Origin of the sequence: Gemmata algarum (assembly GCF_034097035.1) — a bacterium.
GTDB lineage: Bacteria > Planctomycetota > Planctomycetia > Gemmatales > Gemmataceae > Gemmata > Gemmata algarum.
In genome coordinates, this window is sequence record NZ_JAXBLV010000200.1 from 1 (window position 1) to 115,343 (window position 115,343).

79 protein-coding genes, 1 tRNA gene and 1 pseudogene (1 of these 81 running past the window's edge) are annotated in these 115,343 nt (G+C 68.1%); 38 read left to right on the forward strand and 43 right to left on the reverse strand.

Translation table 11 applies throughout. From position 1 onward, the window contains the following. Positions 1–368 precede the first annotated feature (368 nt). Complete coding sequence (locus R5W23_RS21580; protein ID WP_320688071.1) at positions 369–1,553, forward strand: M24 family metallopeptidase; 1,185 nt, start codon at positions 369–371, stop codon at positions 1,551–1,553. On the opposite strand, the gene rarD is transcribed toward R5W23_RS21580, so the two are convergent. From rarD to R5W23_RS21605, 5 genes are all read right to left on the reverse strand, one after another. Then, entirely contained in the window at positions 1,507–2,490 is a 984-nt protein-coding gene (rarD, locus tag R5W23_RS21585; protein WP_261184954.1) for an EamA family transporter RarD, read from the reverse strand. The two genes, R5W23_RS21580 and rarD, sit on opposite strands and share 47 nt — an antisense overlap. A 22-nt stretch (positions 2,491–2,512) precedes the next feature. Beyond that, complete coding sequence (locus tag R5W23_RS21590; protein ID WP_261184952.1) at positions 2,513–3,034, reverse strand: hypothetical protein; 522 nt, start codon at positions 3,032–3,034, stop codon at positions 2,513–2,515. Beyond that, complete coding sequence (locus tag R5W23_RS21595) at positions 3,031–4,128, reverse strand: aromatic ring-hydroxylating oxygenase subunit alpha (RefSeq protein WP_261184950.1); 1,098 nt, start codon at positions 4,126–4,128, stop codon at positions 3,031–3,033. Before R5W23_RS21595 ends, R5W23_RS21590 begins: the two co-directional genes overlap by 4 nt. A 247-nt stretch (positions 4,129–4,375) precedes the next feature. Continuing rightward, positions 4,376–5,512, reverse strand: coding sequence for a C45 family autoproteolytic acyltransferase/hydolase (locus R5W23_RS21600; protein WP_261184948.1), 1,137 nt, complete (start codon positions 5,510–5,512; stop codon positions 4,376–4,378). 162 nt (positions 5,513–5,674) lie between these two features. Further along, positions 5,675–7,516 (reverse strand): ABC transporter permease, encoded by a 1,842-nt coding sequence (locus R5W23_RS21605; RefSeq protein ID WP_261184946.1) that lies wholly within the window; start codon positions 7,514–7,516, stop codon positions 5,675–5,677. Between the two features lie 173 nt (positions 7,517–7,689). Between R5W23_RS21605 and R5W23_RS21610 the strand changes: the two genes are divergently transcribed. After that, positions 7,690–9,105 carry a sulfatase-like hydrolase/transferase gene (locus tag R5W23_RS21610; RefSeq protein ID WP_261184944.1) on the forward strand — a complete coding sequence of 472 codons (1,416 nt, stop codon included), beginning with the start codon at positions 7,690–7,692 and terminating at the stop codon, positions 9,103–9,105. A gap of 51 nt (positions 9,106–9,156) precedes the next feature. Here R5W23_RS21610 and R5W23_RS21615 read toward each other — a convergent pair whose 3' ends face one another. After that, the gene (locus R5W23_RS21615; RefSeq protein WP_320688072.1) at positions 9,157–11,025 is read right to left on the reverse strand and encodes a DUF4129 domain-containing protein; all 1,869 of its coding nucleotides are present in this window, start codon (positions 11,023–11,025) and stop codon (positions 9,157–9,159) included. Positions 11,026–11,168: 143 nt separating this feature from the next. On the opposite strand from R5W23_RS21615, the gene R5W23_RS21620 reads away from it, so the two are divergent. Further along, positions 11,169–13,964 (forward strand): PSD1 and planctomycete cytochrome C domain-containing protein, encoded by a 2,796-nt coding sequence (locus R5W23_RS21620; RefSeq protein WP_320688073.1) that lies wholly within the window; start codon positions 11,169–11,171, stop codon positions 13,962–13,964. 328 nt (positions 13,965–14,292) lie between these two features. Here the strand turns inward: R5W23_RS21620 and R5W23_RS21625 are convergent, their stop codons facing one another. The 3 genes from R5W23_RS21625 to R5W23_RS21635 all read right to left on the reverse strand — a co-directional run bounded on the left by R5W23_RS21625 (position 14,293) and on the right by R5W23_RS21635 (position 19,947). Next, positions 14,293–17,142 (reverse strand): ABC transporter permease, encoded by a 2,850-nt coding sequence (locus tag R5W23_RS21625; protein ID WP_320688074.1) that lies wholly within the window; start codon positions 17,140–17,142, stop codon positions 14,293–14,295. A gap of 792 nt (positions 17,143–17,934) precedes the next feature. Then, on the reverse strand, positions 17,935–18,861 hold the full coding sequence (locus tag R5W23_RS21630; protein ID WP_320688075.1) for an ABC transporter ATP-binding protein: 927 nt from the start codon (positions 18,859–18,861) through the stop codon (positions 17,935–17,937). Between the two features lie 75 nt (positions 18,862–18,936). Then, entirely contained in the window at positions 18,937–19,947 is a 1,011-nt protein-coding gene (locus R5W23_RS21635; protein ID WP_320688076.1) for a phosphoglycerate dehydrogenase, read from the reverse strand. Positions 19,948–20,381: 434 nt separating this feature from the next. Between R5W23_RS21635 and rsfS the strand changes: the two genes are divergently transcribed. The 5 genes from rsfS (at position 20,382) to R5W23_RS21660 (ending at position 26,178) form a co-directional block, all read left to right on the forward strand. Continuing rightward, a complete protein-coding gene (gene rsfS, locus R5W23_RS21640) occupies positions 20,382–20,801 on the forward strand; it encodes a ribosome silencing factor (RefSeq protein ID WP_261184935.1) in 420 nt (139 codons plus the stop codon). 179 nt (positions 20,802–20,980) lie between these two features. Then, complete coding sequence (argS, locus tag R5W23_RS21645; RefSeq protein ID WP_320688077.1) at positions 20,981–22,801, forward strand: arginine--tRNA ligase; 1,821 nt, start codon at positions 20,981–20,983, stop codon at positions 22,799–22,801. Between the two features lie 118 nt (positions 22,802–22,919). Next, complete coding sequence (gene obgE, locus R5W23_RS21650) at positions 22,920–24,041, forward strand: GTPase ObgE (protein ID WP_261184933.1); 1,122 nt, start codon at positions 22,920–22,922, stop codon at positions 24,039–24,041. Next, entirely contained in the window at positions 24,038–24,799 is a 762-nt protein-coding gene (locus R5W23_RS21655) for a type III pantothenate kinase (protein WP_320688078.1), read from the forward strand. The genes obgE and R5W23_RS21655 overlap by 4 nt, the downstream gene beginning before the upstream one ends. Further along, entirely contained in the window at positions 24,796–26,178 is a 1,383-nt protein-coding gene (locus tag R5W23_RS21660) for a GTPase (RefSeq protein ID WP_320688079.1), read from the forward strand. The genes R5W23_RS21655 and R5W23_RS21660 overlap by 4 nt, the downstream gene beginning before the upstream one ends. Here R5W23_RS21660 and R5W23_RS21665 read toward each other — a convergent pair. The 9 genes from R5W23_RS21665 to R5W23_RS21705 form a co-directional block, all read right to left on the reverse strand. Further along, on the reverse strand, positions 26,139–27,476 hold the full coding sequence (locus R5W23_RS21665) for a reverse transcriptase family protein (protein WP_320688080.1): 1,338 nt from the start codon (positions 27,474–27,476) through the stop codon (positions 26,139–26,141). The genes R5W23_RS21660 and R5W23_RS21665 overlap by 40 nt on opposite strands. A gap of 195 nt (positions 27,477–27,671) precedes the next feature. Then, positions 27,672–29,537 carry an SWIM zinc finger family protein gene (locus R5W23_RS21670; protein WP_320688081.1) on the reverse strand — a complete coding sequence of 622 codons (1,866 nt, stop codon included), beginning with the start codon at positions 29,535–29,537 and terminating at the stop codon, positions 27,672–27,674. Between the two features lie 4 nt (positions 29,538–29,541). After that, the gene (locus R5W23_RS21675; RefSeq protein WP_320688082.1) at positions 29,542–29,910 is read right to left on the reverse strand and encodes an endonuclease domain-containing protein; all 369 of its coding nucleotides are present in this window, start codon (positions 29,908–29,910) and stop codon (positions 29,542–29,544) included. Positions 29,911–30,202: 292 nt separating this feature from the next. Further along, positions 30,203–37,126 carry a HEAT repeat domain-containing protein gene (locus R5W23_RS21680; RefSeq protein WP_320688083.1) on the reverse strand — a complete coding sequence of 2,308 codons (6,924 nt, stop codon included), beginning with the start codon at positions 37,124–37,126 and terminating at the stop codon, positions 30,203–30,205. A gap of 15 nt (positions 37,127–37,141) precedes the next feature. Continuing rightward, positions 37,142–38,359: a leucine-rich repeat domain-containing protein gene (locus tag R5W23_RS21685; protein ID WP_320688084.1), complete on the reverse strand. Its 1,218-nt coding sequence runs from the start codon at positions 38,357–38,359 to the stop codon at positions 37,142–37,144. 141 nt (positions 38,360–38,500) lie between these two features. After that, positions 38,501–41,794, reverse strand: a complete 3,294-nt coding sequence (locus tag R5W23_RS21690) for a BRCT domain-containing protein (protein WP_320688085.1) — start codon at positions 41,792–41,794, stop codon at positions 38,501–38,503. A gap of 485 nt (positions 41,795–42,279) precedes the next feature. Then, positions 42,280–43,236, reverse strand: coding sequence for a 3-methyladenine DNA glycosylase (locus tag R5W23_RS21695; RefSeq protein WP_320688086.1), 957 nt, complete (start codon positions 43,234–43,236; stop codon positions 42,280–42,282). 199 nt (positions 43,237–43,435) lie between these two features. After that, on the reverse strand, positions 43,436–43,876 hold the full coding sequence (locus R5W23_RS21700) for a hypothetical protein (protein WP_320688087.1): 441 nt from the start codon (positions 43,874–43,876) through the stop codon (positions 43,436–43,438). Positions 43,877–44,029: 153 nt separating this feature from the next. After that, complete coding sequence (locus tag R5W23_RS21705) at positions 44,030–46,354, reverse strand: methyl-accepting chemotaxis protein (RefSeq protein WP_320688088.1); 2,325 nt, start codon at positions 46,352–46,354, stop codon at positions 44,030–44,032. Between the two features lie 749 nt (positions 46,355–47,103). On the opposite strand from R5W23_RS21705, the gene R5W23_RS21710 reads away from it, so the two are divergent. The 7 genes from R5W23_RS21710 to cheB all read left to right on the forward strand — a co-directional run bounded on the left by R5W23_RS21710 (position 47,104) and on the right by cheB (position 56,605). Next, a complete protein-coding gene (locus R5W23_RS21710) occupies positions 47,104–48,264 on the forward strand; it encodes a SpoIIE family protein phosphatase (protein WP_320688089.1) in 1,161 nt (386 codons plus the stop codon). 130 nt (positions 48,265–48,394) lie between these two features. Continuing rightward, positions 48,395–50,053, forward strand: coding sequence for a methyl-accepting chemotaxis protein (locus tag R5W23_RS21715; protein WP_320688090.1), 1,659 nt, complete (start codon positions 48,395–48,397; stop codon positions 50,051–50,053). A gap of 76 nt (positions 50,054–50,129) precedes the next feature. Beyond that, complete coding sequence (locus tag R5W23_RS21720; RefSeq protein ID WP_261184915.1) at positions 50,130–50,591, forward strand: chemotaxis protein CheW; 462 nt, start codon at positions 50,130–50,132, stop codon at positions 50,589–50,591. Further along, positions 50,588–51,781, forward strand: coding sequence for a CheR family methyltransferase (locus R5W23_RS21725; protein ID WP_320688091.1), 1,194 nt, complete (start codon positions 50,588–50,590; stop codon positions 51,779–51,781). Before R5W23_RS21720 ends, R5W23_RS21725 begins: the two co-directional genes overlap by 4 nt. Then, positions 51,778–52,440: a chemotaxis protein CheW gene (locus R5W23_RS21730; RefSeq protein ID WP_320688092.1), complete on the forward strand. Its 663-nt coding sequence runs from the start codon at positions 51,778–51,780 to the stop codon at positions 52,438–52,440. The genes R5W23_RS21725 and R5W23_RS21730 overlap by 4 nt, the downstream gene beginning before the upstream one ends. After that, positions 52,437–55,382, forward strand: a complete 2,946-nt coding sequence (locus R5W23_RS21735) for a hybrid sensor histidine kinase/response regulator (protein ID WP_320688093.1) — start codon at positions 52,437–52,439, stop codon at positions 55,380–55,382. The genes R5W23_RS21730 and R5W23_RS21735 overlap by 4 nt, the downstream gene beginning before the upstream one ends. Before the next feature lie 161 nt (positions 55,383–55,543). Then, on the forward strand, positions 55,544–56,605 hold the full coding sequence (gene cheB, locus R5W23_RS21740; protein WP_261184909.1) for a chemotaxis-specific protein-glutamate methyltransferase CheB: 1,062 nt from the start codon (positions 55,544–55,546) through the stop codon (positions 56,603–56,605). Between the two features lie 617 nt (positions 56,606–57,222). Here cheB and R5W23_RS21745 read toward each other — a convergent pair. The 11 genes and pseudogenes from R5W23_RS21745 to R5W23_RS21790 form a co-directional block, all read right to left on the reverse strand. Next, positions 57,223–59,187, reverse strand: coding sequence for a hypothetical protein (locus R5W23_RS21745; protein WP_320688094.1), 1,965 nt, complete (start codon positions 59,185–59,187; stop codon positions 57,223–57,225). A 216-nt stretch (positions 59,188–59,403) separates the two neighbouring features. After that, positions 59,404–60,477: a selenide, water dikinase SelD gene (selD, locus tag R5W23_RS21750; protein ID WP_320688095.1), complete on the reverse strand. Its 1,074-nt coding sequence runs from the start codon at positions 60,475–60,477 to the stop codon at positions 59,404–59,406. A 14-nt stretch (positions 60,478–60,491) separates the two neighbouring features. Beyond that, entirely contained in the window at positions 60,492–61,070 is a 579-nt protein-coding gene (locus R5W23_RS21755) for an SMI1/KNR4 family protein (protein WP_320688096.1), read from the reverse strand. Between the two features lie 73 nt (positions 61,071–61,143). Next, positions 61,144–63,747, reverse strand: a complete 2,604-nt coding sequence (locus R5W23_RS21760; protein ID WP_407936157.1) for an Rne/Rng family ribonuclease — start codon at positions 63,745–63,747, stop codon at positions 61,144–61,146. A gap of 15 nt (positions 63,748–63,762) precedes the next feature. After that, positions 63,763–64,125, reverse strand: a pseudogene (locus tag R5W23_RS32775) (S1 RNA-binding domain-containing protein); the annotation flags it as partial. A 29-nt stretch (positions 64,126–64,154) separates the two neighbouring features. Beyond that, positions 64,155–65,045 carry a TIGR03936 family radical SAM-associated protein gene (locus R5W23_RS21765; protein WP_320688098.1) on the reverse strand — a complete coding sequence of 297 codons (891 nt, stop codon included), beginning with the start codon at positions 65,043–65,045 and terminating at the stop codon, positions 64,155–64,157. 334 nt (positions 65,046–65,379) lie between these two features. Continuing rightward, positions 65,380–67,176, reverse strand: coding sequence for a phosphoenolpyruvate--protein phosphotransferase (ptsP, locus tag R5W23_RS21770; protein WP_320688099.1), 1,797 nt, complete (start codon positions 67,174–67,176; stop codon positions 65,380–65,382). Positions 67,177–67,252: 76 nt separating this feature from the next. Beyond that, positions 67,253–67,657, reverse strand: coding sequence for an HPr family phosphocarrier protein (locus R5W23_RS21775; RefSeq protein ID WP_261184898.1), 405 nt, complete (start codon positions 67,655–67,657; stop codon positions 67,253–67,255). Positions 67,658–67,708: 51 nt separating this feature from the next. Next, positions 67,709–68,227: a PTS sugar transporter subunit IIA gene (locus R5W23_RS21780; RefSeq protein ID WP_261184897.1), complete on the reverse strand. Its 519-nt coding sequence runs from the start codon at positions 68,225–68,227 to the stop codon at positions 67,709–67,711. 112 nt (positions 68,228–68,339) lie between these two features. Continuing rightward, the gene (gene hpf, locus R5W23_RS21785) at positions 68,340–68,678 is read right to left on the reverse strand and encodes a ribosome hibernation-promoting factor, HPF/YfiA family (protein WP_261184895.1); all 339 of its coding nucleotides are present in this window, start codon (positions 68,676–68,678) and stop codon (positions 68,340–68,342) included. Between the two features lie 210 nt (positions 68,679–68,888). Next, positions 68,889–69,941: an HlyD family secretion protein gene (locus R5W23_RS21790; protein WP_261184893.1), complete on the reverse strand. Its 1,053-nt coding sequence runs from the start codon at positions 69,939–69,941 to the stop codon at positions 68,889–68,891. 165 nt (positions 69,942–70,106) lie between these two features. On the opposite strand from R5W23_RS21790, the gene trmB reads away from it, so the two are divergent. The 4 genes from trmB to R5W23_RS21810 all read left to right on the forward strand — a co-directional run bounded on the left by trmB (position 70,107) and on the right by R5W23_RS21810 (position 77,525). Then, positions 70,107–70,862 (forward strand): tRNA (guanine(46)-N(7))-methyltransferase TrmB, encoded by a 756-nt coding sequence (gene trmB / locus R5W23_RS21795; RefSeq protein WP_320688100.1) that lies wholly within the window; start codon positions 70,107–70,109, stop codon positions 70,860–70,862. A gap of 33 nt (positions 70,863–70,895) precedes the next feature. Next, positions 70,896–72,587, forward strand: a complete 1,692-nt coding sequence (locus R5W23_RS21800) for an ABC1 kinase family protein (protein WP_320688101.1) — start codon at positions 70,896–70,898, stop codon at positions 72,585–72,587. A gap of 177 nt (positions 72,588–72,764) precedes the next feature. Next, positions 72,765–75,839 (forward strand): c-type cytochrome, encoded by a 3,075-nt coding sequence (locus tag R5W23_RS21805; RefSeq protein ID WP_320688102.1) that lies wholly within the window; start codon positions 72,765–72,767, stop codon positions 75,837–75,839. A gap of 189 nt (positions 75,840–76,028) precedes the next feature. Next, positions 76,029–77,525 carry a NupC/NupG family nucleoside CNT transporter gene (locus R5W23_RS21810; RefSeq protein WP_261184889.1) on the forward strand — a complete coding sequence of 499 codons (1,497 nt, stop codon included), beginning with the start codon at positions 76,029–76,031 and terminating at the stop codon, positions 77,523–77,525. A gap of 22 nt (positions 77,526–77,547) precedes the next feature. Here R5W23_RS21810 and R5W23_RS21815 read toward each other — a convergent pair whose 3' ends face one another. The 3 genes from R5W23_RS21815 to R5W23_RS21825 all read right to left on the reverse strand — a co-directional run bounded on the left by R5W23_RS21815 (position 77,548) and on the right by R5W23_RS21825 (position 81,569). Then, positions 77,548–78,633, reverse strand: a complete 1,086-nt coding sequence (locus tag R5W23_RS21815) for a dipeptidase (RefSeq protein ID WP_320688103.1) — start codon at positions 78,631–78,633, stop codon at positions 77,548–77,550. Between the two features lie 150 nt (positions 78,634–78,783). Then, on the reverse strand, positions 78,784–80,073 hold the full coding sequence (locus tag R5W23_RS21820; RefSeq protein WP_320688104.1) for a hypothetical protein: 1,290 nt from the start codon (positions 80,071–80,073) through the stop codon (positions 78,784–78,786). A 104-nt stretch (positions 80,074–80,177) separates the two neighbouring features. Further along, the gene (locus R5W23_RS21825; protein WP_320688105.1) at positions 80,178–81,569 is read right to left on the reverse strand and encodes a serine/threonine-protein kinase; all 1,392 of its coding nucleotides are present in this window, start codon (positions 81,567–81,569) and stop codon (positions 80,178–80,180) included. A gap of 857 nt (positions 81,570–82,426) precedes the next feature. Here R5W23_RS21825 and R5W23_RS21830 point away from each other — a divergent pair. Next, positions 82,427–84,997, forward strand: coding sequence for a hybrid sensor histidine kinase/response regulator (locus R5W23_RS21830; protein ID WP_320688106.1), 2,571 nt, complete (start codon positions 82,427–82,429; stop codon positions 84,995–84,997). 238 nt (positions 84,998–85,235) lie between these two features. Beyond that, on the forward strand, positions 85,236–87,134 hold the full coding sequence (locus R5W23_RS21835; protein WP_320688107.1) for a PAS domain-containing sensor histidine kinase: 1,899 nt from the start codon (positions 85,236–85,238) through the stop codon (positions 87,132–87,134). Between the two features lie 169 nt (positions 87,135–87,303). On the opposite strand, the gene R5W23_RS21840 is transcribed toward R5W23_RS21835, so the two are convergent. From R5W23_RS21840 to R5W23_RS21850, 3 genes are all read right to left on the reverse strand, one after another. Beyond that, entirely contained in the window at positions 87,304–88,161 is an 858-nt protein-coding gene (locus R5W23_RS21840; protein WP_320688108.1) for a ThuA domain-containing protein, read from the reverse strand. A gap of 367 nt (positions 88,162–88,528) precedes the next feature. Then, on the reverse strand, positions 88,529–89,407 hold the full coding sequence (truB, locus tag R5W23_RS21845) for a tRNA pseudouridine(55) synthase TruB (protein ID WP_320688109.1): 879 nt from the start codon (positions 89,405–89,407) through the stop codon (positions 88,529–88,531). Positions 89,408–89,417: 10 nt separating this feature from the next. Then, entirely contained in the window at positions 89,418–89,855 is a 438-nt protein-coding gene (locus tag R5W23_RS21850) for a GNAT family N-acetyltransferase (RefSeq protein WP_261184130.1), read from the reverse strand. A 21-nt stretch (positions 89,856–89,876) separates the two neighbouring features. Between R5W23_RS21850 and R5W23_RS21855 the strand changes: the two genes are divergently transcribed. Then, positions 89,877–90,803: a diacylglycerol/lipid kinase family protein gene (locus R5W23_RS21855; protein ID WP_320688110.1), complete on the forward strand. Its 927-nt coding sequence runs from the start codon at positions 89,877–89,879 to the stop codon at positions 90,801–90,803. Positions 90,804–90,925: 122 nt separating this feature from the next. Here R5W23_RS21855 and R5W23_RS21860 read toward each other — a convergent pair whose 3' ends face one another. From R5W23_RS21860 to R5W23_RS21865, 3 genes are all read right to left on the reverse strand, one after another. Then, complete coding sequence (locus R5W23_RS21860) at positions 90,926–91,237, reverse strand: ArsR/SmtB family transcription factor (RefSeq protein WP_010050297.1); 312 nt, start codon at positions 91,235–91,237, stop codon at positions 90,926–90,928. A 179-nt stretch (positions 91,238–91,416) separates the two neighbouring features. Then, positions 91,417–91,644 carry an FmdB family zinc ribbon protein gene (locus R5W23_RS32780; RefSeq protein WP_407936155.1) on the reverse strand — a complete coding sequence of 76 codons (228 nt, stop codon included), beginning with the start codon at positions 91,642–91,644 and terminating at the stop codon, positions 91,417–91,419. Positions 91,645–91,660: 16 nt separating this feature from the next. Then, positions 91,661–92,578 (reverse strand): rhomboid family intramembrane serine protease, encoded by a 918-nt coding sequence (locus R5W23_RS21865; RefSeq protein WP_261184132.1) that lies wholly within the window; start codon positions 92,576–92,578, stop codon positions 91,661–91,663. Positions 92,579–92,727: 149 nt separating this feature from the next. Here R5W23_RS21865 and R5W23_RS21870 point away from each other — a divergent pair. The 3 genes from R5W23_RS21870 (at position 92,728) to R5W23_RS21880 (ending at position 95,231) form a co-directional block, all read left to right on the forward strand. Beyond that, positions 92,728–92,800 (forward strand) — tRNA-Glu (locus R5W23_RS21870). 128 nt (positions 92,801–92,928) lie between these two features. Continuing rightward, positions 92,929–94,347 carry an alpha/beta hydrolase gene (locus R5W23_RS21875; RefSeq protein WP_320688111.1) on the forward strand — a complete coding sequence of 473 codons (1,419 nt, stop codon included), beginning with the start codon at positions 92,929–92,931 and terminating at the stop codon, positions 94,345–94,347. Between the two features lie 23 nt (positions 94,348–94,370). Further along, positions 94,371–95,231 (forward strand): hypothetical protein, encoded by an 861-nt coding sequence (locus R5W23_RS21880; RefSeq protein ID WP_320688112.1) that lies wholly within the window; start codon positions 94,371–94,373, stop codon positions 95,229–95,231. A 67-nt stretch (positions 95,232–95,298) separates the two neighbouring features. Here the strand turns inward: R5W23_RS21880 and R5W23_RS21885 are convergent, their stop codons facing one another. Together R5W23_RS21885 and R5W23_RS21890 are read right to left on the reverse strand one after the other, a co-directional pair. After that, complete coding sequence (locus R5W23_RS21885) at positions 95,299–96,225, reverse strand: hypothetical protein (RefSeq protein ID WP_320688113.1); 927 nt, start codon at positions 96,223–96,225, stop codon at positions 95,299–95,301. Positions 96,226–96,317: 92 nt separating this feature from the next. Continuing rightward, entirely contained in the window at positions 96,318–97,496 is a 1,179-nt protein-coding gene (locus R5W23_RS21890; protein WP_320688114.1) for a hypothetical protein, read from the reverse strand. Between the two features lie 332 nt (positions 97,497–97,828). Here R5W23_RS21890 and R5W23_RS21895 point away from each other — a divergent pair, with 332 nt between their 5' ends. The 7 genes from R5W23_RS21895 to R5W23_RS21925 all read left to right on the forward strand — a co-directional run bounded on the left by R5W23_RS21895 (position 97,829) and on the right by R5W23_RS21925 (position 106,136). Continuing rightward, positions 97,829–99,895: a YgiQ family radical SAM protein gene (locus tag R5W23_RS21895; protein ID WP_320688115.1), complete on the forward strand. Its 2,067-nt coding sequence runs from the start codon at positions 97,829–97,831 to the stop codon at positions 99,893–99,895. A gap of 41 nt (positions 99,896–99,936) precedes the next feature. Continuing rightward, on the forward strand, positions 99,937–101,001 hold the full coding sequence (locus tag R5W23_RS21900) for a hypothetical protein (RefSeq protein ID WP_320688116.1): 1,065 nt from the start codon (positions 99,937–99,939) through the stop codon (positions 100,999–101,001). Further along, positions 100,998–102,308 (forward strand): hypothetical protein, encoded by a 1,311-nt coding sequence (locus R5W23_RS21905; protein WP_320688118.1) that lies wholly within the window; start codon positions 100,998–101,000, stop codon positions 102,306–102,308. The genes R5W23_RS21900 and R5W23_RS21905 overlap by 4 nt, the downstream gene beginning before the upstream one ends. 124 nt (positions 102,309–102,432) lie before the next feature. After that, positions 102,433–102,690 (forward strand): DUF3362 domain-containing protein, encoded by a 258-nt coding sequence (locus R5W23_RS21910; protein WP_320688119.1) that lies wholly within the window; start codon positions 102,433–102,435, stop codon positions 102,688–102,690. A 68-nt stretch (positions 102,691–102,758) separates the two neighbouring features. Further along, positions 102,759–103,478 carry a YebC/PmpR family DNA-binding transcriptional regulator gene (locus tag R5W23_RS21915; RefSeq protein ID WP_320688120.1) on the forward strand — a complete coding sequence of 240 codons (720 nt, stop codon included), beginning with the start codon at positions 102,759–102,761 and terminating at the stop codon, positions 103,476–103,478. Positions 103,479–103,935: 457 nt separating this feature from the next. Continuing rightward, positions 103,936–105,381, forward strand: a complete 1,446-nt coding sequence (locus R5W23_RS21920; RefSeq protein WP_320688121.1) for an APC family permease — start codon at positions 103,936–103,938, stop codon at positions 105,379–105,381. Beyond that, on the forward strand, positions 105,378–106,136 hold the full coding sequence (locus R5W23_RS21925; protein WP_320688122.1) for a CDP-alcohol phosphatidyltransferase family protein: 759 nt from the start codon (positions 105,378–105,380) through the stop codon (positions 106,134–106,136). The genes R5W23_RS21920 and R5W23_RS21925 overlap by 4 nt, the downstream gene beginning before the upstream one ends. A 76-nt stretch (positions 106,137–106,212) precedes the next feature. On the opposite strand, the gene R5W23_RS21930 is transcribed toward R5W23_RS21925, so the two are convergent. The 3 genes from R5W23_RS21930 to R5W23_RS21940 form a co-directional block, all read right to left on the reverse strand. Continuing rightward, the gene (locus R5W23_RS21930) at positions 106,213–106,683 is read right to left on the reverse strand and encodes a TIGR03067 domain-containing protein (RefSeq protein WP_320688123.1); all 471 of its coding nucleotides are present in this window, start codon (positions 106,681–106,683) and stop codon (positions 106,213–106,215) included. A gap of 24 nt (positions 106,684–106,707) precedes the next feature. Beyond that, the gene (locus R5W23_RS21935; RefSeq protein WP_320688124.1) at positions 106,708–107,463 is read right to left on the reverse strand and encodes an SDR family NAD(P)-dependent oxidoreductase; all 756 of its coding nucleotides are present in this window, start codon (positions 107,461–107,463) and stop codon (positions 106,708–106,710) included. Positions 107,464–107,528: 65 nt separating this feature from the next. Continuing rightward, positions 107,529–108,413: an RNA polymerase sigma factor gene (locus R5W23_RS21940; protein ID WP_320688125.1), complete on the reverse strand. Its 885-nt coding sequence runs from the start codon at positions 108,411–108,413 to the stop codon at positions 107,529–107,531. Between the two features lie 338 nt (positions 108,414–108,751). Here R5W23_RS21940 and R5W23_RS21945 point away from each other — a divergent pair, with 338 nt between their 5' ends. The 6 genes from R5W23_RS21945 to R5W23_RS21970 form a co-directional block, all read left to right on the forward strand. After that, on the forward strand, positions 108,752–110,947 hold the full coding sequence (locus R5W23_RS21945) for a PSD1 and planctomycete cytochrome C domain-containing protein (RefSeq protein ID WP_320688126.1): 2,196 nt from the start codon (positions 108,752–108,754) through the stop codon (positions 110,945–110,947). Between the two features lie 5 nt (positions 110,948–110,952). Next, positions 110,953–111,609 (forward strand): hypothetical protein, encoded by a 657-nt coding sequence (locus tag R5W23_RS21950; RefSeq protein ID WP_320688127.1) that lies wholly within the window; start codon positions 110,953–110,955, stop codon positions 111,607–111,609. Then, positions 111,587–111,979, forward strand: coding sequence for a hypothetical protein (locus tag R5W23_RS21955; protein ID WP_320688128.1), 393 nt, complete (start codon positions 111,587–111,589; stop codon positions 111,977–111,979). The genes R5W23_RS21950 and R5W23_RS21955 overlap by 23 nt, the downstream gene beginning before the upstream one ends. A 15-nt stretch (positions 111,980–111,994) precedes the next feature. Next, positions 111,995–113,419: a DUF1501 domain-containing protein gene (locus tag R5W23_RS21960; RefSeq protein WP_320688129.1), complete on the forward strand. Its 1,425-nt coding sequence runs from the start codon at positions 111,995–111,997 to the stop codon at positions 113,417–113,419. Positions 113,420–113,474: 55 nt separating this feature from the next. Next, positions 113,475–114,731, forward strand: a complete 1,257-nt coding sequence (locus tag R5W23_RS21965; RefSeq protein ID WP_320688130.1) for a rhomboid family intramembrane serine protease — start codon at positions 113,475–113,477, stop codon at positions 114,729–114,731. A gap of 195 nt (positions 114,732–114,926) precedes the next feature. Continuing rightward, positions 114,927–115,343 carry the 5' portion of a DUF1501 domain-containing protein gene (locus tag R5W23_RS21970; RefSeq protein WP_320688131.1) on the forward strand. 1,002 nt of this gene lie beyond the right edge of the window, so the window shows 417 of its 1,419 coding nt (coding positions 1–417); the start codon lies at positions 114,927–114,929; its stop codon lies beyond the right edge, outside the window.

Here is a 115,343-nt window from a genome sequence, read left to right on the forward strand (position 1 = left end):
CGGGCCGGTTCGGAGTGTCCGACTCCATCGCCAGTCGTGACCGGTGTGTGCCGGTGCTGGCCGCGGCTGGACAAGACATGATGTGGATGTCGAACCCGGGGACCCTGCGCCTCACGCCATTTCCGGTGGAAAGAGTTACGGCGGACGTTCCTGAACGCTGAGACGGTGGCGCAGGGCACCGTCGCGACTGCCACATTCTCGCGGTCAAATGGTGTCTGCGAGTTTGGCCGGAGCACCGCTCGGTTCCTGACGAGAAGACAGCGGCCCCGTTCGAGGCTAAGACAACCCCCCACTCTCTCAGTCCGGAAGGTGCCACCCCGTCGCCGGGAGCGCGAGCCCTCGGCCGTTGTTGCGTGAGGACGTTAATCATGTTCGATTTGTCTGCGGTCCAGGCCGCGATCCGCGAAGCCGGGTTCGATGGCTGGCTGCTGTACGACTTCCGCGGGCTCAACGTGCTCGCCCAGCGAGTCGCCGGTGTCGCGGAGAAGAAGCTGTCGCGGCGGTGGTTCTACTTCGTTCCCGCCACCGGCGAAGCGAAGAAGCTGGTTCACGCGATCGAGCCCGCGGCACTCGATCACCTGCCCGGCGCCGACAAAACGATTTACCGCCGGTGGCAGGAACTTGAAGCCGGCGTCGGCGTGCTCGTGGGCGGGGCGAAGAAGGTGGCGATGGAGTACAGCCCGCGGAACGCGAACCCGTACATCGGCCGTGTCGACGCCGGCACCGTCGAACTCGTGCGCTCGTTCGGCGCGGACGTGCTCGCGTCCGGCGACCTGATCCAGCAGTTCGAGGCGGTGTGGGACGCGGACCAGGAGAAATCGCACTTCGAGGCGGCGAAGCTGTGCCGCGCGGCCTACGACGTTGCGTTCGCGTTCATCGCCGACGAGATCCGCGCGCACGGTAAGGTAATGGAAACGGCCGTTCAGGCACGGATCATGAAGCACTTCGCCGACAACGGGATGACGACCTACAGCCCGCCGATCGTGGGCGTGGGGCCGCACAGCGGCGACCCGCACTTCGACACCGCGGCGGCCACCGACGCGCTCATCCAGAAGGGTTCGTTCGTGCTGATCGACCTGTGGGCGAAGATGAACCGCCCGCGGGCGGTGTACGCGGACTACACCCGTGTTGTGTACGTGGGGGACACCGTACCCGAGCAGTACGCGAAGGTGTTCGCGGTGGTCGCGGCGGCGCGGGATGCGGGCATTCAAAAGGCGAAGGACGCGTTTGCCGCCGGGACGCCGTTACTGGGCTGGGAGATCGACAACGCGACCCGCGACGTGATCGAGAAGGCCGGGTACGGCGCGAACTACACGCACCGCACCGGCCACAACATCGGGCAGGAGGTCCACGGGAACGGCGCCCACATCGACGGGCTCGAAACCCGCGAGGACCGGCGCATCATACCCCGCACGTGCTTCAGCATCGAGCCGGGCATTTATTTGCCCGACTTCGGCGTCCGGAGCGAGGTGGACGTGTACATCGACGCCCAGGGGCAGGTCCACGTCACCGGTGGGGAACCGCAGACGGAAGTCCACCGAATCGTGGTGTGAGCGGCCCGACGAGGTCGGAGGCGCCGCGCCGGGCGCGGCGCTTCTGACGCGCCTGCCAGAGCGCGTCGCCGATGAAGATCAGCACCGCCGACCACACACACACGAACGCCGCGACGCGCTCCGGCCCGAGCGTTTCGCCCAGCCAGATCACCGCGATCACCATCTGCACGGTGGGCGACAGGAACTGAATGAAGCTCACCGCCAGCAGCGGCAGCCGGCGCAGCGACAGCGTGTAGGTGAGGAGCGGGACAACGGTGACGATCCCGCTGAAGGCGATCAGCGCGTTGAGCCGCCAGTCGGCCGGGGTCATGTGGTTCTGCCCCGTGGCCGACAGGTACAGGAGGAACCCGAGCGACGGCGGGAGCATGAGAATCGTTTCCACCGTCAGCCCGGTCATGCTCTCGACCGCCACCTTTTTGCGCACGAGACCATACGCCCCAAAGGTGATCGGCAGGGCCACGGCGATCCAGGTGAAATTGCCGTTCCAGGCGAACGGAATGGCGACGCCGAGCGCCACCAGCACCAGCGCCGGGAACTGCGCCGGCCGCAGCTTTTCTTTCAGGAAGATGGGCGCGAGGGCCGCGTTCACCAGCGGCATCATGTAGTAACCGAGGCTCGCCTCGACGACGCGGTTGGTCACGGTGGCGTAGATGTAAATGAGCCAGTTGAGCGCGAGCAGGCACGCCGAGAGCAGGAGCGTTGAAACGAGCGCCGGGGACCGCAGGACGCGGACCACGTCTTTCCAGCCCGCCAGGGCGAGCGTGAGCAGGGCCATAATGGGCAGCGACCACGCAATGCGGTGAGCCAGAATCTCCCACGCGGGCACGCCGAAGGCGGCCAGCGCGGCGAAGTACAACGGCACCAGCCCCCACCACAGGTACGCCACCAGCCCGAACATCAGCCCGGACCTAAATTGCGCCCCCGACTCGTCGTTCACGTAAGCACCTTTCCAGATTAAACTACGTTAACTTAATGGCCCCACGTTCGATCTCAGCTCTCGTCAACCCGTAGTGCGAATTGGTGGTTTCTTGTTGCTGCCACCAGCGCGCAATTATCGGATTTTGGAGATAGATGAGCATTCCGCGGCACCAAGCTGACCAGGCTTTGGTGAGTATCCGCCCTTCCGAATAGAACAGAAACTCCTCGGCACATAGGTTGAAATACTTGTCGAGTGTTTCGGCCTGCTGGGCGCTCAGGAGTATTTCTTCCCCGTCTTGGCGGCAAATCTGCTGAAGCTGCTCGTGCAGTCTGGAATACTGCTCGTTAAACCGGACGAAGAGCCTCTCAAATAGCTGCGTCTCTTCGAGCTTTTGTTTTTGAACGAAGTAGATGACGCTGGCGATGACACCGATGATCGCAGCCGTCATTTCCCATCGCTTTTCAACGTTTGCCCCGTGGACTCCGCAGATCACCAACCCCGCACAGCCGAAGGCAAGCCACCAATAGTGCCGAAAGAAAAACTGACGAGTGCGATGGTTCACTGCGCTGCTCCCCTGAGCACGCGCCCCAGCTTTGCGTGGAAGTGGTGCCCGCCGTTCTCGCGCTTCACGCTGAACCGGCCGGTCGAGAAGCTGCGGCTGTATAGGTTCCGCTGCACCTCTTCGCACACGCCGATGTCTTCTTGCTGCACCTGCTCGGCGACCTCGACACTTTTGCGCCTGAAGTCATGATCGAGCGAATCGGCGAAATAAAAATCGAAAACCACCCGGCACCGGTCCGGTCCCAGCGGCAACACCAGGTTCGTATCCATCACGCCGGCGTAGGCGTTGAGCATGAAGTTTGGGTACAGCCACCAGTACGCCGCGTCGCCGGTGCGGGTCTGCCCCGCGTCGCCTTCCGCCGGCTTGGTCGGGCTGCTTTGTAGTACCGCGTTCCCGTCGCAGGTGGTGCGGTACTTCGTGTAATCGAGCGTCCCCGCGAGGGCCGGGTGGACGGTGTTCACGTGGTACCCGCCGTCCAGGTAGTTATCGACGTACACCTTCCAGTTGCACCGAAGGTCGTAACTCTTTCGGGCGTGCCACTTGAGTTCCCCGAGAGCCGCTCCCGCCCCCCACGAGACCAACGGACCCAGGTAAGCGTCGACGGGTTCGCGCGGCGGGGTGAGGTGTACCCACACGAACGGCCCCCACACCGCCACCGCGACCGGCGGCAGGCCGTTGTCCTCGCGGCGGAAGTCCTGAACGCCGTCGAACTCGGGCACCCCCCGAAGCGCCCCGCTGAGGTCGTAGGTCCACCCGTGGTAGCGGCACCGGAACTTCGTGACGGTGCCGCATTCGTCGGTACACAAACGTGCGGCCCGGTGCCGGCAGACGTTGAAGAACGCCTTCAGTTCGCCGCTCTCGTTGCGCACCACGAGAACGGGTTCACCGGCGATATCAGCCGTCAGATACTGGCCCGGGTTCGCGACTTGATCGGCCCGCCCGACCATCTGCCAGGTGCGGGCGAACACCGCGTCACGCTCCAGCGCGTAAATCTCGGGCGCCGTGTACCACGTGTTCGGAATGGTGCCGGCCCGCTCCAGCGGCCGTTCCGGGTCGAACGCCGCGAGCAGGTCCTGAAGTGTACCGTTCGGCATGGCCCACCTTACGCTCGGAAGTGACCGACCCTCCAACTTCTGTCCGAAGAGACCGAAGCGGATCGAGGGCGCGTGCGGGGCAACCTAACCCCCCGCCCCCTTCCCTGAAGGGAAGGGGGTGAACGTGTGAAAAGCCTCCTGCGCAACCGCCTGGCGTAAAGGCACCCGGCGCAAACCCCACGAACCTTGAGGTGGGCCGGGGATTGGTTGCCCCGCATGCGCTCTCAGGCTCCGGTGGGGCTTACCGTTACTTTTCGTCGAACAGCTTGCCCAGATCCAGCTTGACCGGCGGAAGCTTACTCGCCGACCCGGGGCCGTAGGCCAGGTGTATCACTCGCTCCGACGGCTCGAACACCATGCTCTGGAGCGTGCCCTTGCCCTGGTCCACCTTTTGAAGCTGCTCGAATGCGTCCTTCACGCCGAGTTTTGGCGCGTCCTTTTGTTGGAGTAGAGAGAGCTTGTCGTAACGGTCGCATTTGGTCGTCACGCTGAGCTTGTCGGTACGGAAGTGGTTCGTGCAGCAGCACACCCCGTTCTCGTTCTTGCGCACTTCGAGGTTGTCCGGAGTCAACTCGAACACCGCGCCGCCGTTCTTGTCGCAAATCGTCAGGCAGCAGGAGCTGGTTCGCTTCGAGCCGCGGAGCAGCTTTTCGGCTTCCGCGACGGTCGAGCACTCTTCCAGCACGCGGCGGAAGTTGAGCAGCAGCGGGGTTCCGCTCCAGTTGAACTTCGCGTTGTCCTTGCTGCGGCGCAGGTGGATCTCGTTGATGGTGACGCACAGCCCGGCGTCGTTCATCCCGCTGATGACGCCCGCGATCGGCGTCACCGTGATCGCCGCGAACGCCCGCTTGCCCTCGCCCTTGTAGACCGCCACCAGCGTGTGCTCGGTGATGCCCTTCGTGGGAATCCAGTCGAAGTTCCGGGCGAACAGCGGCGCGCCTGTGGTGCTCCGCTCTTTTTCCACAATGATCGTCGAGCACCCGAGGCCGCTGGTGAGGTCTGCGATCGTGTTGGCGAACAGGAGCAACCCTTCCGGGCGCCCGGAGGCTTTCGCCGCGGCCTCAAGCTCCGTCGCAACGTGCGGAGGGAAGTTCGGCTTGAGCCGCCGCGACATGGCCTCAATGAGCCGGTAGGTGGCCGTCTGGCCGGAGTCGGCGAGGAACTGCTCGTGGAGCTTGGTGAGGTCCGGTGCATTGGCGATCGCGAGCTTGCCGAACTGCTCGCCGATCTCGGCGGGTTTGCCCTTCAGGATCAGTACCGGCACCTTGTCAACGTACCGGAGTTCGCCCCCCTTGTGCGTTGCGGTCGGGAACGTCTTGGGTTCGTCGGCCCGGCCCGACGAGCACAGTGCGAGCACCACCAATACCGGTGCGAACAGCTTCATGGCGCTTCGACCTCGAAGGGCAAAGACAGAATGGCCGCAAAGAAGCACAAAAAGCTCAAAAGAAGAAACTGCACAGACCAAACAGGTTGCCAGGGTTTGATCGCCTCTCGGTTCTTTTTTGTGCTTTTTGTGCTTCTTTGCGGCCATTCTCTTTCTGTTGGATCAGCTCTCGTTGGGCTGGGCGGTGCGGCCCAGCGCCACGTCGAACTCGGTGACCAGGGGGAACAGCATCGCGTACACGGCGAACCCGAACGCGGCCCCCAGCGCCAGGAACGGCACCAGCGGGTCCGCCGATTCTTCCGCACCGGGGCGGCCGCCGATGAGCACGTTGACCACGCAGTAGAACATCGCCAGCGGGCACACGACGCTCGCGAGCGTCAGGGCCGGGGACGGGCGGTCGGCGCTGAGCACGTACAGCAGGCCCCCGATGCCCAAGACCAGGAAGGCCAGGAAGCTGAACCACTGGTTCCCGAAGCTGCCGCCGTTGATAACGATCAGGTAAATGCTGATCAGCGTCCCGGTGGACAGGAAGAACACCGTCCCGAGCGTGTGCCCGATCGCGAGCCGACTTTGTGTGATGCGGAGCGAAACGTGCAACCCGAGTGCGGTCGCGAACCCGAACAGCACGATCAGCGCGCCGACCACCGCGACCATCGGGCCGAAATTAGCCGCCAGCACGTCGCCGGGTGGGGTGCCCGCCGGTGTCCGCGCCAGCGCGCCGCGGATCGCGTAGAACCCCGCGAGCAGCAGCGGCGGAATGATGTACTCTTTTGTGTTGTACAGCACCCCCAGCAATTTCCCGAACACGAACTCCTTGGGGGAAACGTCGGTCACGAGGAGCACGTCGAGTGCGGCACCGTCGCGCTCGGAGGTGATGGAGGTCACCGCTTGGGCCGCGACGAGGAGCAAGCTCAGCACGGCCACCGGCACCAACCCGTAGGCGGCGGCGAACGCGGGCCGCCCGCCGGGCCGGTTCAGCTCGTTCACCGCGAAGTACAGGATTAGCGCTAGCACGATCCCGAAGGCGAACTTCACCAGCAGCGGCCGGCGTCCGTAAGCCAGGGTGCGGATCTCGCGCCACAGGACCGGGTTGGCCCACACTTGGCGCGCGTCGCCGGGCGCGGCGTGCGCCCGGGCGCGCTTCTCGGCCTCAACGGCCTCGTTCGACTCCGGGTCTTCCGCGGCGCTCGAACTTTCGCGCTGCATGATCGGCTCGCCGCTCGGGTTCCACTTCCGCAGCCCCCAAATGCCGATGCCGTTGAGGGCGGCACAGAACGCGAGCGTCACCAGCACGAACCCGTAGGCGGGCGCGAGCCCCGCGCCGGTCGTCGGCGGTTCGAGGACACTGAGCATCGCAACGAAGGGGTCGACCCACGCCTGCACCGTCGGCCAGTCCCAGTCCGCAACGAGCATCGGGCCGACCGTGCCGACGCCCTGCGAAACGCACACGTATAGAACCAGGAAGAGGACCGACAGCGCGAGCGCCTGGTAGGTTTTGTCGCGCCACAGCGCCACCAGCCCGCCGAGCGACCCGGCCGCGATCGCCGACGCGAACAGCACCAGCACGGCCTGGAACACCTGCTCGGGATCGATCCCGCCGAGCAGCAGCAAGAGCGCGAGGACCGGCACGCTCACAAAGAGCAGGATCAGAATGGGCAGCAGCGCGCCGAGCAACTTCCCGAGCACGATTTCGTAGTCCCGCAGGTCCGTGAGGAGCAGGAGCACGAACGTCCGGCGGTCCTTCTCCTGCGAGACCGCTCCGGCGGCCGACAGGGTGGCGAAGAACAGCGTGAGGAACAGTTGAACGAACGCAACGATCTGGAACAGGAGCAGCCCGAAGTTCGCCGTCTCGCCGAGCGTGGCGTCGCGGGCGAACCCGATGGTGGCCTGCCAGGTGGTGACCCCCAGGATGCACAGCAGCCCGACCAGGGCCGCCCGCTGGGGGTAGTGCCCGGACCGCCGCGGCACCGTGACCACTTCGCGCGAAAAGATCGGACCCAGCACGCGGAAACCTCCCACCCCGGTGACACCCTGCTAGCTTATCCTGGCGGGCCGGAGCGAATAGTCCGGTGAACCTTTCCGCCCCTGCTCGGCCTCAAGTCGGAAGTGGAAACGCCCGGCGCCGCCGGCCGGGCGGCCACCGTTCTGTTCCGACCTGCGTACCTGGGAATCTTCGAATGCGAGTGATCGTTTTCGCGCTCAACGGGCTCCCGGCCGGGTGGCTGGGGGCCTACGGCAACGACTGGGTCGGCACCCCGCACCTGGACCGGTTCGCCGCGGAGGGCGTCACGTTCGATCGGCACATCAGCGATCGCCCCGGCCCGGACGCCGCACGCCGGGCGTGGCTGGGAAAGCACGTTTCCCCTACCGAAAGCGAGCAAACACGCGGACCGGTGACCGAAACCCCTCTTCTCTTTATCGGTGAAGGGGCAGGGGTGCGCGGTTCTTCCCCGCGAACCGTTCTCGTGCGCGCGAACCACCCCGACACCGATGCCCCCGACTGGTTCTACGCCGGCTGGCAGGAAGTGTTCGACGCCCGCCCCAAGCCGGACGACGATTCCCCGCTCGAAGAACTGATCCGCTCACTGCCCGCCCTCCTGGAACGCCTGCGCGACGTTCCCGAGTTCTTGCTCTGGATCGAAACGGACCGCCTGCTCCCCCCGTGGGACGTCCAACAGGACGTGTTTGAGGCGTACCTGGAGGATACCGAAGAGGAACCCGGGCCGTGGCCTCAAACGGCTGATGGCGACGAGCCCGAATCGGACTCGGACGAGGCGGAAGAGACGGACGAAGTCGAGGAACTCGAATCCGACGAGGCGGACAAGTCTGAAGGGGCTGAAGAGGCCCACGAACCCGAGGAGCCAACCCCGGCGATTTCGGAGACGGAGGAACCCGAAGAGCCCGTCGAGCCGTTCGCCGACCCGCCCACCGGGCCGTTCGATCGCGCCGACCTCGACCTCTGGGACTGGCTGCACAAGACGTTCGCCGCGGTGGTCACGAAACTCGACGCGGAACTCGGGGCCGTGTTCGAGATCCTGCGTGAGGAGGGGCTGGATCGGTCCGCGGCGTGGCTGATCACGTCCGATTTCGGGCACCCGCTCGGCGAACACGGCCAGGTCGGGTTGTACCGCCCCTGGCTGCACGAGGAACTGGTTCACCTGCCGCTGTTGCTCCGCCTGCCGAACGCCGAACAGGCCGGACGGCGCGTGAGCGGGTTCACGCAGCCGCCGGACCTGTTCCCGACGCTGCTCGAACTTTTCGGTCTCGCACCTCCGGCTGGTACACCCGGTCACAGCCTGCTACCGGCGGCGCGAGGGCTGTCGGAGTCGCCGCGTGCGTCCGCAATCACGCAGCTTGAACTGGGAGGCGCGGCCGAAATCGCTCTTCGCACGGGTGAATGGTCGTTGATCGTGCCGACCCTCGTGCCGGAGGGCGACCCGCCGCGCGAGCCGCAACTATACGAAAAGCCCGACGACCGCTGGGAGGTGAACGACCTCCGGGGGCGCAACGTCGAACGCGCCGACGAACTCGAAGCGCTGCTGCGGGAGGAAATACAAAAGGCGAAGCAACAAACCGCCGGTGACGCGAACTGAAATCCGCCAGCCGCTGCAAAGACGAGCCGCGACCGCCCCGCGGTTCTCGATTCAAACTTCCACTCCGGCCCCGTGTACCAGACGTTCCCACACGTCCTCCAGCACCGCGAGCGCGTTCTCGGGAATGGGAAGCTCCGAGTAGGCCGTGCGTGTGTACACGTTCGACAGCTTGGCAAACGCCTCCGCGTGATCGGGAAAGGCTTCTCCGACACGCCGGGCGAACTCCAGCGGCGTTTCCGCCGGGTCGCGCCCGGAGCCGTGATCCCAGACCCAGGCGTCGAACGCTTCGAACGTGTACGCGATCAGTTCGGCGGGGTCGCGTTCCTCGGACGTGCCGTCGGCGAACGGGTTCGAGTACGCACTGAACGGCGGCGGGCGCTGCGGTCCGGGCGGTTTCGTTTCGCCGACCGCGGCCCCGCCCTCGCGGCGGGTGCGTGCCCCGAACAAACTTTGCCACCACGAGCGGATTCCTTCTAGCCAGCGCCGAGCCCATTCCGTGAACGGAGCAAGATACTTCAGCACCCCGAAAAACAGCCCGAACACGATCAGGATGGCGATGATCGCGAACACGATCCACTTCACCACGCCCGCAATCTTCGCCAACGTTTCGCTCATCTGCGAATCGGACGGCGAGCCGCTCTTTCGCCCGCCGTCGCTTTTCGCGTCCTCGCCTTCGCGGTCGGGGTCACCGCCCGGCTGGTCGTTCTCGTTGTCCTTACGGCCCTCGTTCTCGCCCCCCTGTCCTTTACCGTTGCCCTTCTGCTCCCCGCCGGACTGATCACCTTTCTTCCCGCTCCCGCCTTTGCCCTCCGAGCCCTTTCCGCCGCTCCCCTTCTCACCTTTTGTTCCGCCCCCGGGCTGACCGCCCTTTCCGCTCGCGGAGCCGTTTCCGGCTTTCGCCTTGTTGCCGCCGCGTCCGTCGCCTTGGCCGGACGCATCGCCAAGTTGCGCGTTCCGGGACGCGTTCCTCTGCGCCTTGCCGGCACGCTCGATCCCGAACCACGGCACCTCCGAGTGCGGTCGCGGAAGGAACGCGCCGAGCACGAGGAACGCCGCAATCAGGACGCCGCCGAACACGAGCCAGCTCACGGTCATTGGAACCGGCACCTTCGCCTTGCGCTGCCGCAGGTAGCGCCGCACCCCGAGCAGGCTGGTCGTCACGAGCAACCCGAGCGCGCTCCCGATGTAGACCGCCATCTGAAGGAACGTGGCCCGGCGCCGGGCCGCGTCGTCGGGGCCGACGAGCGACTGCCCCAGGGCGAACAGCGGCAGCGCGGCCAGGGCGAAGTACAGCACCCACACGCCCGGCGTGTGCCCCTTCTTGCGCTCGGCTTCGCGGTGCGCCTTGTACCGCTCGATCCAGTCCCACAGCTTCGAGTCGTGTGCCGTTTTCTTTTTGCCCTTCTTTTTCCGGGCGCGAACGGGCTTGGCCGGTTCGGGAGGCGCGTGCGCCCCGTCCGCCCCCGGCGCGGGCTCGTCGGCGTCCAGCCCGGCGGCGGAAAGCAGCCCGCGCCCGCTCGAATTGTCCTTCTCGTCCAGGTGGGTGCAGTCCCGGGTGAGCTTGTGCGCGCTCCACCAGATCAGCACGAGCAGCCCGAGGTTCACGAGCCAGCCCCACGCCCGCAGCCACCCCGCGGGGTACTCGACGTAGGCCAGGAGCGCCAGATACGTCGCGATCGCGAGCCCGGCACCGTACAGCGACGCGCGGGCGGCGTCGTACTGGATGGAGATGCGAGCGACGAGAACCGCCCCGAACACGAAGAAGAACATCGTGTACAGCAGCCGGCCCGAGTACTGCCCGGCGTACAGCACTTCCACGAGGAAGAACACCAGGCTGCCGACCATGAGCATGACCAGCGCCGGGCTCAGCGCGATCACCACGTAATCGACCGCCGACGGTGCCTCGCGTTCGGACGCCATGCGATTCCACCCGCCGTTGAGCCCCGATCCGGAACCGTGTACCGCCCTGAAGACGCCCCTCGCCGGGGGCGGTTTCGCTTGAACCCGTGCGCTGCTTGGCGGACAATGAGGCTCCCGCCTCACTCGCCGTCGGATCTTAACTTATGCGAACCGCCGCGCTCGTCGCAGTCGCACTTCTGGCCCCGGTCGCTCGCGCCGCCGAACCGGTCGATAACGAGTTCTTCGAGAAGAAGGTGCGGCCGATCCTGGTCGCGCACTGCACCAGTTGCCACGACGCCAAGAAGCAGAAAGGTGGGTTGCGACTCGACACCAAGGGCGAGTTCGCCAAAGGCGGCGACAACGGCCCCGCGGTGAAACCCGGTGACCCCGCGAAAAGCTTGCTCATTGAGGCGGTCGCTTACGGCGGCGACATCAAAATGCCGCCGAAGGGGAAGCTCTCCGACGCCGACATCGCGACTCTCACGGCGTGGGTGAAGGGCGGCGCGCCCTGGCCCGCCGACGGCGGGAACGTACAGGGGCCGACCGAAAAGTTCGACCCGCACGCCCGCGCGAAAGCTCAGTGGTCGTTCCGCCCGATCCAGCGGCCCCCGGTGCCGGACATCCAGGGCTCGAAAGCCGAGGTCCGCAACGACATCGACCGGTTCCTGCTCGCGCGGCTCCAAAAAGAAGGCCTCTCGTTCGCCCCGCCCGCCAAAAAACGCGCGCTGCTGCGGCGCGTCACCTTCGACCTGACCGGCCTTCCCCCCACCCCCGAAGAAGTTGACGCGTTCCTGAAGGACGACGGACCCGGCGCGTTCGAGAAGGTGGTGGACCGGTTGCTCGCGTCGCCGCAATACGGGGTGCGGTGGGCGCGCCACTGGCTGGACCTCGTGCGGTACGCCGAGACCCAGGGCCACGAGTTCGACTTCGACATCCCGGACGCGTGGCGGTACCGCGACTACGTGGTCCGGGCGCTCAACGCCGACGTGCCTTACGACACCTTTCTGACGGAACACGTTGCCGGGGATTTGCTCCCGCCGCGGTTCTCGAAGGACGGGCTGAACGACGCGCTCATCGCGACCGGGTTCTGGTGGCTCGGGGAGGCTAAGCACTCGCCGGTCGATTCGCGGGCCGAGTACGCCGACCGCGTCGATAACCAGATCGACGTGTTCGGCAAAACGGTGCTGGGGCTGACCATCGGGTGCGCCCGGTGTCACGATCATAAGTTCGACCCGGTCAGCACGAAAGACTACTACGCGCTCTTCGGGGTGCTCAGCAGCTCGCGGTACAACCGGGCCGATGTGAGCGACCCGGCCTCCACGGTAAAGCTGCTCGACGAGCTGAAAGCGGTCCGCGCGAAACTCGCCTGCGACAACACGCCTCCTGGCGCCCCGAACCCGCAGCCGGCGGCCGGCTGGCGTGAGAAGAGCCCCGCTTTCGAAGAGTTCGGGGCCGGGTGGCGGGACCGGTGGTTCGCGGACGGGCTCGCGTTCCGCCCGGAGGGCGGCGACGGGTTCCCCCACAGCGGTCGTGAGACGCAAAAGCTGATGGGGGCGCTGCGGTCGCCCACGTTCACCATCGACAAGCCGTTCCTCGCGATCCGGGTCGCGGGGCGGAACGCGCGGGCGCGGGTCATCCTGAACGGCTTGCAGCTCATTCAGAACCCGATCTACGGCGGGCTGGCGCACGGCATCGGTCACGGCGAAGAGCTTCACTGGATGACGTTCGACCTCGGCATGTGGAAGGGGCAACCGGCGTACCTGGAACTGCTCGACGACGGCCCCGGCTTCGTTGCCATTTCGGAAGCCCGCTTCGCTGACACCCCGCCGCCCGCGGAGGGGGGCACAAAAGTGTATTTGCCCGCCGCGCCCGCCGACGGCGGTGACGAAGCGAAGAGGCTCGCGGCCCGGGCGAACGAGATCGAGGCACAACTGCCTGCCCCCAGACGCGCCCCAACGATGCGCGACGGGAACGGCATTAACGAGCGGGTGTTCATCCGCGGGAGCCACAAAAGTCCCGGAGCCGAGGCGCCCCGCGGCCCGCTCGAAGCGTTCGCCCTGCCGGCCTTCAAAAGCGCCGGCAGCGGGCGGCTCGAACTGGCCCGCACTCTTACGGACCCGTCGAACCCCCTGGTCACGCGGGTGCTCGTGAACCGGCTGTGGAAGCACCACTTCGGCGAGGGGCTCGTGCGCAGCCCCGACGACTTCGGCGCGCAGGGGCAGCCGCCGACGCATCCCGAACTGCTCGACTGGCTCGCGGCCGAACTGGTCGTGAAAAAGTGGAGCCTGAAGGCCGTGCACAAGCTCATGCTGCTCTCCGCGGCGTACCAGCAGTCGAGCCGGGCCGTTCCCGAACAGACCGCGAAGGCCCTCACCGCGGACCCGCAAAACAAGCTGCTGCACCGGCAGAACGTGAAGCGCCTGGAGGCCGAAGCGATCCGCGACGGCATCCTCGCGGTGAGCGGGCGACTGGACCTCCGCACGGACGGCCCGGGCGTGCTGCCGCACCTCACAGAGCACCAAGTGGGGCGCGGGCGCCCGGCATCCGGTCCGCTCGACGGCGACGGCCGCCGCAGCCTCTACCTCCAGGTGCGCCGGAACTTCCTCAACCCCATGTTCACCGCGTTCGACTACCCCACGCCGTTCACCGCGATCGGCCGGCGCACGGTGTCCAACGTCCCGGCGCAGGCGCTCGTGATGCTGAACAACCCGTTCGTGCTCCAGCAAACGGAGCTGTGGGCCAAACGGGTGCTCGCGCAGCCGGGCGCAAAACCCGAGGACCGGGTGCGGGCCATGTACGCCGCCGCGTTCAGCCGCGAGCCGTCGAACGACGAACTCGGCGCCGCGACCGCGTTCGTGGCGGAGCAGTCCAACGAGTACGGGAAGCCGAACCACCCGAAGGCGTGGGCGGACCTGGCGCACGTGCTGGTCAACGCGAAGGAGTTCGTCTTCGTGGAGTGACGCCGGCCGCAAACGGGCTTGCACTCCGCACCCGGGTTGGTGCGGTCGGCTGCCAAGTACCCCGACGACCGATGCTGCTCGCGGCGAATTCATTTTGCTGCCCCTCAACCGGCCGATGGCAGCGGGTATAAAACAGAGTTGCTGACGGCTGCTCGGTCACGCACCGCCGTTCCGGTTCCTCCTCACGGCCGCGCCGGACGCCCTTCGGACCGGCGCTGAAAAGGCGAGCGAGCTCACGCGGCGTCGAACCGCCGTCGACCCGCTCGCGCTCCCGGAGGTGCTTCCCAGGTTCGTCGGTCCGATCCGCCCGTTCTTCGAGTGATGCGCCTCACCGTGGATCGAGAGTGAACATCGGCACCAGGAAGACCATATCTTCGGACCGCGGTCCCCCGGGGATCACGGTCCCGCCCTGATCGGTGCCGTCGGCGCCGACGCTCCACAACAAAACCTGCCCGGATCGGATCTCGAGCGGCGGGTCGCCCGAGCCGCGGCCCGGCCCGGGACCGGAACCCGGTCCCGGGCTGCGCGGCGGGCCGCGCAAGGTTTCGCCCGCCGATATCCGGTACCCGAACGGTCGCCCGTCCGCATACGGGTCCTCGGGCAAGCTTGGCAGGAACGGGGTCGGCCCGGTCGTCAGGTCCGCCAGCGTCGCGGGGGCGCCTCCCTTCTCGTCCATGTGCGCGCGAATCGCCAGCTTCAGGATCATCGCGCGGCGCGTCGTTCGCAGGACCTGATCCGTTTCGGTCTGGTCCCCGCCCGACCGGTTCCGCACCAACAGCAGTTGCGCCCCGGGGCGGCCGATCAGCAGCGCCGGGCTCGCGCCGAACAGGCCGTTCGGCTGGGGCTCGAACCCGAGGCTGAGCAGCCGCCGGGTGCGCTCGCGCTCCCACGGGACGGCCCACGCGAACCCCACCAAGTCGGCTTCCGCCGATACCAGATCCGGGTTGCCGCCGGGCGGGGTGAGCCCGGGTATCAGCCACTGCCCGGGCGCCCGCATCTGCTCGCGCAGCACGAACCGGTCGGCAAGCAGGTGCGGGCGCATGTCCAGCGGTGGCGACGTGTCACCGGACGCTACGGTCTGGATCGCGGACCGCAGCGCCGGGGCCGGTCCCCGGGCGCCGTTCGCCGCTCCCGGTCGGGCGGACCGGCCGGGGTGACGTTCCAGCCACCGCTCGGCCGCCGTAAGGGCGATGCGCTCGATGTCTTGGCCGGCGGCCAGCGGCAGTACGCCGCCCCCGTTTTGCATGTTCCGGGCCAGTGCGACCACCGTGGCGAACCGCTTCCAGAACGCCTCCGGTGTGCCGCCGGCCTGCTCCTGGAGCCCCCACGCCAGCAGCGCCACGGCCATCCGCCGCGCGCCGTCCAGCATCCCGGCGGTCGTGGCCGTGGTGCTCACCAGCCGGGGCGACTCGAACTGCCCGACCGGCTTGGTCGCCGCTTCCTCTGCGATCGCGTGCCAGGTGCGCTCGTCGGCCGGCAGGTTGGGCTCCGCGAACACCCGGTCCAGCCAGGCCGCAAACTCGGGGTCGCCCCCGACCCAGCCCGACCGCACCGCCGTTTCCAGTCGCTCGGCGGGGCGGGGGCGCAGGCGCGCGAGCGCCTGCCCATCCGGTCCGGTATCGGCGTACTGAACCGCCCGCGAGTACCGCTCTACCGCGGACCGGAACTCGCGGCCCGCCACGTTCTCGTCGTAGGTCGGCAGGGCGGCCACGTAGGCCAGATCGTCGTCACTGTCGGGGCTGTCGGGCACCTCCAGCACCCGCGCGCCGATCCCAACGGTCAGCGCCGCCAGCGCCGCCCCCGTCCCGGCCCCGAGCCGCGCCAGCGGCCCGCGCCCCAGGAGCCGGTCCGTGGTCCACGGGCGAACGACGAGCCGGCCCGTCACGATCAGCGCCAGCGCGGGGAGCCACACTTGCCAGTGCCGCACCCCGCCGGCCAAAAGTGACGGCCCCCAGAGTGCCGCCAGGCACCCGCCGACCACCATCGCGACCCCGCACGCGACCACGAGCTTGCGGAACACCAAGCCGCACACGTGCCCGGCCGCGAACCCGTACACCGCCGGCACCGCTAGGTACTTCCACGACTGCGGCCCCAGTTCGTCGAACAGCCGGTCGCGCAGCGCCACCGCGACGAGCCCGCGGCCGTAACCGAACCGCATCTGGCCCTCGGACACGGCCCGCACCACCGACGGCGCCAGCAGGAGCGCCAGGAGCCACGCGACGAGGGCGAGGTGCAGCCCCACCTTCACCGCCCACGCCCGCCCGATCGGGAGCCGCCCCTCGGCCCAGAACCCGCCCGTCCGGTGGACCTGTTCGTCGCCGAACGCGGTCACCCCCGCGAGCGCCCCGGCGGCCAGCGCCAGCCCCGGCCACACGAACAGCGGTTGCGCCTCCGGAACCAACAGCACGCACCCGAACGCGAGCGCGAACGCGGACAGCACCGCGGCGAGCAACCGCATCTGCCGCCAGCCGAGCCACAGCAGCGCGCGGAACCCGGGCGCCGGGCGCGCACTGTCGGCCCGCCGTGCCCGGTCCGGGGCCGTGAACCAGCGGGCCGAGAGGGCCAACGGGGTCGCGATCATGAGCGCCTCGAACACCAGCCACCCGGCCGGGCGCGGCACCCCGCCACCCGGCGGCGCGAACGCGAGGCTGATCGGCAGCAGGTAGACAAACGTCGCCAGTACCGCCGACGGCACCGCGAACCCGACCGAGCCCAGCGTGGTGCGCGCGAGCGTCGAGCCGAAGGTGCCCCACACGAACGCGAGCAGCCCGTACACCACGAGCCGCGCGGCGAACGCCGGCGGCGCCAGCCCGAGGGCCGCCGCGATCCCGAGCAGCAGAACCGTCTGGACGAGCGCGATTACCACCCCGGCGATCACCTTGGCACGCCACAGCCGCCCCCGAGAGCCCGGGAGCACTTCCAGGAAGGTGATGGTCCCGGCCTCGCGCTCGGCGGCGAACAGCGCCCCCCCGCACACCATTCCCGCGGTGACCACGAGCATGAGGGTGGCGACGCGCCCCAGCCCCAGCATCCCGACCACGTCCATCGGTCCGGCGCTCGCTTTGGGCGGATCGCCGAGCACCGCCGCCGCCGCCAGCAACCCGCCGCCGAGCACCACCAGCGTGGCCCCGATGAGCCACTGCTCGCGGAACTCCTTCCACATCACAGCTCGGATCATCGGAACTCCTCGCTTTCGGCCGGGAGCGTCGGGGTACGGGCGAAAGAAGCCGACCAAAGCGGAAACAGACTTCTCTTCTTGCGGGGCTGCGGTCGTCCGGACAGTCGGCACATTGGGTACTTTCCCACCCTAATTCCCCCGCGCGGAGCTTCCAGAAGTCCGCGCGCAAGAGGCGAGTGCCAAACGGACCACCTCGGCGCCGATCCCTGCCACCGCGCCCGACACCTCTGAAACGGACCCGCATGGCGTAAGGCTAATTTTCGTAACGCCTTGCGACGCATGCTGCGGACGCGGGCTGGGCAAATCCGAGGAACGCGGCCGGCGATTGGAGTCGGTGATTCGCAGGTCCCAACCACCCAGCGAGCGGGTAGCGAATCGGCAGTCAAACGGCAGCGAATGTCCAGTCCGCGCCCCATCGGCTCCGGCGGCGCTCTCTCGACCCTCTTCAGCCCCTTGCGGCACCGCGCGCGTGAGCAGCCACTAATAACAGATGGCAGCGGTCCGTGTTCCGGTCTTGAGTGTGGACCGCTCGCTCCGCGAGCGGGTTCCGGTGGCGGACCAACAAAACCGATCGCTTCAACAGCGGCCTCGCGACCGCTCGCGGAGCGAGCGGCCCACACTCAAGACCGGAACCGCTGCTGCGCGAACTTGAAACTACTGGAATCCGATAGATCGGTATCTTCGCTGTCTTCTGTAGCCGGCCTCTGTGAGGCCGGTGGTAGACGGGTAGCGTCGCACCGGCCTCACAGAGGCCGGCTACAGAAGAAGGTTACTCGTCAACCGGATTCGGTATCACTCTCCCACCTTCCGAACCATCGGCACCGCGCCGCCGTCCGGGGCCTTCGCCATGAAGGCGGCGTAAAGCTCTTCCAGCCCCACCGGCTGGTCCTCGAAGTCGGTCACGTCGGGCCGGTTCCGCAGCACCGCCACGGCATCGGGATCGGGGTCGCGCACCAGCACCTGCCAGAACCGCCCGGTGGCCGAGCGCTCGAGGAGCGTCCCGAGGCCGGTCGGGTCCGGCGGCGAACCGGTGAACCGCAGGCTCAGCCGGCGCACCTGCTTGCGCACCTGTTCGAGCGTGGTGGACATAATCATCTGGCCGTCGCGGAGCAGCCCGACGTGCGTGCAGGCCCGCTCCAGTTCCGCGATCGAGTGGCTGGTGACGAACACCGTGCGGCCCGCCGCCGCCAGCTCGCCCAGGCTCGCCAGGAACTCGCGGCGCGTCAGTAGGTCGAGGCCGGACGTGGGCTCGTCGAGCAGCAGCACCTCGGGCTCCGGGGCCAGCGCCAGCGCCAGCCCGACCCGCGCGTACCCGCCCTTCGAGAGGTCCTTCAGGCGCTTGGACGTGTCCAGGCCCAGGCGCTCCGCGGCGGTCTGGAACCGCCCCAGGAACCCCTGCCGGTGGAACGAGGCGGTGAACCAGCCGATGTCCGCGACCGTCATCCAGTCGTAGAACCGCGGGCGCTCCGGCATGTACCCCACCCGGTGCCGCAGGTCCGTCGCCTTCGACCAGCAGTCGAGCCCCAGGATGGTGGCCGTCCCGGCGTCCGGCGGCACCTGCCCGGTGAGGATCTTCATCGTGGTGGTTTTGCCGGCCCCGTTGTCGCCCAGGAAGGCGTACACGGACCCGCGCGGCACCCGCAGGTTCAGCCCCTGAAGCGCGGGTTTGCCCCGGTACCGCACCACGAGGCGGTCGATCTGAATCACGTCTTCGGACATTGGCAGCGCTGTCCCGGTCGTGCGGAAGGGTCCGGTCCCGTGGCGCGGCGCCCGCGCCGTCCAACGGCCACGCCACTACAACCGGGCGAAGAACTTCTCTTTGACCTGTGTGTTGACAACCCACTCTTCGGGCCACTCCCCGGCGAGCAGCTTCACGATCGCCTGGGCGGGCACGCGGGCCATGTCCTGGCGCGACTGCTGGTCCACGCCCGCCGTGTGGGCGGTCAGGATCACGCTGTCGAGGCCGAACAGCGGGTTCGTCTTCGGCGGCTCGACCTCGTACACGTCGAGCCCCGCCCCGGCGATCGTTTTCGCCACCAGCGCGTCGTACAGGTCCTTCTCGTGAACGATGCCCCCGCGGGCGGTGTTCAGCAGGAACGCGGACGGCTTCATCAGCGCGAGCGTGTCCTTGTTGATGATGTTCTTCGTGAGCGGCGTTTTGGGCACGTGCAGCGTGACGATGTCCGACTCCCGCAGCAGTTGCTCCAGCGGGACGAACGTGACGTTGTGCGCCGCCGCGAAGGCGTGGTCGGGGGCGATCTCGGTGGCAATCACCTTCAGGTCGAACGGGACCGCCCGCCGGGCCACCGCCTTCCCGATGCGCCCCAGGCCGATGACACCAAGTGTCTTGCCGCGCAAATTGCCGACTGCGCGGCGCGGCCACAGCCCGGCGCGGATCTCGGTGTCCTGCTCGCGGAGCTTCCGCGCCAGCGCGAGCATCAGCAGGAAGACGTGTTCGGCCACCGCCTCCTGGTTCGTGCCCGGCGCGTAGCACACCGCGACCCCGTGGTCCGTCGCGGCCTGCAAATCAACGGCGTCGTACCCCACGCCCGCCCGCGCGATCACCTTGAGGCCCGCCTCGGCGGCCTTCGCGATGACCTCGCGGGTGTAGGGCTCGCTCCCGGCGAGCGACGCGACGCACCCCGGCAGTTGCGCCAGCAACTCCGGCACGCTCATTTGCTGTTCGGTGAATACGTGGTCACGAGGGGGATACTCAATAGCATAGCCCGCTCCGCGTAGAATGGGGCCATAGGTGAACTCGATCTCGCGGAGCGGGGCCGGGGCGACCAGAACGCGGCGACTCATGATGGGGCTGACCCGGGAGAAGTCTCAGAAGGTTTGCGATCAGAATACGGAATCGTGTCCGGTCGTGAATCATCTAAGATGACGAACCCGCTCCTAGGAACCGGTGTCAGGACCGCCAAGCGGGCCGCGGGCGGATTCGAAGGCCGCGTGAGCGACCGGGTTCCGGGCGTTCGGGTTAGGGAACGAAAATACGGGCTGGGGCGCGCCTGACGCGCCGCATTCGGGGAATCGAGGCCATCTTGCTTGACCCATGACTTAAACCGGCTGAATATTACACACAAGAGGTGCGGGAGTTCCGCACCCGGTATCAGCCGGCATGGCACGAACCCGAAACATCCCCGGAGGAAGGGCCACGACAACGGTGCAACCCACACTCGTTGGCACGCGGAGAACCGATCCTTCGGAGGCCGTCACCATGCCCTGAAGGAGGCCACTTGAACACCGCCACGTTGAGCACGTTGAGCCCGGTGGACACGGTGCCCACCCCGACCGCGAAGCCCCTGAGCAGCGCCCTGCACCGGGCCTGCGTGGCCGCGCGAACCGCGGCCGACAACAAGGGGCGCGACATCGTCGTTCTGGACATGCGGTCCAGTACCCCCCTGTTCGATTACTTCGTCATCAGCACCGGCACCAGCCGCCGCCAGATCCACGCGGTGGCCGAGGAGACCGACGCCGCGCTGCGGGCCGAGGGCGACATCCGGCTCGGGATCGAGGGGTACGAGGCCAGCAAGTGGATCGTGCAAGACTACGGCGACGTGATGGTTCACGTGTTCGACACCGACACGCGCGACTACTACAAGCTCGAAGAGCTGTGGGCCGACGCCGTGAAGGTGGACTGGGAGCGCGAAGAGTAACGTGACCGCCCGCAGGAACTTCCTGTGAGCGTCCCTATAACGAACCTGTCGGCCGCGTCGCGCCTCGTTACCGGGGCGTCGGCGTTCGGCCGACAGTCGCTTTTCCGAACGCGAAACGCGAGGTTCGGAGCGCGAAACGAAAACCACCGACCGTCTCGCGTTCGGCACCACGCACCCTCATGAACCTGCTCACCCAACTTCGTTCGCTGTTCGAGCCGGCCCTCACGGGACTTGCGCCGGACCGCGCGAAGGTGCCGGACCTGCTCGGCGCGATCAAGCCCGCCGCCAACGCCGACAACGGCGACTACCAGGCGAACTGCGCGATGGCGCTGGGCAAGCAGCTCGGCCAGAAGCCGCCGGAGGTCGCCAAGGCCCTCGTCGCCGCGCTGCCCCCGAACGATTTATTGGAACAGCCCACGGTCGCGGGGCCGGGGTTCATCAACCTGCGCCTGAAGCCCGAGTTCCTCGCCAAGGCGCTGCAAGAGATCGCGACCGACCCGAAGCTCGGCGTCTCGCCGGCCGCGAAGTCGAAAACGTTTGTGATCGACCTGAGCGGCCCGAACGTGGCGAAGCCGCTGCACGTCGGCCACCTGCGCAGCACGATCATCGGCGACGCGCTGGTGCGCATCCTGCGGTTCCTGGGCCACACCGTCATCGGGGACAACCACCTCGGCGACTGGGGCACGCAGTTCGGCATCCTGCTGTACGGGTACAAGAACCACCGCGACGACGCGGCGTTCGCCGCCGACCCGGTGCGCGAGCTTGCACGCCTGTACGTCACGATCAAGAAGCAGTTCAAGAAGGACGACGACGAGGAAGACGGGCCGACCGACGACCCGCTGAAGAAAGCGTGCCAAGAGGAGACGGCGAAGCTCCACGCGGGCGACCCGGAAAACGTCGCGCTGTGGAAGACGTTCATGCCGGCGTGCCTGGAGATGCTGCGCCCGATCTACGAGCGCCTTGATGTGAAGATCGATTACGCGCTCGGCGAGAGCTTCTACAACCCGATGCTGCCGGGCGTGGTCGAAGAAATGCTCGCAAAGGGGATCGCGTTCGAGAGCAAGGGCGCAATCGTGATCCCGAACGCGAAGGGTGTGGTGCCGCGCACCGAAGAGGAGCAGCAGAAGGAAGAGCCGCCCGCGATCGTCCGTAAGCGCGACGGGGCCTTTACATACACCACCACTGACCTCGCGACCATCAAGTATCGCGCCGAGACGTGGAAGCCCGACGCGATGCTGTACGTCGTCGGTTCGCCGCAGGCGCTGCACTTCAAAACGGTGTACGCGCAGGCCAAGCGCTGGGGGTACGCGAGCACCGAGTTCGAGCACATTCAGTTCGGCTCGATGCTGAACAAGGAGCGCAAGAAATACTCGACCAGCGGCGGCGGCGCGCCGGAACTGGAAGAGTTGCTCAACGACGCGGTGAGCCACGGGCGGAAGCGCTACGAGGAGAGCGTCACGGACCGCCGCGAACACGGGCACGAGGTTCCGGACCTCGGCGCCGACGAGGTCGCGCGCATCGCGGAGACGATCGGCGTCGGTGCGGTGAAGTACGCCGACCTGTGTCAGAGCCGCACCACGGACTACGTGTTCGACCTCGACAAGATGACGGCGACAACCGGCAACACCGCGACGTACATGCAGTACGCCTACGCCCGCACACGCGGCATTCTGCGCGAGGGCGGTGTTGACGAGGTTCTGTTCGGCTCGTCCCCGCCGGCGATTTTGCTCGGGGAACCGCAAGAGCGTGCCCTTGCGATGCAACTGCTCCGCTTTCCAGAGGCCGTTGAGGCGGCGGCAGCCGATTATGCGCCGCACCTGATCACGGCCTACTTGTGGGATACGGCGAAAGCGTTCAGCATCTTCTACGACAAGTGTCACGTGCTGAAGGCGGAAACGCCGGAACTGAAGGCGAGTCGCCTGCTGCTGGTCGATCTGGTGAGCCGGGTCATCAAGCAGGCGCTCGATCTGCTCGGCATCCGCGTTGTTGAGCGGATGTAAACCGGCTCCAAAGTCGTTAAAGTCGAAGGCCGCACCGTCTATAATGGCTTCGGCTGACTTTACGACCTTTGACTGTGTGACGTTACGACTCTCGACATACGACTTTGGACCGACAGCTATGTTCGTCGATCGCGTGGAACTGTTCGTGAAGGGCGGGGACGGGGGCCGCGGGGCCGCGTCGTTCCGGCGTGAGAAGTACGTCCCGATGGGCGGCCCGGACGGCGGCGACGGGGGCGACGGCGGCTCGGTGATCGTCCGCGCCGACCCGAACGCCGACAACCTCGCCGGCCTCACGATGAAGAAGCACTGGAAGGCCAAGAACGGCGAAGCCGGTCTGGGCTCCAAGTGCGCCGGGAAGAACGCCGAGGACATCGTCCTCCTCGTTCCGCCCGGCACCCTCATCCGCGACCGCGAGCGCGGCAACACGATCAAGGACCTCGTGGAGCCCGGTGACGAAGTCGTCGTCGCGAAGGGCGGCCGGGGCGGGCGCGGGAACGTCCACTTCAAGACGTCCACCAACCGCGCGCCCCGGCAGTTCGAGCCGGGCGAGGAGGGCGAAGAGCGCTGGGTGTCGTTCGAGCTGAAGGTGATCGCCGACGCCGGGCTGGTCGGGTTCCCGAACGCGGGCAAATCGACGTTCCTGTCGCGCGTCACGCGGGCCACGCCGGAAATCGCGTCGTACCCGTTCACCACGAAGTCGCCCAACCTCGGGATCGTCACCGTGGGTGACGCGGGGTTCGTGATCGCCGACCTGCCGGGCTTGATCGAAGGTGCGGCCCAGGGCGTCGGGCTGGGGCATGAGTTCCTGCGCCACGTCGAACGGAACCGGGTGCTGATCCACTTGGTGGAACCGTTCCCTGCGGACGGCTCGGACCCGATTCAGAACTACCACGCGATCCGCAAGGAGCTGCGCGAGTACAAGGTGCCGCTTGACGGCCGTCCGGAAGTGGTGTGTGTGAGCAAGGCCGAGCTCACCGGCGCCGACGAGGTGCGCGACAAGCTCGCTGCCGACCTGGGGCGCGAGGTGATGTTGATCTCGGCGGTCACGGGCCAGGGCTTGCAACTGGTCATCGGCCGCGTGAGCCAGATGATTGCGGACCTCAAGCGTGCCGAGGCCGAAGAGGCCGCGCGGAAGAAGCCGCTGGAGTTCCCGACCGAAGCCGCGATCCGCACCACCGACTTCCAGACCACCGCGGTCATCAACATCACCCCGCCCGCGGACGAAGGGGCCACGCCGTGACGCCGGATGTGGTCGTCGACATCGGCAACACGCGACTGAAGTGGGGCCGGTGTCTCGGCGGGGCGGTTACGGAACTGGCCTCTCTTGCCGGTGATCGGCCCGACGAGTGGGACGCACAACTCGCGAAATGGGAATTGGGCGCGCCGCTCAACTGGGCCGTGGCGAGCGTTCAGCCCGAATGGCAGCAGCAGTTCACGCGCTGGGCCGAGTCGCGCGGTGACCGCGTGGCCGCCATCGCGCACGCCCACGTCCCGGTCCCCACCGATGTGACCGAACGCGAGCGGGTGGGCATCGACCGCCTTCTCAACGCTCTCGCCGCTTTGGTGCGCGTTCCCGCCGGGTGGCCGCTGATCGTGATCGGCGTCGGCACCGCGGTCACTGTCGATTACGTCGATCCGGCGGGGGTGTTTCGCGGCGGCGCGATCCTGCCGGGGCCGTGGATGATGGCCCACGCGCTCCACGAGTTCACCGCGAAGCTCCCGTTGGTTGAACCGCAGCCGTTCGACCCCGACCGCCCGATCGGGCGCAACACCCGCGAGGCGATCGAACTCGGCATCCAGTCCGCGGTCTTCGGCGCCGCCGACACGCTCGTCTGGAACATGTCGCAGTTGAGCGACCTCAAACCGGTCCTCTTCGTCACCGGCGGCGGGGCGGACCTGTTGCGCGGCGTCGGGTTCACCGCGGACCTTGAAGGCGCGATTTACGATCCGCTCCTGACGCTCGACGGCGTGCGCCTCGCGGCGGAGTCGGTGACGTGAGCGACACCTGCGTGACGGTCCTGACCCCCCCCGGCACCGGTCCCATCGCCACCGTCGAGGTGCGCGGCCCGCGCGCGTGGGAACTGGCGCGAGCGCTCTTCAAGCCCGCCGGGAAACCGTTACCGGACGCGCCCGACGTTGACCGTTTCTGGTTCGGCACGCTGGGCGCCGATGAGGTGGTGCTCGCGGTGACGGCACCGGACGCGGTGGAGGTTCACTGCCACGGCGGGCGCCGGGTCGTGCGCTGGGTGGTGGAACAGTTCCTGGCGAGCGGAGGGCGTGAGCCCTCCGAGTGCGCATCAACCCCATCGGCGTTGGCGCAACCTCTCTCACCGACCGAGCGAAGCTCCTCGCTCGGGGGGCGTGAGCCCTCCGAGTGCGCATCAACTCTATCGGCGTTGGCGCAACCTCTTTCACCGATCGAGCGACCAGCAGAAGGCGAACTGAATTCTCCACTCGGGGGGCTCACGCCCCTCGCTCGCCTCTCGCCCAGCGAACTGAATCTCCCACTCGGGGGGCTCACGCCCCCCGCTCGCCTGCTGGAACTCGCCCCGACGCTGCGCACGGCGAACGTTATCCTTGACCAACTTAACGGCGCGTTCGCCACTGAGGTGCGCCGTATCCTCGCGCTGATCGAAACCGATCCGAGCGCCGCCACGCACGCGGCTCATCGCCTCGCGGAACTTGGCCACACCCTCGGCCACCACCTCGTTGAGCCGTGGAAGGTGGTCGTTGCTGGGGCGCCGAACGTGGGGAAAAGCTCACTCGTGAACGCGCTCGCGGGGTATCAGCGTGCGGTTGTATCCGATGTCGCGGGGACGACGCGCGACGCCGTGAGCGTGCGCACCGCGTTCGACGGCTGGCCGTTCGAGCTGATCGACACCGCCGGCCTGCGTGACGCCGAAGGGCTGGAGCGGGCAGGGGTCGAACGAACGCACGATGCACTTCAAACCGCGGACCTGACGTTATGGGTGGTGGATGCGACCGACCCGAGTGTGAACGTGTCGCAACTGTATTACGATTTGCCAAATCACCACGAGCCGCTCGTCGTCGCCAACAAGTGCGACCGGCTGACATACAATCGCCCGGTCGCCGTTCCGTCCTTCGACACCGCGCTGGAGGCGATCTCGGTTTCGGCGAAGACCGGCGCGGGTTTGCCCGAGTTGATCCGCGCCCTTGTCGCGCACATACCGGACGTGCCACCGGGTACCGCTGTGCCGTATACCCCGGAGCACGCAGGGTGGGTGGGTGCAGCGGCGCTCGCACTGAGAGGCGGGCGCGACTGGCAACGCGCGGACGCGGTACGCTTCCTGCGGATCGCGTTGGAGGAGTTGGTGCCTCACACCGCCGGCCCGTCCGCCTTCCCCTCGAACCCCTGAATGTCCGCGAGCATCTTGCGGCCGAGTTCCGGGTTCGTCATGTGGACGAACGCCGCGTACCCGGTCAGCCGGGCCAGCGATTCGCCCTCCTGAAGCGGCTTGCCGGTCTTGAGTTTGTGAATCGCCGAGCGGAGCTGGCGCCGCAGCTTGCGGGTCGTGCGCGGCGGGCCGTCGCCGTTCACCACGAGCCCCGTCACGCTTTGCCGCCCGCCCGTTCGGTGAATCCGCGTCTTCTCGGACTTGACCTCGAACCCCTCGGCCTCCACGATACGCCGCGCGCACCCGAGCATCGAGCCGAGTTTCGGCGGCCCCTTGTGCTCCATCGGGAGGCTGAAGGTCAGGTCGTCGGCGTAGCGGGTATAGCGCCAGCCGTACCGCTTCGCCAGCCCCGCGAGCCGGCGGTCCAGGCGCAGGCACAGCGCGTTGGTGATCGCCGGGCTCGTGGGGGCGCCTTGCGGCAGGCACCGCGGCCCGAGCGAGACGTAATAGGTCTTCCCCTCAATGGTCACGATCTCGCGCGGCGCTTCGGTGCAGATCTGGGCCAGCAGCGTGCTGATCCCGTTGCGGTAGCCGGCGCGGCGGAACACGCCCTTCACCCGCTTCACGGTGACGGTCGGGAAGAACTCCTTGATGTCCATCTTCAGCAGGATCTTGGGGCTCTCGTGAACCTGCGCGTTGCTGAGGATCGACCGCCCGACCAGGAAACCCTGCGCGGAGCCGTGAACCGGCAACCGTTCGACGATGTGGTGCAAGATCCAGCGCTGCGCGGCCTTCAGGCGCTTCTTCGGCGCCCAGATGGGCCGCTCGGTGCCGTCGCGCTTGGGGATGGTGAACCGGACGTAGTGCAGGGACGTGGCGGCGTCGCGGTGGTACGCCATGCCCTTGAGCTGCGCGACGGTGACGCCGAGCGCCTCCGCAAGCTGTTCGGGCTTGTCGAGCGCGGGGAGTTCGTTCTCGGCCGCCCGCTCCTCGCTGTTGGGCGTGTCCCACTTATCGTCCTTCGGCTCGTCGGTCCAGAACACACCCTCGCCGAGGTGAACGATGTGGTTCGCCTTGTACGCGCCCCACGTCTCCCGCCGGAGCTTGCGGCGCTCCTCCGCCTCCTGCTTGAGCGCCTTCTTGTACGCGTCCTTCTCCCGGTCGGACATCGCGTCGGCGTCGCGCCGGGTGACGAGGAACCCGCGCTCGCGGAGCTGCCCGTCGATGTACGCCTTCATCCCCCCGGCCTGGACGATGAGGCGCCAGAGGGTCTGTGTGTCGGGCGCCGCGGGCGCGGGCACTGGTGTCGGTGTGCTCATGATGACCCAAAAGGCAGTGATTCACCGCAGAGGGCACAAGAAGGCGCAAGAAAGAGTGTTCCACCGCAGAGGGCGCGAGAGGGCGCGGAGAGAAAATTCGAGAGAGAACGATCGTTCTTTTGCCTTTTATCTCAGTTCTTTCTCTCTGCGCCCTCTCGCGCCCTCTGCGGTGAAACACTCCCGGTTGTGTTCGGCTCATTCCGCGATCGCGTCCAGGTAGCCTTTCGCGTCGAGGTCCGCGAGCTTCGCGAAGTACGCCCGCCGGGCGTCCTCTTCCGTGTTGAACCGCATCGTCTGGAGCCGCATGGTCTGGCCGCTCGGCCCCCAGCGGTACTTGATCTTGTCGCGCTCCAGGGAGACCTGGACCACGTTCTCGACCGCCCCGTCGCGCTTGGCGAACGCTCGGGTTTCGAACTTCACCGCGTCGTCGGCCTTCGCCTTCTTCGCTTCCTTCTCGGCGAACGCGAGCCGCAGCGCGATGAGGTGAACGCACGGCCCGCCCTTGATGCCCTGTTTGCGGAACGTCGCGCAGGTGCAGGTCACCTTGCGCACCTGCCCCTCGTCCGCGAGCACCATTTGCGGCCGGTAGTCGCGCTTGTCCTCGGCCACCGTGACGGTGCCCGTCAGCTCCAGCCCGATGCCCGCGATGCGGTTCTCGCCGGTGATGCGCACCGCCCGGCCGCGGGCGAGCAGGTCGTGGGCCACCTTCTCGCGCGGGTTGCGGAACTGGAGCCGTTCCAGGTCGAGGGGCTTGGCGGTGAGCGGCCGGTGCCGGTACACGCCGCCGGCGATGTCGTACATCAGCTCGCCGTTCTGACACCCCACCTGCACCGCCTCGACCAGCGCCGCGCCTTTCAGCCCTGTCGCCTGCGTCAGCTCCTTCGGCGCGGCCTTCCAGTGCGTCGCGAGGTGCGCGACGACCTTCTTCGTCGGTTCGCCGTCCTGGGTTTTGCGCGGCAATAGAAGGTCGAAGCCGAGCGCGCTCGACCAGTTCGCGGAGGTGAACCCGGTCATGCCGAGGGTGAGCGTGATCTCGCCGCACCGGAACACCCAGAAGCTCGGCAGCCCGCTCCCGAGCAGGTACACGTCCACGCTCTGGACGAACGGGAGCAGCCGCTTGATCGTCATGAGCCGGCGCCGGCCCCACACCCGAACGAGGCGCGCCGCCTTGCCGCGGAACACGTCGCCGGTGGTGGTGAACACCGTCTCCCAGGGCTCGGCCACGATGCGCGGCTGCTGGGCGGGGATCAGCTCGAACCGCAGCCCGCGCTTCTTGCCCTTGCGGTCGCCGTTCATCCGCAGGTGGCGCAGGACGTTGTACAGGTCCATCGGCGCGAGCTGCACGTGATCGAACGGCAGCGTTGCGGCCGACTGCACCTGGAGGAACCCGCGGAGCCACGAGTCCGGCACCTGGATCTTCTTCTCCAGCGTCGCGCCGCGGGTTTCGGGCGCGGGCGCCGCGCCGTCGGGGCCGATCGCGAACTTGGTTTCGCGGTACCCGCGGATCTGCTGCACGCTGGCGTACAGGGCGTCGCTGAAGTCGATGTTGGTGGTGCCGTGGGCGGCCGGGCCGGAGGCCTCGAACGCTTCCGGTTTGAACGCGAGGCACGCGTAGGTGCTCTCGTCCTTGCCGAACACCTCGAACGTGATCTGGTCCGGGTGGACGCTCACGACGGGGTCGAGGATGGTCAGGGCCGTCGGGTCGTTCCGCAGCATCCAGGCGAAGTAAGCCTGCTGCGCGTGCCACACGCCGAGCGGCGCGGCGTCGCGCTTCAGGCGCAAGTACGCGATGTACTGCGTGCGGTCCTTCGGCGCGTACCGGTAGTCGCTGCCGATGACCCCGTACAGCGCGGAGAGCGCCTCGCGGAACCGCAGCGGGTGCTTGAGCGCGCCCTCGAACCGCACCGGCGGTCGGTCGAGGTTGCCGAACAGTTCGACCAGCGCGCCGCTGCCGCTCGTGCTCACGCGGCTCGCGCCGGCGTAGGTGAGCTGCGCGCCGCTGGAGGGCGGGGGCGGTGGGGCGTCGCTCGGGGCGTCGTCGACAGTCGGTTCGGTGGCCATCACATCACCCAACAGGAAAAATCGTTTCCGGGCCTTCGAGGAGCAGCAGGCCGATCCGTTCGGCGGCCCCTTCCCACTCTCGGAAGGCGTCGATGTTCCAAAGGCGAAACACACGGTAACCGCGTTCGTTAAGCCACTGCGTGCGCCGCGCGTCTTCTGCGACTCGCTCTGCGTGCTGTCCGCCGTCCAGTTCGAGCACCAACTTGCGCTCCAGGCAAACGAAGTCCACGATGAAAGGCCCGAGCGGATGCTGGCGCCGGAACTTGAAACCACCAAGTTGGCGGTAGCGGATGCGGTACCAGACGAATCGCTCGGCGTCGGTCATGTTCATTCGCAGTTGTCGAGCGCGATCACGGTTCGGATGCTTCGCCATCGCTCCCCTTTACGCACGCGAATGGTCCCACGCGGCTTCCTGTGAACGCCTCCCCCCACCCGCCCCGGTCGCAGAGCCGACCGGGGCGACCTCCCCTCAAGGGGGGAGGTCAGAACGTTCGCCGAACCGCAAAGCGAACTCGCGCCGAACGCTGTCCTGTCCGTTTTCGATGCGCCGCGCGTTGTCTTGACCTCCCCCCTTGAGGGGAGGTCGCCCCGGTCGGCTCTGCGACCGGGGCGGGTGGGGGGGAATCGCTCGCGACTGCAATCCACGTTGCCGTTCGTTCCTTTCGCTACTCCCCGCCTTCATCGTTCACTTCAGTCTTGCCGGGCTTCGCCCTCTTCGGCGCCTTCGGCAGCGTGGCGAGCGTGTTGACCGCGCCACGCGCCCGCGCCCGCTTCGACCGCCGCAGCGCCCGCCACGCGGCCTTTCGTAATTCCTTCTCGTCGTCCTTGGCGGTGCCGATCTCGACCAGCACCTGTTCCGCGGGCTCGGTGGCCATTACCCCGAGCCCTTCCACCGCCCCGAAGCGGGCGGCCTCGGGCGCCTTGCGGTCCTTCGCGACCGCCGCGAGCGTGGCCACGTCCTTCTCGGCGACGAACAGCGGCAGCGCGACGGGCTGGAGGTGGGCGCTGGCAGCGGCGCTCACTACATTCGCCCCGTGAACCGCCTTGGCGACGACCAACCGGTTGAAGGCGGGGCGGTCGGAGAGCATCTGCGCGGCGAGCTTCGCCGCACGGCCGGCGTCGAACCGGGCCAGCATCTCCGCGGCGAGCACGCGCACATCCGCGTCAGGCCCGACCGCCAGCGCGTCGAGCGTGTCGAGCACCGCCGGGGACACCGTGCCGAGCGCGAGGCACCGCACCGCTTCGAGCCGGATGCCGCGGGCGAGCGGGTCGTCGGCCCGTGACCGCGCGACGTTCGCGATCGCCTCCGCGGGCACCCCCACGCGTCCCGCTGTGAATAGCAGGCTCTCCACTACTTCGCCGGCGTTGGAAAGCGACCCGCTCTTCGGCTGGTTGCCGGAGCGGCCGTAATCATCGTCATCGTCGTCGCTCGACGACACCGCTGCACCGGGGTTCGCGCGGCGCTCCTGCCACACCTGCCACCACTTCGCGAGCGCGGCGCCGATCGCGTCCTTGGCGCCCGCGTCGGGGTTCGGGGCGCGGCCGAGCAGTCGCGTCGCGAGCCGGACGGTTCCCTCGTCGGCGTGGGTCAGCGCGTCGATCGCTTCGCGCACCGGCAGGTCCGGCCGGGTGAGTAGCGCCGATTCCAGTTGCTCCTGAATCTGTGGCCCGCAGTTCGGGAACACCGCCATGATGCGGAGCGGGTCGCCCTTTTTGAGCACCGGCTCGAGCGCGCCGCCGTCCTCGCCGGTGTTGATGAAGTTCCCGGCATTCGGATTCTGGAGCAGGTTGTAGTTCGGCTCCAGCGACTCCCGGCCCCACAGCCGGCGCGCCGCCTTGTACGCCTCCGGGGTCAGTTGGTAGTCCTCGACCGTGCGGAGCGTCTTCAGCAGCAGGTCGCGGGTCGCCGGGTCGTCGTTGTAACCCAACTGTTCGGCCGCGGTGGACTTCAGGCGCGAGAGCCACCACCCGTACCCCTTGGCGTTCACTTTCGCGCGAATGATGTCCCAGCCGCTCGGCGTGTCGAAGTAGCGGAGCCCGACGAGCGCGCGTTGCGCGAGGTCGTTCTGGGCCTTCGCGTGCTTTTCGAGGAGCCGGAACACCGCGTCCGCCTGCGGCGACTTCTTCAGGTGCCCGACGGCCTCGGTCGCGGCCTGCTGGAGCGGGTTCCCGTCCTCGGTGGCGAGGGCGAGCAGCTTGTCGACGCTGCGCGGGTCGCCGAGTTCGCCCAGCGCCTGAACGGCCCGGTTGCGGTGGCCGTGGTCTTCGAGGTACTCGATCCCCGAGAGGAGCACCTGCATCCCCTCGCCGCGCCCGCCCCGGGCGAGCCCCTCGGCGGCCAGGAACTGTGTGACCGGGTTCTTGTGCTTCAGCGCCTTGAGCAGCGGTTCCGGCGCCGCGCCGCGCTTGCGGAACCGCCACCCGTAGGCCTCAACCGCGGCGTCGCGCAGGTCCGCATTGGGGCTCGCGCACAGCGTCGGGAAGACCGCGTCCACGTCCTTGCCCAGCGACCACCGGGCCGGCTCCAGTAGTGTGTTCGTGATGGTGTCGGCGTCGCCGTCGTTGAGCGTCCATTCGAGGAGCCGGGCCAGGATCGCGTCGTGGCGCGGGTGCTGATCCTTCATCCACGCCGAGCGGTCCTGCGGGTTCTGGTCGTCCGAATCACCGATCCACTGGTCGTGCCCGCTGACGGTGAGGATCGCGGAGCGAAGGGCGTCGCGCCGGTCCTTCCGCCTGTCGAGCATCAGGAACAGCCGGTCCGCGGTGGCCGGCACGCGGAAGCCCGCCGCGGCGCCGATGAGGGCGTCCGCGTCCGCGGTGCCACCCGGGTCGTTCTCGATGCGGTCCAGGAACGCGCCGGCGGCGCGCTTGTCGCCGAGCGTGACCAGCGCGTTGATGATGGCGCGCTGGCGGGCGGCGTCGCTCGCGTCCCTCAAGAACCGCGCGAGGGCGTCGTAAGCCGAAGCGTCCTTTTTGCCGGCCAACTCGAACGCGGCCTTCTCGCGCACCTTGCGGTAGCGCGACTCGAGCGCCGCGCGGAGGAACGTCTTCGCGTCCTCCGAATCCTCGTACTGCGCGGAGAGCCATTCGACCGCTTGCAGCCGCATCGGCTCGTACACCGCGTCGAGCGCCTTCTTCGCGGTGGCGACCTTCCCTTGCCGGTCGCGCAACAGCTTCGCGGCCTCGATCGCGAGATCGTCGGACCGGGCCAGCATCACCCGCTCAAGAACGGCTTCGCCCTTCTTCGCGCTGGTGCCGTCGGTGAGGAGCTCCAGCCCCTTGACGCCCAGATCCGTGTAGCCCGCTTCGAGCGCCTCGGCGCCGAGCTGCGCCTTGTCCATCCCGAGGGCCTGGAGGTGCTCGAACGCCTGGGTGCGAACGGGCTGGTTGGGGTCGCCCATCGCCTGGGCCAGGACCGGCTGCGCGGCCCGGCCGTACGCGGCGTCTTTCGAGGCGATGGCGAAGATGCGGGCCAGCGCCGTCTGGCGGACCTTCCCGACCGGCTGACCGCCGCCGCTCGCGCCCTGCTCGCGCACGAGGCCCACGTACCCGCCGAACGCCAGCTCGCGGAGCTGCTCCGCCGTCAGCTTTGACGGCACCGGCACGCCGGCCTTTGTTGCGGCCTCGCGCGCGGCCTTGATCTCCGGTGCGAATCGGGCGGCGTGGACGGCCCACGCGGCGTTCCACTCGGCCTGCTCCTTGTTGTCGAACAGCCCGAGCAAGAGGGCCGTTTTCGCCTTCAACTGCGGTTCCGCGAACGCCAGCAGGTTCGCCAGATCGTCCACCACCTCCGGGGCCACCTTCCAGGGGGTGTCCTCGCCGCGGTCGTTCACCTCTGCGATCACGAACGCGCGGAACGCGACCGGGTCGGCGAACACCTCCAGCGCCCGGGCGCCGGTGAGCCGGAACCGGGCGCCCCGTGCCGAAAGGCACTCGACGCACTTTTCGGGCTGCCCGTCGGTGTCCCGGAGTTCGAGCAGGAGCGTGGCGAGCAGCGCGCGGTCGCGGAGCTTCTCGTCCGGGCTGTCGAGGAACACGGTCCCCTGCACCCCGGCCGCCGCGCCCAGCGCGACGGTCGCGGTGAACTGCTCCGCGGGCGAGACCACGCCGCTCCCTTCGGGTGAGCGGATGAGCGGGACGACGGTCGCGTCGCCCAGGTACGCCAGACCGAGCGCCGCCCGGTACTTCACTTGCGGGTCGGTGTGGGACATCGCCGCGCGGAGCGGCCCCGCCGTTCCCGCCCGCGAGCACCACGCGAGCGCCGCCGCCGCGGCCTTCCGGATCGGCGGGTGCGGGCTGTCGAGCAGCGCCACCGCGTCCGCCTGGGCCTCCGGGGCGCCGAACTCGGCCAGCCCGTCGAGTGCCAGGACCACCGCGATGAGCCAGTCGGGGCCGCGCTCTTTGTGCTCCGGTTCGGCGGCGGTGGCGAGCGCCCGCAGCACGGGTAGCGCCGCCGGGTCGCCGTGCTTCGCGAGGGCCGCCGCGGCGCGCACCCGCACGTCGGCCCGGTCGTTCTGCATCGCCAGCTTGAGCAGCGCCTTGGCGTCGTCGTCCACGAGCGCGGTCACGGCCGACAGGCGGACGCCCTGGTCAGGGTCGCTGACCGCCTGCAACAGCACCTGCTGCGCCGCCTTCGAGTGCTTCTTGATGAGCCCCTCGACGGCGAGCTTGCGCGCGTCGGGGAAGCGCGACTTGAGCGCCGTTTCGAGGACCGCAATGTCCTTGTTCTTCTTGGTCGCGAACTCGAACGCCTCCTTGCGGAGCGCCGGGTCGGCGTCGTTGAAGAACTCGTGCAGCAGCGGCGCGGCCCACTCTTCCTTGTCCTGCGCTGTCACCTCGGTGAGCGCTTCGCGCCGCACGTCGGGGTGGATCGACTGCAACGAGAACCGGAGCGTGTCCGCGCCGCCGCCGCCGATCTTGAGGTTCAGCGCCGCCTTGAACGCCTCGCCCCGCACGCCGCGGGCGCTGTCGTTGAGCGCCCGCACCAGCAGGTCCCAGCCCGGCTCGCCGGCCGCCTGCGGCTTCTTCTTCTTGACCGTCTGGATCAGCGTTTCCAGCCCGCGGCGGCGCACGTCCTCGTCGGCGGCCGTCAGCCCCGACTCCGCAACGGAGAGCGGCGCCTGGTCGAAGATCTTCGCCAGCGCGGTGTACGCGGCGTCGCGCACCGACGCCTCGCGGTCGAACAGCAGCGAGCGGAGGCGGTTGACGGCGCGCGCGTCGTCGAGGGCGGCGAGCGCGCGGCACACCTCCACCCGCGCGTTGATGTCCTCTTCGCGGCTCAGTTGAAGGAGCAGCCCGAACGCCCGCGGGTCGCCCAGCACCGCCAGCCCCCGCGCCCCGCGCAGGCACGTGTCGAGCGCGCGGCTCGCGGTGGCCTGGAGCAGCGTGTCGTAATCGGCGGGTGTGAGCGTCTCTTTCGCGCCCGGTGGCACGGCAGGCGCCGTCTTGTCGCTCTTGTCGCCCTTTTCCTTCTCGGGCTTTTCGATCTCGTTGAGCTGGCGGTGCAACTCGGGGTCGCCGGCGCGCAACACCGCGGCGAGATCGGGCTTCGACAGCACCGACAGCAGGAACGCCGTTTTGCGGACGCTGCCGTCGTCGTCCTCGAGCCGGCGGCGGACGGCGGACTGGACGGCACCCTCTTGGAGCAACCCGCGATCGAACGTCCGCCGCAGCGCGAACTCACGCAGGTCGCCGAACTTCGCCCCGAGCGCGGTGAGATCCGCGGTGGGGGCCGTCGCGTCGTATACGGTTTCGAGTGCGGCCAGAGCGGCCTTCCGCACGTCCCAGGCGGACGCGTCGAGCGTCTCGACGAGGCGCGTCAGGGCCTGGTCGTCGGCCTTCGCGAGCGGCTCCAGCGCCTTGACGGCTTCAACGCCGACATCGACTTGCCCCGTCTTCAGCGCTAGGTCGATCGGGCCGAGGTCTTGCGGCGCGCGCTTGTGCAGGCTCTTGAACGCTTCGAGCCGGATGGCCTTATCGTTGTGTCCGACCGCGCGCTCCAGGATCTTCACCACACGCGGGCTGTCGCTCTCGCCGAGCAGTTTGGCGATCTGCTCGCGGACCTTGTGGTCCGGGTCGCGGTTGAGTTGCTCGCCGAGCGCGTCGATGCTGGCCGAGTCCTTCCACTCCGCCAGCACCTTCACGGCCTTCTCGCGGCGCTTGGCGTCGTACCGGTCGGCCAGTTCGTTCCGCACCCAGTCCGCCGCGCCCGTCACCTTCGCGGTGAGGGCGTCGTCCTCCGGGAACTTGCCGTCCTTATCGAGCTTGATGAGCCGGATGCTGTTGTCGTCGCACGCGACCGCCACGTGCGGCTGGTTGTACACCGTTACCGCCGCGAGCGCCACGACCCGCCCGACGACGTCCTTCAGCGTGCTCGGCTTGACCGCGCCGGGGCGCGGCCAGTTCTTGAGGGTCGCGTCGCGGCTGCCGGTCACGAACCGGTCGCCCGGAACGGACACGAGCCCGGTCAGCACGTCCTCGTGCGTGTTCGCGCGGCCCTTGTCTTCCGGTTCCAGGCTGCCGCGGGCGAAGGTGGTGAGGAGCTTGTTGTCCGCTCCCGCGGAGAAGAACCGCAGCTCCTCGGGCTCGAACTGAACCACCGTGACCGCGCCGTCGTGGAGCTTCGCGCTTTCGGAGGGCGCGAACTCGTCGCCGCCCTCGCCGTCGAACACTGCGACGACGCCCTTCGTCGTCCCGGCCACTAGCCAGAGCCCCGTCTTATCGACGCTGAGGCACGTCCCGGCGTCGGGCAGTTCGAGCGTCTGCTTCGCGGCCCCGTCCTTGTCGGAGATGATGTCGATCTGCTTGCCGTTCAGCACCGCGATGCGCTTTTTGCCCACGGGGACGATCGCGACGATGTCGTTGGCGAACGGCCCGGCGAGCGGTTTGGGTGCCTTTTTGCCGCCCTCGTACAGCTTGCGATCGGTCCCGCCCACGTAGACGGTGTTCCCGTCAACCGCGAGCGCGGTGCCGCCGCACGGTAGCGGATCGGTCTTCAGCGTGAGTCGATCGGGATCGAGCCAGTACAGCGCGGTGGGCACGCCCTCCGGGTGAACGGTGACGAAGGCAAGCGAATCGCCGACGCCGGCCACCGCCCGGATGTCACCGCGGTACATTTGCGACTTGCCGGGGCTGGACTCACCCTGTGCGACCGAGCCGCTCCCGGGCTCGTCGGGGCCGCTGGTGCCTGCGGTGTTGCTGTCGCTGCTTTCGTCCGCGTCTTCGTCTCTTTCTTCGCCTTCGTCGGTCTCGCCCTCATCGTCCTCGTCACCCAATTCTTCTTTGAGCGCGTCAACGGCTTTGCCCAGGCGCTCGATTTGCGCGATCAGGTCTTTCACCGCGACCGCGATCGGGATGCCCGTTGGCAACGGCGTAACGGGACCCGAGTAGTCGTCGTCCTCGACCGCCTCGAATTTGTCGTAAACGTCGGCGTAAATCGCATCGGGGAAGTAGTAGACGATGTCGTCGAGCCCGGACCGGGCCTCGTCCCACTGGTCCTCGATCGCGTCCCTGTGCGCGAACAGCGTGCGGAGCGTGCCGAGCAGGTGCCGGAAGCGGTCGCGGAGCGGGTTCCATTTCGCGGAGGCCATGTTGCTCGCTCCTTGTTACTTCGGGAACGACGTTTGAATCGTGCAGTTCGGCAACGCCTCGGCAAGCTGTTCCGCGCCCGCGACTGTGAACCGGGTGCCCACAATGTTCAGGTGCCGCAGCCCGGCGAACCGTGCCAAGTGTCCGGCACTCGCGTCGGTGAGCGGCACGTCGATCAGGCTCAAGGTGCTCACCGACGGCGGCAACTCGAGCCGCGCGACTCCCGCGTCGGTGGCCCGGGTCCGGTTCAACACGAGCGTACCCAGGCCGGCTGGCAGGCGGAGCCGGGCGAAGCCGGCGTCGGAGATCGGGTTCGCGGTCAGATCGAGCGTCTTGAGCCGCGTCATCCCAGCCAAGTGCTCCAGGCCCGCAGATTCGAGGCCGTTGTGCGCGAGGCTCAACCACCGCAGCGCAGCGAGGCGGGTCAACCCGACGAGCCCCGGGCCGCGGAGTTTGGTGTCGAAGTTGTTAACGGTAAGCGTTTCCACCGCGGGCAGCACCGGCAGCCGGGCCAGGCCCGTGTCGGTGACCGCACCCGATGACACCTTAAGCGTGACGAGCCGGGCGAACGGGGCCAGGTTCGCTAGGCCCGTGTCGGTCACCGCACCCGATAGTTCGAGCCGGGTCAGTTCGGTGAGCGGGGCCAGGGCGCGAAGAGCACGGTCGGTGATCCCCGGACCGCCGAGCCCGAGCAGCCCGGGGAGACGCGCCACGTGTCGGGCCGCGTCGTCGTTGTCGCGGAAGCACACGGCCAGATACCGCAGGGCGGACACACCTCGGAGGGCCGCCAACCCCTCGCCGGTAGTCACGGTGAACCGCAGGTCCAGTGCAGCCAGATCGGTCATACGGGCAACGGTCCTCAGGCTCCGGTCGGTCACTTGCCCGCGCCCCTGCAGGCTCAGCGCCGCAAGCCCTTGGAAATCGGCCAGGGCCGCGAGCGAACGGTCCGACACTGGGGCGCTGGAGAGATCGACCCCGAACCGCTCGTTCGGTTGCGGGAGCCGGCGGAAGGGTGGTTCGCGGTCGCCGCCGAACCGGACTGCCCGGACCGCACCCGGGGCGCCCGGAGTGCTGCTGAAGAACAAGCCGAACAGGTAGTCCGAGAACCCGAGCCAGCCGAGTTCGCCGTCTCGGGCCACCCAGTCACGCAGCGGCTCACTTTCAGGCAGTTCGGCCAGCGTCCCTTCGCGCACATTTTGCTCGAACTGGGCTTGGTTCTCGCGCATCATCCGCATGAGCGGATGATGCGCTCCGTCAGCCGCGCGGGCGCGGCGGCGGCGGTGCAGCACCTCCTGTGCAACCAACGGCGCAAACGCAGCCGCGCACAGAAGACCGACGAACAAAACTATTAGCAAAAGCGTCATGGCACCGCGGCGTCAGTTGGCCTTCTTGAACTCGGGGTACTTGTGCCGGATACGGGTCACGGCCACTAAGCACGCGGCCCGCTCGCTCAGCCCGCGGGACAGCATGAACTCGTCGAGCAGCGGCAGGATGCCGCCCCCGAACGCCTTATCTTCCAACCCCAGGTCGCGCATCACCTCGATCAGGTCGAGCTTCGCGCGCCGCGCCGGCAGCGGCTTCACGCTCACCACCTTGTCGGGCTTCTGCGCGTTCGGGTTGTTGGGGTCCGTGTCTTCCACCGCGTCCCGCGACTTTTCGGGGCGGCCGGGCGGGAGCTCGAACAGGATGCGGCGCAGGAACGCGCTCAGCGTGGGCTTCTCCGCGGGCCACGTTTCGGGCCTGTGGGGGACGCCCTCGCCGCGGTTCGCCGCGGCTTTCTCGGCGTCCTTTTTCGCCTTCGCGCCCACGGTGGGCTTGGGCGGCAGCGGCGGCTTCCAGTCGGGCGTCAGCCCGCGGTCGCGGTACACGGTCCAGAGCGCCCGGATGACGAACGCCCGCACCTTCCGGTCGGGGCTCTCCGACAGGCGGAACAGTTCTTCGGGTACGCGCAGTTTGGGCAAGCGGTTAATCAGCTCCATGCCGAGCGCGCGCGTTTCCTCGTCGTTCGATTCGCAGAACCGGTACACGGCGCTCGCTTCCAGCTTCGCCGGGTCGAGGCGGAAGGGGCGGGTCTGCGGGGTGTCCTCGGCCAGGAGCGACTTCGCGACGAACCGTCGCACGTCCATGAACGGGATGTCGGCCAGGGCGACGAGGTGATCGACGTCCGGGTTCCAGCGCGCGAACTCCCAGCCCGCCAGTTCCAGCGCGAACTCGCGCAGCGGCTTGCGGCTCTCGCTGAACAGCGGGAGCACGCGCTCCAGGGTGAGGAACGACGCCGGAACTTCGGCCCCCGGATCGACGGGCTTGTCGGTGAGCTTCTGCGCGATGTTCGGGTGGTGCTTCCGCAGGTACTCACGGGCGAACTTCCCGACCGGGGCGTCGGCGGGGCCGGGAGCCACCACCAACTGCCAGAGCCGCTCGCAGCCGCGCGCGACCGCGTCGCCGGAAGCGGTCGCTTGGTGACCGCTCAGCATTTGGAGGAACATCGTCTCCGAGATGATGCTGATGTTGGCCCCGTTCGCGTTCAGCTCCTCGGCCTTGATGTACTTTGCGCCCTTCTGGCCTTGCCCCAGGAAGGGCGAGCCGGAGTCCCCGACCACTAGGTAATGAAGCTTGGGCGAGACGTTCGCCGCGACGGTACCGTTCGCGCCTTTCACGCGGGCTTCAGCGTCCTTGGCGGTGATGTTCGCGAGGGTGCCCGTGAAGCAGAAACTCGCCTTCCCGAGATCGACCGGGCCGCCCGCGGCGGCCGTCGCTCCGACTGGGGCACCCGCGGCGACCGGGGGGGCGTCCTGCGGCGCGAACTCCGCGGGCACGAACGTGCGGACCAGCCGGTCGCTGGCGAAGTCGTGGTACATCGGCTCGCTGCGGGCCGTCACGCGCAGCAGCCAGTCGAGCCCCAGCTCGGGGTTGGCGAACTTGCGCACGTCCGCGAACCAGCGGAGCACGCGCTGCGCACGTCCTTCGTCGAAGCTCAGCTCTTTCGCCCACTGGCCGTTGGCGGCCTTGAACGCTGCGAGCCACGGCGCCGCGTCCCAGTCGGGTGCGAAGGCGAGGGCCTTGAGGAAGTCGGTCCCGATCGTTTGCGGCTTCAGCTTGCCGCGCTCGAGCCAGTCGTCCACCGCGCCCGACGACGCCGGCAGCAGCGCGAGCCAGTGCAACTGGTCCTGCGGCACGGCGTTCAGGTCGAACTTGCCCAACTGCTCGGTCGCGTACTCCGCGACGCGGTCCGCGACTTCGGCGTTGCCGTCGGGGTCGGCCTTGCGGAGCAGTTGAACGAAGAACGGTGCGCCCAGCACCTTCGGGTCGTGCGTCTTGGGCAGCAGCTTCTTCGCGAACTCGAAGGCGTCGTCGCTGCGCGACAACAGCCGCCCCTGGAACCACTCGGGGGTGAGCTCGTTCGCGCCGAAGTGCTTGGTGATCGAGTCGGCGGCGAACTTGTGCCCGTGCGGCGTTTCGAGGAGCTGGCCCCAGGCGTCCAGACCGACGCCCGTGCGCGGGTCCTTCTCGCCGAGGAGGTCCGTCGCGAGCTTGCGCACGTCGTCGTTGTCGTTGTTCGCGAGGCGGATCAGCTCGCCCAGCGGCAGGTCGCGGGCGTGGGTGCGGGCGTAGTTCGCCGCGTACTTCCGCGCGTCCGCGGAAGGGGACTCGAACAGCCGCAGCACGGCGTCGTGCAGCCCGAGCGCGCGGAATGCCGATTGCTCGAACTGGGGCACGTTCTGGAGCAGCCACACGACGAAGTCGTGGATCGCGCGGCTCGGCACGGCGACCAGGCGCACCACCCACGCGGGCTCCGTGTCGCGCAGGACCTGCCGGAAGTCCGTCTTCAGGGCGGTGGTGGCGAAGTCGCGCACCGCGTCCGACTTCGCGCGCTCGAGGAGCGAGAACAGCGGCCGGTGCGACCGCTTCCACGTGTCGCCGTAGGCCCGGTGCTTGAGGTTGGTGGGGTCGGCGGTCTTGTCGCGGTAGCCGAACCGGAAGTTCGACCGCCCGTACTTCTTCGAGTCGTGGAACAGGATGTGGTTGAACACCCAGGTGCCGTTGAGCCGGACGTCGTCGGTGTAGTTCACGAGGAACTCACACGCAACGTCCGGGTAGGTGGCGGGGAGATGCAGCCCCACGCGGCGCAGGTACCGCCACGCCCGGCGCACGAGGTATGCGACGGTGGCGCTGCTCACCTGTTTGCCGTGCGCGGCTCCGGCGTGGGCCATGTCGAGGCGGGCGGCGACCGCGCCGTACACCTCGGTGTCGTTCTTCGCTTCGGACTCCTTGAAGATCTTCTTCAGCGCCTTCCACGGGCCGTACACGAGCGGCACCCGCGCGACGATCCGCAGCAGGTAGTCGCGCGCCAGCGGGTCGTTCGACTCCCACAGCGCCCAGATCACCTCGTGGACCTTGAGCTTGTCCGCGAGGGGCACTTCGGCGTCGGGCGCTTCGAGCGCCTTGAGCGTTTCGACGCGGTAGTGCGCCTGCTCCTCTTTCGATTTCTGCTTGTAGCGCCAGTCGCGGAGGTGCGCGAGGAACTTGTCGAACGTGAGGGCGCCGTCGCGAACGGGCGTTTCGGGTGGCGGAACGGGCTCGTTGCAGAGCTGCTCGATGAGGGTGATGAGCCGCGGGTCGCGCGCGTCCCAGGCCTTGCGCACATCGTTCAGCGTGAGAGTGGCCGCCATACGGAGAGTCCTGCTGAGCGCGGCGGTGTCGGGCGCACCGGTCGTGAGCGAATTTACTCCCGAAGCAGTCGGCGCGCGTCTACAACCCGACCTGATCCGCGGAGGGCTCACGGCACCGCCGGTAGAGGCCTCCCCAGAAGTGGGGTGGAACCTCGACCGGCGGGGTTGTTCCAGGCCGCCCCACTTCTGGGGAGGCCTCTACCGAAAGCGGTGCTGGAACAGCCTTCCTCGGGACGTGTGGCTGAGTAAACGCTCGGGCGACGCAACATCGCCCCGCTCCAGAGGAGCGAGCTAAACGGCGCCGGCCTGCTTCGGAAGTGAGAGAGGTTGTAAACGACTCGTGAGCCGTCCGCAAGCTGGGTAGTTCACATTTTTTCAGCAGCGCGAAGAAACCTACCCCCAGACTCCGCACTTCAGGGAGGGAAGCCAAAGAGCGTTGGTTGCGCCGATCGCTGTTTCCGAACTGGCGGAGGTAACACGCGCGTTCACCCCCTCCCTTCAGGGAGGGGGCCGGGGGGCAGGTCGCTTTGGGCCGCCAGCAGCCGCGCGTACACGTCGCGCAGTCGCTCGCGCATCGGCTGCGCGCGGAGCGAGAGCGCCCGCTGGGCTTCGACGTAGGTCTCGCGGCCGGCGCGGGTCTCGATCGAGATCGGCTCGAAGCCGTAGGCGCGGAGGTCGTAGGGGCTGGCCCGCATGTCGAGTTCGCGCGCCGCCCGCGCCACCTCAAATGCGTCGGCGACAACGTCCGACGGGCAGAACGGGCTGATCTTGTACGCGAACTTGTACAGGTCCATGTTCGCGTGCAGGCACCCCGGCTGGTCGTGCTCGGTCGTGGTGACCCGAGACAGCTCCCAGCGGTTGAGCGGGGCCGCCTCCTTCGTGAAGAAACGGTAGGCATCGTAATGCGAGCACCGTAAGGGCTGCGCATCGACCGCAGCATCAGTCTCGGCGCGCGACAGGCGCAGGGGAACATACGGGTGCCGCACGTTCGGGTCGCGGTACACCATCGCCCACTCGTGCAGCCCGAAGCACGCGAACGACGGCTCGCGCGTCAGCACCGCGTTGAGGTATTCTGTGGCCCACTGGAGGTACGAGAGCCGGTGGGCCGGGAACGCTTCCGCGGGCAGCAACAGCCCGCCGTCACGTTCGACGAACTCGCCCCAGGCCACGTCCCCGCGGGTCGCGCCTTCGAGGAACGCGCCGAACCCCGGCGTCCAGCGGAGCAAATGTGCGGGACGGAACGAGTAATACTCGAAAAGGAAGTCGTAGACCGGGTGCTTCTGCCCGCGGGACATGCGCGCGGTGCGATCTTCGGCCCACGGCGCCACCCGCGCGAGGTACGCGGCCCGCGCGGCGCGCCAGCCGCTCCCTTCACCCTGCTCCCCGACAGGGAGAGGAGGGGAGGGGTTCTGCTCCGCGCCTGCGGGCCGTACAACTGCCACTGATTCGCTCCGGCTCACAACACGCGGAACTGTGCCTTTCTGCTCCCCATCTTACAGGGCGAACAAGAAATCCGTGCCGGTCGGTGAGGCCGGCGACGCACGATGAAAACCCAAGGACACGCGGGCCAATCATGTCCGGGGGGCAACTCCTGGCGGGTGGAGCCGCTTACCGGTCGCTGTTCCCACACTGGCCCCCATCTCAACCGGCCGCGGCAACGGCGCCGTGCCCGAACATTTCGCTCGGAGGACCGGTTGTGCTGGACCGATAATCGAATTGTTTGCGGAAGTTGACACAGGCCCGGCAAAAGACCTGTCCTTTAGCGCACATGGTTGCTTCGGCGCGGTGTCGCACGTCCAATGCGACGGTCGCCTCATCGAACTGCTCCTCCAGGGCGACAAGGACCGCCGCGGGGACCTCGATCAGACGAAAGATAACGCCGGCGCTGCGAAACGGGTGGCACAGCCCACTCAACAGGAGGAGCGACTCTCCCGTGAACGACGTGACCTCGGCGCAGTGAAACGCTGGGCGACACGTGGGATCGGCGAGGAGGGCGGTTGCCGCATCGCAAGCGGCACGGAGCAGTTCGCGTGTGCCCACCCGGCCGCGGAGCACGAACATGATGGTCGGTTGTTCGGGCATTTTGTGAACTCCCACGACCGCACCAGGTAGCGGCTCGCATGAGCCGGCTTGTGGTCTTTCCAGAAGGTTCGAGGGAGCCGGGGCAAGCCCCGGTCACGCTCGATCGGCAACAGTCCGAAATGACGCGCGGCCCGAGCCCGATCGGGTTCGGTATCAGAAGTCCGTGAACCCGTCATTACCCCCGATCGCATCCAGCTCGTGGCCGCCGTTGGAGCGGCCCTTGCCCAGCGCCTTCGCGACCGAAGGGCGCGGCCTGCGGCCGCCAACTTTGCGGGCCCCCCTGGGTGCCGGCCGCACCTGCTCGTGCCCGGTGTCGGCGGAGAGCTTGAAGCGGGCGACGAGGTCGCGGAGTTGGCCGGCTTGGTCGGTGAGGGCTTGGGCGGTGGCGGACATCTCCTCAGTTTGGCTCGCGTTCCGCTGGGTCACGCTGTCCATCTGCTTCACCGCCTTATTTACCTGATCGATGCCGTTGGCTTGCTCTTTCCCGGCCGCCGCGATCTCGCTGACGATGTCGGTGACCCGCTTCACACTCGTGACGATCTCGGCCAGGGTGTCACCCGACCGGTTGACAAGATCCGTGCCCGCGTCCACCTTCTTGACGCTGTCGTTGATCAGTCCCTTGATCTCCTTGGCGGCGGTGGCGGATCTTTGGGCCAGGTTGCGGACCTCGGTGGCGACCACCGCGAAGCCGCGCCCCTGCTCCCCGGCGCGGGCCGCTTCGACGGCGGCGTTGAGGGCCAGCAGGTTGGTCTGGAACGCGATCTCGTCGATCGTCGTGATGATGTCCGCGATCTTCTTCGACGACGCGTTGATCTCGGCCATCGCGTCCACCGCGCTCCCGACCACGGCTCCACCTCTCTCGGCGGTTTCTTTGGAACCGCTGGCCAGTTGGCGCGCCTGCTGCACGCTGTCCGCGTTCTGCTTGACGGTGGCCGTGATCTGCTCCAGGGTGCTGGCCGTCTCCTCGAGGTTGCTGGCCTGCTGCTGGGCCCCGGTCGAAATCTCCTCACTGGCCGACGACAACTGACCGGCCGCGTCGGCCAGTTGCCCCGACACGTCCCGCACCCCCTCGAGCACCGCTCGCACCGACACCACGGCCCGGCCCAGCGACTGGGCCATTTTCCCCACCGCGTCGGAGCCCAGGTCCGGAATGTCCACCGTGAAGTCGCCTTTGGCCATCGCGTCCGCCGAGGTGACGATCACGTCCACCTTGCGTTGCAACTCGACCGCGTCTTCTTTGATCTTGAACTCCATTTTCTTAGCCGCGGTGATGTCGGCCGCGAACTTAACTACCTTGTAAGCCCGGCCGCTGCGGTCGAGGATCGGATTGTACGACGCCTGGATCCACACCTCCTTGCCGCCCTTGCCGATTCGTTTGAACTCCCCCGCCACGAACTCGCCGCGGTTCAGCTTGGCCCAGAACTCCCGGTACTCAGCGCTCGCCGCGAGCGAGGGTTCGGCGAACATGCTGTGGTGCCGCCCCTGGATCTCGGCCATCGTGTACCCGAGGGCGCCCAAGAAGTTCTCGTTGGCCGCGACAATGGTCCCGTCGAGCTCGAACTCGATCACCGCCATCGCCTTGCCGACGGCCGCGATCTGACTGACGAAGTCGGCGTTCTGCTCCCGCTGCTCGCCGATCGCCTTCCAGTTTACGTGTTCCTGCTTGAGGGCAGTTTGGATTCCGGTCACCGTGTCGTTGAGTGCCGTCCCCAGTTGGCCGAACTCGTCCCGGGACGAAACCGGGATCGTCTTGGTCAGATCGCCCGCCGCCACCGACCGGAGCGCATGAACGGCGGCTCTCAGCGGGGGCGCGATGAGCCCGCGGAAGAACAGCCCGAGTGCCACCGCGGCGGCGACCGCACCGGCGACGACCGCGAACGTGGTGCTCCGGGCCGACGCGTACTGCTCCTGGGCCGCCTTGAAGTCTTGCTGGCCCACCTCACTTTGCAGGTCAACCAGGGCGTTCAGTCGCGCGCCCGCCGCCACCGCGTTCGGGAGCGACGCGAGGCACAACTTCTCGGCGTCCTCCAGGTTGCCGGCCCGCAGCGCGGCAAGCACGGCCTCGTGGTCGCGCCGCACCTCATCGAGACGCGGGCGGAACTCCCCCCACAACTGTTTCTCCTTCTCGATCATGGGGTACGACTCGTACTGCTTGGCGCAGCTCGCGACCTGATCCCACGCGTCGCCGGCCGCACGAAGGCATTGGTGCCGCGCGGCCTCGTCCTTGAGCCGGGCGGCGATGACGGCGTTTCGCTCGTTCCGCTGGACCGTGCCTAACGCCCCCCGCATGTTGGTGAGCGCGCGGATCGACGGGATCAGGTTCCCGTTCGCCTTCTCCAGCGCTTTGTGGCTCTGCGACAGGGCCAGGATGCCGTTGTACCCGATGGCCCCGCTCGCGAGGGCGAGGAGCATGAACCCGCCGACGATCCGGGTGCCGATGCTGAGGTTGTTGAACTGGGTCGCTAATCGATTGGACATGGGGCCGCCTCCTGAACGTGATGCGCACGCGTGAGATGTGGCGATTGCGCAAGAACGTTCGTGGTGCGTAATGATCTTATTGCCGTCATTATCAATTGGGCAATGAGAGCAGGACGCGACCATGAAATAACTCGCTACAAAACACATAATGATTTTATCTGGCAAACGGACTTCTTTATTCGCTTCGCAACCCCTGCCACTTGCCAGTGTGGCCGCCGTTCTTGACATCGCGAAGGCTGTCCGGGAATATCCTGACATACAAATCGACCGAGTGCGCAAAAAGTTTGCGAGGTGGTGACACGTTTCTTGTTGGTGTAACGCGTGATTCAGGAAGTTTACGAGATATTATTGTCTCTTGATTGATCTGAATTAGATTTGCTTGGAGCGAATTGCGGCCCCCGGTTGTCCAGTCGGCGGAACGAGACACAGGGCCGGGGAAGGGCACGACCTCCCACGCGCTTCAAGAAGCCCAACATTCGATCCCGCAAGCCCACGCGATTCGACACGGAGCGCTTAACCGCGCTCGCCTCCAACGACGGCCCACTTGTCGCCGCTCGGCGCGGGTCACACGGTTACCGAACTGGTAAAAACGTTGTGAGGCTTCACGGAATTGATGTCGGAGATCGACTCGATGGCCTCTTTACGTAATGTGGCTCCAGAGCAGCAATCCGTGTTCCGGAATGACGAAAGCTGTTGTTGAGAAACACCTTTCGCCGAATGCCCGGATTCAGCAGGGGTGAAATCGAGCGATGGCCGAACCGCACCCGATCAAAGTGTTGCTCGTGGACGACCAGCCGATGGTCGGCGAGACCGTGCGCCGGATGCTCGCGGACGAGCCGCTCGTCGAGTTCCGGTACTGCCCCGACCCGGCCAACGCCATCGACACCGCCAACGCCTTCAAGCCCACCGTCATCCTGCAAGACCTCGTCATGCCGGACATCGACGGGTTGCAATTAGTGAAATACTTCCGCGCCAACCCCGGGACCCGCGAGGTTCCGCTGGTGGTCCTGTCGAGCAAGGAAGAGCCCGTCGTGAAGGCGAAGGCGTTCGCGCTGGGCGCCAACGACTACATGGTGAAGCTGCCCGACCGGCTGGAGGTGCTCGCGCGGGTCCGGTACCACTCGCGCGGGTACGTCGCGCTGCTGGAGCGGAACGAGGCGTACCGGGAGCTGGCGGCGACCCAGCGCGAGATGGCCGCGGAGCTGAACCGCGCCGCCCGGTACGTCCAATCGCTGCTCCCGCCGCCGCTCTCGTCGGGGCCGGTCCGGATCACGTGGAAGTTCGTGCCGTCCACGCAACTGGCCGGGGACATGTTCGGGTACCGGTGGATCGACCCGGAGCACCTCGCGCTGTACCTGCTCGACGTGAGCGGGCACGGGGTCGGGTCGGCGCTCCTGGCGGTGTCGGCGGGGAACGTGCTCTCGGCGAACTCGATTCCGGGTGCCGACCCGCGCGACCCGGGCGCCGTGGTCACCAAACTCAACGACATGTTCCAGATGGAACGCCAGGACGGCAAGTACTTCACCATCTGGTACGGCGTGTACCACGCGGCGAACCGCACGCTCGCGTACTGCAACGCCGGGCACCCGCCGGCGCTGCTGCTCTCGGGCGGCACGCTCCACAGCCTGGAGGCCGAGGCGCCCGCGGTCGGGATGATGCCCGAGATGCCCTACGACACCAAGTCCGTGCCGGTCGCACCGGACGCGCGGCTACTGGTGTTCAGCGACGGCATCATGGAGATCGAACAGACCAGCGGCGAAATGTGGGCGTGGGCCGACTTCCTGGCGCTCATCTCCTCCGAGCTGGCCCGGGACGGCGACCTGATCGGCCGACACCTCGACTACGTCCGCGCGCTCGGCGGCCGGGAGGTGCTGGCGGACGATTTTTCGATGATGGATGTGCGCTTCTGACCGGTTATGCCGACCGCGCGTTCGTGGTATAGTGGGTAAACTCCGTTGATTGGGTGTTGCGCCTAGTTCGGCCCCCGCGGCGCAGCTAGGATCGCCCTGCCGGACCCACGCACACCACGGGCTCGCACCCATGATCCGCCTCCGCGACGTCTCGCTGCGCGTGAAGCTCGACGCGCTCCTGTTCGGGTACACCGTGACCGTGCTGCTGGCGCTGGGCCTCACCGGGTACCTGTTGCACCGGTACCGCGTCGGCGGGGCCGCCTACGAGGACCTGGCGAAGCGCAAGGCGCTCATCAACGAGCTGACGCCGCCCCCGCTGCTGATCGGCCGTTGCTTCCTGATGCTGCACGAGATCGAGAACGCGCAGACCGACGAGGAGCGGCGGCGGGCGACCACGTGGTACCGGGAGTACGAGGCCGAGTACCACAAGCGGCGCGACGAGTGGCTCCGCGAGCCCATCGACCCGGCCGCCCGCAAGGCGCTCGAGCCGAACGGGGCCGGGCACAAGGCCGCGGTCGAAGTGTTCCGGCTCGCCAACGAGGAGTACTTCCCCAAGCTGCGCGGCGACGAGAAGGCGCGGAAAGAGGCCGCGGCGGTGCTCATCGGCAAGATCGGGCCGGAGTACCGCCTCCACAGCCAGGCCATGCGCGACGCCGCCGCCGCCGTTGACGCTTCCGCCCAGGCGGCCGAGGCGGAAATGGCCGGCACGGTCCGCTTCTGGGTGAACGCGACGGTCGCACTGAGCACCGCCGCCATCCTCACGTTCGGGCTGATCGGCGGGTACATCGTGCGCAGCGTGGTGGTGTCGGCCCGGGGGCTCAACCAGCGGCTCCGCGAGATGGCGAGCGGCGCGGGGGACCTGACCGCGCGGCTCCCGGTGGACGGCAAGGACGAGATGGCCCAGCTCGCCGTGGGCATCAACGCGGTCATCGAGAAGATCCAGGGCATCGTGGGCAAGGCCCGCGAGTCCAGCCTGCAACTGCTCTCCATCGCCTCGCAGATCGCCGCGACCGCCCGCACCCAGGAGCAGACCGTCAACAACCTGAGCTCCTCGACCACCGAGGTGGCGGCCTCGGTGCGCCAGGTGTCGGCGACGAGCAAGGACCTGGCCGGGACGATGAACGAGGTGAGCCAGACCGCCGCGCACGCGTCCGAACTCGCCACCAAGGGGCGCGACAACACGACCAAGATGGCGACCGAGATGAAGCAGCTCGTGGAGTCCACCCAGTCCGTGTCCACGAAGCTGGGGATGATCCGCGAGAAGGCCGACAGCATCAACGCCGTGGTGACCACAATCACCAAGGTCGCCGACCAGACCAACCTCCTCTCGATCAACGCCGCCATCGAGGCGGAAAAGGCCGGCGAGTACGGGCGCGGGTTCCTCGTGGTGGCCCGCGAGATCCGCCGGCTCGCCGACCAGACCGCCGTCGCGACCCTCGACATCGAGACGATGGTGCGGCACATGCAGGACGCGGTGTCGGCCGGGGTGATGCAGATGGACAAGTTCACCGACGAGGTTCGCTCCGGCGTTCACCAAGTGACGACGATCAACCAGATGACGTACGAGATCATCAACGAGGTGCAGAGCCTCGACAAGCGGTTCCGACTGGTCAACGAAGGGATGCGGAACCAGACCGCCGGCGCGCAGCAGATCAACGACGCGATGACCCAGATCGCCGACGCCACGCACCGCAGCTCACAGTCGGTGAAGGAGTTCGAGCGCACCGCCGCCTACCTCCGCAGCTCGGTCGAGACGCTCAACGAGGAGATCGCACTGTTTAAGACGTAGGCGGTCGCGAACCCCAGGGCTCGCGCCGAGCGGTGCGTTCAGGCGCGCACACCAACTGCGAGTGAGTACCGAACCCATGCTCGGTCTCGTGTTCCAGGTCGGTCCGGACAAAGTGGCGGTGGACGTGCGCCGCGTGCGCGAGGTGGTGCCGCGCGTGCAGCTCAGCGCCGTACACGGGGCGCCGGCGTGGATCGCGGGCGTGTTCGTGTACCGCGGGCGCGTGGTCCCCGTCGTGGACCTGCACGCGCTGGCCGGCGTCGGCGAGTGCCCGCCGCACCTGAGCAGCCGCATCATCCTGTTCCCGTACCCGCTGGACATCCCCGAGGCGCTGGTGGGGCTGCTCGCCACCCAGGTGGCCGAGATCCGCGAGATCCGGCCCGGGGTGGCGCAGCCGATCCCCGGGCCGCCCGGCCGCCCGAGCCTCGGCCCGGCGCTGGCCGACGGGCAGGGCATCCTGCGGCTCCTCGACCCCGACTGGCTGCTCGCGCAGGTGGCGGCCGGGTCCGGCGGGCTGATCGAAGCGGGGTTCGAGCCATGAGCGGTGCCATCGAGCGCACGGTCCGCGACCGGCTGGGGGTGGACCCCTCGACCCTCGGCACGGGCGCGCTCGACCGCGCCGTCCAGGTGCGGATGACCGCCCGGGGCATCGACGAGCCGGCGCTGTACACCGCGCGGCTCCTCACCGAGCCGGCCGAGCGGGACGCGCTGGCGGCGGTGCTCAGCGTGTCCGAGACGTGGTTCTTCCGCGGCGGGCGGGCGCTGTTCGACCGGCTCGCGGGGTTCGCGGCCCGGCGCGCGCACCGGTCGGCCGCCGGGGTCCGCGTCCTGAGCGCGCCGTGCAGCACCGGCGAGGAGCCGTACTCGCTCGCGATCGCGCTGCTGGAGCAGCTGGGCGGCGCGGGGGCGTACACCGTCGACGCCATCGACGTGTCCGAACCGAACCTCACGCGGGCGTCGGCCGGGCGCTACCCGGCGGGGTCGTTCCGCGAGCCCGGGCCGGACGTGCGCCCGCCGTACTTCCGCAAGGTCGGCGACCGGTGGGAGGTGCTGCCGCACATCCGCGCCGCCGTCCGGTTCTTCAGCGCGAACCTCACCGACCCGGTCTTCCTCGCCGCCGAGCGGCCCTACGACCTGATCCTGTGCCGCAACGTGTTCATCTACTTCACCCCGGAGGCGAAGCAGCGGGCGGTGGCGAACCTGGACCGCCTGCTCGCGCTCGACGGGCGGCTGTGCCTCACGCCCGCGGAAGCGGACCGGCTGCCGCCGGGGCGGTTCAGCCCGGACGGGCCGCCCGAGTTCGGCATCTACCGCCGGGCCGGGAGCCCCAGCGACGTCCACGCCACCTTGCCGGCCGCTCCGCCCGCGCCGCCACGGCCGCCGTCGAAGGCGCCCGCGCCGCCCCTCGCGGTGCCGGCGCCCGGCACGCTCGCCGCGGCCCGCGCGCTGGCCGACGCCGGGCGCCTCGGCGACGCCCGGGCCGTCTGCGAAGCGCTCCTCCGCACCGCCCCGGGCGACGCCGACGCGCTCGCACTGCTGGGCGTGGTGCAGCTCGCGACCGGCAACACGGACGCGGCCTACGACGCCTTCGGCAAGGCCCTTTACCTGGACCCCGACCACCGGGAAGCCGTGACCCACATGATCACGCTGTGCGAGCGGCGCGGCCAGACCGCCCGCGCCGACGCCCTCCGCAAGCGGCTGGCGAAGCGCCGCGCCGGGGAGGACCAATGACCCCTCAGCCCCTCAAACTGGTCCCGCCGGACGAGCAGTGCTGGAACCGCATCGGCATCCGCGGCGACCGCACCTGTCCCGAACTGCTGAAGGTGACGCACTGCAACAACTGCCCGGTGTTCGCCGCCGCCGGCCGCCGGTTCCTGGACGCCCCGTCGCCGGGCGGGTACCTCGCCGAGTGGACCGCGCGGCTCGCGCTCCGCGACGAGGTGCGCGAGGGCGACGAGTCGAGCGTCCTGGTGTTCCGGCTCGGGGACGAGTGGCTCGCGCTGCCGGTGGCCGTGCTGGTCGAGGTCACCCGCCCGCGGCCGGTCCACCGCGTCCCGCACCGGGGCGGGCTGCTCGCCGGGGTGACGAACATCCGCGGCGAGCTGCACCTGTGCGTCCGGATGGACCTCGTCCTCGGCGCCGCCCCGGACGGCGACCCGGACCTGCGGCGGTTCGTGGTGATCCGCCGCGAGTCCGAGACCTGGGTGTTCGCGGCGGACGCGGTGGATCAGGTCCACCGCGTGCTGCTGCCGGAGCTCGCCTCCGCCGCCCCGACCCTGTCCCGGGCGCAGGTGAAGCTCACCCGTGGGGTGTTCCCGCACGCGAACCGCTCCGTCGGCATGCTGGACGACGCGCGCCTGTTCCAAACCCTCCGCGAGCGGCTCCGATGAACGGCCTCGACGCGTCCATGTTCGACTTGTTCCGCGACGAGGCGAAGGCGCACGCCGACACGCTCGCGGCCGGGCTCGTCGCGGTGGAAGCGCGTGCGACCGACCCGGTGCTGCTCGACGAGCTGATGCGGGCCGCGCACTCGATCAAAGGGGCCGCCCGGATCGTCGGGATCGACACCGCGGTGCGGCTCGCGCACGTCATGGAAGACGCCCTGGTCGCCGCGCAGGGCGGTCGCATCCGGCTCGGCCCGGCCGACATCGACGTGCTCCTGCGCGGGGCCGACGTGCTCGCCGGGCTGGCGGCGCTCGGCCCGGACGCCACCGCCGCGTGGGAGCAAGCGAACGGGCCGCTGGTCGATGCACTGGAGCCCGTGCTCGCCGCGATCGCGCAGGGCGCCCGTCCCGACGTACCACAAGCGCGCGCCCCGGAGCCGCACCGTCCACCGGGAGCCGCGCCCGCACCCGCCAAACCGTCTCCCGCCGCGCCGCGGCCGGAGACGGAATTCCCCGCGCCGCCGGCCTTCAAGCCGGTCGCCGTTCCCGGCGAGCCGTTCGCCCTGCGCCCCGACCACTCGATGCTCGACCTGTTCCGGGAAGAGGCCCGCGAGCACCTCGGTGCGGTCACCAAGGCGCTGCCGCACTTGCCCTCGGACCCGACCGCCGCGGAGCCGGTGCTGGAGGCGCTCAAGCTGCTGCGCGGGGCCGCCCGGCTGGTGAAATGTCCCCCCGTCGCGGACGCCGCGTCCGCGATGAGTTCGTTCGTCCGGACCGCGCGTGAAACCGGTCACCCGATCCCGGCGCGGGCGATCGAGTGGGCGCAATACGCGACGGCGACACTCGCCGGGGCGCTCGCCACCGACGACGACACCTTCGGCGAGTGGATCGGGTCCGCGGCACCGGCCCTGGCTACCGCCTCGGACGTGTTGATACGTCTTGCGGAAGCGGACCGGGCGCGAGGCGCCGCGGTGCCACCCGAAGGGCCGGGGAAGGACAGTCACTCGGAACCACCGACCGAACGTGGGGGCCAACCGGCGAGCGAGCCGAGCACCTCGCCACCGGCTCGCGCGACCACCGACCGGAACGGGCCGAGGGCCGAGGGCAGTGTGGGGCGAAGCTCTTCGGTCATTGCGGTGCGGGAGCCACGCGCCGTTACGTTGTCGCCCCCGCCGCCCCCTCCCGCGCCCGCGCCGCCCGTGGCCGAACCGGTGGTGCGGGTCAGCGCGCAAAGCCTGAACCGGCTGATGGGACTGGCCGGCGAGTCGCTCGTGCAGGCGCGGTGGCTCCCGACGTTCTCCACCGCGCTACTCAAGATGAAGAAGCGCCACGACCTGCTCACCGCGCTGATCGACACGACGTACCACGCCACGCTCGGCGGGGCGCCCGCGGATCAGGTCGCGGAACTCGTCGCCGACACCCGCCGGCAGTGGCTCACGTGCCGCCAGGAGCTGACCGAGCAGACCGCCTCGTTCGACGACCACGCGGCCCGCGCCGAGGACCTCAACGCGCGGCTGTACCGCGAGGTGATCGTCAGCCGGATGCGCCCGTTCGGCGACGGGCTGCACGGGCTGCCGCGCATGGTCCGGGACATCGCCCGCGCGCTCGGCAAGGACGCCCGGCTCGTCGTCGTGGGGGAGGGGACCGAGGTCGATCGCGACATCTTGGAGAAGCTTGAGGCGCCGCTCGCGCACCTGATCCGCAACGCCGTTGACCACGGCCTCGAGATGCCGGACCTGCGCCGGGCGGCCGAGAAGCCGGTCGCGGGGACCGTTACCGTCGAAGCCCGGCACCGGGCCGGCATGCTTCTGGTGACCGTGTCCGACAACGGCGCGGGCGTCGATCTGAACCGGCTCCGCGCCAAGATCGTCGAGCGCGGGCTCAACTCCGCCGAGATGGCCGCCAAGCTCACCGACGCCGAGCTGCTCGAGTTCCTGTTCCTGCCCGGCTTCAGCACGGCGTCCGCGGTGACCGAGTTTTCGGGCCGCGGGGTCGGTTTGGATGTCGTTCTCGACACGATCCGCAAGGTCGGGGGGAACGTCCGCATCACCACCACCCGTGGCCAGGGGACCACGTTCCACCTGCAACTGCCGCTCACGCTGTCGGTGATCCGCGCGGTGGTGGTCGATGTGGCCGGCGAGCCCTACGCGTTCCCGCACACCCGCATCGACCGCCTCATCCGGGTGCGGCGCGCCGAAGTCCGCTCGATCGAGCACCGCCAATTTGTTACAGTGGACGGGCAGAACGTCGGGCTGGTGGTGGCCGCACAGCTCCTGGACATGCCCGCGCCGCCGCCCGTCGGGGACGACGTACCGGTCGTGCTCTTGAGCGACGGCACTGGCACTTACGGGCTGGTCGTGGACGCGTTCCGGGGCGAACAAGATCTGGTGGTGCGCCCCCTCGACCCGCGGCTCGGGAAGGTGCCGAACCTGAGCGCGGCGGCTATCCTCGACGACGGGGCGCCGGTACTCATCGTGGACGTCGAGGACCTGTTCCGCTCGATGGACCAGTTCATCCAGACCGGGTCGCTGGTGCGGTGCGAGACCCGGCCCGCGGGCGCGGGGCGTAAGAAGCGGGTGCTGGTGGTGGACGACTCCATCACCGTTCGCGAGGTGGAGCGCCAGTTGCTCCTTTATAAGGGGTACGACGTTGCGGTCGCGGTGGACGGCGTGGACGGCTGGAACAAGGTGCGGGCGGAGCGGTGCGACCTCCTGGTGAGCGACATCGACATGCCCCGCATGAACGGATTACAGTTGGTCCAGGCGGTGCGGGCCGACGACCGGCTGCGCGACCTGCCGGTCATCATCGTTTCGTATAAAGAGCGGGACGAGGACCGGCTCAAGGGGCTCGAGGTGGGCGCGAACGCGTACCTGACCAAGAGCAGCTTTCACGACAACCGGTTCATTGAGACGGTTGCCGAACTGATCGGCGCGGCAGACGGTCTGTAACCCGCGGCCGTTGGTGAATGCCGGGGCCGCTTCTCAACTCTGGTGGCCGCACACGCCCGCGGCCGATCCGAATCGCCCGGCTGAGCCCGTTTGCCGACCGGGCACCTTCTCGTACCCGGAGCGGGTGCGGGGAGAGAGCGGACGAACAAAGGACCAACAGGATGCGCGTTGGGATCGTGAACGACCTGGCCGTGGCCCGCGAGACGCTCCGCCGCGTCGTCACCGCGGTGCCCGGCTACGTCGTCGCGTGGACCGCCGACGACGGCGACGAGGCCGTCTCGAAGACGCTCTGCGACCGCCCTGACGTGGTGCTGATGGATCTGGTGATGCCGCGCCTCAACGGCGTCGAGGCCACGCGCCAGATCATGCAGCGGTCCCCGTGCCCGGTGCTGGTCGTGACGGCCAGCGTGAGCAACCACTTCCCGCTGGTGTTCCAGGCGCTCGGCGCCGGCGCGGTGGACGCGGTGGACACCCCCACGCTCAACCCGAACGGGGCCGTCCAGAACGCTTCCAAACTGGTCGAACGGCTGGCGAAACTGGAAGCCGCCCTCGCCGGCCTGACTGGGTCGGCGATCATGCCCCTCGCCGGCACCAGTTCGCACCCGGCGGACCTGCCCCCGCTCGTACTGCTCGGCGCCTCGACCGGCGGGCCGGAGGCGCTGGCCCAGGTGGTCAGCGCGTTCCCGGCGGATTTCGGGGCGGGGGTGCTCATTAGCCAGCACATCGGGGCCGACTTCGCGCACGGGTTGGTTCAGCAGCTCGCCGCCTGGTGTCGGCTCCCGGTTCGGGCGGCTCAGGAGGGCGAACTCGTTCGGGCCGGCACGGTGTACGTGGCGGCCACCGACGATCACTTGGAACTCGGCGCCGACCGGACCCTGCGGTACACACCGAACCCCAAGAGCTCGCCGTACCGGCCGTCGGTGGACGTGCTGTTCACGAGCGCGGTCAACAACGCCTCGCGGCCCGGGGTGGCGGCGCTGTTGACCGGCATGGGGCACGACGGCGCGGCCGGGCTGCTGAAGCTTCGCGCGGCCGGGTGGCACACGGTCGCTCAGAACGAGTCCACGTGCGTGGTGTACGGGATGCCGAAGGCCGCGGCCGAAAAGCGGGCCGCCGTCGAGGTGCTCGCGTTGCAGCACATCGGGGCCAGCATCGTCGTCAAGGTGAACGCGTTCAAGCGCCGGTCACATGCCGGCGTTCCGGCCACGGATTCAGGCGCGTGACCGGGCGCCCGGCGCACGTCGCAAGCAACCGGACGGCGGGCCGGGCTACCACATCCGGCCCAGAGGGAGTCCAGTCGTTTCAAGTTCGGGCCGTGCTGCGGTTCTGGCCTAGAGTGCGGTCCGCTCACGGAGTGAGCGGTCGCTCCGCGGATCCGCTCCGCTCCCGGTATCATCCGCCCCGTCGTTGTGCGCAACGCGCATCCGAGACGCCGAGCCGCCGCTCACGGAGTGAGCGGACCACACTCCGAGCCAACGCACCGTTCCGAGGTGCAAACTTGAAACGACTGGATTCGGGTTGGGTGAGCCGAACGAGCTAACCGAAGCCGTCCGTGCCGGTGATCTGTTCACCGTTGAGGCGCTGTTGGCGGTCGGAGCGGACCGGACCGGAACGTCGCCGAGGGGGAGCGAACACCACTGCACTAAGCGATCAAGTGGCAGTGGGTGGCCATCGTCCGGCGGTTGCTGGTGGCAGGGGCGGCGGTATCCGCAAGCCTATGACCAGGGCGTCGGCGGGGCGTGGCGCAGAGCCAAGACCAGCCCACCCGTTACAACACGAAGCTTCGGCGGGGGCAGCACTTCGCGACCGGTTCCGCGTGGAACCGGTCGCGCCCCAGACGCTACCGCCGGCGGTACTCATACTTGTATTCGTACCGGTACGGGGTGCTGCCCATGTTCCGGATGATCGTCATGTTGGTCTGGTGCTGCATCCGGAGCATGTTGCTAATCATCGCGGTGTTCTGCTGTTGAGTCTGGAGGGCACGCCACGCCGCCAGCATGTCGATCTCCCGGGCCGGCGCCGGGGTGGCCTGCCACGCCGCCAACTTGGGGCTCACCCCCAGCGGTCGCAGGCTGTCCGCCCAGCGGTCGCGGAGTTCTTGGCGGTCCGCCTCGTTGAGCGTGGGCCAGGCGTAGCGGATCAGGGCGAGCTGCTGAGCCGCGCCGGTCACTTCGTGTACCGCGCCGACGCCCGACTTCACCTTTTCAACCGCCACACTGGCTACCTTTTCGGCGGCGCCCGCGTCCCCGCCGGTGATCTCCCGTGTCTGGAACCGTAACAGCTCGCCCAGCGCGTCCGCGTCGGCCTGCGTCGGACCGGGCTTGCCCTTCACGAGCGACGGGTACCGGGCCTCGTACTGCTCCAGCAGCCACTTGTTACCCGGGTCCGTGTCCTTGGTCTCGCGCATCACCTTCAGGAAGTCCGGAAGGGTGAACGCACGCACCAGTTCGCGGTCCTCCGGCGTGAGCCACATGAGCTGCGTGTACAGGAACGCGTTGTCCAGCGTCCCCTCCATCGCGCCCTTGTCCTTGCGCGCCCACTCGTCGAGCTGGGTCTTACGGAACGCGGCCCGCTGCTCGTCGGTGAACGCGAACCCGAACAGCCACTCGAAGCACATCCGGGCGCACTCGGCCTCACCCTCGGTCAGCGGCGGGGTACCGTCCGCCAGCACCTTTCGACTGTCGGGCAGAACCGGGGGCTTCACCCCGGGGTGGGCCTTTCGGTACACGTCCATCGTCGCGCGGTTGACCACGTTCTTCGGCTGCCCGCACACGAACAGCAGCGTGCTGGCCCGGTCCCGGAGCCGGCTCAGCTCGCCTGCCCCGCCGCCCGGCGGGTCGTCCATGAGCCGGGCCGTGTCGAGCGTGCCCCGGCGCGTCGATTCGATCGTCGTCCAGTCCTGAACGATCAGCTTGCGGAGTTCGGCGCGCGTGTCGTCCGCGAGCCGCAGCCCCAGCGCCCAGTCGTAGAAGTCCGCTTGTTGGTCGGTGGCCCCGGCGGTCAGCGCGTCGGGCGGGCCGGCGGCCAGAACCTTGTTCGCTTCGGCGTGCGCGCCGGCCAGCCAGCGGTCGAGCGGCGTCTCGGGCTTCTTGAGCGCATCGAGGAGCAGCGGCTCGGCCATGTTGCGGACGGTCGTCCGATCGTTCGGCGCGAGCCGTACCACCTTGCGGTAGACGGGCAGAAACTCGTTGATGATGGTCTCGCGGTCGGCCTTCGCCGTGTCCCGGTTCCACTCCGCCGGCACCAGCCGCAAGAACTCTTCTTGTTGGCGGACGGTGAGCTGCATCCGGAGCACCCACTGGATGAACTCCAGGGTGTTTTCGAGCGCGTCGCGGCGCAGGGGCGGCGGTCCGGCCGCGATGACCTCGGCCGCGCGGTCCGCCGTCGCGAGCAGCCAGCGGTGGTACGGGCTCCCCTTTTCGGCCCGCTCCTTGGCCTCGGCCAGCAGGGCCGCCCGGTGTTTTTCCCGTAGCGCCTTGCGGTCCGCTTCGGTCTTCTCGAACGCCCCGCGGAAGGCCGGCAGGAACGCGGCCTCGGCCTTCTGGCGGTCGGCGGTGGCGTACTTCCAGTGCCACGCGTACAGCCGCTGGTGCTCGCGGAGCTGGCGCGCGGTGAACTGAATGTCGAGCGACACCTCAACCGCGTCCCGGCGCAGGTCGGCGATGTCCTGGGTGAGGGGTGGCGCTCCCGGCGCGAGGTCGGCGGCGGATGCGGGGTGAGCGGCGACCAGGAGCAGGAGAACCGCAAGCCGACGGGGCAAGCGGGGCAGGGGCGGTTGTGCCATTCGTGCGGTGACGGAGAGCATAACGGTTTCCGAACGGCGAGTCGCGCCCGCGACCCGGTGCCGCAGGCGCGACTCGCCACTCGATCCTATTCGGTCGCCGGGCGCGGATTTTTGGGGCTCATTTCGCGCGACCGTTCATCCGGCTACCCTGCCGCACTCGCGGGGCCGGATGAACGGGTTGTGACAGGGAATCGGGTTCTACGGGAGTCCGTAAATTCGCTCGGCCAGCGGGTGTTTTCATGGCCCTTTCTGGATTGCCGCCGCGTGCCGCACACGAATCGTTCCGCGGCCCGGCCCGGTAATCCAGCCCACGTTCGCACTTGCGAGAGCACCGGCCGCATTGAGTGCGCGCATCACCTCATCCGCGACGGTTACCGGCACCGCCGCGAGCAACCCGCCGGATGTCTGTGCGTCACACAACAGGAGTTGCTCTTCCGGCGGAAGCTCAGGCGCGAACTCGACCCAATCGGCGAGGAATTTTGCGTTGGCGCGTGTTCCGCCGGGTGCGATCCCGGCTTTCACGTACTCGCGTGCGGCGTCCAGCACCGGAACGCGCGACGCGAACACCTCTGCGGTCACGCCGCTCGCCGCTGTGACGTTTCGCAAATGCCCCAACAGCCCGAACCCCGTTACGTCGGTGAGGGCGTGGACCTCGAACTGCGTGAGCACCTCCGCGGCCGTGCGGTTGAGTGTCGTCATGACCCGAATCGCGTCGGCAATGGCCCCGCGCGTGTCCTGATCGTTCTTCGCGGCCGTCGAAATGATGCCCAATCCGATTGGCTTGGTGAGCACGAGGACATCGCCCGGTTTCGCCCCCGCGTTGCTCAACACGCGCTCGGGGTGGACCGTGCCGACCACCGCGAGGCCGAAAATCGGCTCCTCGCTCTTGATTGTGTGCCCGCCGACGATGGCGATTCCCGCTTCGGCCGCGACCGCCGACGCGCCGGCAAGGATCTCGCCCAGCACCGCCGCAGGGAGCGAATCCGGAAATCCCACGATGCTCAGCGCCGCCGTGGGTTTGCCGCCCATCGCGTACACGTCGGACAGCGCGTTCGCCGCCGCCACCCGGCCGAAGTCGCGGGGCGCGTCAACGATGGGTGTGAAGAAATCGGTGGTGAGGACCAGCGCCAGGTCCGGCGACAGCTTGTAAATGGCCGCGTCGTCGGCGGTGGCACTGCCGACCAGCACGTTCGGGTCCGTGATCGGCGGCAGCATCCCCAGCAGGGGCAGCAGGAACCCCGGCGGGTGCTTGGCCGCGCACCCGGCCCGCTTCGCGAGTTTCGTTAGCCGGATCGGTTCGGTCGTTTCCATCGGCAACTCCGGAATCACAGATCGCGGACACGGACCAGCCCGGGGCCGTGCGTGTCCGGTGCGGTGGTGAACGCGCCGCGCTCGAGTTCGGCGGCGAACAGTGCGAGCCACTCGGGCAGACTGTTCGCCACGACGAACCGCTCGCCCTCGTCGTGGTACCAGTAAATGACCTGGCCGACGTGCCCGCGCTTCGGCGGGAACAGGTCCAGGCAGTGCAGGTCGCCCGCGCCGTCGCGGGTGAGCGGGAGCCACTTGCGGTGCCACCAGTCCTTGCGGATCGGCCCGCGCGGCGCCCCCCGCGCCTCCGCGAACTCGCCGCGCAGGCTGTGGAGCGTTTCCCAGTAGTCGGCCATGTCTCCGAGGCCGTGCCACCGGTGCCCGGACAGGAGCGGCGGCGCGCGGTGGAACGGGGCCTGACCGTTGTGAACGCGGTAGCACGCCTTGACACCTTCGGGCAGTTCGGCGCCCGTGACGCTTTCAACTTGGTGGAACTGGTCGTCCGTCGCGGGAGGTGCGAGGCTCGCCAGCACTGCGGGGGCGTGCGCGGCGAGCCAGCGGTGGATACGATCCCAGGTGTCGGAGAGGTCGGTCACGGGGTGCTCCGTAAAGACCGGTCGTATCGTGGTGCCGTAGCGGGCTCCAGGATACGACCGGCACGGCCCCCGATCAATCCAGCGGGCGCGGGTACCGGGAGCCGCGGTCCTCGCGGTCGCGCCCGCCCCCGCCGCGGCGGTCGTCGCGCGGCGGGACGCGGCCGGCGCTGAGCTTCGGCAGCGGGGCCGGGGGCAGCAGCCGCACCTCGTTCCCGTTGTGGTCGAAGCACCGGATGGAGAGCGCTTCGGGCGAGATGCCGGGCTGCCCGGTGATGTTCACCTCGAGCTTGCCGCGCTCTTCCAGCGCGGCGATCTCCTTGCGCTTTTTGTTGAGCAGGTAGCCGGCCGCGTCCGTGTGGACCGCCACCTGCACCAGTTGCACCGCCGGGGCGCGGTGCGCCGCGAGGTGCAGCAGCCGCATCACCTCGATCGCCAGGCTCTCGGAGGTCTTAACGAACCCGTTCCCGCGGCAGTGCGGGCAGTCCGCGAAGATGCTGCGCTTCAGGCTCGGGCGGATGCGCTGCCGGGTCATCTCGATCAGCCCGAACTGCGAGATGCGCAAGATCTTGGTCCGCGCCCGGTCCCGCCGCAGGGCCTCGCGGAACGCGTCCTCGACCTTGCGGCGGTGCGACTCGCTCCGCATGTCGATGAAGTCGTTCACGATCACCCCGCCGAGGTCGCGCAGCCGGAGCTGGCGGGCGATCTCCTTCGCGGCGTGCAGGTTCATCTGGAACGCGGTCTCTTCCGCGTTGTTGTCCGCGCGGAAGTTCCCGCTGTTCACGTCGATCGCGACCAGCGCCTCCGTCTGCTCGATGACGAGCGACCCGCCCAGCGGCATCTCGATGCGCTTCTGGTGGATCTTCGCGATCTCCTCCTCGATGCTGTACTTGTGGAACAGCGGCTCCGTGTGGTCGAAGTGCTTGATCCGGTTGGCGAACTTGGGCATCACGATCTGGAGGAACTCGCTCGCGTGCCCGAACGCGTTCGCCTCGTCCACCCAGATGGTGTCGATGTCCGCGGTGAAGATGTCGCGTATGGTCCGCGTGATCATATCGGACTCGCGGTAGATCTCGACCGGCCCGGCGACGCGCTTCAGCCGCTTCACCACCACCTGCCACAGGCGCAGCAGGTACGCGAGGTCGTTCTGGAGCTCCTTCGCGTCGCGGTCGACGGCGGCGGTGCGGACGATGAACCCGACGCCCTTGGGCGGGGCCAGGGTGGACATGATCTCGCGGAGCCGGCGGCGGGCGTCGTGGTCCTCGATCTTGCGCGACACGCCGACGCGGTTCAGGCTCGGCATCAGCACGAGGTAGCGGCCCGCGATGCTCACGTAGGTGCTGAGCGTCGGCCCCTTGGTGCCGACCGCTTCCTTAATCACCTGAACGATGACTTCCTGGCCGCGCTTGAAGATCTCCTGGATCGGCGGCTTCGGCAGCCCGCGGTCGCGCCCGCCCTTCGGCCCGCTGCCGCCCTTGAACCCGCCCGGCGCCCCGGTGCGCGGGCCGCGGTCGTCGCGGCTGCCGCGGTCCCCGGGCCGGTCCCGGTCCCGGCTGCCCCGTCCGCCGCGCCCGCCGCGGTCCCGGTCGCCCCGTCCGCCGCGCCCGCCGCGGTCCCGGTCGCCCCGTCCGCCGCGGTCACTGCGGCCGGAGTCGAAGTCGTCGTTGAACCCGCGGCCGGTCACCTCGGGTTCGGCGGCCTCCTCGGCCTCGTGCGCGAGCTCGCGGGCCTCTTGCTCGGCGGCCTCGGCCGGTTCCGGGTCCTCGGTGAACCGGTCCTCGTGCAGGGCCGCGGGGTCGGTCCCGTCGTCGGCCCGCTCGCCCTCGAACCGGTCGTTAGGCGCGTCGGGGTCGAAGTCGGCCGATCCCGTGTCGTCGAAGAACGGTTTGATCTCCCCGTCTTCGTCGTCGCTGGCGGCCGTGCGGCGCTCGGCGCCGCCCATGTACTTGGGTTTGTCGTCCGAACCGTCCCCGTCGCTCTCGCCGTCGCCCTCTTTCTTCTTGCGGCGGGTGCGCGGTTTGGCTTTGGCTTCGGCGGCCGGCTCCTCGGCGGCCGGCTCCTCGACCTTCGGCTTCGTGCGGCGGGTGCGCGGCTTCTTCGCCTCGGGCTCCGGCGCTTCCGCGACTTCGGGGGCCGGGGGCACTTCGGGCGGCTCCACCGGCGCGGCCGGCTCGCCGGCGTCGAGGGCGTCGATCGCCTTGGCCACCTCGGGCGGCGCGACCTCGGGCTCGCGCTTGGCGGCCGGTGCCGGCGGCACGTCGGCGTCCACGATCCCCGCGCCGAACTCGTCCTCCTCGACCTCCACCGGCGCGGGCTTTTTCACGACCGGCGTGTGGGCCGTGGCGCGCGGCGGCTGGGCGACCGGCTTCGGCGCCGGCGCGACCGGTTCGATGCCTTCCGCGAACCCGTCGTCGTCGTCTGCGGGCGGTGCCACCGCCCGGGCCGCGGGCGCCGGCACCGCGGGTTCCGCGGCCGCGTCCTCGACCACGCCGTCCGCGAACCCGTCCGCCTCGACCGTTTCGGTTTCGACCTCTTCGACTTCGGCCACCGCCTCGGCGTCGGCTCCGTCCGCAACGGGCTCGGCGGTCGGGATGTCGTCCAGGCCCGACGCGAACTCGGGCTCGTCGAGCAGGTCTTCGTTGCGCGCCGCGGCCGGTTGCGGTTCGAGCCACGAGGTCATTTCGCGGGGCGGCTTCGGGCCGCGGTCGCGGGTGCGCCCGCCGCGGGCGCCGCGGTCACGGCCGCCGCCCGGGGCCGAGCCGTACTCGCGCTCCAGCTCCGCCTCGTACTCGGCGAGGTCCGCCTTCGAGAGCAGGTGCTTGTAGTACGCGGGGTCCACGTCGGACACGTGCAGGAACCCGTTGCGGCCGATGCCGAAGTCCACGAACGCCGCCTGGATGCTCGGCTCGATGTTGACGATGCGGCCCTTGTAGATGTTCCCGACGTAGCTCTCCTGGCTCGCGCGCTCGACGTACAGTTCCTCCAGAACCCCGTCCTCGACGATCGCGATCCGGCACTCCTCCGGCTGGAGGACGTTGATCAGCATTTCCTTCTTCATGTGGTGCTCGTTAGTGCTCAGGGTGTTCGCTACTCGACGACCGGGCCGTTGGGCGACGCGCCCCAGGCCTGGTCGGCGGTTTGGCTCTCTTCGGCTTCGAGCCGCGCGGCGAGCGCGGCGGCTTCCGTGCCGCTGAGCGGCACGGCGTCCGCGGGACCGTCCGGGGGAACGTCCCCGGGATCGGTCGCGGTGATCTCGTCACGAATTTCGACGGCGGTGCGCTCCAGCACCGCGCCGGCATCAATCAGGTCTTTGAGGCGGAGGAGGGAGAGCAGTTCGTCGGCCCGTGCGGACCCGGTCTGCGTGACCCACAGGTCCAGCACGAGCCGCGGAGCTGGTGGCCCCGCGTCCGCTCCCGCCGAGGGAGGGGAAGGGGGGGGAGTTTGTGCGTGCCCGGCCGGGCCGGAGTTCGGACCCCGGTCCACCCGCACGCCCCGCAAGTACGGGCGAATGTTGAGCCGCTTGGGGCTGGGCTTGAGCCGCTCGACCCACACGCCCGGCTCGGCCATCAGCGCCGCCGCGGCGGCCTCCACTGCGGCGGCGCGGGCGGGTGGCAGCGGCAGCTCGTACACCACGCGCCGCGGCCGGGCCGTGGCCTTCATCGGCACGACTTGAACGTGTGTGAACGTCAGACCGGGTGGCGTTTGGGCGTTGAGGGCCGCGAGCACGTCGCCCGCGTCGCGGGGCTCGGTCAGCTCGAGTTCGACGACCTCGTGGTGGCAGACGGCCCCGAGCGGGGCGGAGAGCGCGAACACCCAGCGGGGGGTCGGGTGGAAGCCGGCGGTGGATTTGAACGGCAGGGACGCGCGACGCAGCATCCGCTCCGAGCACCGCATCAGGTCGTGATGGCTCACGAGCCGCAGCGCGCCCGACTTGGAAAACCGGAAGCGGAACTTGTCACCGAGCATCGGGTCCGGCATGCAGAAACGCGGAACCCGGAGGGCGGAATTCGGAACGAAAACCAGTTACCTGAAGTTCGTTCCGAATTCCGCGCTCCGAATTCCGAATTTCTCGTCGCCCCTCCAAGGGCCCCTCGGTCGGTGGCGCGCGAACAGGGGCGGGGACGTGAGAGGGTGACGGCGCGCAAAAAGAAACGGGCCGGTCGCGAGCGGGGAGTCGGCTCCCGTTCTGCTGACGGCACGTTTCATGTTGGGTGCTTCACTCTCTACGCCGTCGCCGACCCTGTTCGCGGTTCGACGGGGCGGACCGGTCACGGCGGTTTGGGTGCCCCGCGGCTGACCGAACAATCCGCCCTCAATCGACCGCCTCCGAGGGGAGCATTTTGCGTAAATGGTCGCGTAAGTAACTCGTCACTTGGCTCGCGGACTCCATCGCCAGGGCGCGCCGGGCGACTTCCTCCGCTTCGGGGATCCGCAACTCACGGACCACCCGCTTGATCTCCGGAATCTTGCGGGGCGTCGCACTGAACTGCCGCAGGCCCAGGCCCACCAGCAGCGGGATGTAGAGCGGCTCCCCGCTCATCTCCCCGCACACGTTCACGTCGAACGCCCGCCGCCCGTGCTCCTTCTCTTTCTGCGCCGCCTGCACCACCATCCGGATCAGCCGCAGAACGGCCGGGTCCGCCGGGCTGTACAGGTTCGCCACGTGTTCGTTGTTTCGGTCCGCCGCGAGCGTGTACTGGATCAGGTCGTTGGTCCCGATCGAGAAGAAATCCACCTCGCGTGCCAGCACGTCCGCGAGCAGTGCGGCGGACGGCACCTCGATCATTGTACCGACCGGCACGTCGCGTTTGAAGGGGACTCCGGCGTACTCCAGCTCCTCTTTCACGTCGTTCAGCAGCGTCTTGCACTGCCGCAGCTCGTCGGCCGTGCTGATCATCGGGAACATGACGCGCACGTCGCCCAGCAGCCCGGCCCGCAGGATCGCGCGCAGTTGCGTGACGAAAAGCTCGCGCTGGCGGAGGCACAGCCGGACGCTCCGGAGGCCCAGGAACGGGTTCTTCTCGTTCGCGACCGCGCCCGACACGCTGGAGAACTTGTCGGCCCCCAGGTCGAGCGTGCGGATGACGACCGGCCGGTTCGCCCCGAGCGTGCCCAGGACCGAGGCGTAGGCCGCGTAGTGCTCCTCTTCCGTCGGGTGCGCCGATTTGTTGAGGTAGAGGAACTCGGTCCGGTACAGCCCCACCCCTTCCGCGCCGCGGTCGAGGCAGTGGGCCGCCTCCTGGGCCAGCTCGATGTTGCCCAGCAGCCGGATGGGTACGGGCACCGGGTCCGCGGTGACGGACGGCTTGTCACGCAGGTGCTCGTACCGGTCCTGGCGCGTCAGCAGGTGGGCCCGCTTCTCCCGGTACTTGGCGAGCGTCTCGTCATCGGGGTCGATGATGAGGACGCCCTCGCTCCCGTCCACGATCACCGTGTCGCCGCCGGACACGTCCGTGAGGAACCGGCCGATGCCGACGACCGCGGGCAGTTCCAAGGCGCCGGCCAGGATCGCCGTGTGGCTCGTGTTCCCGCCGCTCTCGGTGGCGAAGGCGTGGATGGTGCGCGGGCCGAAGTCGGCGGTGTCCGACGGCATCAGGTCGTTCGCCAGGACGATGACCGGCTCGGTCAGGTTGGCGAACGGGTTGCCGGGGTGGCCGAGCAGCGCGGCGAGCACCTGCCGCTCGACGTCGATGAACTCGGTCACGCTGCGCCGGGCGTCCGAGGCGCCCGAGTTGGTGCGCAGCGCGATCACCTCTTCGAGCCGCTTGACCATGTCGCGGATGACCCGGCTGACGGCGTACTCGGCGGAGTAGCTCTCCGCGCGGATGCGCACCTCGATCTGCTCGCGGAGCCACCCGCTCTCGATCATGGACTGCTGGGCGCCGTAGATGTTGCCGAGGGCCGAGCCGAGCCGGGCCGTCATCCGCTCGCGGTCCGCGCGGGCGGTCGCGGCGGTCTCGTCCAGGGCGCGGTACAGCCGGGCCACCTCGGCGTCCGCCTGCTCGGGCGGTACGGTCCGCTGGGAAATGAGGACGCCCTCGGAGTCCAGCACGAGGGCCGGGCCGATGGCGATGCCGGGGGAAACCGCGATGCCGTACCTGTGTTCCATTCGCCGGAGCGTCCGGTTGTGCCCGTTGGGGAGGAGCCGGACCGGTTCGGGCGAACCCGGTCGGCACGCGTGCCGGTTAAATCGTGTAGTCTTCGCCGCCGGGCGAGGCCAGAATGGCGGCCAGCGCTTCGGCCGCGTGCGCCGCGTCCGCGCCGTCCACCTCGAGCACCACTTCCGACTCGGGCAGGGCGACGAGCATGATCAGCGCCCAGATGTCTTTCCCGTCGGCGCGGGTGGAACCGTTCCACACGCTGACGGTGCAGGAGAACTTCCGGGCGGTGCGCGAGAACCGGTCGGCGATCCGCTGGTGCAACCCGAGCGGGTTCACGATGCGGATCACGCGGCGTAAGGGGCCGCTCCCGCCGGCCGCGGTCTCGGAGCTGGCGGGCGGGTTCGTGTCGGGCGGGACCGCGGGCGTGCAGGCACCCGGCGGGAGCACGTCCCGCGGTCCTGGCCCGTCCCCCCCTGCGCAACCGATCATTCCCGCACCTCATGTCCCGCGTGCTCGGCACCCCCGCTTACCGGCCCCCGCTCACCAGCCCGGCGCCGCGCCCTCCAGCAGCGCCCAGATCTCTTCGCGGGTCTGGCACCCGCGGAGCTGGCTCACGAAATCGTCGTTGCGCATCGTGCGGACGACCGCCTCGAGCGCCCGCAGGTGGTCGCCGGGGCGGTCCTGCGGGGACACCAGCAGAATGAACACGTACACCGGCTCGCCGTCGAGGCTGTCGAACGGCAGCCCGTCGCGCGACAGGGCCAGGGTGCCGATCAGCCGGTCCGCGGCCGGGTGCCGGGAGTGCGGGATGGCGATGTGCCGCCCGATGCCGGTGGTCCCGAGCTCCTCGCGCCGCAGCACCGCCCGCACGATCTCGTCCACGTCGGACGCGCGAAAGTGGCCCGCCGCGTGTAGCGCGCCGACCATCTCGCGGATCACCTGTTCCTTGACGCTGCGGACGGCGGAGGGGTCGCGGTGCCCGCCCGGGGGCGCCGGGGGGGCCGTCGCGGCCAGGGCCGGGGTGATCGCGTCGCGGACGATGAAGTTGCACAGGCGCATGTGGACCTCTCCCCCTCGTTGTCCGCCCCCACCGCCCCTGTAGCCGGCGGCAAGGTTCCTCTCCGCGTCGGTACCGGCCGGGCCGCCCGCAGGCGCGGCCCGGGCCGCCGGGTCACTTGGACCCGTTGTTCCCGCCGTAGTCCATGTCGCGGCGGTGGTCCTGGATCTTCTCTTTGTAGTGGGTCACCTGTTGTTTCACATGCGCGGCGGCCTTGTTAAAGGCCACCAGCACGTCTTCCGCGTGGTCGCTCCCCACGAACTCGTGCTTGTGCTCGGCGGTGGCCCGGACCTCAACGCTCAGATTCCCGTCGTGCGTGCGGTGCAAGTCGACCGTGATCTCGATCATCGTCAGCCGGCTGAAGAAGTGGAGCAACTTTTCGCCCTTCTCCTTCAGTTGCTGCTGGATGTCGTCCCCCAACTGCCCGTGACGAACGGAAACGGTGACTTGCACGGCGAACCTCGCTCTCGACTGTCGCGCGGCCGACCTCCGGCCGGCGGGACCGCAAACTCGACCGGAACTGGATGTCTCGAAACGTTCCGATCGGAAGATTGTAGCCCACACCGCGGTAAAGATCCAAGTTCGCGACCCGGAACGGGTCCCGGACGGCATGAAACCCGCGCGAACGCACCGATTCTTCACCCGCACCCGCCGCTCGCGAGGCTAATCCTTCCCGATCCGCACGCGCACCCGCTGCCCGACGAGCAGCCCGTCAGTCGGCTCGTCCAGGGTGACGACGCACTCCAGGGTGCGCACGTCGTTAACCTCTCCCGGCTCGAACAGGACCCCGCGCCGGCGCGACACGAACGCTCCGACCCGCACAACCCGCCCGTTCCGGGCCGGCGCGTCCGCTTGTGCCTCGTCGGTGACGGTCGCCCGCATCCCCGGGCGCACCCGGCCGATGAACTCTTGCTCCAGTTCCGCCCGCACGACCAGCGGGCCGACGGGGCGGAACAGCAGGGCCGGCGCGCCCCCGCCGGGTAGCACGCTTTCACCAACCGACAGATTGACTCGTAACACCGCCCCCGCCGACGGGGCCACGAGCACGCAGTCGCGAACCGCCTGTTCGGTTTGGTTCAGTGCGACCCGCGCCTGCGCCTTTTTGGCCTCTGCCGCTCGCACTCGTAGGGTCGGGTTCAGTGCGGTGAGTTCGGCCAGTCGGTCGGCTTCAACCGTCTCCAGGCGTTCGAGCTGCCGCACTTCGGCTTCGGCGCGAATCATCTCGGCCGCCGTGATCGTTCCGAACGGCTTCGCCGCGCGGAGTTCGTCGAGGAGCCGGCGCGCGGTCGCGGTCCGGTCCTGGGCGGACGCGATGGCGAGTTTCTGGCCGGCGACTCGTTGCGGGTGAAGCTTGGCTTCGGCCCCCGCGGCTTCGATCTCGAGGTCCGCGACGGCGAGCGCGGCTTTCGCCTCCTCGACGCGGAACTTCAGCGCCTCGTCGGTGAGCCGGAGCAGTGGCGCACCCGCGTCAACGGTTTGCCCCTCCGACACGAGCACCTCGGCCACTTTTCCCGGTACGGTTGGGTCGAGCGCGGCCACGGGCCGTTGGCCGTCCACGCGCCCGCTGCACACCACGTCGAGCTCCGCGGGCGCGGGTGTGGGCGCCCCGGCGTCGCCCTTCGGTCGCGCCAGCCACCACCCCGCCGCGACCAGCGGCGCGAGGACGAACAGCACGGCGGTCAGCGACCCGCCCGCGGAAAATCGTCCCCCCGGCATGTGTGCCACCTCGCGCGGTTTCAACGTTCTCGGGGCTTGAACGCTGGGGCCACCATGTAGAACGTGGAACAGAAACTTGATGCTGCCGGAATTGGCTATGATTGTACTGCGGCGTCCGGCTCGTAGACCAGTTATAACCGTCAACCTCTGTGTGACCACGCGCGCATGGCCGAACCGAACCGGGTGGAGCGCGAGTTCGGGGTGCCGTTCCCCGGCCGCATCTTGGACCCAGACCGCTGGGCGCAGACCGCGCTGAAGGCGATGCCGGCGGGGCACCTGGACTGGGCCGCGCTGTTCGGCCGCGCCGCGCCCGTTGTGCTGGACGTCGGGTGCGGGAACGGGCGCTACCTGATCGGCTCGGCGCTGGCGCGGCCGGACCACGACCACCTCGGCGTCGATGTGCTGCCCGTGGTCGTCCGGTACGCCCGCAAGCGCGGCAACCAGCGCGGCCTCGCGAACCTGAAGTTCGCGGTGCTGGGCGGGCGCGAACTGCTGGCCGACCACGTCGCGCCGCACTCGGTCGCGGAAGTGCATTGCTACCACCCGCAGCCGTACTACGACCCCGCGAAGGTCCACCTGCGCCTCATCACCCCTTCGTTCCTGGCGACGGTCCACCGGGCGCTCGCCTCCGGCGGGCGGTTCGTGATCCAAACCGACAACCCGGGCTACTGGAAGTACATCCGCGCCGTTGTGCCGGTGTTCTTCGAGTTTCAGGAGCTGGACGGCCGCTGGCCCGACGCACCCCGGGGGCGTACCCGCAGAGAGATCATCGCGACCCAAAAGAAGCTGCCGGTGTTTCGCGCCGAGGCGGTCCGGAAACCGGACCTGAGCGAGGCCGAGGCGGTCGCGCTGGCGGAATCGCTCCCGGCACCGACGTTCGACGCCGACCGCCGCTTGCGCGACCTCGACCGGCTCGCGTGAGCCGCCGCGCTCCGGCAAGCGGACCCATCCGACATGCTTAACCTGACCGACATCCCCCGCCTCGCCCGGAGCGCGTCTCGGCTCGCCGAAATCGCCCGCGTGCTCGCGAAGTACGGGCTGGCCGGGGCGCTCGCCCGGCTCGACTACCGGTTCGTGCGCCGCTGGACCGCGGGCACGGAGCTGCATCGCCTCGCGGACCGCCCGTGGGAGGTGCGCGTCCGGCTCGTGCTCACCGAGCTGGGCACCACGTTCATCAAGTTCGGACAGGTGCTCAGCACCCGCCGCGACCTGATCGGCCCGGCGCTCGGGGACGAGCTCGCCACACTGCAATCGCACGTCCCGGCCGATCCGTTTTCGGTCACGCGGGCGACCGTCGAAACCGAACTCCGGCAGCCGCTGGAGGTGCTGTTCGCCGCGTTCGAGCCCGAGCCGCTCGCGTCCGCCAGCATCGGGCAGGTTCACCGCGCCGTACTCCGCGACGGCCGCAAGGTGGCGGTCAAGGTGCAGCACCCCGGGATCACGCACCGGGTCGAGAACGATCTCGCGATCCTCGCGGAGCTGGCGGCCCTTGCGGAGGAGTACCTGCCCGAGTTCAAAGCGTACCGCCCGGTGGCGGTGGTCGCGGAGTTCGAGCGGGTGCTCACGCGCGAGCTCGATTTTCGCCGCGAGCTGCGCCACTTGCAGCTCTTCCGGCAGGCCTTCGCGCACGACCCCGGGGTCCGCTTTCCGGAACCGCACCCGTCGCTGTCGAGTGGCCGCGTCCTCACGATGGAGCTGTTCGAGGGGGTGCCGTTCAACCGGCCCGACGAGGTGCGGGCGGCCGGCGGTGACTTCGAGGCGCTGGCGCGGGCCGGGGCGAAAGCGTTCCTCGACATGATCTTCCGCGACGGCCTCTTTCACGCCGACCCGCACCCCGGGAACCTGCTCTTCCTCCCCCCGGTCGGGAACCGGCCGGCGGCGATCGGGCTGATCGACGTGGGCATGGTCGGCCGCATCGACGAGCGGCTCCGCGCGACCATCGACCGCGGCGTCGGCGCCGTTCTGGTGAAAGACGCCGCGACCGTCACCGAGCTGATCGTGCAGGCCGGCGACGTTCCGGCCGGGTTCGATGCGGGCGCGCTCGAGGGCGAAGTGGCCGACCAGCTCGCGTTCTACCACGGGATGCCGCTGGAGCAGTTCGAGCTGGGGACCGCCCTGAACGAGCTCACGGACGCGATCCGGCGGTACCACGTGATGCTGCCGGCGCCGGTCGCGCTCCTGCTGCGGGTGCTGGTCATGCTCGAGGGGACGGGTCGGCTGTTGGCCCCGGGGTTCAACCTGCTGGAGCTGCTCGACCCGTACAAGCAGGCGAGCGTGCGGAAGAAGCTCTCCCCGCGGCGGCTGCTGCGGCGGTTCGTCGGGGCGGTGGGCGAGTGGGACGACCTGGTGCGCGGGCTGCCGCGGCAGTTGAGCGGCGTGATGCGGATGGTGCAGCGGCGCGAGGTGGGGGTCGAGCTGAGCCACCGGCACCTGGAGCCGTCGGTGAACCGGCTGGTGTTCGGGATGATGGTGAGCGCGCTGTTCGTGGGGTCGGCGCTGCTGTGGGCGTTCAAGGCCGAGCCGCTGGTGCGCGACGTGTCCGTGTTCGGGCTGCTCGGGTGCGTGGTCAGCGCGCTGCTCGGGTACCGCCTGTTCCGCGCGATCCAACACTCGGGCAAGCTCGAAGAGCGCGACCGGCACGAGTGAGCGGTGCCGCTCCGCCGCCGCTCGCGTTCGTTCCTGAGCCCGTGCCGGACCCGCAACCCGTCGGCTCACGCCGCTTCAGGCGCGGAGGGGCGTTTGCCCTTCGTTTACCTCTTGCGGTGCCACGCGGCGTGCGGATAATTAACACCTCATTCCGACCCGTGTCCGCAACCCCACGCTATGCGCCACCACCACTTCGTTTTCGCGCTGGTCGCGCTCGCGCCCGCGGTCGCCCGCGGCGTCGAACCGGCCGACCTGAAGCCGGGCCTTGTTACGCGGTACGCGGCGCCCGGGGCGGGGCCGGCGGTTCACCGCCTCGAGCCGACCGTGGCCATTTCGCTCAGCGCCGGCGAGCAACCCCACCCGATGCTGGCGGGCACCGGTTCGATCAACTGGACCGGGTACATCAACATCACCCGGGCCGGTAAGTACACGTTCTCGCCGGTCGTCACTGGTGGGACGCTGGACGTGAAGGTCGGCGGCAAAATGGCCCGGGGGGAGATCCCGCTCGACGGCGGCGTGAGCACGCTGGACGTGGTGTTCCGGCGCGAGGACCCCGCCGCGCCGGCGCGCGTGGAACTGTTCTGGCGCGGCCCCGGCTTCGTTGACGAACCGCTGGCGTATCAGTTCCTCGGGCACCTTGCGAAAGACCGTCCCAAAGAGTTCGCCGCCGACACCGAACTCGACCACGGGCGGTTCAAGTTCGAGGAACTCGGCTGCGTCAAGTGCCACACGCCCGCCGCGGGCGACACGATGGCCAAGACGCTCGCCGACCGCACCGGCCCGAACCTGACCGACGTGGCCCGGCGCGCGTACCCGGGCTGGATCTACGCTTGGCTCGCGGACCCGACGAAGATCCGTTCCCACACCACCATGCCGAAGAGCTTCGCCCCGGACGAAACCGGGGCCGCGGAGCGGTACGCGGTCACGCAGTACCTCGTCTCGCTCGCGGGCCAGCCGCTCGACGTGTACCGCTTGCCCACGGTCGTGCCGAACGGATTGCGTGAGAGCATGGAGCGCGGGCGGGTGCTCTTCAGCGTGACCGGGTGCGCCGCCTGCCACTCGGACCCGCTCCCCCGCAAGAAGAAAGACGAAGAGGACGACCGGGAGCCGCTCGCGCCGGTCGATTACGCCTACGGGTTGGGTACGCTGAGCGGTCCGACGCCGAAGTACGCGCTCGGCGGGCTGGGCGGCAAGACGCGGCCCGAGGTGCTCGCCGCGTACCTCCAGAACCCGCTCAAGACGAACCCGCACGGGCGGATGCCGAACCTCAACCTGAGCGGCGCCGAGGCGCTCGACATTGCCCGCTACCTGTGCCGCGTGCCCGACGAAGAGGTGACGCCCGATGCCGTGCCGGTGCCGAAGGCCGAGCCCGCGGACCTGGCGGCGAAGGTGCTTCCTAATGTCACCGACGCCGAGCTGAAAAAATTGAACGGGCTGAAGCCGGAAGCCCGGTGGGCCGAGCTGGGCGCCCGGCTCGTGCTCGCCAAGGGGTGTGCCAACTGTCACGCCATCGAGCCGGGCGGTCGGGCGGTCACTCCCCTCGCCACCTTTCCGGGCCTCGAAGCGGTGAAGCGGGCCGGTGCGAAGGGGTGCCTGGACGCCGCCCCCGCTCCCGGGAAGGCGCCGGTGTACGCCCTCGACCCGGCGGAGCGCGCGGCCCTCGTGGCGTTCGTACAGAAGGGGCTGACGGGGGCGGGCGCGGCGGCACCGGCGTACCGCGCCCGCGCCGCCCTGCGGCGGTTCAACTGCCTCAACTGCCACCAGCGCGACGGCGAGGGCGGCATCCCGACCGAACTCGCGGACCAGATGCGGCAGCTCGAGAAGGCCGAGAACGCGGACGACGTGCGGCCCCCGCTGCTCACCGGCGTGGGGCACAAGGCCCGCACGAGCTGGCTCAAGTCGGTGCTCACGCAGAGCGGCCGCGCCCGGCCGTGGATGCAGCTCCGGATGCCGCAGTACGGCGAGGTCAACGTCGGGTTCCTGCCGGAAGCGCTGGCCGCCCTCGAGGGCACCACCCCCGACGATCGCGTTCACGTCGTTCCGGGCACGAGCGCGAAGATCGCCGCGGGCCGCACGATCGTTGGCAAGGGCGGGCTGGGGTGCGTCTCGTGCCACGACATCGGCGGCGTGGCCAACACCGGCACGCGCGGCCCGGATTTGGCCACCATCAACCAGCGTGTGCGGTACGACTGGTACGAGCGCTGGCTCAGCCAGCCCCTGCGGATGGCCCCGGGCACGCGGATGCCCCAGGCCTTCGTGGACGGCAAATCGACGCTCACAACCGCGTTCAACGGCGACCCGAAGCAGCAGGCCGAGGCGATGTGGGCGTACCTGTCGCTGGGGCCGAACTTGGTGCTCCCCGAAGGGCTCGAGCCGCCCAAGGGCCTCGTAATCGCGGTCAAGGACCGCCCGGAGGTGTTGCGCACGTTCATGCCGGACGCCGGTAGCAAGGCCATCGCGGTGGGGTACCCGGGGTACGTGTCGGTCGCCTTCAGCGCCGACCAGTGCCGCACGGCCTACGCGTGGAACGGCAACTTCCTCGACGCCTCGCCGGTGTGGAACAACCGCGGCGGGGCGCCCGCGAAGCTGCTCGGTCAGAAGTTCTGGACCGCGCCGGCCGGTCACCCTTGGGGGCTGACCGGCGAGTCGGCCCCGCCACCGGATTTCCTCGGGCGCGCCGCGAACCCGGCGTTCGGGCTGCCGCTGCCGCTCGAACCGGCCCGCATCTACGACGGCCCAATGGCGGTCAAGTTCGACGGCTACAGTCTCGACCGGGAGGGGCGCCCGACGTTTCGCTACCGCCTGGACGAGAGCTTTAAGGGGCCGGAACTGGTGGTGACCGAGACCCCGGCCCCGCTGAGGGGGGCGGTCGCAACGGGGCTCGCCCGCACGTTCGAGGCGACGGTGCCCGGGGGCCGCCAAGCCTGGTTCCTGGCGGGACAGGCCGGAAAGGAGCCGCGGGCGGTCGACGGCGCCGGCAAGCCAATTCTGTTGGATTTGAAGGCCGACGAGGTGAAGCTGCCGGCCGCGGGCGCACGGCTGGTGCTGCCCAGCGGCGACCGTGCGGTGCTGGTCGAGGTTCCCGGCGCGCCTGCCGGTTGCGAGTGGCGGTTCGTTCCTGTGAAGGGCGTGTGGCTCGCGGTGCTGAAGCTCCCGCGGCACAGCGACGAGCGCAAGGTCGCGTTCACGCTGAACCTGTGGGCGCTCCCGAAGGACGACGACGCGCTCATCAAGGAACTGTTCGCCAAGTAGTGCGTGACGAGGCGGCGTGGGGGCGTTCGGCTTCCCCTCCTTTTCTGCGTGCCGGCGTGGCCCGTTCGTTCCGCTCGTCGTATCTGTGGCACAGACAGGAACGCCTCTCCCGCAAGTTCCGCGACCAACGCGCCAGTCGAACACGAAGGCGGCCCACCCGGGCCGCCGTTTCCGCGTCAGGGGACCCGCATGATTGCGCCCGCGCCTACCGCCGCGAGCCCTGCCGATCCGAACGGCACAAACCCTGCTGCCCCACCGGAACGGGCACTACCGCCGACGCCTCTTTCCTGGCGGTTCGGCATTCTGGGGGCCGTAGCGGCAATCGGATTCGTTGCGTACTTGCTGCACGGCTCGTTCGGGTCCCGGTTCCAGGCCGGGTGTGGAATTGTGTGCTTCTTGGGCCTCGCCGCGGCGCTATCCAGCAGCCTCCAATCGGTGAGCCGCACGACGCTCTTGTGGGGCATCGGGCTTCAGTTCGCGTTGGCGGTCGTCATCATCCACCCGGACCCGCTGGAGAGCGATTACTTCAACTTTCGATGGGTGCGATGGCTCTTCGAGGCTGTCGGTGCTGGTATCAAGGCCCTCATTACCTCTTCGGACAAGGGCGCCGACTTCGTGTTCGGCACCCTCAGCGATCCGGGTGGTAAGGCCGGGTTCGTGTTCGCGTTCAAGGCGCTGCCGCCGATCATTTTCGTGTCGTCGTTCTTCAGTGTGCTGTACCACCTCGGGGTTCTTCAGTTCTTCGTGAAGCTGATGGCCCGTGTGATGATGTACCTGATGGGTACCAGCGGTGCCGAAACGCTGTCGGTGTCGGCGAACGTGTTTATGGGGCAGACCGAAGCCCCCCTGATTGTGAAGCCCTACGTGCCGCGGATGACGAAATCGGAACTGCTCGCGCTGATGGGTAGCGGGATGGCGCACATTTCGGGCGGAATGATGGCGGTGTACATCAGCTACGGCGCGGACCCCGTTGCGATCCTCTGCACCTGCGTAATGGCTTGTCCGTGTAGCCTTTACTTGACCAAACTCGTCTGCCCCGAGGCCGGCAAACCCGAGACGTTAGGAACGGCCCGCGTTGCGGTCGAGACGCCGTATGTGAACGTGATCGATGCGGCGGCGGCCGGGGTCAAAGACGGGTTATGGTTAGCCCTCAACGTGGCCGCGATGCTGATCGCGTTCATCGCGTTTATTGCACTGTTCGACATCGTGTTGGCCGAGATTAAGCCCGCGGTGGGGTGGTGCGGCGAGCAGCTCCGGGACCAGACGGGGGTCGGCTTCACGGCCGCCGATCTGGCCTGGTGGCCGGACGGCCTCAAGCTGGAAAAGATCTTGGGTTGGCTGTTCGCGCCGGTCGCGTTTCTGCTGGGTGTCGAGCCGGCCGAGTGTCAGCGTGTCGGCAGCCTCCTGGGGATCAAGCTGGCCGCGAACGAGCACGTCGCGTACCTGACCCTCAAAGATTGGACGGCACACAACCCGCTGACGGAGCGATCGCGGATGCTGGCCGTCTACGCGCTAACGGGGTTCGCAAACTTCGCCTCCGTCGGCATCCAACTCGGCGGCATTGGTGCGATCGCTCCCGGGCGCCGCGCGGACCTCGCGAAACTCGGCATGAAAGCGCTGTTCATCGGGTTCCTGGCAACGCTCATCAATGCCGCCGTTGCCGGAATGCTGATGAACCGGCCGTGAGCGGCCCCGCGGGGCGCGGGCGTCAAGCCGGCAGCGCCCCGCCGAAGAACCGCAGCCAGTTGGCGTAAAAGATGCCGTCGATGTCCGCCGCGCTGTACCCGCGGCGCGACAAGATCTCTTCGAGCTTGTGGACGTCGGTGATGGTGTCCAGGTCGCGCGGGGTTTGCTCGGTGCCGAACCCGCCGTCGAGGTCGGTCCCCAGTGCGACGTGGCGCGCGTTGCCCGCGAACTGGCAGATCCGGTCCATGTGGTCCACGATCGCCTCCAGCCCCACCACCTCGGGATGGGTCTTCCCGCGCTCCCATCCGGGGACCATCATCCACGCATCAAAGGCCGACCCGATCACCGCACCGCGCTTGATGAGTTCCTTCACCTGCTCGTCGGTCAACTGCCGGTCGCCGGGCACCAGCGACCGCAAGTTGTGGTGGCTCGCGAGCATCGGCCCGTCGTACACGTCCATCGCGGTCCAGAACGACTGGTCGGACAGGTGCGTCACGTCCAGGATCATCCCCACCTTCATGAACTCCTTCAGGAGCTGCACTCCGGCCGGTGTCATCGGGCCGTCCACGGCGGTGCCGAAGGCGTACTGGCCGCGCCCGTAGTGGGCCGGTCCGACCGCGCGCAGCCCCAACCCGAACCAGTGCGCCACCTGGTCCGGGGTGACGATCGGATCCGCCCCTTCCATGCTCAGGATGATCCCGAGCGGGGTGGCGTCGGGTGCGGCCTCCCACGCGGCCCAGTGGGCGGCCAGTTGGCCGCGGGTGTGGATGAACTTCAGGTGCCCCTGGGCTTCGAGCAGCCGATAGTATCCCAGCGAGCCGAAGCAGTGGGCGTAGGCGATTTGCTGCGTGGCGTAGTCGATGTCGCCGCGCTTGAACCCCCAGCGCTGGGCGGCGTCCGGGCCGCTGCGGGCCAGCAGCGTGGCCACACACACGGGCACCTTGCACCGCTTGAGCTCCGGGAAGGTCACGGTGCCGCGCCCGCGGCCGGCCACGTCCGTAAAGGTCTGTTCCACCGCCCGCAACTCGGCGACGGTGAGTTGCAGGTTGCGGTTGTAGTTGAGCGCGTTGAGCGCGAGGTCGAGGTGGGCGTCGATCATCGGGCGCATAGCGGTGCTCGTAATGTGCGGTGTGAGGTAGGAGTTTGAGGAGATGAAGTTAGGTGTAGCGGTGTGTGGGCCGAACTGTAGCCCGGAGACGCGCGCCGGGGCGCGTTTGGCGCCGGACGCGGCGGAACGTCCCGAACGCCAGACGCGACATCAATCGTCGGCGGCGCTGGCGTAGCCGCCGTCGCGCAGGGCGCGGCGGGCCATCAGGTCGGACTTCTGCCGCCGGCAACTCGTTCCCGTCGCCGCTTCGAGCCGGTCCCAGTACGCGACCGCGCGGTCGAACATCTCCGGCCGGTCCCGGCCGAGCTTCTCGCACACCTGCGCCAGCGTTTCCAGCACCCACGGGTCTTGCGTGCTGCGTGCCTGGGCCAACTTCTCGATGTGACGCAGCGGGCGGTAGCACAGGTCGATCATCCCGACCGATTCGTACAGCCGGTACAGCTCGCGGAGCAACTCGGGGCTGTCGGATCGGTTACGGACGGCGCGGTCGAGGACGCCGAACGCCTCGGCAAGCCGGCCGGAGGTGCGCAGGCTCCGCGCCATCGTTGTTTCGGGCGTGTCGAGCCAGAACCGGCGCAGCCGGTCACGCTGCGCGCCAAGCCAGCTCCCCAGCCCGCTTTTCGGGGGCTCGGAGGGTGGGGGTTGGCGCTTCAGCCACGCTTCCAATTCCTGTCCGGCGGCGTGGAGGGCGAGGAGATCCGGACCGGCGTCCGGGTCGCGCGGGGTGGGCGTGTCGGTTGCTTCTGGCGTGTCGGTGGCGATCGAGGAACTGAGCGGGACCCGCTCCCGCGAACCGGTCGGCGCGGGCGCGAGGGCGGCCTGCTCCGCCGTACTCGGCTTGATTTCAAGCCGCACCACCAGCGGGCCGACGAGCAACTCGTCGCCGTCCGCGACGCGGGCGAAGGTGAACACGGCTTTGCGGTTCCGGCCGATCGCCTTCTTCGAGAGGTTGTGAACGTACCAGCACCCGTCACGAGGGGCGAGCAACGCGCCCAAACGTGACAAGCGCGTGTCCGCGAGCTGGACGTGGCAGTACGCGAGCCGCCCGAACAGCAGGTTGTGATCGACCGCCCGGCACTCCTCCATCCCGTCCGGGTTGGTGACGTACGCAAAACACGCGGGGGCGATGTCGTCCGCTTCCGCGCGCCGTGCGTCGGTTGACGGGATCAGGATCGTGAACCGGTCGTCACCGATGCCGAGCAGGTCGCCCTTTTGGGGGATCACGCACTGGCCCGCGTGGAGCGGGCGGCGGTTGTAGGTCACGTCCTGGTCGGACAGGGCGTACAGCGCCCAGCCGGTCGGGTAACAGGCGACGAGCGCGCCGAGGTACGGACCCGTTTCGGTCACGACGGTCGCGTGTTCGGCGGAACCGATCAGCGTGCGCTCGCGGTGAGCCTTGACGGTGTCGCCGGTGAGCACGTTTTGCAGGTGAAGGTCCATACCGTCGGTCCGGTCGGGCGAACGAAGGAGCGTTGCGGGTGCGGTGGCGGAAGTGAACCGACCCGCAACAGTATATCTCAAATACCTCGCGCCGGGACGGAACTTCAACGCACGGCCAGAAAAATGCACCCGCCGAGAAGCACCAGCAGCACGAGCAAGACGGCCGGCCGCGTGAGAAGGACCGCAACCCGTTCCGGGATCGAGGGTTCGTGCCCCGGCGTCGGCCGCATGAGGGCGGGCAGGAACAGGCGCTCGAAAACCGACAGCACCGGCCCGCACACGCGATCGAGTGCCCCGCGCTCTTCCGGTTCTGAGATCCGCACGGTGCGGGCGCCGGTTTGACGGGGCGCGAGCGGTGCGGGCTTTTTCGGTTTCCGCGCCGGCGGGGCGGCAGCCGCTTCGGACGGGAGGAGCTGCGCGAACGCCTCGCTCAACTCCGCGGCGGTGCCGCGGTCGGCGGGGCGCTTCGCCATGAGCGTCTGAATCAGCGCGTCCAGGGCTTGAGGGACATCCGGGTTGTGTTCGCGTGCGGAGGGCACGGGCGCGCGGGTGTGCGCTTTCATGAACTCGATGGCGTCCCGCCCTTCAATGATGTACGGGGCGCGGCCGGTGAGCAGGAAGAACAGGGTTCCGCCGAGCGCGTACAGGTCCGACTCCGGCACCACCCGCTCGCGCCACTGCTCCGGCGGGGCGTACTCGCGGGTGCCCACGAACATGCGCTTCGCGCCCTCGTTTTGCGGCTGTGCGGTGGTGCTAACGGCGCCGAAGTCGAGCAACTTCGCGGCGGTGTCGCCCGGCCGGGTGCCGGCTTCCGGCGGCGGGCCGAGCGCGATCACGTTCGCGGGTTTCACGTCGCGGTGAACGAACCCGCTCTGGTGGATCGCCGCCAGCCCGCCGAGCAGGTCGATCGCCCACTTCACCACGAACGGCCACGGGATCGGCCCCGACCACCGCACGAGGCGGTTGAGGTCCGAGCCGTCCACGAATTCCATCGCGATCAGGTACTCGTTGGTTGGGCGGTTGTGCTCGTCGCGGACCCGCTCGTAAAGGTGGAACCGGGCGATGGTGGGGTGCTGGACCCGCATCATCGCCCGGGCCTCTTGCTCGAACCGCGCCCGGCTGGTGTCGGTCTCGCGGGTGAGGGTCTTGATGGCGACGAACCGCGCCGGGTTCAGTTGCCGCCCGCGGAACACCTGCCCCTGTCCGCCCGCGCCGAGTTGCTCCAGCAGGAGGAACTGGTTCACCGCGAGTTGCGGCGCCAGCGGCGCTTCGTCCCCGTCGAGCCAGGCCTCGATGACCGCTCGCTGGTAGTCGGTGAGCCCCGGCGGCGGTTCCGGGCCTTCGTCCTCGCTCCACCACTCGGGCGGGTGTGCGGTCAACTCGTCCAGCAGAGCGGCGGTAACACCGCCCGTTGTGCGCGCGGCTTTGTCCCACCGCGCGCGGGACACCACCCGGCACTTGATGAGAACGTTCGCGAGGTCGGAGAGGGTTGGCATTCGTTCCGCCGGGCCGGTGATCGAACGGGTCGCACGGGCTATTCTGGTATCCGCGGTGCCGCGCCGCCAGCGCGGCGGTACGGTCTCGGGGGCGCGCATTTCTGCGCTCGCTCGCAACCGCCGCGGGACCCATCAACGCTGAACGGTTAACGTCGTACTGTTCGGCGGAGCATCTGGTATATTTGGTATTCGCCGGTTGCCGTTCCTTTGCGCGGCTTTCTGAGTGGGAGCGTCGCGCCGGGGAAGACGGACGCGGGTTGACACTGGTAGGATCGGAAATGTGTTTTGGTGATTATGGGTGTAAGGCGTTTTTCGGTAATATATTGCGATACCGCACGTGAACGCCGCTGGGGCCAGATGCCGCCAATCTTGGTGGCGGTTATCCCGGGCTTGTGGGTGTGATTCGTTGGTGGCGGCCAATCAAGGAATTGGCAGCGAATTGCCAGTTCGCCGCTAGCGGTCGGCTGGTCGGTCGGACCCCGTGGCACGGAAGGCACCTTGTGACCGAACAAGCGGAACGGGGAGACTCGCTCCGAATCCTGACCCCAGTGCACGCTTCACGCACCGGAGCAGGATTCGTTACGGTGCGGTGACGAGGGCGGGCCGCGACTGTTGTGGGCGCAGGAGACACGCAGCCGTTCATCGTCTTGCGGGTGGAACCGTTGCGCTTCACCGCTCGGACGAATCGTAGCCGCGTTAGTGCCCTCAATTGACGCCCGGCGAGAAGATCGGTTTCTGCCTCGCGGTGTTTCCACGTCTCCGGCCGCGGCGCAGATTCCGATCCTGAGCTATTTGTTTTTGTATCGCTTCGACCGGAACGCGCGCTCGTAGGCATCAATTCCAGTGGAGCCGTCAAGATGCCCCTCGCGCTGCTCCTGCTGATCGGACTCGAGCCGCCGGAGCCGGCCCCGCTCACGCAGGTGGCCGATGTGCGCGCGCTGAGCAAAGAGGACGCCGCGGAACGACGGCCGGTCGAGCTGACGGTTGCTGTTACGTTCGTAAACCGGCACCTTCGCGACTTCTTCGTTCAGGACGTTACGGCGGGCGTGTACGTGGAAGAGTCCCCGCTGGCGCTCGGGCTCGCGCCGGGGGACCGGGTGATCCTGACCGGGTTCACCGCCCCGGGGACCTTTGCACCGGCGGTTGTGGCGACCGGAGTGCGCAAAATCGGCTCGGCCGAGTTCCCCGCGCCGGAGCTGCACAACCTCGATCCCGACGACAACCGGTGGCTCGACGCCCGGTACGTTGAGGGGCGGGTGTACGTGCAGCGGTACCAGTACAACGGCGTCCGCGTGCTCTTTTCGGTCGCGACCGCCAAGGGGACGGCCGTGATCAACGTGCCCGCCGCCGGGCTGAACTTGAGCCGGGCCGAGGCGCTCGTCGGTTCGGTCGTTCGGTTCCGCGGCGTCTGCAACTCCCCGCGCCACGACCCGAACACCGGAACGGCGTCGGCGGTCGGGCGGTTCCTGGTCGCATCGCTCGACGACATCGAACCGCTTCCGGAATCGAACGGCTCGACGGCGCCGATACCGATCGTGAACGTTCACCGCGGCTTCGTGACCGGGCCGGCGCCGTTCGCGCGCCCGGTCGCGATCCGCGGGGTCGTGACCCACGCGCTGGAGAAGAACAAGGTTCAAGAGATCGCCGTGCAAGACGGCACGGGCGCGGCGCTCGTTTACCCGAGCGAGCCGACGGACCTGCGCGTCGGAACGGCGGTTCTCGCGCGGGGCTACAGCTCACCCCGGTCTAATGCGATCCGGCTCGATAATGCGTTTGTTACCGTGTTGGATTCGCCCCTGCCGGCCCCCAAACTGCTCCGCACCAGTGCGGAGCAGATCCTCCGCGAGGCGCAGTGGGGCCGGCTGGTGCGGGTCGAAGGCGAGGTGCGCGCCTCCGCCGAGCGCGAGGGCGAGCGGCTCGTGACCTGTACCGACACGGGGCGGCAGTTCGTCGTCGCTTACACCGGGCCGGGCGGGGCCGAACTGGCCGCCCTCGAACCCGGAACGCAGGTCACCGTTACGGGCGTCGCCTTTCCGGCCGCCGCGCCACAAGACGGCGACGTACTGTGCATCCGGGTCAACGAGCCCGGGGACGTTGCTGTGCGGAGCCGCCCGCAGCCGCCGCCGCCGGAGAGCTGGTGGACGGCCCGTCGCGTGTCCCGGCTGCTCGTCGGGGTCGGTGTGGCCGGGCTGCTCGTCGGCGCGTGGATCCTCACGCTGCGGCGCCAGGTCCGGCGCCAGGCCGCCGAGATCCGCGCCCGCTACGAGCGCGAAGCCGAGCTGAGCCGCTCGCTCCACGAGTCCCGTCGGCTCGAGGCGCTCGGCCGGCTCGTCGGCGGGATCGCCCACGACTTCAACAACCTGCTCACCGTCATCCTCGGCTCCGGCCAACTGGTGCGCGACCTGGTGCCCGCGGGGACTGCGGCCGACGAGTTGCTACGCACCATCCTTCAGGCCGGCGAGCGCGGGGCCGACCTGACCGGCCAACTGCTCACGTTCTCGCGGCGCAAGCCGATCGCGCTGGAGCCGATGGACCTCAACGAGGTGCTGCAAGAGATCGAGAAGCTGGTCCGCCCGGCGGTCGGGGACGGCGTCCGCGTCGTGACCGATTACGCCCCGGGCCTGCCCCTGGTGCGGGCGGACCGGGGGGTTCTGACGCAGCTCGTGCTGAACCTGGCGACGAACGCCCGGGACGCGATGGACCGGTCCGGCGAACTGGGCCTGCGCACCCGAGCCGTGATGGTGGACGGGCGCCCGGTGGCGCGGCTGGTCGTGTCCGACAACGGGTGCGGCATGGACGAGGCGACGAAGGCCCGGGTGTTCGAGCCGTTCTTCACCACGAAGCCTGTGGGGAAGGGGACGGGCCTGGGTCTGGCGACCGTCTACGGGATCGTTAACGGCCTCGGCGGCACGATCGCGCTCGAGTCGGCGGTGGGTCAGGGGACCACGTTTTCGATCGACCTGCCCGGGGACCGAAGTGCGGGAACCGGAACGGCGCGCGCGGTACCGGCCCGGCCCCGGCCGGCGCCCGCGGTCGGGCCGGTGCTCCTGGTTGACGACGACCCGTCGGTCCGCGCGACGACCGCGGCGATCCTCCGGCACGCGGGGGTCTTTGTTGTGGAGGCCGAGTCGCCCGGCGCGGCCCTCGATCTGATCCGGCACGCCACCGAACCGTTTGCCGTTCTGATCACCGACATCGTCATGCCCGAACTGAGCGGGCCGCAACTGGCGGAACAGGTCCGCCTCCGGTGCCCGGACATTCGGGTGCTGTTCATTTCCGGCTACCCGCGCGAGGAGCTGCCCCAGAACACCATGCCGCGCGAAGAGGACCGGTTTTTGCACAAGCCGTTCGCGCCGGTCCAGCTCCTGGTGGAGTTACAAGCGCTGTCGGCCAGCCTCGCGGCCGCGCCGGCGGCCGGGCCGCAGTAGCTCCGGGCGGCACGGCGGAACGTGGGGAGTAACGGCCTGTGGGGGCATGCAAACCTTTGTCCGGCCAGCGCGAGACGCGCCGGGAACAGAAGGCGAAGCACCAACGGCCCTCGTGTCCGGGCGGCATTCGAGGCACAATATTTGTAGTGAGGGTGGCTCTGGTGCCGCGACGCACCGCGAACGGATAGAATGGTCCGGTGCCGGCTCGCCCGTTGCGGCACTGCGCGAGCCTTAACGCATGTCCGACTTGATCCCGCATACGACCGACGGAACCGGCGGTGCGTCCGGCCAATCGGCCGCGGCCCGCACCGCGCGACCGAGAGGGGCCGCCGGTGTCGGTCACTGGACGATCGACCCGCGCGCCGGGATGCACACGCGGGACGCGAGCCTGAACCGACTGCTGGGACTGGCCGCGGCCGAGACGGCGGGAGCGCTCGAAGAGTTCTTTGCCCACATTCACCCCGACGACCGGGGGGCCGTGCGCGCGGCGGTCGGGACCGCGGTTCGCGGCGCGACGCCACTCCGGGTCGATTTCCGCGTGCCATTAACCGACGGTTCGGTCCGCTGGCTTCGCACGGAAGGCAGTGCGGGCGGTGCGCAGGCTTTGGCCGGCGTGTGCGTGGACGTGACCGATCTCAAGGGCACCGAGGCCGCGCTCCGGACCCGCGCGGCGCGGTACCGGGCCATCGCCGCCAACCTGCCCAACGGGGCCGCCGTCATCATCGGCCCCGACCTCCGGTGCCTCCTCGCCGAGGGCGAGGCGTTTCGGTTGCTCGGGTTCTCGGTTGCCGACTTCGAGGGGAAGACGCTGGCGGAAGCGTTCGGCCCGGAACTGGCCGCCGTCTACGAGCCGCATTACCGCGCCGCACTAGCCGGCGAGCCGTTCCGGGTCGAACGCGCCGCGCACAGGCGCCACTTCATCACGCACGGTGTGCCGCTCCGCGAGGACAGCGGAAAGGTCGTGGCCGCGCTCGCCGTGTCTTACGACATCACCGACCGGGTCCACGCCGAGGAGGCCGCCCGGACCGGGGCCGAGCGGCTCCAACTGATCCTCGCCAGCGCCACCGATCACGCCATCTTTACGCTCGCCCCGGACCTCACGGTGAGCGACTGGAGCCCCGGCGCGGAGGCGGTGTTCGGGTACACGGCGGCGGAGATCGTGGGGCGGCCCGTGGACGAACTGTTCACCCCCGAGGACCGCGCGGCCGGGGTGCCCGGCGCCGAGGTCGCGGTGGCCCTGCGGACCGGGAGTGTGGCCGACGAGCGGTGGCACCTGCGCAAGGGCGCGGAGCGGTTCTTCGCGTCCGGCGCGCTGACCCCGCTCGCGGGCGGGCGGGGGTTCGTCAAGGTGCTGCGCGACCTGTCCGAGCGCAAGCGGATGGAGGACGAGCTGCGCCAGAGCCGCGACCTGCTGGAAGAGAAGGTGGCCGCGCGGACCCAGGAGCTGGCCGCGGCGCTCGAGTCGCGGGCGTCCGAGATGCTGCGCCGCACCGAGTTCGCGCGGCGGCTCGGGACCGCCCAGGAAGAGGAGCGCCAGCGGCTCGCCCGCGACCTGCACGACACCGTCGGTCAGACGCTGACCGGCCTGGCGCTCGCCGCCGCCGCCGGCCAGCTCGAACAGGTCCGCCGGCTGGCCGACGAGTTGAGCCGCGAGCTGCACGACGTGGCCGTGCGGCTGCGGCCGACGGCGCTCGACGACTTGGGGCTCGCGGCGGCGGCCCGGGAGCTGGCCGCCGAGTGGTCCGCGCGGGCGAAGGTGCCGGTGGACTTTCAGGCGGTCGGCCCCGCGGGTGACCGGCTCCCGCGGGAGATCGAGACGGCCCTGTATCGGGTGGTGCAGGAGGCGCTGACGAACGCGGCCCGGTACGCCGGCGCCCGGCGGGTGGCGGTGGTGGTCGGGCGCCGCGGCGACGAGGCCGTCGCGGTGATCGAGGACGACGGGTACGGGTTCGACCCGGAGAGCGTGCCCCGGGCCGCCATCCCCGGGCGCCGGGGCGGCTTGGGGCTGATCGGGATGCGGGAGCGGGTGGACCTGCTCGGCGGCGAGCTGGAAATCGATTCCGCGCCGGGCAGCGGCACCACCATCATCGCCCGCATCCCGCTCGGGGAACTTGAGGGCCGCGAGCCCGTGCGTTGAATGTGTTTGTGTATGTGATGTTGTTGTATTGTTTATGATGCCGCGATCGCCAGCGAGTGAGGTACGTCACCCGCTCTCCGGCGGTCGCGGCTCGTGAACGCGCAGCGCAACTACGGCCGCCGGTTCTGCTCTTGAGTGGGAACCTGGAACGGGACATCCCGAACCGGTGTCACTTATCGGAGTCGCTGAGCAGCACCTTCGCGGCCGGCTTCAGGTGCGCGTCGTCCAGCTTCCCGACCGACCACAGCAGCCCCCGCGCGACCAGATCGAGATACTTCGCGTCGGCGACGGTGTCGTTGTTGTGCCCGAGCGTGGTCGCGAACACTTTGGTCTTGCCGTTGTAGGTGTTGGTCCACGTGACCACGGCCTCGTCCACGCGCTCCTTGCCGTCCCTGCTCTTGAGGGCCTGCTTACCTTTCGCGAGCGGTTGGGCGGTCGCGAGCAGCTTACCCGTTACGTTGTTGTAAAGCTCTTCGTTAATGGTTTTCCAGTCGCTGAGCCCTTTCGTGATCGGGCTCTCCTGGTCGATGTAGCGAATATCGATCGGCATTTGCGGCCCGTGGCCGGTGGTGACGAGGCCGGTGAAGTCGAACCACGGGGTCGATTTCGGGAACCCCTCGGTGCGGTAGCTGTGCATCGCGCAGTGCAGCACCACCCCCGGCAACCCTTCCTTGTGCGGCTTCAGAATGCGCTCGACGATTTTGGGGTCCTTGACATCGGCGCAGCACTCGTCGTGAACCACCACATCGAAGCCCTTCGCCCAGTCGTCCTTCTGGTAGATGGGGTTCAGGTGCTTCGTGGTCGTGTCGGGGTCGTAGGCGACCGTCCACTGCACGTTCGCTCGTGCCGAAATGCCTTTTGTGAGCAGCTCTTGTTGCTTCTTGTAGTCGTGGCAGCACCCGCCGACGACCAGCAGGGCGCGAACCGGTTTGGTGTCCGCGGGGGCCGCGCCGCGGGACGGCCCGCCCAGCGCCAGTGCGAGGACCGCCAGTGAAGCTGCCGGGAGAAGTTTGGACAGGAGGCGCATTCGGGTGAGTCTCCGCGTGGGGTGGGACGTCGGCACCGCCGACCGCGCCATTATCGGCTATCGGCTTGCCGACCGCCACCCGCAAGGGCGTTCTCATACCGAATCCGATTGAAGAGTAACGGTACTCTGTAGCCGGCCTCTGTGAGGCCGGTGCGATACGACCGATGTCGCACCGGCCTCACAGAGGCCGGCTACAGAGTACCGTTACTCTTCAATCCGATTCGGTATTCTACACGTACCCGTCTGGTTGTGTCCGTTTTGGTTTTGTCTTCGTGGCACAGACATTCCTGTCTGTGCAGCCTTATCGCGCTGCACAGACAGGAATGTCTGTGCCTCACGAAACCGACACAACTAGCCAGACCGCGAATCAGGACGGTAGCACCAGGGTCGGCTTGACGAACCCGTTGAGCAGGACGGCACCGATCCCAATTACGGTAGCCTCGAATCCGGCGGTCACGACAACTTCGGCATCAGGGGAGAAGGTTTCCCCGCCGGCGGTCGCAACCGTCTGTCCCTGACGGAACCGGTTCACCACTTCCGCGGAGATGCGGACGGCCGGGAGCGTCGAGAGCGCCGACGACATCGGCATGAGGTGCTTGCCGACGTCGCCGGGATCGAGGTCGAGTGTAACGGCGTCTTCCGCTAGGTAGCACCCGACGCGCGTGCGCCGCAGCGTTTGCACCATTCCACCGCACCCCAGAGCCGCCCCGAGGTCGCGCGCGATCGAGCGGATGTACGTCCCCTTCCCGCAATCCACTACCACATCGGCGAACGGCCAGTCGTAACCCGTTAACCGGACGGCGTCGATGCGGACCGGCCGCGGCGCCAGCGTCACCTCTTTTCCCTGGCGAACGAGGTCGTGCGCGCGCCGCCCGTCCACCTTCAACGCCGACACCGCGGGCGGCAACTGCTCGATCACCCCCACAAAGCGTCGGAGCGCGGCCTCCACCGCCTCGCCGGTCGGCGGGATAGCGCCGGGCGTGTCGGTCACGGTACCGTCGGCGTCGTCACTGGTGCTGGTCGCGCCGAGCCGGAACCGTGAGGCGTAGGTCTTTCCCATCGCCTGGACGTAATCGGCCAGCCGGGTCGCAGCCCCGACGCACACCACCAGCACGCCCGTGGCGAGCGGGTCGAGCGTGCCCGTGTGCCCGATCTTCGTTTTCTTGGGGAACCACCGCTGCACCCGGTTGACCGCGTCGCGCGAGGTCATCCCGCCGGGCTTGTCGATCACCAAAAGGCCGTTCATCGCGTCCAACTCATGCGTTCGGGTTGTCTCCCAACACGATAGAGACAGTCACCAGTTCCGTGCGTTCGCTCCCGCCGACCCGCTTCCAGAACGCGAGCCCGGCCGCGTTGTCGGCCTTCACCCACAGGTTGATTTTCTCGACGCCCTCAGCCCGGAGGGCGCCGGCGCACCGGTCGAAAAGGGCGCGGCCGATCCCGCGCCCGCGAAACGCCTCGGCGACCGCGACATGGTGCAAGTACCCGCGGCGCCCGTCGTGCCCCGCGAGGCTGACGCCCACCAGTTCGCCCGACGCACCGAGCGCAACGAAACTGCACCCCGGGTTGCGCCGCAAATACCGCGCGAGCGCGGCCGGGCTGTCGGCGTCGCGTAGCCCGATTCCGGGCAACCCTTGCCACAGCGTGAGCGCCGCGGGTATGTCTTCTTCGAGCATCGAGCGAAACGTGACCATCGCCGAACCCGCGAGGCCGGAATGCACGCCACCTGTGTGATTTACAACCCGGCGGCCGGTCGCGGAAGGGCGGAACGGCTTTTGAACGCCCTCCCGCCGTCACTCGCGAGCGGGGTCGAACTGCGCCCCACAACAACGGAGGGCCATGCGGTCGAACTGGCCCGACGCGCGTGTGACGACGGGTTCGCGAAGGTCGTGGCCGCCGGCGGGGACGGCACCGTTCACGAGGTCGCGAACGGCGTCCTCCAGAGCGGGCGCCGCGACGTGGTGTTCGGCACCTGGCCGATCGGGTCCGCCAACGACTTCGCGTTCACCCTCGGCCTGGACGTGTGGTGGAAGATCCGCGAGCAAAACCCGCCCCTGGACGTGCTCGAAATCGATGTCGGCCGCGTGACCGCACCGGGCCGGGAACGGTTCTTCGTGGATTCGGTCGGGATCGGGTTCAACGGCATGGTGACCATCGAATCCCGCAAAACGAAGTGGCTCGCGGGGCTGCCGCTGTACGCCTGGGCCTTCCTCAAAGCGATGGTGCGGCACTTCGCCACACCTCCGATGACGGTCCGGTTCGACGGCCACGAGATCACCGGCCCCACGCTCGCGCTGTCGATCCTGAACGCGCAACGGGAAGGCAACTTCCCCCTGCGCCCGAACGCCAGCCTCACCGACGGGCAGTTCGACTACATGCACGCGAAGGGGCTCACCCGGCTGCACCTCGTCCGGTACTTGCCGGCAATGGTGCGCGGTAAGCTCCCGGAAGGTCACCCGCGACTGGCACTCGGCCGTGCAAGCCGTATCGAGGTGCAACGGGAGGCACCGCTGTGCGTTCACGCGGACGGTGAGTTCGTGTGTGTGCCGGAGGAAGGCGTGAAGGGGATCACGATCGAGGTGCTGCCGCAACGGCTCAAGGTCGAAGTGTACCGGCCGGCACTGTACGGCGGCCTTCAGTAATCCGCTCGCCGTTTGGTCACAAGTCCACAGATCTTAAAGTCGCGGGCCACTTCGCGAAGGCGCCACGAACTTTACAACCTAAGGACTTGTGGTCCAAAGGGCTCAACGGCCGTCGGTCAGCATTAGTTGTGCGGGATCTCGACGCGGCACCAGCCGAGGTCCAGGTACGTGGCCTTCGAGCTGTCGTTGTGGAACACCTTGGGGTGCAGCGAGTAGATCACGAACCGGCCGTCCTTGATGTCTTCGACCAACCCGGCGGTGCGTAGCACTCCCAGGTGATGAGACACGTTCACGATCTCAACGCCCAGTTCCTTCGCCAGTTGGGTCACGTTCTTGGAGCCGGTGCGAAGGCACTCGATGATGCGAATGCGGTTCGGCTCGGCAAGCGCCTGGAGCATCACGGCGCAATCTTCGGCTTGCTTCTTGTCGGTCATCGGTCAGTTCCCCTGAAGCGAGTTTAGCGGAGAGGGTGGCACGGCAGCCGTGGCGGAACTGAATACTCCGTCAGGACATGGGGAATTCTCAACAGAGTTATTCAATCAAAGTCTTTATAGGCCAGCGGTGGCTAAAGGCAAGCGTTTTCAGGGGAACATTCAGGAGATTGCCGTTTCAATTAAGCATTTTTCCGACCACACCATGAGGCTCCGCACGGCGGGCCGTCGCCCCGGCAGTTGGTCGCCGGCGAGCCCTCGGATACTCGCCCCAGAGCGGGCAATCCGATCAACTGATCCAACTCGTTCCCTTCGCACTTCGGGCACGTGACTGCCACCGCCGTGCGGGACGAAGTCAGCGCCTCAAAACTGTGCTCGCACTGACGGCACTTGTATTCGTAAAGGGGCATACCATTCTCCCGAGTCTTACTTTCGGCGCTTCTTGTAGAGTTCGCTCGCCTGAACCAAAATCTCGTTCTCTTCGGCCGTGAGGCTGCCCCGCCCGTTCCGGGACACCTTCTCCAGAATCGCGTCGAGCTTCGCCTCAAGCTGTTCGTCGGCGGGTTTGGCGGCGCGCGGGGCTTCGACGGCGGCTGCAACCGGCTCGGGCCGGTCCTCCTCCGGCGGGGCATTCACCACGCGCAGCCGGGGCCGCACGCGGGCGGCCGGGTCACGTGCGAATAGCCGGCCGAACTCGACCCCGGTTTCGTAATAAAGGAACCCGAACGCCGCCCCGCCGAGGTGCGCGAAGTACGCCACGCCACCGTTCGCGTGCCCGAACCCCATGAGGCCGTTGAACCCGACGAACAGGATCGCGAGAAGCCATGCGGGCACGGGGATGAAGAAGTACAGCCGCAGTTGTGCGTGCGGGTAATACAGCGCAAACACCACCATTGCCGCCGCGACCGCGCCGCTGGCGCCGATCGCGCCGACCTTATCGCCCCCGGGCGCGACGCCGGTCACCTGGGTGGCAACGAAGACGATGTTCGCGAACACGCCGCCGATCAGGTAGAACAGCACCAATTCGCGCCCGCCCCGCCGCTCCTCGAACCGCCCGCCGGCCCAGTGCAGCACCACCATGTTGAAGAACAGGTGCAGCAGGCCGCCGTGGAGGAACACCGCCGTGACCAGGCGCCAGACTTCCCCTTCCAGAACCTTATTCGGCCGGCACGAGCCGTACTGGATGAGCGGTCCGGTATCGAACCCGCCACCGATCGTAGAAAACATTTGCCCGAAAAACACGCCGACCGTGACCGCGATCAACCAGGTGGTCGCACCCTGCTGGCCGACCCGGTCAAAAAAGCTCGGGTTGTCGCGGTAATAGTCCCGATCTTGGATGCCCATAGACCGCCCCCGAACACCGCGATTTGAACGCCTTTGTACTACTGTACCAGACGATACGGCGAACGGGAACGAACCGGCGCGGACATCGCCACGGGACGGACCGCACACTTGACAAACCCGGTCGCGGCGCTTACAAAACCTCTGAAGTCGGCCCTATCGTCTAGAGGCCTAGGACGGAGCCCTCTCAAGGCTCAAACTCGGGTTCGAATCCCGATAGGGTCACTCAGTCGGCAGAACGCGTTAGAATCTTGAGGCAGTGTGAGCCGGGCCGGAATTATTTCCGCCCGGCTCACAGTGTTTTTATCGCCTCACACAAGTTCTGATGGCTGCCCGCCGCCGGGGCAGTTAGCATGTCTCTCGTCCAATCCCTCCCCTCGCACCCCGGCGCGCCCGTGATCTCATCAAGAGCCCATTCCATTTGGGCGGTTCCCGTTCTGCTACTCGCGCTCCCGGCCGAACTCTCCGCCCAGAAGCCGCCTTACGGTGTGTTCCCGCCAGCCGATCCGCCGTACTATCGCGTGCGCTACGAGGCTTCGGCCACGATGGGCGAGTTGCCCTACCCCGTCAACTACACGATCTGGGTTCCAAAAGGGGTGAAGGCGCTCCGCGGGGTGATCGTTCACCAGCACGGGTGCGGCGAAGGGTCGTGCAAGTCGGGCCTGACGGGCGCGTTCGACCTGCACTGGCAGGCACTTGCGCGGAAGCACGACTGCGCACTCCTGTCGCCGGCCTACGAGCAGCCGGAGAAGGCCGACTGTCAGTTGTGGTGCGACCCGCGCAACGGCTCGGACGCGACGTTCCGGAAATGCCTGACCGACCTCGGTGTAAAATCCGGACATCCGGAACTGTCAGAAGTGCCGTGGGCGCTGTGGGGGCACAGCGGCGGCGGGCACTGGGCCGGTGGCATGGTGATGCTACATCCGGAACGTGTGGCGGCGGCGTGGCTCCGCTCGGGCGTGCCACTTCTGAAACCCGACCCGACCCGCACGGGGATTAAGGCCCACACGCTTCCCGACGCGGCGCTGAAAGTCCCCCTTCTGTGCAACCTCGGCACGAAGGAAGGGGTGACCGTGAAGGACCCGCGGTTCGCGAGCGTTTGGCCGGCCAACGAAACCTTCTTCAACGAGGTGCGCGGCAAAGGCGGGCTGATCGGCGTGGCCGTCGATCCACTATCAAGCCACGATTGCGGCAACCAGCGTTACCTCGCGATCCCGTGGCTCGACGCATGTCTGAGCGCCCGTTTGCCGAAACAGGCCGGGAAAGCGCTCACCGCGATGCCAACCGAAGGCGCCTGGCTCGCACCTCCGACCGGTAGCAAGGCGACCCCGGCCGCGAAGTTTACCGGCGACACGCTCAAGGCCGCGTGGCTCCCGAACGAGTCGATCGCCAGGGCGTGGGCTCAGTACGTTAAAGACTCCGCAGTTAACGACACGACACCCCCACCCGCACCGACCAACGTGCGGCGTAACGGCAACGAGATCACCTGGGACGGCGAAGCCGATCTGGAGAGCGGGTTGGCGGCTTTCGTCATCGAGCGCGACGGAAAAGTGATTGCGACCGTTCCCGAGCAGGGGAAGAACCCGTTCGGGCGGCCGGTCTTTCAGAACTTGCAGTACAGTGACACCCCCACCCAGCCGCTGGTCCCGATGAAGTTCACGGACACCAAGGCCGAGGCGGGTAAGAAGCACGTGTACCGCGTGATCGCGGTCAACACGGCCGGACTCAAGTCTATACCGAGTGAAGAAGCCGCCCCGCGCCCGGCCCCGTAATCCCGACCGCTGAGCCGACCTGCATGAACCCGACGCCGCCCCGCTCCGCCCCGCCCGAGCCGTTCGGCGCCATGCTCGAACAGGCCCTCGGTGCCGTCGTAACAATCTCAGAGCGCGACGACCTGCGCGCCGTCGCCCGTGCCGTGTCGCACGCGGCCTGGGACCGTTTCATCGGGTCGCGGGGGCCACGGGACAACCGCCAGGAGCACGAGTGGGTCGTACTCGCTAACGTCCTGCGAATCGCCGAAGCGGAGCGACTCACGCTCTCCGAGAAGCGCGTCGCCGTCGCGTTCACCTTCACCCACGACTCACACTTCATCCCGCGCATCTCGGAGCAAGAGGTGCGCGAAGCGAGATCACCCGAAGCGAAAGACCTGCTGGAAACCAGAAAGGAAGCGCAACGGTACGAGCACATGCGGTTCGGCGCCGTCAACGCCCGCGCGCTACTGATCCGGCTAAAAGACCCGCGTACCGATGACGGGCCGCTGCTGACCGCCGAAGAAATCGACCGGTGCGTCCAGATCATCAGCACGCACGACGCCTGGAAGCTCCGCAACCCGGCTCCACCGCCCACCGACGATCGCCTCGCTCTGGCGTGCGTCGAGGGGGACGCCCTGTGGCCGCTCCACCCGCTCGGGGTGCTCGCGGACCTCGAGCGGCCGAACGATCAGGGGCGGACAAAAGACTTCAACGACCCGCAAGCCTGGCGCATGCAGACTCAGCAAAGCTGCCAAACGCTCGTCGAGTTCCGGGCCAAGTGGAACGGGTTTCCCGCCACCGACTTCGTTGACGGAGAGTCGATCTTCCGGACGCAAGAAGGGGGCCGTCTGTACAGCGCGTGGCGGCGGTACTGGAATCTGACCGACCTGGAGCGCGGAGCCTGAAAACCGACTTGGTTCAGGGCCGTTGCACCCCTTCGCATTGTGTGCGGGTGAAACGGCCCTGACACGCTTACTTAGCGATCAGCGGCAGAATCACACGGTCCACGTCCGCTTCGGTTTGCACCGGCGGGACGTTGCCGTGCAGCTCCCAGCTTTCCTTGAGTTCCGCGGACGCCCCGGGGGCGAGGGTTACCAGTTCCCCGACCGTCTCCATTTCGAGCATGTCTTCGTTGGAGAACGTTTGGTACCGCGTGCCCCGGTCGGGGTACACCGCTCCCTCGCGGTAGTCGAACCGCTTGACGAATAGCGTGCCCGAATTCAGGTACCCGACCCACCCCTCACGGTGCGCCAGGCCGATCTTGGTCGGCCCCTTGTTCACGTCCTGGCGGAGCAGCGCGTACTTCTTCCCGAACGTCCAGCGGGTGTCCGCGAAGTCGAAGTACGGCCACAGGATCAGCTCCTGGTTCGGGCCGTAGTCCGCGGGCGACTTGGCGTTGCTCGGGTGCCCCGGGTGGTTCTTTTTCGGCGGCAGCGGGAGGATTTCCACCCCCCCGGGGGCCATCACCGTCGGCCCCCAGGGCGCAAGCTCGGTCGGCGCGGTCCCGATGTTCGTCACCCGGAGAGTCACTTCGACTGCGGTGCCGCTCGGGGCGAGGCGCAGTTCCATCACCTTTTGAACGCCGTACTCGGTCTCGGGCGGCGGGGTGAACCGGGCGCCGTGGGTACCGATCGCCTCCCACTTGACCGGGCGGTTGTCCGCGAAGTACGTGCGGGTGAGGTCCTCGGGCGCGAGCCAGAACCGGTGCCCGCCGCGGATCTGCCATTCCGCCTCGCCGGTGCCCCCCATCATGGAGTCGTAGTTCTTCATCACGTTGAAGCCGCCGGGGAGCCGGTACGCGATCACGCGCGGCCCCACGTCCAGGGTCACAACCAGTTGGACCGCACCGTTGGTGAGCAGCAGGTTGTTCTTCCACCCGCGGTATTCGATGACGTCCACGCCGCTGCGCCTCGCTGGAGAGAAAAAGGGGAAGTAAACGAAGCAACGGTCGGCATGTTTCCACGCCGACCGTTCGCATGATCCGGTTGAGGTCACTTGGAGCCGAGCATCCGGGCACCGAACCGCCATGTGCCAACGGTGCCGAGGGCGATCGCCCCGAGCAGCAAGCCCGCCGGCGCCGGGACCGGGTTAGTGGGCGTCGTCGGCGTATCCGGGTTGTTCGGGTTGGTCGGAGTCGTCGGCGTCGTCGGGGTGTCCGGGCCGCCCACCGGCGGAGTCGTGGTCGTGGTGGTCGGCGGGGTCGTGGTGGTGGTCGTACCGCCCCCCGGCGGGGTGGTAGTGGTCGTGGTCGTGCCGTTATTGGGGTTGCTGAAGAACCCGCCACCGCCACCGGTACCACCACCCAGGCCGCCGCCAGCGCCGCCGCCGAGCGGCGCACCGGCACCACCCGCCAGCCCGCCGCCACCGGCGGTCAGCGCCCGGGCCATCGCCCCGGTGCCGGCCGCACCGCCGCCCGTGTACCGCAGCGCGAACTGCGACTGCGTCGCGCTGCCGTCCGCTTGCGGAAGGCCTTGCAACCGGATGAGTTCGCGGCCGCGAAGGTCCGGGTTCTCGATCAGCAGGGCGTCATCCTTACCGGTCAAGGTACCGAGGTACTCCTGAGCGCGGGTCACGTAAGCCGGCGCCTCGGCCTTCGGGTAGTTGGCCTGGAAGTCGCCGTCGAACAGGTCGAGCTTCAGTTCCCCTTGGGCCGGTTCGGGTTCCTGAATGATCTCCCAGAGGGCGATCTGGAACGCCACGGCGTCGGTCGGGTCGACCGACTTCAGGACCGGGTCGCGGAAGTGGCGACCGAACAGCTCCTGAACGAGGCGGGCGCGGCGGTTGGTGGCGTCGCCGACCTTGTCCTGCGCGACCCCGCTGAGGTTAAAGTTCTTGGTTTCGAACAGGTTGTTCGCCCGGAACTGGTAGGTCTTCTCCGCCACGATCGGAACCAGGACTTCGGCGCAGTAACCGGTGAAGTTACGGTCGAGGCCGTTGGTTCCGTACTCGGTGCGGGGCACTTCCCACCGGAACACCCCGGCGGAGCAAACGCTTTCCTTGAACTTGCCGTCCTGCTTGTACTTGTACTTGAACTGCTCCTTCGGCTCGAGCCGGTTGTAGAACACTTCAAGGGCCGGTTCCTGCCCCACCGCTCGCGTTTGCGCGAACAGGGCCAGCGGGACGGCCGCAACAAGCGCGGCCAGCCGGGCACGGACGGATGAACGACACATGGCGGAGGAGCTCCCGCGTTCTGGACGCCGGACCGAAAATCACTCAGCGCGGAGGGGGTCGCGCTACATTAAAAGACGATACCGGGGACCGGTTATTCTTAAAAGACCGTTCTCACCGGAAAGCGCGTACGCCGTACCGGATTAAACGGTCGCATGAACCGTAACGTTTATTTCGGCATGACGACAGCAGGAATTCACTTCTGGAAACACGGCCGGGGGTATTACGGGCGCTTTCGCCGGCACCTTGCACGAACTTCGTGTCAGAAGCGAGAACATCTTCGGGGGCTGCTATAATCAGCGTGGTTCAGCCCGTTCTATTCCAGGCCGTCGCGATGTCTACTGCTCCGACCCGCATTCCCCTTTCGCTCTGGCAGGAGCGGTACGCGGCCCCGTTCGCGCCCACCACCGCGGCCGAGGTGGCGGCCCGCGGCTGGGACGCCGTCGACATCGTTTTCGTGACGGGGGACGCCTACGTCGATCACCCGAGCTTCGCGATGGCGATCCTGCACCGGGTGCTCGAAAAGGCCGGGTTCCGGGTCGCGATCCTGAGCCAACCCGACTGGAAAACGTGCGAGCCGTGGCGCCAGTTCGGCCGCCCGCGCCTGTTCTTCGCGGTGAGCGCGGGGAACATGGACTCGCTCATCAACCACTACACCGCGAACAAGAAGGTCCGCAACGACGACGCGTACTCGCCGGGCGGGCGCATCGGGCTGCGCCCGGACCGCGCCACCCTGCCCTACTGCCAGCGGGCGCGCGAGGCGTTCCCGGGCGTCCCGGTGATCGCCGGCGGGGTGGAGGCCTCCCTGCGGCGGCTGGCGCACTACGACTACTGGTCCGACACGGTCAAGCGGTCGATCCTGCTCGACTCGAAGGCCGATCTGGTCGTGTACGGGATGGGCGAGGGGAGCATCGTCACGATCGCGCAAAAGCTGAAGGCCGGCGGGACGCTGCGCGACCTCCGTGCCCTCCGCGGCGTCACGTACGCGCTGGGCGCGAAGGAGTCCGAAGCGTACGCCGCCCGCGCCGCCGACGCGCCGTTCGAGCTGCTGCCGTCGTTCGAGCAGGTGCGCGACAGTAAGGAGGCGTTCGCCGAGGCGACGCGCCTGATCCACACCAACACGAACCCGTTCAACGCGGCGACGCTGGTGCAGTTCCACGACCGGCAGGCGGTGGTGCAGAACCCGCCCGCGTTGCCGATCTCGCGGGAGGAAATGGACGCGGTGTACGACCTGCCGTACAACCGTCGCCCGCACCCGAGCTACACGGAGCCGGTCCCCGCCCACGAGATGATTAAGGACTCGGTGACGATCCTGCGCGGGTGCTTCGGCGGCTGCACGTTCTGCTCGATCACGGCGCACCAGGGGCGGATCATCCAGAGCCGCTCGCCGGAGTCGGTCCTGCGCGAGGTGGAGAAGCTCGCGGCCGACCCGGACTTCAAGGGGATCATCTCGGACATCGGCGGCGCGACCGCGAACATGTACACGATGCGCTGCACGCGGCCGGAAGTGGAAGCGAAGTGCAAGCGGCTGTCGTGCGTCCACCCGACGGTGTGCAAGCTGCTGGGGACCGACCACGGCCCGCTGATCGAGCTCATGCGCGAGGTGCGCGAAACGGCGGGGGTGCGGAAGGTGCTGGTGTCGTCGGGCATCCGGATGGACCTGGCGCAACTGTCGCCGGAGTACGTTCGCGAGCTGGCCGAGCACCACACCGGCGGGCGCTTGAAGGTCGCGCCCGAGCACACCAGCCCGAAGGTGCTGGAGCTGATGAAGAAGCCCGACATCGACAACTTCGGGGTGTTCGCGGACCAGTTCCAACAGGCCAGCGCGGCGGCCGGCAAGCCGAAGCAGCAGATCGTGCCGTACTTCATCGCGAGCCACCCGGGCAGCGACCTCGCGGAGATGATCGACCTCGCCCTGTACCTGAAGCAGAACGGCTACCGCCCGGACCAGGTGCAGGACTTCATCCCGGCCCCGTTCGACATCGCGACGTGCATGTATTACGCGGGCCTCGACCCGTTCACCAAGAAGCCGGTGCAAACGGCCAAGAACCTGACCGACCGCAAGATGCAGCGGGCGCTCATGCAGTTCTTCAAGCCCGAGAACTACTTCACCGTCCGCGAAGCCCTGATCCAGGCCGGCCGCGCCGACCTGATCGGCGGGTGCAACGGGCTCATCCCCGCACAGCCCCCGAAGGAAGCCATTGAAGCACGCCGCAAGCACGCCAATGCGGCCGTGGGCGCGGACCACTACCACACCGTCGCCAACCCCGCCAAGGGCGAGAAGCCGGGCGAGCGCGGGGACGAGCCGGTGAAGAACAAGGGCTACCGGCCTGGGCGGAAGTCGCAGCAGCGGCGGCAGGACAAGAAGCGGAAAGGGAAATCCGGTCCGAAGGATTACTAATCGCTGTACTGCTCTCGTGGCAACGATACGGGATGCCCAAAATGCCTGACCCGTTTCAGCAAAGAACTATTCGCGAATCTCTCGTAGGTTACGTTTCTACGTACTTCAATGATGGAAGCATTAACTGCGGGCTGACCCAGCAGGTCGGGAGCGAGTTGGTTGCTCGCCTCGCAGCCTACCGCGAGGAGGAGCGGAAGCTGTACCCGCAAGTGTTCCTGATCGGGCCGTCCGACGAAGACACCCTAAAGCTCCTCGCGCCGGGCTCTAAGCCGCTCTTCATCGGTAACGTTGCTGCCGTCGATGCGGCGGGCGCGCGACAGGTCGCGACTGCGGCCCTCAAGAACTGCGCGGCGCTCGCCATCGAGGGCTGGTGCGTGTACGTCCGCCGAGTCAACGGCGGGTTCGATTTCGGCCTCTTCCGTGGCGCTGCCGAGTCGTATTCCGCCGGGGCTGAGGAGGCGCTGGCCGTGTCGAAGCTACCCGCCGTACTTCTCCGGCATAGCGCCGAGAACACGGTCGAGCTGATCGACGGGCATGGAACCAAACTCGAAATATCGCTGACCACTGCCACGCAGTCAACCAAGCCAATGAGCAGGCACGTCGATGACTTCGCCACGGTGGCTTGCTCCGATGTACCGGGGGATCACCGCGTGCAGGCAACTGGCTACATGGCCCGCCTCCTCACCGACTGCCTCCGAGGCGGCCACGGCGCGCTACTCGCATCCATACCGACGGCCACCGCACTGGACCGGGCGAAGTTCTCCGACGGCGTCGTCTTGGGTGAACCGATCCCGCTGGTGCAGACGATGATCTCGGCTGTTCAGGCGAAGACGGCAGCGGATGCAACGTTGCTGAGGTCGCAGGAATCGCTGCTACGCGGTATGATCGAGAGTGATGGTGTAACGGTTTTCGGGACGGACGGCTCGATTCGCGCGTTCCGCATTATTGTGCAGCAGACCGGCGCAAATCAGGTCGCCGCGCAGCCCGTCTCCGGCGGTGCTCGAAGCCGTGCGTTCGCCGTGCTCCGAGGATATGTCGGCCTGTCACTAAAAGCAGCTCTGTTCCGCTCGCAAGACGGGCGAATGGAAGTAGTGGTGCAAACATGAGTGAGACCGCCCTCTTGCCGTGGTCCCCGAACGAACCGAAGGCGCTCGCGCCCACGGCCGAGCCCCCCGAGATCGTGAAGCGCGCGGTGGTGCTGACCGAGCGCGATCAGACCGCCATCGTTCAAGCTTTCCAGAGCGGCGCATTCGAGATGGCCTCGACCTTCATTTGGTCGCGCGCTATCGCCGCGCTCAAGAAGCAGCTTTCGATGCTCGGTATGGAGTTCGTTGGCGAGATGCTGGGTCGATCGGACCTTGACCAGTCGTCCAACCCCATGACGGATATCCGTGACGATGAGGCTATGGAGCTAGCAGAGCAGCTCGGCATGGTGACGACGACAGAGGCGCTGCGGCTCCGCAACGGCCATACTCTCGTCAACCACTTCCTCGACCCGGATGTCTCGCACGATGAGAAGATGCTGGGGAGCGAGGCGGCCACGATCCTGCGAAGCTGCGTGTTGAACTTTCTCGCGGAGCCGGTCACGAAGACGCAGCAACCATTCCTTAAGTTGCGGGAGAGGTTGGAACAGGAGACGTTGAGTAACGACTCCGGGGAGGCCAAGGCACTGGAAGTCTCCCCGTATTTCTACGTCCGCACGACACTGACCGTGTTGCTCACCCAGCTCAAGACCGCGGCGGGGGCGAAGCTGGAACATGCGGCTGGAAACATCAACTCGCTATTGCCGGTGATGTGGCCGAGGTTGCGGGAAAAAGACAAGTGGCAAACCGGGGAGACATATGCCACGGTGCAGGCATCGGACCGGACGGTAGCCTCGGCTGGGCTTCGCAAAGCACTAATGAAAGTTAGAGGATTTGATTTTGTACCCGAGTCGCTGCGTTCCGATTCCTTCCGGGCGGCGGCGCGGGCAGTGCTATCTGCGCACTTCGCCTATGACAATTTCCACAACGAGCCGAAGCCGATGGAAACGCTCGCAAGGCTGGGCACGTCGATCCCAGGTCCTGCACTCGCTGACTGCTTTACGGCAGTGCTGTGCGTGCGGTTGGGCAATCCGTGGGGGCATTCTCGGGCAGCACAGGCGACTGCCAACCAGTTCCTCAAAATGATCCGCCCGACACAGTGGGAGGGATATTTCAATCGTTTGCTGCCGAGCGACCGCCGGATTCTCGAAAAGATCGCCTATGACGAGAAGCCATTGACGCGCTGGTTGGAGATGATTGGGGAATTGGACCTTAACGAGATGAGCATTGAGCCCCGCGTGGCCAAGATGATCACCGGTGATACAGCGAAAAAAGCCACGGTGCAGCGCACCGCTCAGTCTTTCCGAAACAAGCTAATGCAGGAAACCTGAGAACTCTGGCCGGCGCCGACTTGCAGCATGCCGCAACTGACATCGCGACGTGTATGTATCACGCGGGCATCGATCCGTTCACCAAAATTCGGCCCAAACGATCAAGAACCAGGCCGACAGCAAGATGCAGCGGGCGCTCATGCAGTTCTTCAAGCCCGAGAGCTACTTCACCGTCCGCGAAGCCCTGATCCAGGCCGGCCGCGCGGACCTGATCGGCGGGTGCAACGGGCTCATCCCCGCACAGCCATCGAAGCAGGCCGCAAGCACGCCAAGACCGCCAAAAGCGGACCTGTCGTCGAACGCCCGATCCCGCCACGGGTCAAGAAGATGGGCGGCCGGCCGGGGCGAAATTCGCAGAAGAGGGGGTCGGGAAATAGGTTAAGATCCTGCTGACGGAACGGGGCCACTCAGGGTCCGGCTCCTTTGGAACAGTAGAGGGGTAGGCTTCGTATGGGACGCATTTTCGAGAAGCGCAAGTACTCGATCTTCAAGACCGCCGCGCAGAACTCGAAGGTCTATTCCAAGTACAGCAAACAACTGTACGTGGCGGCCAAGAACGGCGTGCCCGACCCGCACGCCAACCCGGTTCTGCGCAACATCATCGAACGAGCCAAGCGCGACAACGTGCCGAGCCACGTGATCGAAAAGGCGATTCAGAAGGCCGCCGGCGCCGGGGGCGAGAACTACCAATCGGCGCGGTACGAGGGCTTCGGCCCCGGCGGCTCGCTCGTCGTCGTCGACTGCCTGACCGACAACAACACCCGCACGATCTCCGACGTGCGCAGTTGCTTCACCAAGACCGGCTCCAAGCTGTCCGCCAGCGGGTCCGTGGTGATGCTGTTCGATCACCTCGCCGTCATTTCCTTCGCCGGTAACGACGAAGAGAAAGTGATGGAGGCCATGTTCGCCGCGGACGTGGCCATCGAAGAGGTCGAGTGCAAGGACGGGACCGTTACGGTCTTCGCTCCCCCCGGCGAGTTCTACAAAGCCAAAACCGCGCTACTCGAAGCCTTCCCGGGCCTGGAGCTGGACGTTCAAGAAATCAGCTTCCTCCCGAAGGAAACAAAACAACTCAGCGGGGACGAGTTGGCCCTGTTCGAGAAGTTCCTGGGCATGCTCAACGATTGCGACGACGTGCAGGAAGTCTACCACAACGTCTCGCGCTCGTGAACGTGCGGCAGGTTCCGGAAGTGGTGCGTTGTAGAGCGATTGACCGGGCGGCGTTGAGCAATTTGCGAGTGGCCTCGTCCACATTCGGCGCCGCCGGCCTTAGTCCCCGGGTCTGCTCGCTCCTCTGCGAAGGTTCCGTATCGACACCAACTACGGTCGGCTACGGTTCTTCAGGTGAGCACCGGTTACTCTCCAGGTGATGGCCTCGTCGGGAGTTCTTCGTCGCCCGGTTTGCTCAAATCCTCAGTGACGCCCCACGCCCCCGCCCCTAACATATCGGGCTTGCAGGCAGCAAAGCGGGAGCGCCTCCGGCGCAGGTCCGGACGCCAACACCGTCAGACTTGGTCCCCGCTGCCCGCAGAACCGTCGGCATTCGCCGGTCGTAGTGACCACGATAAGAGCCAGCGGCAGGAGAATTGCTAAACCAGTAGGGGCTATTTTCCCCTCCATCACCGTTATGCCCCTCCCCGACCCGACCGACGACGACCGCGACCTCACACAGGCCGGCTACCGCCCCCAATTCCTTCGCGGTTTGGGCGGGTTTGCCGCCTTCGCCGCCGGCTTCTCGTACCTGTCGATCTTGACCGGGATCGTGCAGAACTTTCACCTCGGGTACCGCGAAGCCGGCCCGGCCTTCTTCTGGACGTGGCCGGTCGTGTTCGCGGGTCAGTTGTGCGCGGCCCTCTGCTTCGCCGAGTTGGCCCGCAGGTACCCGTACTGCGGGGGGGTGTACGCGTGGGCCGGGCGGGTCGGCACCCCGGCGCTGGGGTGGTTCGTCGGCTGGGTCTACTTGGCGTCGCTGGTCGTGACCCTGGCGGCCGTGGCGCTGGCTTGGCAGGTCACGCTCCCGGCACTCTGGCCCGGGTTCCAGGTGCTCGACGCGCCGGCCAGTAACGCCGCGCTCCTCGGCGTCGCCCTCATCGCACTCAGCACGCTCCTCAACGCCCGCGGAACGCGGCTGCTCGCGCGGGTCATGGCCGCGGGCGTTGTTGTGGAACTGGTCGCCGCCGTGGGGCTCGTCGCGCTGCTGTTGGGCCAGTCGGTGCGCGGGCCGGGGGTGGTGCTCGAAGCGCGCGAAGGCGGGCCGACCGGAGGGCTCGATGCCTTCGGGCCGTTCCTCGCCGCGGCCGTGATGGCGGCATACGTGATGTACGGGTTCGACACGGCGGGCAGTCTGGCCGAGGAGACGGTCGATCCGCGTCGGCGGGCGCCCCGGGCGATCCTTCAGGCGCTGCTCGCGGCGGCGCTGCTCGGCGCGCTGCTGCTGGTCGGGGCGCTGGTGAGCGCGCCCGACCTCGCCGACCCGCTGCTGGACGATGGGGCGGGCGGGCTGCCGTACCTCATCAAGCGCGTGTTGGGCGACACGCTGGGGACCGTGTTCGTCGCCGCAGCCGCCCTGGCAGTGTTCGTGTGCACGCTCGCGGTTCACGCGCTCGCGGCCCGCACCCTGTTCGCGATGGCCCGCGACGGCGCGACCCCGTTTGCGAGCCGCCTGAGTCGCGTCGACCCGGAGCACCGCGCGCCCCGCGCCGCCGCCGCCGCCGTCGGGGCGCTCGCCTGTTTGCTGCTGGCGTTCAACTCGGACCACGAGCAACTGATGACGGCCCTGGTGTGCGTTAGCATCGTGTGGACCAACTTGGCTTACTTACTGACGACCGGCGCGCTGCTGGTCGAACGGGTGCGCCGCGGCCCGGCGCCCGGCACGCTCCTGGGCCGCTGGGGCGGGCCGGTCAACGCGCTCGCGGTCGCCTGGGGCGGAGTGCTGATCGTGAACATCGGGTGGCCGCGCGAGCGGTTCTACGGGTCCGAGTGGTACCAGCGGTTCGGCGCGCTGCTGTTCAGCGGGCTCCTGCTGGGCGCCGGCGCCGTCGTGTACCGCGTGCTGCGGCGGAGGAGCGCATGAACCCGAAAGCGGTTTCGCCCGTTCGCGTGTGTTTGGCCTGGTCGGTCCACGCGTACACCGGCAGCGGGCTCGCGCTGGGCGCGTGGATCGCGGCCCTGCTGCTCGAACCGGCACGCACGCCCGACACCTACCGAACGTGCTTCCTGCTCATGCTCGCGGCCGTGCTCGTTGACGCGACGGACGGGACGCTGGCCCGCGCCATCCGCATCCGGGAAGTGGTCCCCGGGTTCGACGGCCGGCGCCTCGACGATTTGGTCGATTTCCTGTTGTACACGTGCCTGCCGCTCGTGCTGATCGACCGGGCCGGGTTGCTCCCGGAGGGGAGCAGATGGGTGCTGGTGGTTGCCCTCGTGGCCAGCGCCTACGGGTTCTGTCAGGCGGACATCAAGACCGCGGACGGCGCGTTCCTCGGGTTCCCGTCGTACTGGAACATCGTCGCCTTCTACCTGTTCGCCCTGCCGGTCACGGGCGCGTGGGCGGTCGCCCTGATCGCGGCCCTGGCGGCACTGACGTTCGTACCGAGCCGGTACGCGTACCCCACCCAACCGGGGCGCGGGAACCGGGTCCTGCTCGTGCTCGGCGTGCCGTGGGCTTTGGTGCTGCTGGCGGCAATGGTACCGTCCTGGGAGGACGGGCCGCCCCGCGCGCTGGTGCGCGCGTCCTTACTGTACCCGGTGCTGTATCTGGCCTCGGCCTGGTCTCTGTCACTGTACCGGGCGGTGTCACGAGCGTCGCGCCCCCTCGCGCATCAGTAACCGATCGCGGTCCAGAGCCGCGGCTGCTTCGTACCCTTTGAACCGCCGACCGAAATGAGGTCGGCGGGCGAGTTCGTCACCTCACGCGCTTGAGTTCGATCACCACGTCCGCCTCCTTCGGGTCGATGGCCTTCGGGCGCGGCTTACCGGCCCACTCCTTACCCTTCCATTCGCCGACCACGCACGCCACCCTCAGCGTGTCGCCTTTCAGTTCGTAGATGCCGAGCACGTCGGCGCCCGTTCTCTTGGCGTCATGAGAGCGGTGGTCCCACACGTTCGGGGTCGTCGTTGGGTCGATCTCGAACGTGCCCGCCCAGAGTTCCTTCCCGTCCTGATCCCGAGCGGAGTAGGTGCCGCCCGTGTCGAACACCAACCGGCGGGCGTCCTTTGTCGCCCCGACCGGCTTGACGCTGACGATCTCCCAGCGGCCCGCGAACGTTTCCATTGCCTTCGCGATCGCACGCGTTCGGGCCTCGGCCTTCGGTTCGTCCGCGACAGCCGCACCCACGACGGCCAGCCACCCCACGCACAAAATGAAACGGCACATCGGTCACCCTTTCCTGATGAAGTGTTAACGGAGCCCACCGGACGCGAGGATGATCTCGCCGGTCAGCCAGCCGGAGTCGTCCGACGCGAGAAACGCCACGACCTTTGCGATGTCGGCCGGCGTTCCAACGCGACCGAGCGGGGTTGCGGCGACCAGTTGCTTCTCGAACTCGCTCCCCACGCCGTACAGCCCGGCGCCCTTGGTGCCCTCGCTCAGCGTGGCGCCGGGGTTGACCGAGTTGACCCGGACGTTCCGGTGGGCCAGTTCCTTCGCCAGTACGCCGGTGACGGCGTCCAGGGCGCTCTTGCTGGCCGAGTAGATCGAATAGCCGGGCGGGCACATTCGGGAGGCCCCGGAGCCGATGTTGATGACGCTCCCGCCGGTCGTGCCGAAGTATTTGAGCGCCTCCCGGACGACGAGCAGCGGGCCGAGCACGTTCGTGTTGAACTCCCGGTGGAACTCGTCCTCGGTCACCACCTCCAGCGCCACCGGGGCATAAACCCCCGCGTTGTTCACGACGACATCGAGCGCGCCGAACGTGCGGCCGACCTCGGCGAGCATTCGCACCACGTCGGCCGACTTCGACACGTCGCCCGAGACCGCGGCGGCCTTCCCGCCGGCGCTCGTGATCTCGCGGACCACAGCTTCCGCACCGGGCCGATCGGTGGCGTAGTTCACCACGACCGCCGCCCCGGCCGCGGCCAGCTCTTTGGCGATGCCGGCCCCGATGCCTTTCGATGCCCCGGTCACCAGGGCCACTTTGCCTTGCAGTTTCGACATGGTTCGACCTCCTGCCCCGTAGACACGGCGGGAGGGCGACTGTGACAGCGACCGTTCGGTTTTCTTTAATCGAGGTGCAGGGCCGTGCGAACGTCCGGTCGGTCGAGAACGCGCCGGAGCCATTCGGCTTGGTCGGGCGGCTCCAGAAACGGGTGACCGCGGTAGATGTCGGCGTACTGCCGGTCGAGGACGGATTCGACCTCGCGAACCGTGTCGGCCGCCGCTTCCTTGATGCGCCGGGCGTGTAGAGGGACGAAGAGCAGACGGTCGGGATCGACGTGGCCGCCGGCAATGAACCCCTTCGTCTTCTTGGGGCAGCGGCACGGGTTATCCGCGTTCACCAAACCGCACTGGCCGTGCATGAACTGATAGAGGTCCCGGCGGGCGCGGGCCAAGCACTGGCGAAAGTTGTCCGCCGACATCTCCAGGACATCCGCGCCGACGGAGTCGGCGACGCCGAGGATCTCGCCCAGTGTAAACACGAGCCGCTGCTTGCGGTCGAGACACAGGAGCATCCCGGTCGTGCAGGTGAGTTTGGCCTCCTCGACGAGGAGCGGCACGTCCACGGGCACGCTCTTCGGATCGGGTAAGTCCTGATCGGGCGTGTCGTTGACGGCCGCGGCGTAGGACGCGAACGTCTGCGGCCGGAGTTCGCCGCCGCGGCGCTTCATGTTCAAAACGTGGTTCGCAGCGATACGGTAGAGCCACGTGCGAAACCGGCTGCCGCCCTGGAAGGTGCTTAGCCGGGTTACCGCTTTGACGAGCACCTCCTGGGTCACCTCTTCGGCGTCCTGCGGACGGAACACCATGCGCACGGCAATGTTGTAAACCCACGCCTGATGCCGCCGGACCAACTGTTCGAGCGCGGCGCGGTCGCCGCTCCTGGCCCGTTCGACCAACTCGCCGTCGGCGGAATCGCCATCCACCACTTCGCTGAAGGGATTGAACACAGCACACCTCCCTGTTCGAGCAGCACCGGAATTGTCAGTGTGGAATTCACCAGAGATTGGACACAAACGGCGGGCGACTGTGACAAATCTAAGGGCGATCGATGCGCCGGCTCCTTCGGGCCGCCTTCTCGGCCTCACGTACAGCGCGGCGCGCGAGCAGTTCCGACGATCCGGCCGGTCAGGCATCACATCCGACACCGCGCCGGCTGATCCGCGCGTGGCCCTGTGATTAAATGCTTCTGCTGTTTCTTTCGCTTGCTACCGTAAGCCGCATCCGCAACAATTACCTTGTTTACCCGCGGAAGCTCTCCCAGCTTCGGGCTGCCACCGGAGCCGCCATGCCGACTCGCATCCCCCTGACCCTTGCGGCGCTCGTCGCCCTCGCGCTCCCGTCCGAAGCCGCCGAGAAAGTGGACTTCGCGCGCGACATCCGCCCGATCCTCTCGGACAAGTGCTTCAAGTGCCACGGCCCCGGCACACAAAAAGCCAAGCTGCGCCTCGACGACCGCGACGCGGCCGTCAAAAAAGGCGCCCTGACACCCGGGAAGCACGCCGACAGCACCCTGATCGAGCGCGTCCTGCTCGACGACAGTGACGCGGGCCGGATGCCACCTCCTGACACCGCGGACCGCCTCACCCTCGAACAAATCGCGAAGCTCAAGAAGTGGATCGATGACGGGGCCGAATACCGGCCGCACTGGGCGTTCGTCCCTCCGAAACGCCCCGACGTTCCGAAGGCCGCGCCGGGCGCCGACCCGATCGACGCGTTCGTCCGCGCGCGGCTCGCTCAAGAGGGGCTGAAGCCGGCACCGCAGGCCGACAAATCGACACTCATTCGCCGCATCACGCTCGACCTCACGGGGTTGCTCCCGACCCCGAAGGAGGTTGAAGACTTTCTGGCGGACGAGTCGTCCGGCGCCTACGAGAAGGTGGTGGACCGGTTGCTCGCCTCCCCGCACTACGGGGAGCGGATGGCGCGCCACTGGCTCGATCTGGCGCGCTACGCCGACAGTAACGGGTACACGATCGACGGCCCGCGGCAGATCTGGGCGTACCGCGACTGGGTCATCAAGGCCCTTAATTCCGACATGCCCTTCGACCAGTTCACGCGGGAGCAACTCGCCGGCGACCTGCTCCCGGGCGCGACGCTGGACCAGAAGGTCGCGACCGGGTTCCACCGGAACACGGCGTTCAACGAGGAGGGCGGCACCGACCCCGAGCAGTTCCGGGTCGAGCGGACCATCGACCGCGCCAACACGACCGGTGCCGTGTGGCTGGGGCTCACGTTCGGGTGCGCCCAGTGCCACGACCACAAGTACGACCCGCTCCCCGCGAAAGACTACTACCGGCTTTACGCGTTCTTCGACAGTTGTGACGAGCCCACGATCCCGATCGGCGGGCCGGCGGACCTGGAGAAGCGGATCGCGGAACTCCAAACGAAGGTCGCCGCCGCCCGTCTGGCGGGCAACGACGCCGAAACCAAGAAGCTCCTGGCGGAAATCAAGAAGGTGCAGGGCCAAGTGCCCACCACGCTGGTGATGCGCGAGCGTGCGAAACCGCGGCAGACATTCGTGCAGGTCCGCGGCGATTTCCTCCGCAAGGGCGAGGAAGTTCAGCCGGGTTACCCCTCCGCCGTCGGAACCACGCCGGCCGACAAGCGCCTGACCCGCCTCGATCTTGCCAAGTGGTTGACCAGTGCGGACAACCCGCTCACCGCGCGGGTGACGGTGAACCGCGCGTGGCAAACGTTCTTCGGGCGGGGCCTAGTAGAAACGGAAAACGACTTCGGCCTCCAGGGCAGCTTCCCAACCCACCCCGAACTGCTCGACTGGCTCGCGGTCGAGTTCGCGTCGCCGTCGGTCCGGTGGAGTTTCAAGCGCCTGCACAAACTGATCGTGACCTCGGGCACCTACAAACAGTCGTCGGCAGCCCGGCCCGAGCTGGCCGAGAAGGACCCGCGTAACCTGCTCCTGGGCCGTCAGTCGCGGTTGCGGCTGGAAGCCGAGATCATCCGCGACGTGTCACTTTCCGCAAGCGCGCTGCTGAACCCGAAGCTCGGCGGCCCGGGCGTGTTCCCGCCACAACCACGGGAGCTGTTCCAGTTCACGCAGAGTAACCACGCGTGGGCCGAGAGCAAAGGGCCGGACCGCTACCGCCGCGGCATGTACACGTACATCTGGCGGCAGTCGCAGCACCCGCTGTTAGCCACGTTCGACGCGGCGGACGCGCAGGTGGCGTGTACGAAGCGGAACCGGAGCAACACGCCGCTTCAGGCGCTGCACCTGGCGAACGACCCGGCGTTCGTGGAGTTCGCCGAGGCGCTCGGGAAGCGGATCGAGTCCTCAAGTCCGTCGGACGACGCCGGCAAGATCGCCTTCGCGTTCGCGGTGTGCTTCGCGCGCACGCCGACCGAGGCGGAGGCGAGTCGGGTTCGGTCGTACCTGGACGCCAAGCGCAAGGCCGACCCGAAAACGGCCTGGGCGGCGGTGGCCCGCGTGCTGATGAACCTGGACGAGTTCATCACGAGGGAGTGATCGCGGTGGCACCGCCCGACGACCCGATCCCGCTGCCCGCTGACCAAAGTCCAGCAGCTAAACTCACCCGCAACATCCGGCAGGTGTGCCGGCGCGTCGTGCGCGGTAAAGCCGCGACGACGAAATGGCAGGTTCGCTTGCACCTCGCCCTGCGTGTCGTCTCGATCGCGCTATCATCGCTTGGGAGCGCGGGCGTCATCGTCGATAAGGTTTCTGGGAATCTTCCGGGCGAAGCGGGTTGGGCCTTCTGGGGTTCTGTTATCGTCCTCTTGTTCGGCATTCTGCTTCAGGTCGCCAACGAGTTCCGGGTCGCGCAAATCGCGGCGGATTCCCGGCTCCTCGCGGAACGGTGTGCGTTGTACGAGACGCAGTTGGAGGATATGCTGATTTCCGAGAACCCGGTGAAGTCGGTGGCCGATTTGTTGTTCAAGATTTGCGAGTTACTTCAAAACGAGCGGTACAACGCGATCCTCCCGGCAATGACCCCCGACATGGAAACCACGGCCGAGCGCTGGGCGGTTGCCCTCATTGCCACCAACCAAGCGCACTGGCAGTTAGACACCCGGCGCACGGCGCGCGGAAAAGGTACGCCGCAACCGCCACCGGCAGAACCCAAGGAACCCACCGCGGAGCCTGAAGGTGAACGCGACCGACCGGATTGACTACACCCCCCCGTTCGTCGAGAACGTCCAAGGCACGCTCTACGCGCGCTTTTGCCTCGACCCGGACGGAGTGCCGGTCTACGAGGACACACCACTCGGGCGGGTCTACACCCTCACCGTTTACCTGCTATCGCCACGGCGCGACGAAATCGAAGAGGTCACCTACCGGGCGACAAAATCGACCGACCGGGACAACGATTTCGCGGCGGTCATTGAGTGCGACGGGGACGAACCGCTCCCCGTTAACGTGCGCATTGGCGGCCGTGTCTATAAGCAACGGGCTTGGCTCTCGCAGATGTTGGAAAATGGCTACTCCAAAGACGCGCCGCCCGCGATTCAGTCCGCCATGCTGCGTGTCAAAATCAACTGACGATTCGGAGCCGACATGGCCTTCCCCTCTCCGCTGCTGGCGCGTACCCGGCGGCACTTCTTCCGCGACTGCGGGGTAGGTATTGGCGCGATGGCCCTGGGCTCGCTCCTCGCGCGCGACTCGCGGGCGAAGGAGCGGACCGACCCGCTCGCGCCCAAAAAGCCGCACTTCCCGGCAAAAGCGAAAGCGGTCATCTTCCTGTTCATGGCCGGGGCGCCGAGCCAACTCGAGCTGTTCGAGCCGAAACCGGAGCTGAACAAACTGAGCGGCCAGAAGGTTCCCGAGACGTTCACCAAGGGCAAGCGGTTCGCGTTCATCAAAGGCGACGCCAAGTTACTGGGGACAGTGCGCAAGTTCGAGAAGGTCGGGCAGTGCGGGATGGACGTATCCGAACTGCTGCCGCACCACAAAGGGATCGTGGACGAGCTGTGCTGGTTCCGCGGGATGAAAACGGACGTGTTCAACCACGGCCCCGCGAAGTGCTTCGTCAACACGGGCAGCCCGCAGTTCGGCCGCCCTAGTATGGGCGCCTGGCTCACCTACGGGTTGGGCAGCGAAAGTGACAGCCTGCCCGGGTTCGTCGTGCTGCAATCCGGCCCGCGCGGCCCGCGCGGCGGGGCGGCGCTGTACGGGTCCGGCTTCCTGCCCAGCGTCTACCAGGGGGTGCCGTTCCTCAAAGGGCCGAGCCCGATCCTCGACCTCGCACCGCCGCCGCGGGTGAGCAACAGGGACCAGGGGGAGTTCGTCGAAGCCGTCGGCGACCTCAACAAGCTCCGCCACGAGGCGACCGGCGACCCGGAGATCCAGACCCGCATCGCCGCCTACGAGATGGCCTACCGGATGCAGACCTCGGCCCCGGAGCTGATGGACCTCGCGAAGGAGGACAAGAAAACGCTCGCGGCGTACGGAGCGGAGCCGGGCAAGCCGAGCTTCGCGGCCAACTGCGTCCTCGCGCGGCGGCTCGTGCAACGCGGCGTGCGGTTCGTGCAACTGTACCACACCGACTGGGACCACCACGGCGGCAGCCTCGACCTCACAAAGCCGCTGGAGAACATCTGCAAGGAGATCGACCAGCCCTGCGCCGCACTGGTCCGGGACCTGAAGCGCCTGGGGCTCCTCGACAGCACGATCGTGGTGTGGGGCGGCGAGTTCGGGCGCACCCCGATGGGCGAAACGCGCGAGACCGTCGGCCGCGACCACCACATCGACGCCTACACCATGTGGGTCGCGGGCGGCGGGTTCAAACCGGGCCTCCTGCACGGCAAAACCGACGAGATCGGTTACAACGTGGTCGAGAACGAAGTTCACGTTCACGACCTGCAAGCCACGATCCTCAACCAGATGGGTTTGGACCACACGAAACTCACCTACCGGTTCCAGGGCCGCGACTTCCGGCTCACGGACGTTCACGGCAAGGTTGTGAAAGACGTGCTGGTGTGATCGCGCCAGCCCGGCCGCTAAGCCCCGACTCAACATCTACTTACGGACGACACCGATGGCCCAGTCGTGTCCCCATTGTGCCGCGCCGCTCCCAGACACCTGGGACGCGTTCTGCGGGTCCTGCCGCAACCCGTTGCCCGAGACCGAGGCCGCTCAGCCGACGGGTGCGGCAGACGTCGTAACGGAACCGGGAGCAACACAACCGGCCGAGCCCCACACCGACGACCCAACGGCGCGGTTCTGGCAAACGCTCACCGAAATCACGCCCCGCCCGACCGTGACTCGCGTTCTCGTCGCGATCAACCTTGTGATTTTCGGGCTCATGGGAGCCTCCGGGTTGAGTCTGAACCAGCCGAGTCCCGCTGAACTACTGAAGTGGGGAGCGGACTTCGGCCCCAGCACGCTTAACGGCGAGTGGTGGCGGGCGCTAACGTGCATGTTCGTCCACATCGGCATCCTCCACATCTTGATGAACATGTGGGTGCTCTCGGCCACCGGACCGTTGGTGGAACGGATGCTCGGGAACGCGGGGTTCTTGGTCGCCTACTTGGTTTCGGGGCTGGGCGGGAGCTTGGCCAGCCTGTGGCTTAACCCGGGTGTCGTCAGTGCCGGCGCCTCTGGCGCCGTGTTTGGCATTTACGGCGCGCTGCTCGGGTTGCTCCAGCGCCAGCGGACGTCGATCCCGCCGGCCGCGCTGACCGGCTTAAAAAACAGCGGGCTCGGGTTCCTCGCGTACAACGTGTTCTTCGGACTGACGCAACCGAACATCGATCTCGCCGCCCACGCGGGCGGATTCGTCACAGGTTTCTTGTGCGGGTTGGTGCTGAGCCGGCCGTTCACCCCCGCCGGGGTCGCAGCGCGGCCGACCCGAAACTTCGTGACCGGTTTCGGCGGCTTTGTCGTAATCACCGTCGGGTTAACCCTTCTCTCCTTGGCGCCGCCGAAAATCGTTCTGATCGACCGAGAACTTGAGCGCTGCGAAGAGCTGGACAAGCGCGCGAGGCACTTCATTCGCACCGGTCACGAACGCCTGTCTCGTGGCGACCTCGACGGCAAAGCCTTCGCTGAGACGATCGAACGCAGTCTGTTGCCCGAATGGCGGGAGGCCCGCACACGTTTGGCCGCCCTTCGCGGAACGTCATCTCACGACGACGCTCACCTCACCTTGGTCCTCGATTACATGCAGCTCTGCGAAGAGGAGTGGACGCTGTACGCCGAGGCCGTTCGCACCGGAGACGACCGCAAGGCACAGGAAGCGGCTAACAAGCACAAACTGGCGGACGCCCTAGTTGACAAAATCCGAACGCGCTAAGCGGCGAGCACATCGCGTCACAACGGCCTGCTCGACCACCAGCACGTTCCACCGGGCGGAACCTCTCGTCATTCCAGAGGTTCCTCAACCTTCCCATTTCCTTCTTGAACCGCATCGTGCACGCGGTTACCTTTCAAATTCCTACCTTCCAGTGGGTTCTAACCCGCCTGCTGCCCCTTCCCCGGAAACGCTGCCATGCTCCGGGTCCTTGGTCACCCTTCCGCCGCTTGTGACGGTCTGACGCGCCGCGACCTGCTGCGCGCCGGTTCGCTTGCCGCGCTGGTCGGCGGCACCGCCGCGGTTCCTACTTCCGCTTCGAGAGGCTCGAACGCATCGCCCGGCAAGAGAGCGCCGGCGAAGGCCGTCATCCTCATCGACCTGTACGGCGGGCCGTCGCACATCGACACCTTCGATATGAAGCCCAGCGCGCCGTCGGAAATCCGCGGCGAGTTCCGGCCCATCCGAACCGCGCTGCCCGGGGTGCAAGTGTGCGAGCACCTGCCGCTGCTCGCCCAGCGGCTCAACAAACTCGCGGTTGTGCGCAGCGTTACCCACAAGTACAACTCGCACAACCCTTACGGAGTGATGACGGGCTTTGACGGCGGGCAGGAC

What these genes read in the sequence shown, in the direction of transcription:
- R5W23_RS21580 (WP_320688071.1), top strand. Translation starts at nt 369, where the DNA reads ATGTTCGATTTGTCTGCGGTCCAGGCCGCGATCCGCGAAGCCGGGTTC.
- R5W23_RS21595 (WP_261184950.1), bottom strand. Translation starts at nt 4,128, where the DNA reads ATGCCGAACGGTACACTTCAGGACCTGCTCGCGGCGTTCGACCCGGAA.
- R5W23_RS21600 (WP_261184948.1), bottom strand. Translation starts at nt 5,512, where the DNA reads ATGAAGCTGTTCGCACCGGTATTGGTGGTGCTCGCACTGTGCTCGTCG.
- R5W23_RS21610 (WP_261184944.1), top strand. Translation starts at nt 7,690, where the DNA reads ATGCGAGTGATCGTTTTCGCGCTCAACGGGCTCCCGGCCGGGTGGCTG.
- R5W23_RS21615 (WP_320688072.1), bottom strand. Translation starts at nt 11,025, where the DNA reads ATGGCGTCCGAACGCGAGGCACCGTCGGCGGTCGATTACGTGGTGATC.
- R5W23_RS21620 (WP_320688073.1), top strand. Translation starts at nt 11,169, where the DNA reads ATGCGAACCGCCGCGCTCGTCGCAGTCGCACTTCTGGCCCCGGTCGCT.
- R5W23_RS21625 (WP_320688074.1), bottom strand. Translation starts at nt 17,142, where the DNA reads ATGATCCGAGCTGTGATGTGGAAGGAGTTCCGCGAGCAGTGGCTCATC.
- R5W23_RS21630 (WP_320688075.1), bottom strand. Translation starts at nt 18,861, where the DNA reads ATGTCCGAAGACGTGATTCAGATCGACCGCCTCGTGGTGCGGTACCGG.
- R5W23_RS21635 (WP_320688076.1), bottom strand. Translation starts at nt 19,947, where the DNA reads ATGAGTCGCCGCGTTCTGGTCGCCCCGGCCCCGCTCCGCGAGATCGAG.
- argS (WP_320688077.1), top strand. Translation starts at nt 20,981, where the DNA reads ATGAACCTGCTCACCCAACTTCGTTCGCTGTTCGAGCCGGCCCTCACG.
- obgE (WP_261184933.1), top strand. Translation starts at nt 22,920, where the DNA reads ATGTTCGTCGATCGCGTGGAACTGTTCGTGAAGGGCGGGGACGGGGGC.
- R5W23_RS21665 (WP_320688080.1), bottom strand. Translation starts at nt 27,476, where the DNA reads ATGAGCACACCGACACCAGTGCCCGCGCCCGCGGCGCCCGACACACAG.
- R5W23_RS21670 (WP_320688081.1), bottom strand. Translation starts at nt 29,537, where the DNA reads ATGGCCACCGAACCGACTGTCGACGACGCCCCGAGCGACGCCCCACCG.
- R5W23_RS21675 (WP_320688082.1), bottom strand. Translation starts at nt 29,910, where the DNA reads ATGGCGAAGCATCCGAACCGTGATCGCGCTCGACAACTGCGAATGAAC.
- R5W23_RS21680 (WP_320688083.1), bottom strand. Translation starts at nt 37,126, where the DNA reads ATGGCCTCCGCGAAATGGAACCCGCTCCGCGACCGCTTCCGGCACCTG.
- R5W23_RS21685 (WP_320688084.1), bottom strand. Translation starts at nt 38,359, where the DNA reads ATGCGGATGATGCGCGAGAACCAAGCCCAGTTCGAGCAAAATGTGCGC.
- R5W23_RS21690 (WP_320688085.1), bottom strand. Translation starts at nt 41,794, where the DNA reads ATGGCGGCCACTCTCACGCTGAACGATGTGCGCAAGGCCTGGGACGCG.
- R5W23_RS21700 (WP_320688087.1), bottom strand. Translation starts at nt 43,876, where the DNA reads ATGCCCGAACAACCGACCATCATGTTCGTGCTCCGCGGCCGGGTGGGC.
- R5W23_RS21705 (WP_320688088.1), bottom strand. Translation starts at nt 46,354, where the DNA reads ATGTCCAATCGATTAGCGACCCAGTTCAACAACCTCAGCATCGGCACC.
- R5W23_RS21710 (WP_320688089.1), top strand. Translation starts at nt 47,104, where the DNA reads ATGGCCGAACCGCACCCGATCAAAGTGTTGCTCGTGGACGACCAGCCG.
- R5W23_RS21715 (WP_320688090.1), top strand. Translation starts at nt 48,395, where the DNA reads ATGATCCGCCTCCGCGACGTCTCGCTGCGCGTGAAGCTCGACGCGCTC.
- R5W23_RS21720 (WP_261184915.1), top strand. Translation starts at nt 50,130, where the DNA reads ATGCTCGGTCTCGTGTTCCAGGTCGGTCCGGACAAAGTGGCGGTGGAC.
- R5W23_RS21725 (WP_320688091.1), top strand. Translation starts at nt 50,588, where the DNA reads ATGAGCGGTGCCATCGAGCGCACGGTCCGCGACCGGCTGGGGGTGGAC.
- R5W23_RS21730 (WP_320688092.1), top strand. Translation starts at nt 51,778, where the DNA reads ATGACCCCTCAGCCCCTCAAACTGGTCCCGCCGGACGAGCAGTGCTGG.
- R5W23_RS21735 (WP_320688093.1), top strand. Translation starts at nt 52,437, where the DNA reads ATGAACGGCCTCGACGCGTCCATGTTCGACTTGTTCCGCGACGAGGCG.
- cheB (WP_261184909.1), top strand. Translation starts at nt 55,544, where the DNA reads ATGCGCGTTGGGATCGTGAACGACCTGGCCGTGGCCCGCGAGACGCTC.
- R5W23_RS21745 (WP_320688094.1), bottom strand. Translation starts at nt 59,187, where the DNA reads ATGCTCTCCGTCACCGCACGAATGGCACAACCGCCCCTGCCCCGCTTG.
- selD (WP_320688095.1), bottom strand. Translation starts at nt 60,477, where the DNA reads ATGGAAACGACCGAACCGATCCGGCTAACGAAACTCGCGAAGCGGGCC.
- R5W23_RS21760 (WP_407936157.1), bottom strand. Translation starts at nt 63,747, where the DNA reads ATGACCTCGTGGCTCGAACCGCAACCGGCCGCGGCGCGCAACGAAGAC.
- R5W23_RS21765 (WP_320688098.1), bottom strand. Translation starts at nt 65,045, where the DNA reads ATGCCGGACCCGATGCTCGGTGACAAGTTCCGCTTCCGGTTTTCCAAG.
- ptsP (WP_320688099.1), bottom strand. Translation starts at nt 67,176, where the DNA reads ATGGAACACAGGTACGGCATCGCGGTTTCCCCCGGCATCGCCATCGGC.
- R5W23_RS21775 (WP_261184898.1), bottom strand. Translation starts at nt 67,657, where the DNA reads ATGATCGGTTGCGCAGGGGGGGACGGGCCAGGACCGCGGGACGTGCTC.
- R5W23_RS21780 (WP_261184897.1), bottom strand. Translation starts at nt 68,227, where the DNA reads ATGCGCCTGTGCAACTTCATCGTCCGCGACGCGATCACCCCGGCCCTG.
- R5W23_RS21790 (WP_261184893.1), bottom strand. Translation starts at nt 69,941, where the DNA reads ATGCCGGGGGGACGATTTTCCGCGGGCGGGTCGCTGACCGCCGTGCTG.
- trmB (WP_320688100.1), top strand. Translation starts at nt 70,107, where the DNA reads ATGGCCGAACCGAACCGGGTGGAGCGCGAGTTCGGGGTGCCGTTCCCC.
- R5W23_RS21800 (WP_320688101.1), top strand. Translation starts at nt 70,896, where the DNA reads ATGCTTAACCTGACCGACATCCCCCGCCTCGCCCGGAGCGCGTCTCGG.
- R5W23_RS21805 (WP_320688102.1), top strand. Translation starts at nt 72,765, where the DNA reads ATGCGCCACCACCACTTCGTTTTCGCGCTGGTCGCGCTCGCGCCCGCG.
- R5W23_RS21810 (WP_261184889.1), top strand. Translation starts at nt 76,029, where the DNA reads ATGATTGCGCCCGCGCCTACCGCCGCGAGCCCTGCCGATCCGAACGGC.
- R5W23_RS21815 (WP_320688103.1), bottom strand. Translation starts at nt 78,633, where the DNA reads ATGCGCCCGATGATCGACGCCCACCTCGACCTCGCGCTCAACGCGCTC.
- R5W23_RS21820 (WP_320688104.1), bottom strand. Translation starts at nt 80,073, where the DNA reads ATGGACCTTCACCTGCAAAACGTGCTCACCGGCGACACCGTCAAGGCT.
- R5W23_RS21825 (WP_320688105.1), bottom strand. Translation starts at nt 81,569, where the DNA reads ATGCCAACCCTCTCCGACCTCGCGAACGTTCTCATCAAGTGCCGGGTG.
- R5W23_RS21830 (WP_320688106.1), top strand. Translation starts at nt 82,427, where the DNA reads ATGCCCCTCGCGCTGCTCCTGCTGATCGGACTCGAGCCGCCGGAGCCG.
- R5W23_RS21835 (WP_320688107.1), top strand. Translation starts at nt 85,236, where the DNA reads ATGTCCGACTTGATCCCGCATACGACCGACGGAACCGGCGGTGCGTCC.
- R5W23_RS21840 (WP_320688108.1), bottom strand. Translation starts at nt 88,161, where the DNA reads ATGCGCCTCCTGTCCAAACTTCTCCCGGCAGCTTCACTGGCGGTCCTC.
- truB (WP_320688109.1), bottom strand. Translation starts at nt 89,407, where the DNA reads ATGAACGGCCTTTTGGTGATCGACAAGCCCGGCGGGATGACCTCGCGC.
- R5W23_RS21850 (WP_261184130.1), bottom strand. Translation starts at nt 89,855, where the DNA reads ATGGTCACGTTTCGCTCGATGCTCGAAGAAGACATACCCGCGGCGCTC.
- R5W23_RS21855 (WP_320688110.1), top strand. Translation starts at nt 89,877, where the DNA reads ATGCACGCCACCTGTGTGATTTACAACCCGGCGGCCGGTCGCGGAAGG.
- R5W23_RS21860 (WP_010050297.1), bottom strand. Translation starts at nt 91,237, where the DNA reads ATGACCGACAAGAAGCAAGCCGAAGATTGCGCCGTGATGCTCCAGGCG.
- R5W23_RS32780 (WP_407936155.1), bottom strand. Translation starts at nt 91,644, where the DNA reads ATGCCCCTTTACGAATACAAGTGCCGTCAGTGCGAGCACAGTTTTGAG.
- R5W23_RS21865 (WP_261184132.1), bottom strand. Translation starts at nt 92,578, where the DNA reads ATGGGCATCCAAGATCGGGACTATTACCGCGACAACCCGAGCTTTTTT.
- R5W23_RS21875 (WP_320688111.1), top strand. Translation starts at nt 92,929, where the DNA reads ATGTCTCTCGTCCAATCCCTCCCCTCGCACCCCGGCGCGCCCGTGATC.
- R5W23_RS21880 (WP_320688112.1), top strand. Translation starts at nt 94,371, where the DNA reads ATGAACCCGACGCCGCCCCGCTCCGCCCCGCCCGAGCCGTTCGGCGCC.
- R5W23_RS21890 (WP_320688114.1), bottom strand. Translation starts at nt 97,496, where the DNA reads ATGTGTCGTTCATCCGTCCGTGCCCGGCTGGCCGCGCTTGTTGCGGCC.
- R5W23_RS21895 (WP_320688115.1), top strand. Translation starts at nt 97,829, where the DNA reads ATGTCTACTGCTCCGACCCGCATTCCCCTTTCGCTCTGGCAGGAGCGG.
- R5W23_RS21900 (WP_320688116.1), top strand. Translation starts at nt 99,937, where the DNA reads ATGCCTGACCCGTTTCAGCAAAGAACTATTCGCGAATCTCTCGTAGGT.
- R5W23_RS21905 (WP_320688118.1), top strand. Translation starts at nt 100,998, where the DNA reads ATGAGTGAGACCGCCCTCTTGCCGTGGTCCCCGAACGAACCGAAGGCG.
- R5W23_RS21910 (WP_320688119.1), top strand. Translation starts at nt 102,433, where the DNA reads ATGCAGCGGGCGCTCATGCAGTTCTTCAAGCCCGAGAGCTACTTCACC.
- R5W23_RS21915 (WP_320688120.1), top strand. Translation starts at nt 102,759, where the DNA reads ATGGGACGCATTTTCGAGAAGCGCAAGTACTCGATCTTCAAGACCGCC.
- R5W23_RS21920 (WP_320688121.1), top strand. Translation starts at nt 103,936, where the DNA reads ATGCCCCTCCCCGACCCGACCGACGACGACCGCGACCTCACACAGGCC.
- R5W23_RS21925 (WP_320688122.1), top strand. Translation starts at nt 105,378, where the DNA reads ATGAACCCGAAAGCGGTTTCGCCCGTTCGCGTGTGTTTGGCCTGGTCG.
- R5W23_RS21930 (WP_320688123.1), bottom strand. Translation starts at nt 106,683, where the DNA reads ATGTGCCGTTTCATTTTGTGCGTGGGGTGGCTGGCCGTCGTGGGTGCG.
- R5W23_RS21935 (WP_320688124.1), bottom strand. Translation starts at nt 107,463, where the DNA reads ATGTCGAAACTGCAAGGCAAAGTGGCCCTGGTGACCGGGGCATCGAAA.
- R5W23_RS21945 (WP_320688126.1), top strand. Translation starts at nt 108,752, where the DNA reads ATGCCGACTCGCATCCCCCTGACCCTTGCGGCGCTCGTCGCCCTCGCG.
- R5W23_RS21960 (WP_320688129.1), top strand. Translation starts at nt 111,995, where the DNA reads ATGGCCTTCCCCTCTCCGCTGCTGGCGCGTACCCGGCGGCACTTCTTC.
- R5W23_RS21965 (WP_320688130.1), top strand. Translation starts at nt 113,475, where the DNA reads ATGGCCCAGTCGTGTCCCCATTGTGCCGCGCCGCTCCCAGACACCTGG.